The organism is Microbacterium sp. ET2 (assembly GCF_030347395.1).
Classification (GTDB): Bacteria; Actinomycetota; Actinomycetes; order Actinomycetales; family Microbacteriaceae; genus Microbacterium; species Microbacterium albipurpureum.
Genome location: NZ_CP128170.1, coordinates 961,325 through 1,074,185 on the forward strand (window position 1 = coordinate 961,325; position 112,861 = coordinate 1,074,185).

Genomic DNA, 112,861 nt, shown 5'->3' on the forward strand with positions numbered 1-112,861 from the left:
GGCGATGATCTCGCGCTCCCGATCGCCGGCACCCTCACCGTCCCGGACGTGCGCGAGAAAGGCGTCGATCAGCTCGAGGTCGTTCCGGGCGGCGCGGACGCGCCGGGCGTAGGTCGATCCGTCATCCGCGCTCACGCCTTCGGGTGTGTGCATCACCGTGGCGCAGTACGGGAAACGTTCGAGCAGACGACGCATCGGATCGCGCTGCGGCGTCGGATCGGTGTACTGCACGCACACCCACGCGTCTTCCCACTCGGCGTGCTCCGACCCGGTGAGCAGATCGTCGAGCCGCCCGCGCACCGTGACCAACCGTCGCGGCACAGGGAGGGCCAGCCAGCCGACGGCCGCCAAGCCGTCGGCATCGAGGTCGACCAGCCATGAACCGCGCGGTTTGTCCGCCTCGCCGAAGCTGTAGTGCAGCGGCGCCCCGGCGTAGCGGACCGCCTCGGACAGCCGCTGGCGGCCGTGGATGTGGCCGAGCGCGACGTAGTCCAATCCGTCGAATGCGGCGAGCGGCACCACGTCGAGTCCGCCCTGCTGGATGTCGCGCTCGAGGCCCGACGTCGGCTCCACCCCTGCTGCGAAACAGTGCGCGATCGCCACGGAACGACCGCCGCGCGCGGCGAGGTCGGTCCGGATGACCCCGAGCGCCTGATCGAGGGCCTGCGCCTGGGAGCGGATCTCAGCACCGGTCCAGAGGTGACGGACGAGCGACGGTTCGAGAAAGGGGATGCCGTACACGTGGACGGGCCCGTGCTCGTCGGCCACCGTCACCGGCGTGCCGATCGCCGCAGGATCGGTGAGGACGTGGATGCCGTCGCGCAGCAGTCCGGCTTGGAAGCCCAGCCGCGCCGCGGAGTCGTGGTTGCCGCTCGTGACGATGACCCGGGCACCGGCGTCGCTGATGCCCCGCAGGGCATCGGTGAGCAGGCGGTAGCAGTCCGCAGCGGGCGCGGCCGAGTCGAAGACATCCCCCGCGACGATCACCAGATCGACGTCGTTCTCGCGCACCTGGACGACCAGGGCATCGAGGACACCGCGCAGCGCATCGAGGGTGGAATGGCCGTGGAACGACCGCCCGATGTGCCAGTCCGAGGTGTGCAGGATCCGCATGCTCCACACCGTAGGCGCAGGTGCCGACATCGCCCGGCTGCACCCCCGCGGTTCGCCGAGAACACAGCTCTCACCTAGGGTCGGGAGCAATGAGCGACGCCCCCACCTTCGCGATCGAGCGTTTCACCCACGCGGGGGCGACGCTCGTCGCGCAGGAGTCCGGCGAGGGACGCGACCTCTTCGTCCTCATCCACGGGATCGGCATGGGCCGGTCGGCGTTCAGTGAGCTCGAGGGCCTTCTCGACGACATCGGCCGTGTGGTTTCGGTCGATCTTCCCGGGTACGGCGAGACACCCGAGCCCCGACGCGTGCTGTCGATGGAGGAGAACGCCGATGTCGTGGCCGCGTATCTGGCCGACCTCACCGCCGGGGAGGATCGCGCGCGCATCGTGATCCTCGGTCACTCGATGGGCGCGCAGGTGGCGCTGGAGGTGGCCGCGCGGCATCCGCACCTCGTCGACGCCCTCGTGCTCGTCGGTCCGACCGTGGAACCGGGAGCGCGCTCAGCGGTGCGTCAGCTCTGGCGACTCGTCCGCGACATCATCCCCGAGAGCCCGCACGTGATCGCCGTCGGGGCCCGGGAATATCTGAGGGCGGGCCCGCGCCTGCTCGCCAAGGTGCATGCGGTCATGGTGCACCGACCCGAGGTCACCGCCCGCCGGGTGAGCGCGCCCGCTCTGGTGATCCGCGGCGAGCGCGACATCGTCGTGCCCGTGGAGTGGGCCCGCCAGCTCGCCGAGGCACTTCCCGACGCGTGCCTGCGCGAAGTCGCGGAGTTCGGCCACGAGACCATGATCCGCAACGCCGGCCCCACCGCGACGCTCATCCGCGAGTTCCTCGCGGATCGGTGACCCCTCAGGCCTCTTCGTCGCCCGTCGTGACCTGCTCGGCGAGGTCGTCGACCTCGTCTTCCGACGCCTGCCCGCCGACGTCTTCGACACGCTCGCGCAGATCGTCCTCGACCTTCTCGGGGTCGGGATCGGGGTCCTCGGCTCGTGCTTCGGCGGCGGCGACAGCACGCTCGGCCACGTCGTCCGCCGACTCGGATGCGGCGACGTCGGCGGATTCCCCGGGCGATTCGGATGCGGCATCGTCCGGCGCCTGCAACGGCCCGGCGGGCGGAATGCCGATGCCCACCGCCTCGTGGTCGGGCTCGCGCTCGTTCGCCATCAGTCCTCCTCGGTCTGGTCGTCGGTGGAGAGGTCGGGGTCGAGACCCTGTGTGGGGACGTCGCTCTCGACGTCGCCGTCGCCGTCCGGGATCGTCTCGGGGTTGACCGGCAGCCCGGAGCGGTCGAGCGCCTCGGAGTCGGCGCCGGCGCTGCTGCGCTCGGCTGCGGCGGTGTCGTGCTGTTCGCCGAAGCCGCCGGCGGGGTCGGCGTTGATCACACCCTCGGGCAGGTCTCTGTCGTCCATCCCGCCATCCTGCTCCTCGGCAGCCGACACGGCGCGGGGTTGACGGGTACCCGTGACCTCGCTATCCGCCCTCACCCGCCTGCGCCGCGCGGTCGCGCCGGACGGCGCCACCCAGCAGCTGCCCCCCGCTGGTCAGCAGCGCGCGGCGCCAGGGCACCACGCCCTCGATCTCGATCTGGATCGAGATCGACAGCACAGTTCGGATCAACACGATGAGTCCGAGGATCAGGGCGTCCTCGACCGACGGCTTGGAGGTGATCGTTCGGATCAGGTCGGCTGCGACGAGGATCTCCAGCCCGAGCAGGATCGCCGAGCCGAGGGCGTTGCGCAGCACCGAGAAGGCCGCCCGACCACCCTCGCGGCGACGGAGGGACCGGGCACCGAGCACGAGCGCGATCACGAAGCCGATGATCATCGCGGCGGCGCCGGTCGCCTCGAAAGCGACGGCGACGCCGGAGAAGACCTCTTCGAGCCGCACGGGCCCAGTGTAGGACCAGCGGGGCGTGGGGAGCGGAAAGGGGCTCAGGCCGTGGAACGCTGCCGCAGGATGCCCGCGCGGTCGGGGTGCAGGTCGAACCAGTCTGCGACGTACCAGCACACCGGGATCACCTGACGACCCCCCTCTGCCTCGAGGTGCGCGACCGCCCGCTCGACCAGTTCGCCGGCGTAGCCCTTTCCGCGGAAGGTCGGAATCGTGTACGCCCGTGTCATGGCCACGGTGCGGCCGTCATCGTTGTAGTCCAGGACGCTGACGAGGTCGTCGCCGCGGTGCAGGGTGTACCGCGAGGCGTCCTTCTCGTCGGTGAAGCGCAGTTTGGTCACCCCGACAGGGTACGCCCGGTTCGCTGAGGCGGTGCTGAAGGAACGCCGAGCGCTCAGTCCGGGATGGCCCGCGTGCGTACGAGCTCCCGGTACCACCGCCCGCTGTCCTTCACGGTCCGCTCCAGCGTGTCGAAGTCGACGCGCACGATGCCGAACCGCTTGGCGTAGCCGTAGCCCCACTCGAAGTTGTCCAGGAGCGACCAGACGAAGTAGCCGCGGAGGTCGACCCCTCGGGCCATCGCGCGGTGAGCCGCGGTGAAGTGCCGGCGCAGGTAGTCGAGGCGCTCGGGGTCGGGAACCGACCCGTCGGGGGCGACCTCGTCATCGAACGCGGCGCCGTTCTCGGTGACCATGAGCGCCTGGTCGGGAAACTGCCCGGAAAGCGACACCAAGAGTTCCTCAAGCCCCTCAGGGGCGATGTTCCACCCCATGGCGGTGTACGGTCCCGGCTGCTCCACGAACTCCACAGCCTGGTCGCTTCCCGGCCACGCGGTCCCGCCGGCGACGCCCTTGTGCCCGTCGTTCATCTGCTTGGGCGAAACGCCGTCCCAGAGGCGCACAGTGGCGGTCGAGTAGTAATTGACGCCCAGCACATCGATCGGCTGATGGATGTCGCGAAGATCGCCGTCCTGGACGAAGGCCCAGTCGGTCACCCCCGCGGTGTCCTGGAGCAGATCCTCCGGGTATTCGCCGCGCAGCATCGGTCCGGTGAAGGCGCGATTGGCCAGCGCATCGATCCGCCGCATCGCCTCGTCCGCGCCGTCGCCGACGCCGCGGAGTACGTGGAAGTTGAGGGTCACCGAGTACTCCGGCGATCCGGTCGAGGTGGCCCGGAGCGCCTGCAGCGCCCGGCCGTGCGCGAGGTTCAGGTGGTGCACCGCCGCGAGCGCCGCGGCCGGCTCGTGCCGGCCAGGAGCGTGACCGCCCTGGCCGTAGCCGAGGTAGGCCGAGCACCACGGCTCGTTCAGCGTCGTCCAGGTGTGGACGCGGTCGCCGAACGCCTCGCCCGCCACCTCGGCGTAGCGCGCGAAGGCGTCGACCGTCGCGCGCGCCGGCCAGCCGCCGGCATCCTCCAGCGGCTGCGGCAGATCCCAGTGGTACAGGGTGGCGACCGGACGGATGTCGCGGGCGAGCAGTCCGTCGATGAGGCGGGAGTAGAAGTCCAGACCTGCCTGGTTCACCTCTCCGGTGCCGGCGGGAACGATCCGCGGCCACGCGATCGAGAAGCGGTAGGCCTCGAGCCCCAGATCCTTCATGAGGTCGAGGTCGCTCTCCCACCGGTGGTAGTGGTCGCACGCGACATCGCCGGTGTCACCGTTCCAGACTTTGCCGGGGGTCTGGGAGAAGGTGTCCCAGATGGACGGACCGCGGCCGTCCTCGTTCGCAGCTCCTTCGATCTGGTACGACGCCGTCGCCGACCCGAAGGTGAAGTCGGCCGGGAACACCAGCCCCGAATCGCGGTAGTCCGCTCGTCCCTCGGCCACGTTGTCCCCCGTCATCCGGTCACTTCCGACAGGTCAACGCTATAGGTGCGGGCCGTCCCGTCGGGAGCCGTCACCGTCACCTCACGCGACCCGGTCCCTCCGGGGAACACCCGAACGGCGAGCCCGTCGTGGTAGTCGTAGTCGGGTCGGTCGTCGCGCGCACCCCACGGGATGACCGCGCCCGGCCGGGCGTAGAGCGGCAGGCTGTCGAAGCCGTGCACCTCGCGGCGCCATCCACCGCCGGTCACCCTCTCGCCGGTGAGGAGGCTCGTCCACTCGCCTGCCGGCAGATAGAACTCCACCTCCCCGGTCTCGGAGAAGACCGGGGCGACCAGCAGGTCAGGCCCGAGAAGGTATTGCCGGTCGAGGTAGGCGACCGCCGGGTCATCCGGGAACTCCAGTTGCATCGGACGCATGATCGGCGCTCCGGTGCCGGCCGCGTCGATACCCACCTGGAACAGGTACGGCATGAGCTGCATCTTCAGCTTCGCGAAGCGGCGCGTGATCTCGACGGCCTCGTCGTCGAACGCCCACGGCACCCGATACGAGTCCGAGCCGTGGAAGCGGCTGTGGCTCGAGAGCAGACCGAAGGCCACCCACCGCTTGAACACCGCCGGATCGGGAGTGCCCTCGAACCCGCCGATGTCGTGGCTCCAGTGCGCGAACCCGCTCATCGCCAACGACAGGCCGCCCCGGAGGCTCTCGGCCATCGAGGGGAAGGTCGAGGTGTTGTCGCCGCCCCAGTGGACGGGCATCGTCTGACCCCCGGCGGTAGCCGAGCGCGCGAACAGCACCGCGTCACCCTCGCCGCGCTCGGCGACGAGCACGTCGTGCACGGCACGGTTGTACAGCTGCGCGTAGAGGTTGTGCATGCGTGCGGGGTCCGAGCCGTCGTGCCAGACGACGTCGGTGGGGATGCGCTCGCCGAAGTCGGTCTTGAAGCAGTCGACGCCCTGCGCGAGCAGCCCGCGGAGCTTGTCCTGGTACCAGCGCACGGCTGCGGGGTTGGTGAAGTCGACCAGCCCCATCCCCGCCTGCCAGAGGTCCCACTGCCACACAGACCCGTCGCCGCGCTGCACGAGGTAGTCGGCGGCGGCAGCCTCGGCGAACAGCGGCGAGCGCTGGGCGATGTAGGGGTTGATCCACACCGAGACCTTCAGCCCCCGATCGTGAAGGCGCCGGAGCATGCCGTCCGGGTCGGGGAAGACACGGGGGTCCCACTCGAAGTCGCACCAGTTGAACTCGCGCATCCAGAAGCAGTCGAAGTGGAACACCGACAGCGGGATGTCGCGCTCGGCCATCCCCTCGATGAACGACGTGACGGTCTCCTCGTCGTAGTCGGTCGTGAACGACGTCGACAACCACGGGCCGTACGACCAGGCGGGCACGACGGGGGCGCGCCCGGTGAGGGCGGTGTACCGGGTCAGCACTTCCTTGGGCGTCGGGCCTGCGAACACGAAGTACTCCAGCACCTCGCCGGGCACGCTGAACTGCACCCGCTCCACGGCTTCCGAGCCGACCTCGAACGAGACGTGACCGGGGTCGTTGACGAGCACCCCGTATCCGCGCGAGGACAGGTAGAACGGCACGTTCTTGTAGGCCTGCTCGCTCGAGGTGCCGCCGTCGGCGTTCCAGACGTCGATGGTCTGTCCGTTCTTCACCAGCGGTCCGAAACGCTCGCCCAGACCGTAGATGGTCTCGCCGACCCCCAGGTCGAGCTGCTCGTGGATGAAGGTCCGCTCGGGCGGCACACCCGTCTCGGCACGGGCGTTCCCGACGATGCCGTGCTCGACGGCGGCGTCTGCGCCGAGGCGCACGAAGGCCTGCGCCTTGTGTCCGCTTCCGGTCACCCGGTCGCCGTCGACGTCGAACGACAGCGACCACGGCGCGCCCGGGGCGATCCGCACGGTGAGCGGCCCGCTGGTCAGCGTGCCGGCGGACGCGTCGGCGAGGCCGGCGCCGACACCCCGCTCCTCCGCGCCAGGCAGCGCGAAGCCGCCGTGCCAGCGGCCGCCGACATGGTGTGCGATCCGCACCCGGATGACGCCCTCGATCGGCGACGACAGAGTCGTGGTCAGCGTCGTCCGGTTGAGCACGTCGCCCCGCCGGGCGATCACCTGCGTGGGGGCGGTGATCTCGAGTGCGGCGCCGTCGACGCCGTCATCCGTCTGCCGGATGTCGTACGCCTCCGCGGCGTAGAGGGCGGTGACGCCGGGGCGCAGCTGCCAGAACCCGTCGGTGAACTTCATTACTTGACTGCTCCTGCCGTGATGCCCCGGGTGAGGGTGCGCTGGAAGATGAGGAAGAAGAGGAGGGTGGGGATGAGGCCGAGGAGGGCGGAGGCGCTGGTCGTCGTGACATCCATCAGCCGCTCCCCCTGGAGCAGGCTGATCGCGACCGGCACCGTCTGGTTCTCATTGGAGACGAGGAAGGTGAGCGGGATGAGGAACTCGTTCCAGGTCCAGATGAAGAAGAAGATGAGCAGCACCGAGAGCGTCGGACGGCTGATCGGGAAGATCACGCGCCACAGGATCTGCCAGCGGCTCGCGCCGTCGATCGCGGCGGCCTCGAGCACCTCCTTCGGGAAGGTGCCGTAGACGGCCGAGAGCAGGTATGTGCCGAAGGCGGCCTGGATGACGGTGAAGACGATGATCACCGACCACACGTTGTTATACAGCCCGACCTCTCGGAACATGTAGTAGAGCGGGTAGAGCAGCGCCTCCTGCGGCAGAAGGTTCGCCAGGAGGAACAGCAGCACGATCCAGGAGCGGCCGCGGATGCGCCCGATGCCGATCGCGAACGCGTTCAGCACCGAGATGAGCACCGCGAGGATCGCGACGGTGCCCGAGATGAACACCGAGTTCCAGACCTTCTGGGGGAAGTTGACCCGCTCCCAGAAGGCGGCGATCCCGTCGAGGTAGATCGCCGAAGGGAGGGCGAGCGGACCGCCTGTGGAGTAGTCGGCGGGCGACTTGAACGAGTTGATCAGGATCAGGTAGAACGGCGCGGCGATGAGGATCGCAGCGACGATCGCGAAGGCGAGCATCAGCCAGTCGACGCCGTTCTTGCGGGTCATGCCGCCCCGGGGCTTCGGCGGACGGCCGGAGCGGCGCCCGGAGTTGCGGGCCGTTGTCACGGCGACGGTCGTGGCCATCACAGTCCCGCCCTTTCTTTGCGCTCCGCGGCGTTCTGCGCGCGGATGAAGAGGATCGACACGACGGCGATCACGACCGTCAAGGCGGTGGCGATGGTGGCGCCGTAGCCGACCTGCTGCGACTGGAAGAACTCGCTGTAGGCGTAGTACGCCGGCACGATGGTCGAGTCACCGGGGCCGCCGCGAGTCAGTACGTACACGGGGCCGAAGACCTTCAGCGCCGCGATCGTGCAGGTGAGGGTGACGACGTAGATCTCGGGGCGGATGATGCTGACGGTGATCGCCTGGAACCGCTGGAACCAGTTGGCGCCGTCGAGCTCGGCGGCTTCGTAGAGCTCGGGGTCGACCCGCTGGAGCGCTGCCATGAAGACCACGACGGGGTATCCGATCTGGATCCAGACGAGCACCACCATGATGCTCGCGAGCGCCGTGTCGGGAGACCCGAGCCAGTTGCGGGCGAGGAAGCCGAGGCCGATGCTCTCGAGGATGGTGTTCAGCGCGCCGTCCTGCGGACGGAGGATCCAGCCGATCACGATGCCGGCGATCGCCGCCGGAAGGATCTGCGGCAGGTAGTAGGTCGCGCGGAGGAAGCTCGCGAGGCGCCCGCCGTACTTGCGGCCGATCACATCGAACAGCAGGGCCGCCAGGACGAGGCCGATGAGGGTCGGGAAGATGACCATCGCCACGATCATCCAGATGCTGTTGACGAACGACGTCCAGAAGGTCGCGTCGCCGAACAGTTCGATCCAATTCTCGAGGCCGATGAACTCCGGCGGACGGATGCCACGCCAGTCGGTGAAGCTGAGGTAGATGTTCCACACCAGCGGCACCACGACGATGACGGTGACCAGCACCAGGCCCGGGATGAGGTAGAGCCAGTAGCCGGCGGTGCCACCACCCCGCCGTTGCGGAATCAGCGGCTCCTCCGGGGGGAGCTTGGTCCGCGGAGCGCGGACGAAGGGGACAGCGGACATCGCGGATCTCCTGGAGTGTGTCGCGGTGGGGGCCGGGGCGCCGCCGTGTCTCAGACGGCGCCCCGACCGGGTCGATCAGCGGAAGTCCGCCACGTAGGAGTCGTACTCCTCGCCGAGCGACTGCTGCACCTCGGCGGGCGTCTTCGTGCCGTTGACGAGCTCCTGCAGCTCTGCGACGAGGGCGTCGTAGAAGGTGGGCGTCGGCCAGTCGGGATAGAACGACAGACCATCGGCCTCGTTGACGGCGTTGAAGGCCTGGATCAGCTCGAGGCTCTTCTCGTCGGTGATGTCGGCCTCGTCGGCGGCGACGGGGAGCCCGCCGTTGTTGCCGATCAGCGCCTGCACCTCGGGGCGCATCGTGATGTCGATGAACTCGTAGGCGAGCTCCTTGTTGGCCGCGCGCTCGGGCACGACCCAGATGTTCCCCGATGAGCCGAGGCTGAGGTCGCTGCCCGGGAACGGGAAGACGCCGAACTCGAAATCGGTGATCTCGTCGACGAAGCGTCCGTACCACCAGCTGCCGGAGACGAAGATCGGCGAGGTGCCGTTGATGAACGACAGGCCCGCATCCTCTGCGGCGATACCCGTCACATCGGGCGAGAAGTAGCCCGCGTCGAGGTATTCCTTCAGCGTCTCGGTCGCGTAGGTGATCTCCTCACCGCTCCAGTCGACCGGGTTCTCGTACAGCTGATAGTCGTTGACGAACTGGCGGTCGGCCTGGCTGAGCGCGAGCTGGTACCAGAGCTGTCCGAGCGGGTATTCCAGTCCACCCTCGGCGAGCGGCGTGACGCCCTGCGCGACGAACGCGTCGAGCACCGCGATGAACTCGTCGTAGGTCGTCGGCACTTCGAGCCCCGCCTCGGCGAAGGCATCCTTGTTGTAGTAGACGGTCACGAACTCGCCGTAGTTGGGGACCCCGTACCAGGCGCCCGACCCCATCACGCCCTCTTCGGTGTAGCGCGCGGTGGTCTGCAGCGCCGGAGCGAGCTGGTCGTCCCAGCCGTACTCCTCGACCGCCTCGGTGATGTCGGAGATGAGCCCCTGGCTGGCCAGGAACCCGGCCGTGGCGTTGCCCTTGTTGAACTCCATGAGGTCAGGCGCCTCGTCGGAGTTCAGGACCTGGCTGGCGGTGGAGCGGATCTGCTCGAAGCTGCGCTCCTCGAATTCGACCGTCGCCCCGGTCTCCTCCTCGAAGATGCGGATCGCCTCGTCCCAGGCGATGCCCATGGCGCTGTTCTCACCCTCGTAGTGCCAGAGGGTCAGGGTGTCGTCGGATTCGCCGCCCGATCCTCCCGCGCAGGCGGAGAGGACGAGCGCGGTCGCGGCGAGCGCTCCTGCGGCCGTGGCCGCCCGCGCGGTCGTCTTGCGTGTGATGCGTGCCATCGGTGGCACTCCTTTCTCGGTGACCTTCGCTGGTCAGGGGTGTGATGCGTGCAGGTGGTGCAGTGATTTGTCGAAGCGCTTCGATGGTGCGCAGGCGGATAAGGCAGGGGCCCCGGCGTCAGGCGACGGCGGAACCGGCCACGACCGGCGCCGGGGCGTCGGGAACCCGCGCGAGCGAGCCGTGGTCCAGATAGGCGGGCGGAATCAAGCGGATGCCGGGGGCCGGGCGGTCCCCGTCGAAGAACGTCAGAGCGAGGTCGACGGCGAGGTCGCAGGAGGCCTGCGGGACGAGCGGCAGAGCGTCGAGGGGGCGCGGGAGCGCGGCGGTGTCGAAGGTCGGCGCGACGGAGACGACCGAGATGTCGTCGGGCACGCGCAGTCCACGCTCGGCGAGCTCGGCGAGCACCGCGCGATGCGACTCCTCGGGGCAGTGCAGCACGAGCGCGGTGACCCCGGCGTCGAGGAGCCCCCTGGTCGCCGCGCGCACGGTCGCGTCGGTGGCGTGCTCGTGCCCCGTCGCGCGGAACTCGGTGGTGACGCCGAACATCCCGGATGCCGCGAGGAACTCGTCGCGCACCCGCGGGGGGAAGTTCGAGCGCGAGTACGACACCTCGGGCTGGCCCACGAGTCCAATGTGTGTGTGGCCGGCCCGCGCCATCCGGGTCACGGCCTCGCGCGCCGCCGCTTCGAAATCGAGGTCGACGCAGACGAGACCGTCGTTGTCGTTCGGCACGCCGATGAAGACCGTCGGCGTCTCGATCTCGCGCGCGAGCGCGACGCGCGGGTCGTCGGGGGCGACATCGAGCACGAGGATCGCATCAACCAGGCGATTCGAGGCGACTCGGCGCATGCCCGCCTGCGCGTCCTCGTCGGTGAGGAGCAGAACGTCGTAGTCGTTGCGGCGCGCGGCCACGGCGGTCGCGAGCACGAACGCCATGTGGGTCGGCGCGTGAGTGTCCTTCCGCAGCGGCTCGGTCAGCGCGAAGATGCGGGTGCGGCGACCTGCGAGCATGCGGGCACCGGCGTTCGGGCTGTACCCCAGGCGCTCCACCGCCTCTTCGATCCGCCGCCGCGTGTCGGCCGAGACCGGTCGCTTGCCGCTGAGGGCGTAGGACACGGTGCTGATCGAGACGCCGGCGGCCTTGGCCACCTCATCGATCTTCGCCATGGGGACTCCGTCGTCGGTGTTGATGTGGGCTGTCGAAGCGCTTCGCGGAAGCGTTTCGACGATGATTGCACACGGCCGGGGCGGCCCACAAGAGGTTTGGGGCAATACGCAACAAATCGGCGGGTCGGCGCGGCGCGGCATCCGACCCCTTCTCGACGTCTCGCGGCGACTCGTACACCGCCGCGAAGATGCCGCGACGCGTTCAATTTGCCAATGAGCGGGGGCGTCGGTCATAATCAGCGCATGACTGACGACGCACGCTCTCTGTCCGCCTGGGAGGCGAACGGGACTGCCGGCATGATGGTGGCCGGCCGCGTTGTCATGTGTTGTCGAATGTGCCGCTGACTCGGTAACCCCGCCGGACATCAGCGTCGCCGCTCCGCTTACCCGCGCAGGCGACGCACGACACGTCCCCCGAGACTTCGTCCTTCTCGCGCATCACTGAGCGCAGCGGATGTCTCGAGCCCGGCCCTCCGGCCGATTTCGCAGCACTTCTCGAACCCCGACTCCGCGGGTTCCGCTCCCTCGAGGAACATCATCATGTCGACCACCGCCCTTCTCGACCGTCCCGCCCCCGCCCGTCACCTGCGCGCCGTTCCGCGTATCGCCGAGGACACCCCCGCGGCCTCGTCGCAGGCCCCGGCCCCGCAGGCCACCGCTTCCGCGCCGCAGCGCCACCTCCCCCCCGGCACCGCGCCCCGTGGCTTCGCCCTCTACGTCGGCGTCGACGAGGCGAAGGCCCAGGCCTCGGGCGTGAGCCTCCCCGTCCTCGTCGACGCCCTGCGCCGCACCCTCGCCGAGCTCGCCCCGGACGCCGAGACCTACGCGACCGTCGCCCTCGCGCCCGTCGGCGCCGGCGGCCGCGACGTCGACGTGGTGCGCCTCGCGCTCCAGGAGCCCGCCGCCGTCGCGCGCACGAAGCCCGAGGAGCCCGAGGAGGACGACGACACCGCCCGCGGTGTGGTGGTCGACATCTCGCGCAAGCGCGTGCTCATCGACGGCGAATCGGCGGCGCTGACCTTCAAGGAGTTCGAGCTGCTGCAGTACCTCGTCCTGCGCGAGGGTCGCACGATCGAACGCGCCGAGCTGGTGTCCTCCCTCTGGCAGGGTGCAGAGGAGCAGGATGCCCCGGGCGAGCGCACCATCGACGTGCACGTCCGGCGCCTGCGCGCGAAGCTCGGGCGCTACGAGGACATCGTCCGCACCGTCCGCGGCGTCGGCTACCGCTTCGACCGTCACGCCGACGTCGTCATCCGCTTCGGCCACGGGACGCCCTCGCCCGACCGCTTCTGATCAGTCCGGCGGGCTCCCGCGGAGGGTCTTCACCATGCGGAAGTTGATCAGCTCCACTCCTGCCCTCACGGGGTGCTGCTCTGCGTGGACGATGAAGCCCCGTCGCGCGAAGAACCGTCGCGCAGTGATGCTCACGTCGGCGGAGACCCGAGTCGCGCCGAGCGCCCGCGCCTTCTCTTCCATCGCCGCGAGAAGCGCTGTGGCCACTCCTCGGCCCGCGAAGCGGGACGCCACGAACATCATGTCCACGTACCCGCTCGGATCCACGTCGGAGAATCCGGCGACCTCGCCGTCGACGAGCGCGACGTATGTGCTGCGGCTCCGCCTGCCGGCGTCCCACTCGGCGACGGTTCGTTCCTCCGGCCGGGCCCACGCCGCGATCTGCTCCGGAGAGTAGTCCGCCGCCGCGGTCACGGTCACGGCATCGAGGAAGACCTCGAGCGTGGCGGCCGCGTCGTCGCTGCGGTACGGACGGATCCGCACGGCAGTGCTCACTGCAGCGACTCGGCGACCGTGTCCCACCACCGCACCGCGTCGGCGCGGTGCGCGTCGAACCGCGCCGACGCCGCCTCGGCGATCTCCCCGCGCCGCGCGTGCAGCTCGCGAAGGCGTTCCGCTGCGCCGCCCAGGTCGTCGAGATCGACGACACCCGTCTGGCCCCAGTGCCCGAGTGCGCCGCCCAGCTTGATGCGCGTGTAGTCGTCGGCGGCGAGACCGACGATCGGCACCCCCGCGGGGGCGGCGAAGACCGCCGGGTGGTATCTGCTGGTGACGAGCAGCCGCGCACGGCGCGCAAGCGCCGCTGCACCCCGCGAATCACCGCTCGGCAGAACGCGGCTCTCGCGTGTCATCCGCTCCCGCACCCGCTCGTGCAGCGCCGCATCGCCCACGGGCTCCGCGCCCGCGGACACCGGCCCGAAGTGGGCGTGGAAGATGACGGGTCCGACGGTGTCCGAGGCCGCATCCAGCAACCGCGCGATCCCGGCCTCGACGACGTCGGCGGGCCGTCCTGCGAACCACCCCGACAGACTCACCAGAACATACGGCTCGGTCGGCGCCTCCGCGCCGCCGGCGAGGAAGGAGGCGTCGTCGACCCCGGCGTGAACACGTGCCCCCCACGACCGGGCGAGAGCGGCGGAATCGTGCTCGCGCACGCCCGTCCAGGCGGCCTCGCGGGTCATGACGCAGATGCGCTCGGCGTCCTCGACATCGAGGTCGGGCCCGAAGGTCTGGCCGCTCACGACGACCGGCAGCCCCCGCGCGTGGGCCATCGCCGCGAGGGTGGTCCGCTCGTACACGTGAACCGGCCAGCGTGAGGCGAGGTTGCCACCGCCGGCGATGAGCACGCCGGAGGCATCGCCCAGCGCGTCGAGCGCTTCGCGAGCGGGGTCACCCGGCGCCAGCTCGGCCTCACCGGCCGCCGCGGCGCGGAGGAGCGACGCACGCTCGCGTGCCACGGCACGTTCGAGCCCGGTGAAGCCGAGGCGACCGACGGCGCCCAGTCCGTAGCGTTCCGTCGACTCCTCCGGCGCCGAGGAAACCCCGACCACGCGTCCACCGCGGGCGGAGAGCTCGACGGCTGCAACCTCGAACATCGCCTCGTCACCGATGTGGATGACGCCGCCGAGCACCCCGACATCGCCGATGGTCAGTACGTCCACACGCGGTCCTCTCACGTCAAGCCGGTCCTCCGGCACCCGGACAACCGTAGACTTCCGAGCGGGTCGCCGCACCTCGTCCGATCGCCGATCGGGCGGTGACCGCTTCGGAGGCAGCGATGGGCATCCAGACGGCGATGGACCGCATCATCGAAGCGCCCACGATCGTGCAGGCGCTGCAGGCTGCCGACGACGTCGCGTTCGAGGCCGGGCGCGACCCGGGGGTCCGGACCCTCCGCGTGCTGTCGGCCGCCCTCGTCGGCGCCGACGACATCGCCGCGATCGCCGCCGTGCACGCCTTGGCCGAGATGAACGACGAAGCCGCCGGCGCACTGCTGGTGACGCTCCTCGATGACGAGCGCCGCTTCATCGTCGAGCACGCCGCCTGGGCTCTCGGGCGTCGCCCCGCGCGCGCCGCCGCGATCGCGCCCCTCATCTCCCTGGTCATCGCCGGAGATTTCACCGGCATGCTCGCCCAGCACACGCTGGAGAAATGGGCCGCGGGCAGCGGCGAACTCCTCGCCGTCGCCCTGCTCAGCGCCACCACCGGCGAGGTCGATGTCGAGGCCCGCGTGCGCCTCACCGAGACGCTCGGTCTGGTGCGCCACCCGCTCACCACCGGTCCGCTGTGCGCCCTCGCCTCGGATACCTCGACCCCCGAAACCGTCCGCGAGGCGGCGGTCGCCGCGCTCGGACAGCGCGCGGATGCGGAGGTCATCGCCCACCTCGAGAACCTCGTCGCCGAGGGAGGCCTCATCGGCGACCTCGCGCGCCTCGCGCTCATCGACGCCGATCCGCCGCGCACCCGCATCCCGACAGACGACGTCGGCGGCACGGGAGGCCTCACCGTCGCCCAGCTCTTCCTCCACGCCGACATCGACCCCGCCCTCTCGGCCTCCGGCGCCGGTGACAACGGCGGCATCGCGACGCTGCTCGTCCGACTCGGCGACGCCCTCATCTCCGACAGCTCCGTCGTCGACCGTGTGCTCACCCTCTCGCGCGGCACCGTGGCACAGGCGGGGCCCGATCTGCTGCAGATGGCCGGCGGCGATCGCGGCCACCTCTATGGACACGTGCCCTTGACGAGCATTCCGGCCTCGTCCGCGACTGCCTGGCATCTGCGGGTGACGGTGCGTCGCGGCATCCGTCGTCTTCTGCGTGCCGCGGGGCGCGTCGACGTGCTGCACCTCAGGATGGCGGATGTCGGCAGCCTCGCCGCCGCCGATGTCGCGCGTGAGCTCGGCATTCCGACGGTGTTCACCGTCGCACCCGATCCGCACAGCGTCATCGCCTCGCTCGAGCGGTCGGGACGACTGTCGCGGGAGGACTTCGGCGAGGTCGACCGCACCGAGCACTTCTGGTTCCGCAGCCACCTCGTGCAGAGTCTCGCGGCGTCGGCCGCCCACTCGGTGTTCTTCCCCCGGCCCGAGCTCGAGCGCGACATGCGCGCTCTCATCGGCATCGACCTCACCTCCCACCCCGAGCGCCACACCGTCGTCGCCGAAGGCGTGGACCTCGCGATCGTCGACGACGCCCTGTCCCGCGCCGCCGCGGTCGCCGCCGGCGCCGAGCCGCAAGGCCCCCTCGCCGAGCTCGGCGAGCTCGTCGGTGCTCTCGCCCCCGACCGCCGCGGACTGCCGCTGCTCGTCACGGTCGGCCGCATGCACCGGATCAAGGGGATGGCGGCGCTCGTCGAGGCGTGGGCCGGCAGCGACCTGTCCGATCGCGCGAACCTGTTGATCGTCGGCGGCGACCTCGCCCACCCGTCGAGCGACGAACGACACCAGCTCGACCTCATCGCTCACTCTGTCCCGCCGGCCGACCGCGCCGCGCGCGGCCTCGTCATGGCGGGGCACCGCTCGAACGACATCGCCGCCGCCTGGCTCGCCGCGGCACGGTTCGGCATCCCCGGCGCCGTCGCCTCGGGCGGCGCATACGTCTGCGCGAGCGTCAAAGAGGAGTTCGGCCTGGCGATCCTCGAGGCGATGGCCACGGGGCTCGTCGTGGTCGCCCCCGACAGCGGAGGACCGGCCACCTACGTCGACGACGACGACACCGGTTTCCTCGCCGATACCGCCGACTCGGCGGCCCTCGTCTCGGCGATCGGGCGGGCGCTCGATGCCGCCGCCGACGGCGATCCGCGCCGCGCCCAGCGCTCGCGCACGCTCGTGGCCGAGCGGTTCACGATCCAGGGCATGGCGGCCACGCTCACCCCGATGTATCAGAACGTCGCCCGGCACGAGGCGGAGCTTCGCCGCACCGCGGGACTGCTGACGTGACGCTTCTCGTCATCAGCCCCGACTACGCCTCGCACCTCCTCCCTCTCGCGGCCCTCGCGACGGCCTGGCAGGGTGCCGGGGACGACGTCGTGGTCGCCACGGGCCCCGCTACTGCACCGATCGTGACGGAGTTCGGGTATCGCCGCACCGACCTCCCCCTCGGCCGCGGAGCCAACGCCCGCGTCATCCGATCGTCGGAACAGGATGCCGCGGAGGCCGCGTCTCTCGAGGGGTTCTTCGCCGCCACCCGGCGGGGCATGGTGCCCACGCTCGCCTACCAGGCGCGCGAGCGCCTGACCGACCTGATGTGGCAGCCGCTCGAGCGAGCCCGCGCGACCTTGGCGGTCATCGAAGAAGTGGCGCCCGATGCGATCCTCGTCGACCATCTCGCATTCAGCGCGCGGCTCGCGCTTCACACCGCCGGGATCGCCTACGGCGACGTGGTGCTCGGGCACCCGAGCGCGCTGCCGGTGCGGGGTGAGGTGTACGGTTACCCGCCGGCGTGGCCGTCGGTCCTCCGGCCCGACCCCGCCGAGCTCGGCGACCTGCGGAGGCTCTGCGTCGAGGTCGCCAGCCGCTTCACGGACCAGTGGAACACCACCGCCCTGGCATTGGACCCCGGCGCCCGGACGGTCGACGACGCCTTCATGGTGCACGGTGACACCACGCTGTTCAACTACCCCGCCGAGCCTCGCCGAGGGCGATGGACGGATGCTGCCGCCCCACCGGTTCCTCGGATCCACACCGCGCGAGGAGCCGGCCGCCGACGACATCGACGCCTGGATCGCGCGCGGAGAGCCCTTCGTCTACGTCAGCCTCGGGAGCTTCCTGTCGGTGCGAGACGACGTGCTCGCGCGCATCGCCGACGCGCTTCGCCACGCCGGACTCCGCGCGGCGATCGCGACGGGCACGACGCCGGCGTCGGCCCTCGGCGACGTGCCCGCCGACTGGCTCGTCGCCGACTACCTGCCTCAGGTGCGCCTGCTCGGTGCGGCAGCCGCGGCGGTGACCCACGGAGGCAACAACTCCGTCACCGAGGCGGTCGGCCAGGGTGTGCCGCTCGTCGTTGTCCCCTTCTCGACCGACCAGTTCGCCGGCGCGGCCGCCATCGAGCGCACCGGAGCCGGCCGCGCACTGGACCCGAACCTCGACGACGTCGATGCCCTCACCAAGGCGCTTCGAGAGGTCGCCGATCCGGTGTTCGCGGGTCGGGCGCTCCTGCGTCGGGTTGCGGAGGCGCAACGCGCGCATCCGGGACCGCAGATCGCATACGAGACCCTCGCGCGGAACGGCGGCTGACGCCGTCGGTGCTCGGCTGACGGCGTCGGTGCTCAGCCGACGGCGTCGGGCACGGCGTCCGGTTCCCCTCCGAGCTCGGCAAGCATCGCGGCATCCAGGTCCCCGTAGCCGAACACGAGCGCGGCCATCCGCGCGGGATCGTTCGCGGCGTCGCGGTAGCGAGCCATGCGTGCCGCGTTGGCATCGTATGCCGCCCCGGCGCGCGACTCGCCGACGTGGTGCAGCGCATACACCCGCCCGCGATGGCGACGCGGGGGCGCACCCAGCAGCGTCGTGTGTGCGAGGTACCACGCGGCATCCTCGAATCCCCAGCCGCGGAAGCCCTCATCCTGTCCCCCGTGCGCCGCCCAGGTCCGCGGCGTCGCGACGTAGATGCCCGAGCACGCGCCGTCGACGAGCTGCTCGACGGTGCAGCGTTCGAGCGGCACGCCCGCGGCGTGGTCAGCGGAGCCGGTACGGCCGAGCCAGCGGTACTCGTCATAGGGAAGGTGCACCAGATCACTCGTCGCCGCCGCGCGGATCGCGGCGAGCAGGGGTTCCCGTTCGGGAATCGTGTCGGCGTCGCCGATGACCACCACCTCGTCAACCGCGGCGTCGCGCATCGCGGCGTTGCGGCAGGCCGCCAGGACGAACGGATCATCGCCGGTGTCGACCGTCAGGATCGGCACCCCGGGGAGGTTCTGCTGATACCAGGCCACGACGCGATCGAAGGCGTCCAGACGCGAGGGCGCCGGGCGCCAGGGGATGACGATCCGCACGGCGGGCACGACCGGAGTGATCACTGACACCTTCCTTTCCTCGGGCGAGCATAAGGGACGCCGGACTCCTCTCGGACACGGGGACGGATGTCGGTGGACGCGCGTACCGTGAAGGGGTGACCCCGCCTGTTCCGCCCCGCCTTCCGCGGCGGTCGGGCATGCGGTCGCCGCCCGATTCCCGGCCAGTGCCGAGCAACCCGCCGAGCATTTCGCCGAGCAGCCCGCCGCTGGAGACCGAGTACCGCCCGAGGCACCCGCTCGACCTGCGTCGGGTGCTCCTCTTCCAACGCCGGGGCTACGGCGATCCGACTCACGTCGATGCCGGCCCGGTCATCTGGCGAGCATGCCGGACGCCGCAGGGCGTGGCGACGATCGCGATCCGCGCGGCCGCGGGCGGTGCCGTGCGCGGGGCGGCCTGGGGTCCGGGGGCGACCTGGGCGATCACCCAGCTGCCGGCGCTCTGCGGCAGGGACGACGACCTCGACGGGTTCGATGCGTCGCATCATCCACTCATCGCGGAGACCCATCGACGCAATCCCGGCCTCCGGCTCGGTCGCACCGATCTGGTCTTCGATGCGCTCGCCGGCGCGATCATCGAGCAGAAAGTCACCGGTGCGCAGGCCTTCGCCGCCTGGCGGCGGATCGTCCGCGGGTTCGGCGAGCGCGCGCCGGGCCCGACACCGGTGCCGATGTACGCGCCGCCGTCTGTCGAGGGCTGGCGGCATGTGCCGTCGTGGGCGTGGCATCGCGCCGGGCTCGAGCCGCCGCAGGCGCGCACCCTCGTCGCCGCCGCGCAGCGTGGGACCCGGATCGAACTCGCCACCCACGCCGCGGCCACGGGTGACGATCGCGACCGCGTTCTCACGAGCCTCCCCGGGGTGGGGGTCTGGACCGCCGCCGAGACGCGGATCCGCGCCTTCGGCGACCCCGATGCCGTGAGCGTCGGCGATTACCACGTGGCCCACGAAGTCGGATTCGCCCTCACCGGTGCGCGCACGGACGACGACGGGATGCTGGAACTCCTCGCCCCCTGGAAGGGTCACCGTCAGCGCGTGATCCGCCTGATCGGCCTCAGCGGGGTGCGGGAGCAGCGTCGCGGTCCCCGGGTGCACCCGGAAGATCACCGTGACCGCTGAGCACCGGATGTCCGAGGCGCCGGGCACACTGTGAGACGAGGGCTCCGGGGGTCTGGGGCCACGAACCGACGGAGGATCAGCGATGACCACACTCAATCCGTACCTGCAGTTCCGCGGCAACGCCCGGGAGGCGATCGAGTTCTACCACGGGGTCTTCGGCGGCGACCTGTCGATCGACACTTTCGGTCAGTGGGAGGGCATGGTGCAAGATCCGGCCGAGGCAGACCTGGTGATGCACTCGCAGCTGCGAACACCCGAGGGCCTGGTTCTCATGGCATCCGACACACCGAGCAGCATGCCCTACCGCGAGCCGGCCGGGATCGCCGTGTCGGTGAGCGGCGGCGACGAAACGCAGCTGCAGGCGTACTGGGACGGGCTGGCCGACGGCGGCATCGTGACGATGCCGTTCGACACCCCGCCGTGGGGTGGCCGGTTCGGTATGCTCACCGACCGGTTCGGTATCGACTGGATGCTCTCGTGGGGGCCCGACGAGGAGTGAGTGCTCGGCGACCCGCCGCACGCGGGAGGCACGGTGCAGCCGTAGGCTGAGCCCATGGCTTCTCGCACCGGCTGGCCTCGCGGCCGCACGAACTGGGTGATCGGCAGCATCCTCATCTTCGCCGGCGGAGCGTTGTTCGGACTGATCTGGGGATCGGTCGGCCTCGGGCTCGCCGTCGCAGGCGCCGTGTCGATCGGATGGCTGATCGCCTACGAATCGTGGCGCGGCCAGAAGGTCGGGCTGAACGACCCCGACGACGACGGCGCCCGCCTGTAGGGCGGGTCAGCCCAGAACCGCCGGGGGCGGCGCTTCCTCACCGAGCACGTGCTCCGCGAGGAACGCGAACACCGTGTCGTACCAGACCACGGCGTGCTGAGGCTTCAAGACCCAGTGGTTCTCGTCGGGGAAATACAGGAAGCGGTGCGGCATGCGCCCGTCGGCGTCGGCGTGGTGTTCGGCGAGATCCGACCAGAGCCGAAGGCCTTCGCCGATCGGCACCCGGTAGTCCTTGTCGCCGTGCACGACGAGCACGGGCGTGCGGATGTCAGCGACGAAGCGGTGCGGTGAGTGCTCGATCATCGCCTCGGGCGTGAAGATGCGCTGCCAGTAGTCGGAGCTGTCGGTCGTGCCCGCGAACTGGTCGAGTGCCCACAGGCTCGCGTGCGTGACGATCGCGCGGAACCGGTCGGTGTGACCGGCGACCCAGTTGGCCATGTAGCCGCCGAACGACCCGCCCATCGCCGCGGTACGGGACGCGTCGATGTCCTCGCGAGCGGCGACGGCGTCGGTGATCGCCATGAGGTCGGTGTAGGGCTTCCCGCCCCAGCTGTTCCAGCCGCGGGCGATGAAGTCCAGTCCGTAGCCGGTGGACAGTGCCGGATCGGGGAGCAGCACGGCGTAGCCCCGCGCCGCGGCCAGCAGCGGCGCCCATCGCCAGCTCCACGCGTTCCAGCTGTTCAGCGGACCTCCGTGGATCCACAGCAGAAGCGGAGCCGGCGCCCCGCCCGACGCGCCCTCGGGCAGCACGAGCCATGCCCGCACCCGCGCACCGTCTTCGGCGGTGGTCTCGACCTCGGTGATCCGGCCGGGAACGGCGGGCGCGGGAGCGGGCGTGGCGAGAGGTGTCACCGCACCCGACGGGTCGACCCGCACGGGGTGCGGGGGAACCAGCCAGGAGGAGCGGAGCGCGACCAGACCACCGCCCGCTCGATCTACCCGGACGTGCGAGTACGTGAAGTCGTCCGACACGATCGCGGTGACCCCGCTGTCCTTCTCGCCGGGGCCTCCCTCCAGTGGGACCCGGAAGACCGGCCCGCGACCGTTGTCGTCGGCGGTGACGATCAGCGCGTCATCCGTCGCGGCGAATGCGATCGACGAGGGCCAACGGTCCCAATCGGCGGCGACCCGCCGCGCGTCGGATCCATCGAGCTGTGAGACCCAGAGCTCCTGCTCGGTGGGTCCCGCGGGGGTGGACGTCGCGGTGCGGAGGAAGACCAGGCGGGTGCCGTCATGGCTGATCGCCGGCATCTCGATGTCGAAGCCGTCCTCGTCGCGCAGCACGGTGTGCGTTCCGGTGGCGACGTCGATGCTGACCAGAATCCGTCGACCGCCTCGCGGCTCGGGGCGATCGATGCAGGCGACGAGGGTGCTGCCGTCCGGACTCAGCACGGCCTCGGCGTGCCGGAGGGCGCGGCCCGGAGCGGGCATCAGATCGGCGGGGCGCGGAAGGGTCGTCGGGTACGGGGTCGGTTCCGCCGACCCGGCGGTGAGCTGCGCCACGACCTCCGCCTCCTCGGCAGCGGTGTCTTCGACGGCCGCGGCGAGGGTGTCGGCGAGCCCCTCGAGGTCGACGGCGAGCAGGTGGGGCTCGGCCGGGCCGAGATCGTGGTCCCAGAACCTCACCGGATAGGTGTCATGAAGGATCGCCGAGACCTTCTTCTTCGTGCGCTCGGCACGTCGCGCCGCGTCGTCCTCGATCGACGCGGCCGAACGCAGCAGCGGGGCGGAGACGATGACGCGTCCGGCCTGCACCGCGGCGGCCGCGATGCCGCTCACGCCGCCGGCGAGCCGGGTCACCGGCCGCGCTTCGCCGCCCTGCGACGGAAGGAGCCAGAGCTGACCCGGTTCGTCGTCGACATCCGATTCGATGTCATCACGCGCCGAGACGAACAGGATGTCACCGTCCGGCGTGAATGCCGCCCCGCTCTCGCCCTTGGCCGACCGGGTGAGGCGCCGGGGAGCACCGTCGCCGTGGGTGGGCACCGCCCAGAGCGAACGCTCGTACCCCGTGGCATCCTTCTTCAACGCGGCCACCGTCAGCACAGCGGTGGAGCCGTCGGGCGAAAGGGCCAGGCCCTCCACGCGGGGAAGGGCGATGAAATCGTCGAGGGCGTCGAAGGGGGTGCGCATGCCCCCACGCTAACCGAGGCCTGTGCTGCGTCGACCGTGCGGGTGCGGCATGCTGTGGACGAGGAGAGGGGTTGCCGATGCTGGTCGCCGTGGTGGGAGGAGCGGGAACCGTGGGCGCGCACACTGTGCGCGCCCTTCGCGAGAAGGGGCACGACGCCGTGGCGCTCAGTCGCGCCCGTGGTGTGGATGTCGCGAAGGGCGACGGACTGGATGACGCGCTCGTCGGCGTCGAGGCGGTCATCGACACCACGAACCTCTCCACGCTCTCCGCCAAGGCCTCGGTCGCGTTCTTCGAGGCCGGCACCCGTCACCTGCTCGCCGCGGCCGAGCGGGCAGGGGTGTCGCACCTGGTGACCCTCTCCATCGTCGGCGTCGACCGCATGCCGTACGACTACTACGCCGGGAAGGTGGCGCAGGAGCGCCTCGTCGCCGACGGCGCGGTGCCGTGGAGCATCGTCCGCGCGACGCAGTTCCACGAGTTCGCGATGCAGATATACCGGCAGGCTGCGTTCGGGCCGGTTCACCTCGCGCCGCGGGCGCGCCTGCAGCCCGTCGCCGCCGCGGAGGTGGGCGCCTACCTCGCCGACGTCGCCGTCCGCGCCCCGCAGGGGCGTGCGCAGGAGATCGCCGGCCCTCTCGAAGAAGCTCTCGACCGGATGGTGCAGGACTACGCCAGCAGCCTCGACGAGAAAGTGTGGACACCGTCGGTGAGCCTGCCGGGAAAGCAGATGAAGGCCCTCCGCGACGGCCTCGGCCTCCCCGCGGGCGAGCCCCGCCGCGGTTTTCAGACCTACGCGGAGTGGCTCACGTCTCAGCGTGCGTGAGCGGGTGGCCGGCCGGGCGCCGCGAGGTCCGCCTCGTTCTGGTGCCACCGCAGAAGCAGTCGTATCGTTGGCACCAGGAGGTGATGGTCATGGCTGAGATCGGCGATCGCGTCATCATCCACGGCAGAACGGTGGGCGCGGCGGAGCGAACCGGCGTCGTGACCGGCGTCCGCGGGCACGCCGACGAACCGCTGCTGGTCGTCCGCTTCGACGACGGTCACGAGTCGATACTCTCCCCGGGCAGCGACTGCGTCATCGTTCCGCACTGAGTGTCGCGCCGGACGGGCGGTATGGAGGTGAGGGCTACATCTCCTCGTGCGTGAGCGGGTCGCCGTCCCACAGTCGACCGCGCTCGAGCCGCGAGATGTCGGCGACCTCGTCGGCGGTGAGGGAGAAGTCGAAGATGTCGGCGTTCTCGCGCTGACGATCGGGATCGGACGACTTGGGGATCGCGGTGCTGCCGAGTTCGACGTGCCACCGCAGAACGATCTGCGTCGGGGTCCTGCCGTACGCCTCGGCGAGTCGCACGATCACCCGCTCGGTGAGGAGTTCACTGCGGCGAGCGAGCGGGCTCCAGCTCTCGGTGCGGACACCGAGCTCGTCATGGAAGGCGCGGAGCTTCCCCTGCGGGTAGTAGGGGTGCAGTTCCACCTGGTTGACGGCTGGAACGACTCCCGTTGCGTCGACGAGCTCGGTGAGCATCTCCTCGGTGAAATTCGACACCCCGATCGATCCGACCAGACCGGTCTCGCGCGCTTCGATCATGCCGCGCCAGGTGTCGATGTACTTTCCCACGCTCGGGTTGGGCCAGTGGATGAGGTGCATGTCGATGCGCTCGAGCCCGAAGCGGTCGAGCGAATCGCGGATGCTCTGCACGGCCTCTGCCCGACCGTGCTCACGCCCCGGGATCTTGGACGTCACCAGGATCTCGTCGCGAGCGACGGATGACCGCCGCACGGCCTCGCCGACCTCGCGCTCGTTCTCGTAGTTGACTGCGGAGTCGAGCAGCCGGTAGCCGGTGTCGAGCGCCGCGACGATCGCATCGGAGCCCTCTGCTCCGCGCAGGTTGTAGGTGCCGAGCCCCACCTGGGGGAAGGACGCACCGTCATTGAGGGTCACCGTGGGAATGGAGATCATGTCCCCATTGTGGCCGCGGCGCGGCATCCGATGTCCGCTCTTGACGCGACGAGGCCCTAGAGGTCTTCGGGCGCCAGGTCGCCCTGTCCCTCTTCGCCGAGTTCGGCGGCGACGGGGTCCTCCCCCTGAGTCTCGGGCTGGAGGACCTCGTCGGGGTAGGCCTCCTCGGGACCGGCGGCGGCGACGGTGTCGGCGTCGGGCAGGCGCCCCTCGAATTCGAGCTGGGCGAGATCGTCCTCGCCCCCGATCGTGGTGTCGGCCACGCCGGGGCTCGTTTCGCCGACGACCTCGGGGCCGGTCTGGTCGTCGCGGTCGGGGGTGGTTTCGCTGACGTCGCTCATGTCGTTCTCTTCTCGTCGGTGAATGGACACCCGAGTACATCGCGGATCGACGCTTCTCTGCACCGGGGTGACGACGAGCTCACCCTCGCCTATGCTTCTCCGGGCGGCGCGGTCGTGCCGCGCACGCCGACGATCGCCGAGTCGACGACGCTCGCCGCGAGGGCGTCGATGAGCTCGCGCGGCTGCCAGCGCACCGGGCCGTGCACGGCGATGTCGGCGAAGCCGTGCACCGCCGACCAGCACGGCCACTCGGCCAGGGGGCGGCGGTCGGGGGCGAGCGCACCGGCATCCACCATCTCGTCGAGCACCTCCATCAGCAGCCGGAAAGGCGCGACGATCTCGTCGTCGAGCGTGACGATCCCCTCGCTCGCTCGTGTGTCCTGGGTGAAGAACGCGGTCTCGAACCAGCCGCGCTCATCGACGGCGAAAGCGATGTAGGCCAGGCCCACACGACGGAGCCGCTCGATGGATGCCGCGGCGCGGCCGAGTTCGGCCGGAGTGGCGGCGACGCGCTCGGCGATCACCTCTGCCAGCAGGCGCTGCGCCTGCCCTGCGACCGCCCGCACCAGGTGGTCGCGGTCGGAGAAATGCCGATACGCGGCGTTGGGCGAGACGCCGACCGCGCGGGTGATCTCCCGGAGCGAGACGGCGCCCGGTCCTCCCTCGCGCGCTCGTGCGAGCCCTTCCTGGACGAGCGCATGTCGGAGGTCGCCGTGATGATACGTGCGAGCGGAATCGGCCATTGCCTCCTCCGCTCCGGGTGTGTAGATTGGCGCCACCGCCGATGTTCACGGTGTGAACATGAGTCTACCGCAGCAGGTGGCGGGAGCGGCCCCAGCTCACCGGAACGAGCCCGACGGGAACAAGCATGATGAGCACGCAGACCACGGATGTCGCGGCGTACACCCCCGGCCCACGGACGGTTCGCGCGTTCTATCAGGTGCTCGTCAACACCGCCGTCGCCAATGTGACGTCGAGCTACCTGTGGTGGGCGCTGACCTTCTGGGCCTACCTCGAGACGGGGTCGGTGCTGGCGACCTCCATCATCGGCGGGTCCTACATGCTGCTCGTCGCACTCCTCGGCGTCGTCTTCGGGGTTCTCGTCGATCGCATGAAGAAGAAGGCGGTCATGCTGCTCTCGAGCACCGTGACGCTGGTGACGTACCTCCTGGCGGGAGCGCTGTACCTGTCATTCCCCGAGAGCGTGCTGGTCGACTGGGGCGGACCCTGGTTCTGGTTGTTCGCCGGCGTCATCCTCATCGGCGGCGTCGTCGAGAACCTCCGCAACATCGCGCTGTCGACCACCGTCACGCTGCTGATCCCCGCCGACCGACGCGACCGCGCCAACGGCCTGGTCGGAGCGGTTCACGGCATCGCCTTCATGGTCACGAGCGTGTTCTCCGGCCTGTCCGTCGGGCTCCTCGGGATGGGGTGGACCGTGGTGATCGCGGTCGCCGCAACCGCGGTGGCACTGACTCACCTTCTCTTCGTCCCGATCCCCGAACGCGGCGTGGTGCACGTCGAGGGGGTGGTGCCGCAGAGGGGCTTCCGCGGCGTCATCCCCGCGGTCATCGTGGTTCCAGGTCTCCTCGCCCTCATCCTGTTCACCACCTTCAACAACCTGGTCGGCGGCGTCTTCATGGCGCTCATGGATCCCTACGGCCTGGAACTGTTCTCTGTCGAGGTGTGGGGAGTCATCCTCGGCATCACCAGCTTCGGCTTCATCATCGGCGGAGGCATCGTGGCCAAGTTCGGTCTGGGCAAGAACCCGGTGCGAACGCTCCTCCTCATCAACGTCGCCATCGCGATCCTCGGGATGACCTTCGCGATCCGCGAGTGGTGGTGGCTGTATGCGCTCGGACTGCTGATCTTCATGTGCCTCATGCCGATCGCCGAGGCGTCGGAGCAGACGATCATCCAACGGGTCGTGCCCTTCGAGACGCAGGGGCGCGTGTTCGGCTTCGCCGCCAGTGTCGAGTCGGCCGCCGCTCCGGTATCGGCCTTCATCGTCGGACCACTCGCTCAGTTCTGGCTGATCCCCTACATGAACTCCGAGGCGGGGCAGTCCTCGCTCGGCTGGCTCCTCGGGCCGGGCGAGGCACGCGGCATCGCCCTGGTCTTCGTCGCGGCGAGCGCGATTCTGCTGGTCGTCGTGCTGCTGGCGTTCGCCTCGGCGCCGTACCGGCGGTTGTCGCGGGCGTACGCCACGGCGCCGCCCTCGCTCTCGACCGGGCCGGACGGAGAGGCGGAGACGGAATCATCCGGGGCGGTCGGCGAAGCCGGCGAAGACCTGCGCTCGGCGGTGCGCTGAACCGCGGCATCCGTTCACCGATGAAAGGAATCCCATGAGCACCACGACTTCCGCGCTTCCGCCCGTCGTCACCGAGGACGAGTGGCGCAGCGAGCTCGCTGCGCTGCGCGTGCGCGAGAAGGCCGCCACCCGTGAGCTCGACGCGATCGCCGCGCAACGGCGGAGACTTCCGATGGTGAAGCTTCCCGACTATGTGCTCGACGGACCCGCCGGAGCGGTGCGACTCGTCGACATCTTCGCGGGCAGGTCGCAGTTGATCACCTACCACCACATGTGGGACCCCGGAGCCGAATGGCAGTGCGGCGGGTGCACATCGTTCACCTCGCAGTTCACCCGTCTCGGCTTCCTCGATCATTACGACGCGCAGTTCGTCGTCGTCACCCAGGGCGCGATCGATGAGGCCCTGGCCTACCGCGAGAAGGTCGGCAATCGGATGGACTGGTATTCGACCGCGAACAGTCCGTTCGGCGCCGACATGGATGCCCCAGCCGGGGGCGGGTTCGCCGTGAACGTGTTCCTGCGTGACGGCGACACCGTCTACCGCACGTGGCATACGAACGGACGAGGCACCGAGCAGCTCAGCCACACTTTCGCCCTCGTCGACCTGCTGCCGTGGGGGCGTCAGGAGGAATGGCAGGACTCCCCCGAAGGATGGCCGCAGGAGCCGACCTACTCACGCTGGGTCGACCCCGGCGAGATCGCCGCGCGGTACGGAGCCGGCTCCGGCCATCGGGACTGAGCGCACGGTGTCCGCCGAGCGCGGCGATGGTCTCCCGGTGGGCATCGGGAAGCCCGCCCTGCGTGCCCTCGAGGGCGCAGATATACGAACTCTGGCGGATGTCGCAGGGCGACCCCGTGATGAAATCGCCGCCCTTCACGGCGTCGGCCCGGCTGCGCTCCGGGAACTCGATTCCGCTCTCGCCGAGGCGGGGCTGCGCTTCCTGCGCTGATGCGTGCCTCGCAGCGGATGAATCTGGCTCAACCCCAGGTTGAGGGCTTCGAGTTCGAATGTCGGAGGTCGGTGTCATGATTCATACATGCGTTCGAACCCGCGGCTCACTCTCCTCAGTGACGAGGACCGGGTTGAGCTGACCGGCATCCTTGCGGAGGTGGAGGAGGCGCAGGCGGTGTTGGCGGCGGCGGAAGCCAAACAGGCCCGCGTACTGGCGGCGGCGGGGGCGTTCGCGGCGCGGCTGGCTGAGGGGTCGACCGTGGTGGTGCGTGACAGGGATATGGCGTTGCGGGGTGTGGCGGCGGAGATCGCCGCCGCGGTCCGACTCTCGGACCGATCCGTGCAACGGCAGATCGACAGTGCGTTCGCGCTGGTGAAGGATTACGCCGCGACGGTGCACTGCTGGGAGAAGGGGCTGATCACCCGCGCGCATGTCGCGGTGGTCGAAGACATCGGGCGACGCCTGCCGATCGAGCTGAAGGGCGAGTTCGACCAACTCGCCGCCGAGATCTGCCTGGACGAGACCCCCGGGCGGGCTCGTGCGGATTTGGAGATCATCGCCGAGCGCATGCACCCCAGGTCGCTCACCGAACGGCATGGGGAGGCGTTTCGTGAGCGGAAGATCGTCCGGTACTCGATCGGGGAGGGGATGTCGGAGTTGCGTTCTGTGCATTCCACGGTGCTGATCGAGGGGATCTTCCAGCGGGTCACCGATCAGGCGAATGAGGTCATCGCCGCCCGGGAACCGGGATCGGATGACACCCGGTCTCTGGACGAGGTCCGTGCGGACCTGTTCGCCGACATGCTCCTCACCTCCACTCCGAACGTGGACCCCACCGGTCACGGTGATGAGCCGGGAGGGCTCGGGGCGATCACGGCGAAGGTGCAGGTCGTGATCCCCGTCATGGCTCTGATGGGGCAGAGCGATGTCCCGTGCGATCTCGCTGGGGTGGGACCGATCGACGCGAAGACCGCCCGGCTGCTCGCAGGCAACAGCGACGGAACGTGGGAACGGCTCCTCACCCACCCCATCACCGGGTTGACGATGGCGGTGGACACCTACCAGCGCACCAAACCGATGGACCGGTTCCTCAAAGGCAGGGACAAACACTGCCGGTGGCCCGGATGCCGCATGCCCGCCCGCAAATGCGAAGTCGACCACAACCATGACGCCGCCCTCGGTGGGAAAACCGAGATCTGCAATCTTTGCTGCCTGTGTCAGAGGCACCACAGCATGAAACAGTTCACCGCCTGGAAAGTCCGACAACTCCCCGGCGGGATCCTGGAGTGGACCTCCCCGACAGGGCGGATCTACATCGACAACCCACCCGGCCACGGGGTGCACTTCACCCCGGAAGAGGATCTCCCGGATGACCTGTGGGCGAAGTGGACCAACCCTGGCCTGGAGTTCCGGATCACCGACGAACCCGCCGACAACCCCCACGAACCCGCACCCTTCTGAGCATCGCGGGCCGCCAGGTGGTCGCGTGCGCCGCCATTTCTCCGCTCGAGCCGCGGAGTGACAGCCTGGAACGACCCTGCTACCGTCGAGGCGTGGGAACGATACACATGGCGCCCGTGATGGCGCTCACCGCTCTGGTCCGCGACCGCCGCGCCTGACGGCGCGACCGCTTCCTCGCACCGCGCCGTCTCCTCCGAGTCCTTCTGCACTCGGACGGGCGCTCTTCGGCGTACTCCGCCCCTTCACGTCCCGCACCGGGTGCTCCCCTCTCCATCGGAGTACGCCCATGCCTCGTTCCTTGCACGGCGGCCGACACGAACTCGGCCAGAACTTCCTCATCCACACTCCTTCCCTCGACCGTATCGACACCCTCGTCCGCGGCACGCTCGGCTCGATCCTCGAGATCGGCGCCGGCGACGGCGCTCTGACGCGTCGCCTCGCAGCGACGGGGCGTCCGCTGACCGCCATCGACATCGACGAGCACCGCACGCGTCGCCTCGCCCGGTTCCTGCCCGGTGTCACGGTTCGACAGGCGGACGCCCTGCGTCATCCGGTTCGAGATCCCGTGATCGTCGGCAACGTCCCGTTCCACCTCACCACCCCGATCCTGCGTCGCTTGCTCGGCGAGCCGCGATGGACGGACGCAGTGCTCGTGACGCAGTGGGAGGTGGCACGAAAACGAGCGGGCGTCGGCGGGCAGACGATGATGACCGCGCAGAGTGGCCCCTGGTTCACTTTCGCACTCCATGGCAGGATCCCGCGGTCGGGTTTCACCCCTGCGCCGAGCGTCGACGGCGGGATCCTCACGATCACACGCCGCAGCGACCCCATGCTCCCCGCCCGGGCGCGCCGCAGCTACGAGCGGTTCGTGGCGGCGGTGTTCTCCGGGAGGGGCCGCAGCCTCGACCAGATCGTCGCGGGCGCCGCGCGGATCGACCGCAGGATCGCGCGGCTCGCCCTCGCTCACGCGGGCGTGGAGCCGCGGGCGCTCCCGCGCGATCTGACGGCGTCTCAGTGGGCGGCGCTGTGGACGGCGCTGCCGCGAAGCGGGAGAGGGGCGGACTGACAGGCCCTGGCTACGATCGGGACTCTCGCGTAGAAAAGGGTCGGTCAGAGGAGGACACACGTGATCGACCGGGATGGGCTGGCGGAGTTCCTCCGTCGACGACGCGAATCGCTGCAACCCGAAGACGTCGGACTGACGCGCGGACCGCGCCGGCGCACGGACGGCCTGCGGCGGGAGGAGGTCGCCGCGCTCTGTCACATGTCGACGGATTACTACGCGCGCCTCGAGCGGGCGACCGGTCCGCACCCGTCGGAACAGATGATCGCCGCGATCGCGCAGGGGCTCCACCTCACTCTCGATGAGCGCGATCACCTCTTCCGGCTCGCCGGTCATCAGCCGCCGCTGCGCGACACGACGAGCGAGCACATCAGCCCGGGGCTCCTCCGGATCCTCGATCGCCTGTCCGATACCCCGGCGGAGATCGTCACAGAGCTCGGCGAGACCCTGCGTCAGACGCCCCTCGGAGTCGCCGTGCTCGGCGACGCCTCGCAACGCACGGGCCCCGCGCGGAGCCTCGGCTACCGGTGGTTCACCGAGCCGGCCGCGCGGGCCGCCTACTCCCCCGACGAGCAGCGCCAACTGTCGCGGGTGTACGCCTCCGGTCTGCGTGAACTGGTCGCTCGGCGGGGCTCGCAGTCACGCGCCGCGGCGATGGTCGCGCTGCTGCAGGACAATCCCCTCTTCCGAGAGGTGTGGGACACGCACGAGGTCGGCGCCCGACCGACCGAAGCCAAACGCTTCCACCACCCGTCGGTGGGGCACCTCGAGCTGACATGCCAGACGCTCCTGGACCCGGATCAGTCCCACCGGCTGCTCGTCTACACAGCCGAGCCCGGCACCGAATCGCACGAGAAGCTGCAGCTGCTCGCGGTCCTCGGCAGCGAAGCGTTCGCCACCTGACGCAGCCCGACGCAGAGGGGTGGACCGCTCAGCAGTGGATCGTCGGGTCCTGGATGTCACGGCGCGACCGACCGAGCATGGATTCACCGCCCCGACCGGGGCCACGTGAACGAAGGACGACTCACCATGACTCGCACCGCAGGCATCTCGATCCCCGACCTCACCGGAAAGCTCGCCATCGTCACCGGCGCGAGCGACGGCATCGGCGTGATCATCGCCCGCCGCCTCGCCGCGGCCAGCGCCGAGGTCATCATGCCGGTTCGTTCGGCCGCGAAGGGAGACGCCGCGATCAGCCGCATCCGCTCGGCCGTCCCCGGGGCGACCGTGAGCACCCGCACACTCGACCTCTCGTCGCTGGCGTCGATCTCGGCGCTCGCCGCACAGCTGAGCGAGGAGGGCCGCCCGGTCGACATCCTCATCAACAACGCCGGCGTCATGCGGCCGCCGACCCGGCAGGTCACCGCCGACGGCTTCGAGCTGCAGTGGGGGACGAACCACCTCGGCCACTTCGCCCTGACCCTCGGACTCCTCCCGCTTCTGCGTGCGGGGGGCGCGCGCGTCACCCACCAGACGAGCATCGCCGCGCGAAACGGCGAGATCGCGTGGAACGACCTCAACTCCGAGCAGGACTACGACGCGATGCGCGCGTATGTCGCCTCGAAGATCGCCGTCGGCCTCTTCGCCCGCGAGCTGGACGCACGCAGCCGAGCCGGCGGCTGGGGAATCAGCAGCAATCTCTCGCACCCTGGGGTGTCGCCCACCAATCTGCTCGCCGCCCAACCCGGTATGGGTCGGGCACGAGTGACGCCCGAACGACGTGTGATCGGGATGCTCGCTCGCGTCGGTGTGACGGGAACTCCCGAGACAGCCGCACAGCCGGCCCTCATGGCGGCGACGGCGAACCACGCCCGCGGCGACGAATTCTTCGGGCCGAAGCGACTGATCGGCGGTGGCCCGGCGAGGATCGAGCTGTGGCAGCCGCTGCAGAGCATGGATGACGCCCGCCGCCTGTGGGCGGCGTCGGAGGAACTCGTCGGCATTCACGTCCCACGCTGAGACCCGAGCGAGATCGCTCAGCGGGCGAGCAGCTCCTCGCGAACCGCGCGGCGCAGCACCTTGCCGATCTGAGACCGAGGCAGGTCCTCGACGTCGACGATGCGCTTGGGCACCTTGTACGCGGTGACGTGCGACCGGCAGAAGTCTCGCAGAGATCCGGCGTCGAAGACCGCGCCGTCCTTCAGTACGACAGCGGCGACCACGTCTTCGCCGCCGGCGGCGCGCGGCATGCCGACGACGGCGGCGCCCACGACATCCGGATGCATCATCAGCACCCCCTCGATCTCACTCGGGCTCACGTTGAAACCGCCCGTGATGATGAGCTCCTTGACCCGGTCGATGACGGTGACGAAGCCGTCGGGTGAGACGGTGACGATGTCGCCCGTGCGAAGCCACCCGTCCTCGAGCAGCACCGCCGCGGTCTCGTCTGGCCGGTGCCAGTATCCCTGGAAGACCTGCGGCCCGCGCACCAGCAGCTCACCCGCCTGGCCGATCGGGCGATCGACGGTGGGATCGTCCGGGTCGACCACGCGGATCTCGGTGCTGGGGAAGGGCACCCCGACTGTGCCCGGGCGACGCGAGGGTCCGATCGGGTTTCCGAGGGCGACCGGCGAGGTCTCGGTCATGCCGTAACCCTCGACGAGAAGGCCTCCCGTCGCCTCCTCCCATCGCGTCACCGTCGGTACCGGAAGGCTCATCGCCCCCGAGATGGCGAAGCGGATGCTGGTGAGATCGACGTTCTTGCGCGAGGTGGCCCGCGCGAGGGCGTCGTAGATCGGCGGTACCCCGGGAAGGAAGGTGGGCGGCGAGGTCTTGGCCGCGGCGACGACGAGGCCGACGTCGAACTTCGGGAACAGCACGATACGCGCACCGATCGAGATCGCGAAGGTGAGGCAGAGGGTGAGTCCGTACGCGTGGAACATCGGCAGCACGGCGTAGAAGGTCTCGGCTCCCTCGGCGAGACCCGGCACCCAGGCACGCCCCTGGGCGGCGTTGGAGCGGAGGTTCCGGTGCGAGAGGATGGCCGCCTTCGGGGTGCCGGTGGTCCCGCTCGTCAGCTGCAGCAGCGCGATGTCATCCAGCGAGGGGCGCGGGTACGACTTCGACAGCCGACGGGCCTTCACCAGCTGCGACCACGACAGGATGCCCTTCGCCTTCGGCGTCGAGGTCATCGCGTCCCGCGACGCGCGCGCCGCCCGCACCGGAAGGCGGAGCGCGAGGCGCTTGCCGAACGGCAGGGCGTCGGGCATGCGCACCGCCACGATCGCCGCCGGCGCGATGTCGCGCGGGAAGTCTGCGACGACATCGGCGACCTTGTCCCACACGATCGCAACGACTGCCTCGTGCACTTCGAACTGGTGACGGAGCTCCCGGGCCGTGTAGAGGGGGTTGTGCTCGACCACGATGGCACCGACACGGAGGGCGGCGTAGAAAGCCACGACGTGCTGCGGGCAGTTGGGAAGCACGAGCGCGACCCGGTCGCCCGCGCGAACGCCGAGCTTGCGGAGGGCGTTCGCCGCCCGCGAGACCTGCTCACCCAGTTCGTCGTACCGGGTCTCGGCTCCGAAGAATTCCAGCGCCACCTTCTTCCCGTACCGCGACACCGCTCCGTCGAGGAGGTCGACGAGCGTCTCGGCGACCGGTTCGATCTCGGCCGGCACGCCCTCGGCGTAGGCGCCAAGCCAGGGACGGTCGTCGAGGACGGAGTGGTTCGGCGTGGGATTCGCGCTCATCTCAGCGTCTCCTTCATCGGGTCTTACGCCAGCGTAGGCGCGACGCGGGCGCGCGATGGGATGATCGGCGCGTGGGGAAGCGACCCGACCTCGAGACGCTCGTGCTCATGCGGCAGGTGCGAGACCGCATGGACCGCGAATACCCACAGCCACTCGATCTCGCCTCCCTCGCGCGAGGCGTGCACATGTCTGCAGGGCATCTCAGCCGCCAATTCCTGCTCGCCTACGGCGAGACGCCCTACGCCTACCTGATGACGCGGCGCATCGAACGGGCGATGACCCTCCTGCGCCGCGGCGATCTCACGGTGACCGAGGTCTGCTTCGAGGTGGGATGCCAGTCGCTCGGCACCTTCAGCACCCGCTTCACCGAGCTCGTCGGAGTTCCTCCGAGCGTCTACCGCGAGCGCGGTGCGCCCTTCCGGCCCGGGATGCTGCCGTGCATCGCCCGGCAGGTGACCAGACCGATCAGGATTCGAGAAGCGCGCCACCCACGCGCGCTCTAGCGTGAAGCCATGGACATCACGATTGACTCGAGCTTCCTGCCGCACACCGACCCCGAGGCATCCCTGATCTTCTATCGCGATGTGCTCGGCTTCGAGGTCAGACTGGACGTCGGCTACGAGGACATGCGCTGGATCACGGTCGGACCGGTGGGCCAGCCCGACACCGCGATCGTGCTCCACCCGCCGGCCGTCGGGAACGACGTCTCCGACGACGAGCGCGACATGCTGCTCGGCCTCATCGCCAAGGGGAGCTACTTCGGGGTCAATCTGGCCACCGATGACCTCGATGCGGCCTTCGAGCGCATCGAAGCGGCAGGCGCCGACATCGTCCAAGAGCCGATAGAGCAGGACTACGGCGTCCGCGATGCGGCGTTCCGCGACCCGGCGGGCAATCTGATCCGCCTGCAGCAGAAAGGGGATGCCTGAGATGGCACCGGAGAAGTCCGAGACGAAATCCGGATTCAGCGACAGCGAGCGCGCGGCGATGCAGCAGCGCGCCGAGGAGCTGCGATCGATGAAGGGGGTGAAGGGCGCGGCGAAGAAGGCGAAGGAGCTCGAGGCCTGTCTCACCGCCATCGCAGAGCTGCCCGACCGTGATCGCGCCATCGCCGAGCGCCTGCACGTGATGGTCAGCGAAGAGGCACCCGCTCTCGACCCCAAGACGTGGTACGGATTCCCGACCTACGCCCAGGACGGCAAGAACATCCTCTTCTACCAGCCTGCCTCGAAGTTCGACACCCGGTACGGCACCGTGAACTTCGCCGAGGATGCCGCGATCGACGACGGGGAGATGTGGGCCGTGTCGTTCGCCCTGCTGGAGATGACCGACGCGGCCGAGAAGAAGATCCGCGGGCTCATCCGGAGGGCGGTGGCGGCGGGCTGACTCGGGCCGGGTGGGGGGTTCTGGCGTGTCGCGCCATCCAGAGGGACCATAGACCGATGGAGTTCCGTGGCGTGGTCCCCATGGATGCCCCCGATCCGAGCGTCGCCTCCGAGGAGCGACTGCGGAGCATTGCATTCCCCGTCCTGCAGCTCGTCCCCCAGCCCACCCTGGCGCGCATGCCGATCACCGGTTTCGCCGAGTCGACGGGGACGGGCGGGCTCGCTCATCAGACGGTGTCGTTCTCATACACGCTCTGGCGTTATCCCGACGATCGCTCGGACCCCCGCAACGAGGTGGAGCTGGATGCTGCGACACGTCGTGCCATCGACGAAGAACCGCCCTGGGGACGCCCGGCCTGGTTGATCGAACAGGCGCAGCTCTTCCGCTACCCCATGGTCTCGGAGGCGGTCCGCACCACATGGCATGCCGACCCGTCTGCTCCTCACGCATCACTCGAAACGCAGCTGGTCCACCACATGAATCACGTGCTGCGCAACCGGTTCCGCGAGGAGCTCGGGCTCCCGGCGGGTCCGACCAGGGATCGGTCATGGCAGGTGCGCCCATCAGGTGTCGTCCCCGGCACGGTGCGGGTGGACGGACGCGAGGTCGATGGCATCACGGTCGACACCGACCCCTTCGTCATCGGGACGGGGGTCCGGGTGGATCCCCAGGTCGTCTGCACCGTGGTTCTGGCGCGCGAGGACATGTCGTTCATCGACATGGCCCTCGAGACCCTTCGCACACCAGCCTGACCCGTGGGGGTGGTCGCGGGTATGGTGCACGTCATGACCTTCGTGAATGTGGGAACACTGGGCGCGCTGCCCGGAAAGCGTGACGAGCTGATCGCGCTGCTGACCCGGCCGAGCACCGTTCTCACCGCCGTCGGGTGTCTGGCTTACGAGGTGGGCACCGATGACAGCGAACCGGACACGGTTTTCGTGATGGAGCTGTGGCAGAGCGCCGAAGCGCACCGCGCCTCGCTCGCCCTGCCGGAGGTGCAGTCGCAGATCGCCGAGGCGCGTCCGCTTCTCTCCGGCGCATTCGGGGGCTTCCGGTTCGACGTGGTGGGCTCGCCGCTGCGAACCTGAGGGCCGCCCGGCGGTGGAGCCGCCCGGTATTCGCCGGACGGCCCCCGATCGATGCGGAATCTCAGCCTTTGCGCAGACGCGCCGCGACGCGTGACTGGATGCGACCCGTCACGAGCACCGCTCCGAGGATGATCAGGAATGCCCCGCTCAACACCCCGCCGCCCATCTGGCTGAAGAAGACCAGGGTCAACTGTATGAACGGAAGCGGCAGCACGAGCCACAGGCTGACACGGCGCGCACGTGCGAGGGTCGCCGTCAGACCGATGGCGCCGACGAGCCACAGGGCATTGGCCGCCATGGCGACGATCGGGAAGAAGGCGAGGTCGACGCCGTTGACGGCGCTCGTGACCGTGCCCGTGGTGAGGAGCACCGTACCCGCCGCCGCGACGAAGGCGCCCCAGCTCGACCGGGCGTAGCGCGCGAGTCCGAGGAACAGCACAGCGAGCGCCCACAGCGACACCGTGAACATGAGCAGGATGATCCGGGTGCGCGGATCGATCTCGGGAGTCTCGTCCTGCGGGAAGACGATCTGCAGGACGCCGGTGACGAGCGAGAGCCCCCCGGCGACGATCGCCGCCGCCCCGGCGAATCGAGCACTGACGGCGCTGATGAGACGCCCGCCGCGAGGAGCGGGAACGGTCACCGCCGCAGCGGCGACGGGAGAGTTGGTGGAGGTAGCCATGGTCGGGCCTTTCGAGTCGTATCGGCGTCACCCCGACGCCGAGGTGACGACTGCGAAGCTACGGTGGCGGCGGTGGCGCCGGCATCCGCCGCTCGTCGCTCACGACGTCCACCCCGGTCGACGCTGAATAGCGACTTTCGTCGCTGTCGGTTGCGCACACCGGGCCCCTACGATCGAGCCGTGACATCAGCGCCCGACCACAGCCCGCCCCAGGCGGCGGGGTGGCGCCGGTGGACGACGCCTCTCGATCTTGCGATCGCCGGAGGCATCGGAGTGTGGGCCATCCTCGAGGCACTCCTCGTGCCATCGAACTCGCCGCTCGCGCAGCTGGCTTTCGCGGTGGCGATCTCGGCGCCACTCATCGTTCGGCGGCGGTTCTCGGGGGCAGTGCTGCTCGTCGTCGCGGCAGCCTTCGTCCTGCACGCCGCAACCGCTGGGGCAGATGCGACGTTCAACCCATTCCCGAGCCTTCTCGTGGCCACCTTCACCGTCGCCGAGCGCATCGACCGCTGGTCGCTCGCCGCCCTTCTCGGACTCGTGCCGATCGCCGCCATGCTCGGAGCAGAAGAGCTGGGCTACTTCGGTTCGCCAGGTATCGAGTTGGCGGGCACCCTCTTTCTCATCTTCTTCGTCGGCGCCACCTGGGCGGCGGGGCGGATCGTACGGTTGCGGTCCCTGTCCGCACAGAACTCCGCTGCCGGTGCCGCTCAGCGGGCGGCTGACGCAGCAGCATCCGAACGGCGGCGGATCGCCCGGGAACTGCACGACATCGTCGCGCACTCCCTTTCGATCGTGGCCCTGCAAGCCGCCGCAGCGGAGCGGTTCGTCGACCGTGACTCGGCTCGGGCGCGTGTGCACCTGGACCACACGCGGCGCACCGCGCAGAGCGCGCTGGACGAGATGCGGCACCTCCTCGAGGTGCTGCGCGAGGACGAGCCCTCCTACGAGCCGCAGCCGGGCCTATCGAAGGTGCCGGACCTGATATCCGAAACCGAAGCAGCAGGTCATCCCTGCCGACTGCGGATCCGCACGTCCGAACACGGCGACGAGTTGTCAGACGGCATCGCGCTGACTGTCTACCGCCTTGTACAGGAGGCGCTGACCAACGCGCGCCGCCACGCTGCGGGCTCCGCGATCGACGTATCGGTCGACTGCTCGGATCGCTCCGCCGAGGTCACGGTGGTCAATGGACCGGCGACGAGCCGGTCATCGACCGGCGTCACTGCAGGCAGCAGAAACGGTCTCGCCGGCATGCGCGAGCGGGTACGGCTCTACGGTGGGCGGTTCGACGCGGGCTCCACGGCCGATGGCGGATGGCGCGTGCACGCGACGCTCCCTTTCGGGGATGTGGAATGAGAGAGACATCGTTCGCAGCGGTCAGGTCGCCCCGCATCATGGTCGCCGACGACCACGCGTTGGTGCGGTCAGGGATCATCGCGCTGCTCGAAGCCGCCGAGCTCGAGGTGGTCGGTGAGGCCGGCACAGGCGAGGAAGCAGTGGCGGTGGCGCAGCGCATCGAGCCCGATGTTGTGCTGATGGACATCCGAATGCCGGGAATGGACGGCATCGAGGCAACGGCCGCATTGACCGAGACGCCCGATCCGCCCCGTGTTCTCGTCCTCACCACCTTCGACCTGGACGAGTACGTCTACCGCGCGCTGCAGGCGGGGGCGTCGGGGTTCCTGCTGAAGGACGCACCCCCGGACCGCCTCGTCGACGCCGTTCGGACCGTCGCCACAGGGGAAGCACTGCTTGCTCCCACCGTCACGCGACGATTGATCGAAAGATACCTGTCGTCGCCGGCGCAACCGGTGCCCGGGCCGACCGACCTCACGCCGCGTGAGACGGAGATCTGGCTCTTGATCGCGCGTGGCCTGTCGAACATGGAGATCGGACGTGAGCTCTTCCTCAGCGAGGCGACGGTGAAGGCCCACGTCACGCGCCTGCTCGCCAAGCTGGGAGTCCGCGATCGCGTTCAAGCGGTCGTCGTGGCCTATGAGACCGGGACGGTTCGGGCCGGCGGGAAGAGCTGACCGTCGAGGTCAGCCCTCCTCACGCGACGTCGACCTCGTGCGCCGCGTCCCACCATTCCAGCACCCGGGTGCCGATCAACGTCAGCCACGGAGACGGCTCACCCTCCGGCACATCCATGTGGAACCACACCCTTCCGGGCAGACGGCGTGACTGGATCCACGTGCCGTCCGGCTGGCGCTGGTCGCGGACGACCTCGATGGCCTCGGCGAGGCGTTCGTCAGGCGGGAGGCCGTCGTACTCCGCGGCATCGCGGAAGTAGTCGAGCGCCGCGAGGGCACTGTAGACGTGACGGTTCGGATAGAGGAAGTGGGTGGCGAAAGGCGCGACCGGCTCACCGGTCGACGCACGGTACAGGAGCTTCCTAGAAAGGAGGTACTCCTCGCCGGTACGGCGCACCTCGGTGAGCGTGCCGTCGCCGGTCAGCCGTTGATAGGCGAGGAGGCCGCGCAAAGCGTTCAGTGTGGAGTGGAACGACGACCGCACCGAATCGCCCTCCTCGGCCTCGCAGTTCCATCCGCCGTCGGCCAGGCGGTGCTCACGGAACCACTCCGCGAGTCCGGACATGTCCACGCCCAGCCAGGCCCCGTTGGCAAGGGTGAAGGAGTTGATGCACACATCCACTTCGCCGCCCCAGTAGGGCAGGTCGTCGTACTCCCAGCGACTGTTCTGCGCGAGCTTCTCCGCCGTGTCGCCGAGCGCCTCGGCGGGCACGCCGAAGTCGCGCAGGTCCTTCAGGGTCCACGTCGTGGCATTCCAGGGCTGACCCGGCTGCTGCGCCTCCTCGCTGTCGAAGTACCCCGCGGGGAAGTACGCACCGCCCGCCCACTGCCCGTCGGAGTCCTGCTTCGACAGCAGGAGCGCACCCCACCCCTCGCGAGGCACGCGCGCCCGAGTGCCCTGCCAGATCTCGGGCGGCGCGTGCGCGACATCCTTCTCCACCTGCCACCGCAGAGCGGGGTCGGTGTCGAGCATCCAGGCCAGCGTGCGTTCGTCGATCGCCATGCAAGGGACGGTAGTACCCGGGTCGGACATCCGAAAGCGATGATTCAGTCGCCGACTTCGATCACGATCGTCTTCGCGTCGGCGATGACGCCCGGCCCCCTGTCGGGAGTGGGGGCGGGAATCGGGATCTGCTGCTCGGTCTCCCACGCCAACCGGGCATCGTGAGCCGCCGGGTGGAAGAGTTCGTCGAGGCCGAGGAGGCCACCGGAGGACGGAGCGGAGCCGTCGGATTCGTCGCGACGCCGGAGCGAGGCGACGCCCACGGCGACGAAGATGACGGGAATGCCCAGCACGAGCACGACGGTTCCCCAGCCCAGGACGTCAGTCATGCGAACCAGGCTAGAAGAGGGCGCCCCCGCTCCGCGTCCCCCGAAAGGATGACATTCGGGGGCACCGCCTAGTCTGTGGGGATGCGCGACGGAGCCGGTCGGGACGGCGAGATCCTGCGGCTCCGACCCTTCGCCTACTTCTGGAGCGCGTCCACCCTCCGGGCGGTCGGCGGCGCGATGGCGACCGTCGCGTTCCAAGTCATCATCGTCACCCTCCTCGAGGCGACACCGGCACAGATCAGCATCCTCAGCGCCCTCAGCGTCGTTCCCTATCTCTTCCTGGGCCTCATCGTGGGTGCGCTCATGGATCGATGGCGGAGACAGCGCACCCTCGTCCTCACCAGCATCGGACGGGTCATCGCGTTCGCGGTCGTCGCCGTTCTGCTTCTCACCGACGCGCTCGACTTCTGGTCCCTCGCGGCGGTGACTCTCGCCCTCGGAGTGCTGACGCTGTTCGCCGATTCCGCCGCCCAGCCGCTCCTCCCCCGGATCGTTCCGCGCCGCTCTCTCGTTCACGCCAACGCCCGCCTCGCGCAGAGCGAGACCGTCGCGGGAACGGCAGGCCCGGCCCTCGGCGGCCTGCTCCTGAACCTCGTCGGACCGACCATCCTGTTCACCGTCGAGGCGATCATCAACGCGATCGCCGCGCTGCTGCAATCCCGCATCGCGATCACCGAGCCACGCAGCACCCCCCGCCCCCGGGGACGACACGTCGGCCACGACATCGTCGACGGCACGCGCTACACCTACCGGCATCGCACGCTGCGCCCGCTCGCGATCTCGATTCACATGTGGTTCCTCGCCAACAGCATCGTCACCACCGTGCTCGCGGTCTACGTCCTGCGCGAGCTCGGGCTTCCCTCCTGGGCGTTCGGCATCGCCCTCGCCGCAGGAGGGGTCGGCGGCTTCGCCGGTGCTCTGATCGCACCGCGCGTCGGGGCACGCCTGGGTGCGGGCCGCGCCATCTTCCTCGGACGCACGCTCGTCGCCATCCCCTGGCTCGTCCTCGCCCTGGCACCGCTGACCGCCGCCAGCGGCACCGGCCCCGTGCTCGTCGTCGTCGGTGCCGTCCAGCTTCTCTACGGCCTCGGCATGGGACTCGAAGACGCGAACGACATCTCCTATCGTCAGGCCGTCGCCCCTGACGGCATCCAGGGACGGATGAACTCGACGATCCGCACGATGAACCGCGTCGTCTTCTTCGTCGGAGCGCTCGTCGCCGGCATCCTGATGACCTGGCTCGGATACCAGGCCACGATCGGCGTGGCCGCCGTCATCTTCGCCGCCGCGGCGCTCGTGGTCGTGGTCTCGCCGCTGCGCGACGCGCGGCATCCTGAGGGTTCGCCGTGACCCGGGTCGGGATACCGCGACCGGCGTAGCCTGGTCGCATGAACCCCGGCCCGCGTGCACGCGTTCGTCCCGTGATCTGGACCTCTGTCGCCGCCGTGCCGCTGCTCGCGAGTGCCGCGATCGCGGTGCCGATGGCCGCCAATGGCGCCGTCGATCTTCCGGACAAGACCCCGCAAGAGCTCATCGCCTTCGCGGGGGAGAGCGACGTCGAGGCGCTCAGCGGCACGATCGAGCAGCGGTCGGAGCTCGGTCTGCCCGATCTCGGCGCCCTCACCGGATCGACGGGAGGCTCCCGCGGTGCATCATCAGCACAGCTCGACGACCTGATCTCGCTCGTCACGGGCTCGCACACCGCGAAGGTCTATCTCGACGGCGACAGCGCACGCCTGCAGGTGCTCGATCAACTCGGCGAGCGCAATGTCTACGTCGACGGCGCGGCCGACGAGGTCTGGTACGTCGACAGTGAGAGCCAGTCGGCGACGAAGCTGGTGCTGCCGGGCGAAGAGGATCTTCGGGATGCCTACGGAGAGGACATCGCACCGACCGAAGCCGGCGACTCCCTGCCGACCCCCGACGGCATGCTCGAAGAGGCCCTCGCACGCCTCGACGACAGCACGGAGGTGACCGTGGGCACCGACGCGCGGGTCGCCGGACGTGAGGTGTACGAGCTCATCCTGACCCCGCGCACCGACGACACTCTGGTCGACGACGTGCGGTTCGCCATCGATGGCGAGACCGGCGTCGCCCTGGCGGCATCCGTCAGCGCGCGGGGCGCCACCGAGCCCGCCTTCCGCATCGCCTTCACGCAGGTGGATTTCTCGGCTCCCGACGCGAGCGTCTTCGCCTTGGAACCCGGCGCCGACATCGCGGTCACCGAGAAGGACGTGCCCCTCCCCGCCAAGGGCGAGGGGGATGGCCCGCCGACGGAGGATGCAACGGCTCCGCGCGTCATCGGTGAAGGCTGGTCGGCCGTCGTCGAACTGCCCAACCCGGGGCCCGATGCCGAGCAGCAGGCGATGCTCGACAGCGTCACCACCGTCGTGGAGGGCGGCCGGGTGCTGCAGACCTCGCTGGTGAGCGTGATAATCGCCGATGACGGGCGCATCCTCGTCGGCGCCGTGCCGACGCAGCGCCTGGTCGACATCGCCGGACTCTGACACGCGCCGGTGACAGTCCGTCCTGACGAGATCCGAGCCGCAGAGCCGGCCATCGAGACCCGCGGTCTCACCAAGCGCTTCGGCTCCCAGGTCGCGGTCGACGGAGTCGATGTGACCGTTCCTCGCGGCTCGGTCTTCGGCTTCCTCGGGCCGAACGGGTCGGGGAAGACGACGACGATCCGGATGCTGCTGGGGCTCATCCGCCCGAGCGGCGGTCAGGTGACGGTGCTGGGAGAAGCGATGCCGCGCTCACTCGACAGCGTCCTGCCGCGGGTGGGCGCCCTTGTCGAGGGCCCCGCGTTCTCGCCTTTCCTCACGGGTGAGCAGAATCTCCGTCGCTTCGACGCAGCCGATCGGCACTCGCCTTGGCGCACGCGGCGGCAGCGCGTCGCGACCGCGCTCGACCGAGTCGGACTGTCGCACGCGGCGACGAAGAAGGCCCACGCGTATTCGCTCGGCATGAAGCAGCGCTTGGGCCTTGCGAGCGCCCTCCTCATGCCCCGTGACCTGCTCGTGCTGGATGAACCGACGAACGGTCTCGACCCGCAGGGGACCCGCGAAGTGCGGGCGCTGATCCGCTCGTTCGCCGCCGACGGCACGACCGTCTTCGTTTCCAGCCACCTGCTCGCCGAAGTGGAGCAGCTGTGCACGCACGTCGGCGTGATGAGCGGTGGTCGCCTCGTCGCCCAGGGCACGCTCGATGACTTCCGGCGCTCGGGTGCGCGGACGCGGGTGCAGGTGCGTACCCCCGACCTCGAATCCGCTCGGACCGTGCTCACCTCTCTCGGCGTCGAGACGGATGCTCCGGATGCGGCATCCGAACGTGACACCGCAACCGGGCTGCTGCCGGAAACAGCCTCACCCGAAGCGATCGTGGCGGCTCTGGTCGGAGCCGGCGTCCGCGTGCGGGGATTCGCCATCCTGACGGAAAGCCTCGAGCAGCGCTTCGTGGAGCTCACCGGAGAGGGCTTCGATGTCGTCGCGTGAGTCCACGTTCGGCTGGTCGTCGACCCCCGGAAGGTGGGGCACACTGCAGCTGCTCGGCAATGAGCTGTCGATCCAGTTCCGGCGGTGGCGGACCTGGGCCATGCTCGGAGCGCTGGCGCTCATCCCCCTCCTCCTCGGCGTCGCCATCCGGTTCTTCGGCGGCTCGGATCCAGGCCGTGGCCCCGCATTCCTGGATCAGATCACCGGCAATGGGCTGTTCGTCGGGCTCGCCGCCCTCACCGTGGCCATCCCGCTCTTCCTCCCGCTGACCGTCAGCGTCACGGCGGGGGACGCTCTCGCCGGCGAGGCGAGCCACGGGACGCTGCGCTATCTCCTGATCGCACCGGCCGGCCGCATGCGCCTGCTCCTGGTCAAGTACCTCAGCGCCGCCGTGTTCTGCGCCGCCGCCACCCTCACCGTGGTGGCCGTCGGGTCGATCGTCGGCGCGGTCCTCTTCCCGATCGGGCCGGTCACGCTCCTGTCGGGGGCCCAGGTGTCGATCGGCGAGGGGCTGTGGCGACTCCTCGCGATCGGCGTGTACGTATCGATATCGCTCATCGGGCTGTCGGCGATCGGCCTTTTCCTCTCGACGCTGACCACGGTGCCGATCGGCGCGATGGCCGCGACGGCGATTCTCGCTGTCGCTGCACAGATCGTCGGCGCGATCCCCCAGCTCGACGCACTGCACCCCTGGCTCTTCACCGACCGATGGCTGGACTTCGGCGACCTGTTGCGCTCACCCATCGTTTGGGATTCGTTCGCCGCCAACGCGCTCTTGCAGGCCGGATACGTCGTGGTGTTCGGGGCCGCGGCGGTGGCGCGGTTCGCGACCAAAGACGTGCTGTCCTAGAGCCGTGCGTTGATCGGTCACAAAAAGGTAACGGCGAGCCCTTCCCTTCCGTTACCTCTCCGTTATAGAGTGCTCGCACGGTAGTTGTTTTGCTGTGGCAGCTACCGACATGTGATTGCAGGACACTCTTGGTGCAAGGGACAAGGGCCGGTCGGGAGCCTCACCGACCGGCCCTTACTCTGTCCCGGTCCGCGTGCACGTTATGCATCGCCTGAGAATCACGAAAAGGTAACGGCGAGCCCTTCCCTTCCGTTACCTTCCCGTTATAGAGTGCTCGCACGGTAGTTGTTTTGCTGTGGCAGCTACCGACATGTGATTGCAGGACACTCTTGGTGCAAGGGACAAGGGCCGGTCGGGAGCCTCTCCGACCGGCCCTTACTTGCGCCGGTTCACGACGAGCAGATCCCCCAGCTTCCGATCACGCCTCGGTGGTCGGACCCCGGGATGGAGAAGCTGGCCCACCCGGTCGGCACCGCGCCGCGCGCGAGCACGTGATCGATCGCCGTGAATGCCGGCACGGGCCTCTCCTGCGGCCACGTCGGCCACGGAATCGGTCCGGCCGCCTCGGCCGCGCTCCGCAGCGGTGACGCGAGCTGCCGGAACCCGGGGTGGGCATACGACGCGTTCAGGTCCCCGGCGACGATGAGCAGCTCATCCGGTGTGTCACGAATCCAGCGGTCCAGATCGCCGATCGCCGTCCGCCAGTCGACCGGCTGACCCACCGGAGGCGGTGGATGCACCGCAGCCACCTGGACCTCTTCGCCGCCGGGCAGCGTCGCGACCGCCGTGACCTGATCGAAGACGCTCCCCGAGATGTCCTGTTCATCGTGGAGCGGGAACGCCGACAGGATGACGCTGCCCCTCACCCCACCCTCACTCGTCTCACGGGTGCGATGCGGCAGCGCCTCGGCGAGTCCGCGCTCGTTCAGGACGGCGGCGATGTGCGCTTCGTCCGTCTCGACGAGGGCGACGATGTCGGCGTCGGCCTCAGCGATGCGCGCGGCGAGCCGGGCCGGGTCGGCGCCGGCGAACTTCGCGTTGAATGCGATGACCGTCACCGTGGAGTCCGCCGCGCAGTCCGATCCGGTGCGCAGCGGAGTGAGGGCGGGAAGTCCCGCCAGCACACCGCCGATGACGAGGATGACGGCTGCCGCCGAGGCCCGGAAGAACAGCGGAACCACAGCGAGGACGACGAGAGCGACAGCGCCCACGGGGACGAGCGCCTGCGCGACCGGGATAAACCCCCCGGCGAGGACGTCGACGTGGGGCAGCGCCACCGCCGCCCCGGCGATGAGGAGGGCGACGACCGTCCAGATCAGCCGCGACCGGCGCCGGCGTGCGGTTCTCACCACGCCACGCTAGCCGCGCGCCCCCGCGGATCTCGATCGCGTCGCTTCGTTCCCGGGATCTCCTCAGGAGACCCGTCCATCGCCCGGCCGCGAGACGCGCAGCCAGCGGAAGCCGTACGGCGCGACCTCCATCTCGATGCGCCCCTTCTCGTCCAACGGGATCCGGTCCGCTGCCAGCAGATCGACCAGCTGGGTCCCCTCCGGCTCACCCGGCAGGGCGAAGGAGATCGTCGCGGGCACATCGGCGAAGTTGTGCACGGCCACCATCGCCCCGACATCGGCCGCGAGTCTGTGAACCATGACCGCCGGCACGTCGTGCTCGATCACCTCGAGCGAACCCCAGCCGAGCTCCGGCGAGATGCGGTAGCGCGCGATGAGTCCACGAACGAAGTGCAGCAGCGAATCGCGGTCTTCGATCTGATCGGCGACGTTCACGTGCGTCGGCGCGTACCCGTCACCCGGCACAGCCGCAGGAAGACGCGAGGGCGCGGCATCCGAGAATCCTCCGTTCCGCTCCCCCGACCACTGCATCGGGGTCCGCACCGCCTCGCGGCTCTTGTCCTCGGCGTTCTCGCCCATGCCGATCTCCTCCCCGTAGAAGAGCACCGGGGTTCCGGGAAGGGTGAACAGCAGGCTGTAGGCCATGCGGATGCGACGGGGATCACCGCCGAGCATCGTCGGCAGCCGCCGAACGATGCCGCGTCCGTAGATCCGCTGGCTCTCGTCCGGCGCAAGCGCCTCGAAGACCTCCTGTCGCTCGTCCTCGCTCAGCTGATCGAGGGTCAGCTCGTCGTGGTTCCGCACGAAGTTGGCGAACTGCGCTTCGACCGGAAGGTCGGGCCGCGACTGCAGCGCCTCGATGAGAGGCGCAGGATCGTGGCGCACCAGCGACAGGTAGAGGCGCTGCATGGCGACGAAATCGAACTGCATGGTGAGCTCGTCGCCGTCCTCCCCGCCGAAGTACACGACCTGCTCGTCGTACGGCAGGTTGACCTCGCCCAGGAGTATCGCCTCGCTCGACCGCCGCTGCAGGAACTGTCGCACGTCCCGGAGGTACTGATGCGGGTCCGCCATCTCGGGGATCTCGAGCAGCGACGGCACGGCGTCGACCCGGAAGCCCGACACTCCGAGCTGCAGCCAGAAACCCACGGTCTTCGCGATCTCGTCGCGCACCTTCGGGTTGGCGATGTTCAGGTCGGGCTGGTGGGGGTAGAAGCTGTGGAGGTACCACTCCTCGGTCTTCTCCTCGTAGTTCCAGATGCCATCGGCCTCGCCTGGGAAGACGGGGTTCTTCTGCCCTTCGGGCGGAGGATCGCTTCGCCAGATGTAGAAGTCCCGGAACGGCGAGTTCTTGCTCCGCTTCGCCGCGAGGAACCAGGGGTGGCGATCGGAGGTGTGGTTGACGACGAGGTCGAGGATGACCCTCATGCCGCGGTCACGCGCGGTGCGCACGACCTCGACGAAGTCGCCGAACGACCCCAGCCGCGGATCGATCCCGTAGAAGTCGGCGACGTCGTAGCCGTCGTCCAGATCGGGAGTCGGGTAGATCGGCATCAACCACAGACAGGTCACACCGAGCTGCGCGAGGTAGTCGATCCGCGCCGCAAGTCCCTGCAGATCGCCGATCCCGTCGCCGTCGGAGTCGAAGTACGTCTCCACATCGAGGCAGTAGATGACTGCGCTCTTCCACCACAGGTCGCTGGTGTCGGTGATCCTCATACGAGCTCCCGGAGTCGAGGAAGGATGCCGCGCTCGGACGCAGCGAGGAAATCGACCTGGTCACGCCCGACGTGATGGAGGTAGACGCGGTCGAAGCCGATGTCGACGAGCTCGGCGATCCGCTCGGCGAGTGCCGCGGGGTCATGATCGACGAGCACCGCCTTTCGGAGCTCCGCCTCATCGGGCTCCCCGACGGCGCGATCGAAGTCTTCCGGCTGCTCGAAGTCCCACGCCTCGGGTGGTGACACCAGACCGTTCGGCCACTGGTCCTTCGCCAGTGCGATGGCCTCGGCGTCGGTCGCGGCGAAGCTCACGTGCACCTGCAGGACGAGGGGCCCTGCTCCGCCGCCCTCGCGGTACGCGTCGATGACGTCGCGCAGCACCTCTGGCGCCTGGGCGACCGTCGCGAAGCCGTCGGCCCACGACCCCGCCCACCGGGCGGTCTCCGTGCTCACCGCCGCCGCGAAGAAGGGAGGCGGCACCTCGGGCCTGGACCACACCCGCGCACGATCGACCCGGATGAGGCCGTCGTGCGTCACCTCGTCTCCTGCGAGCAGGCGCCGCATCACGGTGGCGCTCTCGAGGAGGCGGGCGTTGCGGACATCCTTCTCCGGCCACGGGTCACCGGTGACGTGCTCGTTCATCGCCTCCCCGCTGCCGAGCGCCGCCCAGAACCGGCCGGGGAACATCTCACCCAGTGTCGCGATCGCCTGCGCGTGCACCACCGGGTGGTAGCGCTGCCCGGGCGCGGTCACCACGCCGAAAGACAGTCGCGTGGTCGCGAGGGCGGCAGCCAGCCACGACCAGGCATACCCCGACTCGGCCTGCCGGACCCCCCACGGCGACAGATGGTCGGAGCACATGGCGGCGTCGAAGCCTGCGGCTTCGGCTTTCTGGACATCGCGCAGCAGCGCGCTCGGCGGAATCTGTTCGTGCGAGGCGTGGAATCCGATGACGACCATGACTCCACCGTGCCCGCCCCGGATGAGAAGAGGGAGGGGTTCCGCTTTGTCGCGCGATCGGGTAGGCCCCGCTGCGAAGGGTCAGACGCCGCCGCCTCCCCCTCCGCCCCCGCCGCCGCCGGCGGAGCCGCCCCCGCTCGACCCACCGGAGCTCGACGACGACGCCGCCGTGGCGGACAGGCTGCTGATCCCCACCGAGAACGCCGCGGCGTTGAACCCCGTTGTGCCGACGTACCAGCCGGGGGTGTCGTCGCCGTAGTAGATCGCGAGGTGCTGGGCCCACTCCTTCTCCTGGCCGAAGACCACCGCGTACGGGAGCAGGCGTTCATAGAGGTGGAGCATCTCACGCGGGTCGCCGGTATCGACCGGGCGTCGTTCGGCACCGGTCGGCGTCTGCAGCATGCGGATCCGATCGGCCTCCGCCCACTCGATGAAGATCTTCAGGCCGGCCAGGTGGTCGCGCACCTCGGCACCCGTCGCGCTGAGCGGCTGCGTCGACACGATGGCGATCGTGGCGACCGTGAGCCCCGAGCCGAGCACGATCGGGAGGATCGGCAGGAGGGGGTCGACCGATCCGGCCAGGGCGAACACGCCGAACAGGACGATCAGCACTCCGATCAGCAGAGACACGACGATCGGCCACGCCCTCACCCGCGCCGGGACGGTGCGGTACAGACCCCTGCTCTTCAGCTCCTTCCGCCCCGCGGCGAGGATCTTCTGGGCCGTGCGGGAGAAATGGGTGTCATTGCCGCCGAACTCGTAGATCTCGCCGGGTCGGAGGTCATCGTCGAAGAGGCCTTCCAGCAGCATCCGTCCATCGCGGTCGGCTCGGCTGGCGTCGACCAGTTCCGCCTGCAGCTTGGCACCGCCGAACCAGCGCTTCTCGCCTTCGAGGATCCGGATGCTGCCGACCACCGCCTGTTCGAGCACCTCGGCCGGGATCGCCTTCGCCGTCTTGCCGAGAAGCAGCGCGCTCTCGAGGGCGTCGATGCCGGGAGGCGGTGTGAACTCCGCGATGATCGTCGGTCGCCCCGGGGCGCCGCGCAGCGACCGGCGGTTGACCACGATCGCCGCACCGAGCATGCCGAGACCGGCGATGCCGGCCGCTCCCTGCGCCCACCCCCACCCCGACGCGAGATACGAGTCATCGAATCGGGCGAAGGTGCCCGTTTCGAATCCCACAGCGATCGTGAGCGTCTCGGTCGGCGCGAGATCCTGAGCGCCGGCGGTGACCACGGCGCCTTCCCCGCTGTCGGCCACCTCGATCGGACACGTGGTCTCGGCGCCGAACCCGCCGACGTAGCACGCCTGCGCACCGGTGAGCGCGCCGGCCAGCTCGGCCGGCACCACCAGCGTGGCCGTGACCTCGCCGAAGGGCTGGCGCCATCCGTTGCCGTTGACGTCCCAGTAGAACTCGTCGCTGGTGTCGGCGAAGACGTCGGTGACGTTTCGGAGCGTGTAGGTGAAGACGAACGTCTGGCGCCCCGAGAGGAAGCCGTCGGCACGAGAGGTGACGGTCATCCAGTCACCATCGGTCTCGACCTCGCTCGGCCGCGGGTCGCCCGCCTCATCGGTGACCGAGATCAGGTCGGGGAAGGTCGGCTGGCCGTTGTACTCGGCCGGGATGTCACGACGGATCCCGCGGTTCTGGTCTTCTGGGAAGACCGCCACGAACGTCTCGACGACGCGCAGGGTGCTGGTGTCGTCATCCTCACGGCCGAGGGTGTACTCGGCGTCCATGCTCTCGAAGACGAAGTCGTCGAGATTCCCTGACGCGACGACCGCATCGCTCGTCCCGGATGCGGGTGAGGAGACCGCGAGACCGGTGAGAACGGCGGCCCCGACCAGGGCCGCCAGCAGACGGGCGGCGATCCGACGCGTTCGCGGCATGCGCTCAGCCTAGATGGCGGCGTCGCCGCCACCGGATACCCTGTTGCCGTGAACGATCGTCGCCTGGCCGTCGAGGCGTGGGAAAGCCTTTTTCGTGCGCAGCATGAGCTCTTCGCCGACCTGGGCCGCGATTTCAGCGACGCGCCGCTGCAGCAGGGCGAGTACGACGTGCTGCTGACGGTGACCCGGGCACCTGATATGACCGCGCGACTGCGCGACATCACCCGGCTGATGCTGGTGAGTCAGCCCTCGGTCTCGCGCCTGGTCGATCGGATGGTCGCCCGGGGTTACGTCACCAAGTGCCCGGACCCCGATGATGGGCGTGGATCGCTCGTCCGGGCGACGGAGGCCGGCGCCCGCGCATTCCGCGACGTGGCACGGGTGCATGCCGCTCACATCGCCGAGCGGATGTCGGCGCTGAGCGAGGCCGAGCTCGCGCAGCTGCGCGAGCTGACCACCAAGCTCCGGATGCACGACACCCCCGTCGGGTGAGGACCCGACGGGGGCGTCGCGAGGTGCTCCGTCGACGGAAGCGGCCTACTGCTCGACAGGCTGCGGGTGATCTGCCGCACTCGAGGCGGACGCGCTCTCGTGCGCCTGCAGAACCTGCGCGCCGTTCTCGGTGGCGACCTCGATCTTGCGCGGCTTGGCCTTCTCGCTCACTGGGATGGTGACGCTGAGCACGCCGTTGCTGTAGCTCGCCGAGATGCGCTCTGTGTCGATGCCCTGGCCGAGGTTCAACTGGCGTACGAAGCTGGCGGCCTCGCGCTCGCGCGTGATCCACTTCACGCCGTCACCGGCGCTGAGGGTGCGCTCCGCGCGGATGGTCAGCAGCTGACCGTCCACGTCGATGTCGACCGAGCCGGGGTCGATGCCGGGCAGGTCGGCGGTCAGCACGTAGTGGTCGCCATCGCGATAGAGGTCCATCGGCATACGGCGCGGGCCGCGACGTGCGTCGAAGAAGCTCGTCGCGAGACGGTCGAGGTCACGGAACGGGTCATACGTTGCCATGTTCGGTCTCCTTCACTGGACGAAATCCCTAACTTGAGTCTTCTTGACTCAAGTACATCGAGATTAGCACTCAGGAGTGGCGAGTGCTAAGTACCCCTGCGTTCGCCGTGAGCGAACGCGCTGGGCCGTCGAGAAGGCGGGGCGGTGGTTGCGCGGACGACGAGTGTCGTCGCGAGCTCCGAACGGGTGACCTCGGGAGGGTGACCATCGGCCAGACGGAGCACCAGACGCGTCGCCTCTTCAGCCATCTCGCGAACGGGCTGGTGGATCGTCGTGAGGTTCGGGCGTGCATTCGCCGCCGCTGTCAGATCGTCGAAGCCGATGATGGAGAGGTCTTCGGGCACGTCGACGCCGAGCAGGGCGGCTGCACGGAGGGCACCCAGCGCCTGCAGATCATTCGCCGCGAAGATCGCGGTCGGCGGTTCGGCTGACTCGAGGAGCAACCGGGCACTGTGCTCGCCGCCGAGACTGTCGTCATCGTCGAAGCGGACGAGGGAGTCGTCGAGATGGAGGCCGGCGGCGAGCATCGCCGAGCGGTAGCCGTCGACGCGGGCGAGGGATCGCATCATTCTCGAGGAGCCGGCGATGACGGCGATCCTGCGATGTCCGAGGTCGATGAGGTGACGTGTCGCCTCGACACCCCCGGCCCAGTTCGACACACCGACGGATGGCATTCCCGGAGCGGGGTCGCCGGCCGGATCGACGAGGACGAAAGGAATGCCTGCGGTGCGCAGTCGCCTCTGGGCGTCCGCCGCGATGGAGGAGAGGAGGAGGATGAGCCCCGCCGGCGCGCGACGCAGAACCGACCCCACCCATTTCTCGTCCGGCTCCCGCGGATCGCCGCTCATCGAAAGCGAGATCGCGAGCCCGACCTCGGCGGCGGCCTCGCGGACACCCTCGATCACTGCGAGAACCCACTCGCCCTCGAAATCCTGCAGAACGATCTCGATGTACTCCGATCGCCGGTGGCTGCGCCGGCGGCGGTAACCCCGCGCTCGCAGGTGCTCTTCTACGCGCTTCCGTGTATCCGTCGAGACGTCCGCCGCGCCGTTGAGCACCTTGGAGATCGTGGTCATCGAAACCCCGGCCTCAGCCGCGATCTCCCTCAGCGTGACACGCTGGCTCCCCGCCATGCCGCCCCCGTCGCCGACTCCGCGCTCATCCGACGATGTTCACTCAGCCGTGAGGACCGTCCAGGAGCAGGGCGGCAGAGTGACGGAGATGGCGCCGTCGGCGACCTTCACCGAGGAGTTGGTCTTCGGCGTCACCCGGTCGGGCTGCTCGCGCGTGTTCGCAGCGTGGATGTCGTCGTCGAAGATCGATGTCGCCGTCGCGGATGACACGGCACCTCCGAGCGCCGTGGAATCGAGGTCGAGAGTGACCTCGTCCGTCAGACTGCGGTTGACGGCGAACACCGTGATCGCGCCCCTGTCAGGATCGATCGTCGCGACGGCGTCGACGATCGGCACCTCGCCGAACTTCGCCGTCTCGTAGGTCGGGCTGTCGAGCTTGAGCTCGAGGGCGACGCCGCGCGCGAGCTGCGAGGTCAGCGAGAAAGGATAGAACGTCGTCTGCCGCCATGCCGGACCGCCGGGTTCGGTCATGATCGGCGCGATGACGTTCACCAGCTGAGCGAGACTGGCCGACGTCACCCGGTCGGCGTGCCGGATGAGCGAGATCATGAGACTTCCGAAGACGACGGCGTCGAGCACGGTGTACCGGTCTTCGAGCAGTCTCGGTGCGACCGGCCAGTCCGCGACATCCGTGATCTTGTCGACCTCGTTGTAGCGCGACTGATACCAGACGTTCCACTCGTCGAAGGAGATGTTGATCGTCTTCTCGCTGCGCTGGATCGCTTTGACGTGGTCGGCGGTGGCGACGACCGCCTCGATGAAGCGGTCCATGTCGACGCCCGACGCCAGGAAGCTCGCCACGTCGTCCCCCTCGGGCTCGTAGTACGCGTGGCAGGAGATGTAGTCGACATTGTCGTACGTGTGCTCCAGGACCACGCGCTCCCACTCGCCGAACGTCGGCATCCCAGCACCCGAGCTGCCGCAGACCACGAGCTCGAGGTCGGGGTCGACCTGACGCATCGCGCGCGCGGTCGTCGCCGCGAGCTGCGCGTAGTTCTCCGCCGTGCTGTAGCCGAGCTGCCACGGACCGTCCATCTCGTTCCCGAGACACCACATGCGGATGTCGTGGGGTTCGGGATGCCCGTTGGCGGCGCGCTCGTCGGAGAGCCGGGTACCGGAGCGGTGGTTGGCGTACTCGAGCACGTCGAGAGCCTCCAGCACCCCGCGGGTGCCGAGGTTCACCGCGTACATCAGCTCGCCGTCGACCTTCTTCATCCACGATGCGAACTCATCGAGACCGATCTCGTTCGTCTCGGTCGAGTGCCACGCCAGGTCCAGACGGCGGGGCCGCTCCGCGCGGGGGCCGACACCGTCCTCCCACCGGTATCCCGAGACGAAGTTGCCCCCCGGGTAGCGGATCGTGGACACGCCGAGCTCTCGCACCAGGTCGATGACGTCGGTGCGGAAACCCTCCTCATCAGCCGAGGGATGACCCGGCTCGTAGATGCCGTCGTAGACGCACCGCCCGAGGTGCTCGACGAAAGAGCCGAACAGTCGTCGATTGACGGGGCCGACGGTGAAGTGAGGGTCGATGGTGAGGTGTGCGCGGATCATACTTCTCTTTCGGAAAGACGCGGGTTCAGCAGGACGTTCGGCGCGTGCCGGGGATCACTTGAGGCTTCCGATCGCGAGCCCGCCCCGCCAGTACCGCTGCAGGGTCAGGAACGCGATGATCAGCGGGATCACCGAGACGAGCGAGCCGAGGATGATGATGCTCCACAGGGTCTGGCCCCCGGCCGCGCCGTAGGACGAGGCCGTGGACTGCCACAGACCGATCCCGACCGTCACGGGGAACAGCCGGTTATCCGAGAGCATGACCAGCGGCAGGAAGTAGTTGTTCCACGACGCGACCACCGACAGCAGCAGCACCGTCACCATCGCCGGCCGCAGCAGCGGCAGGGCGACCGTCGCGAACGTACGGAACTCCCCCGCGCCGTCCACGCGCGCGGCGTCGAGCAGCTCGTCGGGCACGGCATCCCGCGCGTACACGCACATCAGATACACACCGAACGGGTTCAGCAGGGTCGGAAGGATCACCGCCCAGATCGTGTTCGTGAGTCCGGCTTCGGCGAACAGGACGAAGGTGGGGATGACCAGCGCGGTCGTGGGCACCATGACCGCGCCCAGGATGACGGCGAAGCCGAATCGGCGCCCCGCGAAACTGTACTTCGCGAAGCCGTACCCGGCGAGCACCGCGAGCACCGTCGCCCCGATGCCGCCCGCCAGGGCGTAAAGGGCGGAGTTGCCGAGCCAGCGGGCGTAGATGCCGCCGCTGTATGTGAACAGATCGGTGAAGTTCTGGACGTAGTCGATGTTGTCGCCGAACCACAGCGCACTTCCGCCGCCGAACAGGCTCGCGGCATCCTTCGAACTGTTGACGATCAGCCACCAGAACGGGATGAGGAAGTAGATCATCAGGAGGGCGAGGACGATGTTGAGCGGGATGCGACCGCCGACGCGTCGGGGATCGGATCGCCGTTCGACGAGCTTGCCCGAAGCGCGCCGCGTCTTCGGACGCTCGACCGGTGTGACGCTCATGAGATGAAGCTCCCTCGCTTGCGGGTCGCGAACAGGAAGATGTAGACGCAGATGAAGACCACGGCGCCCAGCGCGAACGAGATCGCGGAGCCGTAATTGTCGTTGGCCAGGGAGAAGGCCTGCTGGTATGCGTACATGTTCGGCGTGAAGTCATTGGGGATGGCTCCGGCCGCCAACTGCTGCAGGATCTTCGGCTCATTGAAGAACTGCAGCGTGCCGATGAGGGCGAAGACCAGGATGAGCAGGAGCGCCGGCGCGATGAGGGGGATCTTGATGCGCAGGACGATCTGCCACTGGGACGCCCCGTCGATACGGGCAGCCTCGTACAGCGTCGGGTCGATCCCCTGCAGCGCCGCGTAGAGGATGATCATGTAGTAGCCGGCCCACTGCCAGGTCACGATGTTGAGCAGGCCGTAGAAGATCAGGTTGCTGCTGAGGAAGTTCGGGGCCGACGCACCGAAAATTCCGAAGATCTCCGCGAGCGGACCGAAGTTGCTGCTGTAGAGGAACCCCCACATCAGCGCACCGATCACGGTGGGGATGGCGTAGGGCATGAAGATCATCAGACGCGAGAAGCGGGCGAACCGCGTCGTCATGATGTCGAGCATCAACGCCACCGCCAGCGAGACCGCCATCTGCAGCGGGATCAGCACCAGCGAGAAGCTGATGACGAACCACGATCCGCTGAGGAAGGACGGGTCGGTGAAGGCCTTGATGTAATTGTCGAAGAGGACGAACCGCTCCCCGCCGATCAGCGAGGACTGGAACATGCTCAGGTAGAACGCGAACCCGATCGGGAGAACGAGCAGCGCGAGGAAGACCACGGCGAACGGCCCGACGAAGAGCCACCCCATGAGGTTCTGTCGTGCGGCGGCCGAGCGGCGGCGTCCCTTCTTGTTGTGCGTGACGCTTTCGCGATCCGGTGTTGCGAGAGTGACGGTCATGATGTGCCTCCGGTGCGAGGGGTGCGGCGGGGGTCGGACCGCGCGAGCACGGTCCGACCCCCACCCGTCACCTCAATCGACGACGGTGAATCCCTGCTCTTCGGCGTAGGCCACGAGGTCGGCCTGGAGGGCGTCGGCCGCCTCGGAGCCGGTCGCGGATCCGTCGTTGATCCTCGCGAGCTGCTCGGTCAACGCGGAGTAGTAGTACTGCCCGATCGGCGTGTAGACCATGCCGGTGTAGGCGTTCGCAGCCGGGACGTACACATCCTTGTTGGCCTGCTGACCGTTGAAGAAGGGCACCTCGTAGTCCAGGAACTCCGGCGAGTCGAGCACGTCGACGTTCAGGGGGAAGATGATCTGCTCCTGCCAGCCCTGGTCGAGCGACGCCTGATCGGCGTAGACACCGAAGGCCACCTGGGCGGCGAGTTCGGGGTCGCTGGCCTGGCTGGTCACCGCGAATGCGGAACCGCCCCAGTTGATCGCGATGGGGTCGGCGGGATCCCACTGCGGCATCGGAGCGGTCGCCCAGACACCGGCGTCCGCGCCCTCACCGACGCCCGCGCCCTGCAGGTAGCCGGGAGCCCATGCGGCCGACAGGTAGGTGGCGTAGTCTCCGCCGATCACGCCGGAGATGTACTCCGGAGTGAACTGGTCCTGCGTGCCCACCAGGTCCTCCGAGACGAGGTTCGCCCAGTAGTCGAGCATCTCCTTGATACCCGGGTCGTCGAGGTTGATCGAGATCTCGCCCTCGTTCTCGGGGGTGTAGGTGAAGGGCTCGGCTCCCGTCTGGTACATCAGCGCCGTGACGAAGGCGGGCTGGTTCGCCGCGAAATCGGCGAAGTACGGTCCACCGGCGTCACGCACCGTACGCGCGGCCGCCTCGAACTCCTCCCACGTGGTGGGCGGAGTGACGCCGTACTCCTCGAAGATGTCGGTGCGGTAGATCATGCCCATGGGGCCACCGTCGATCGGAGCGCCGTAGATGCCGTCGCCGACGGAGACGTCCTGCCACGCGCCTTCACTGAAGTTGTCCTGAACCTCCTCGTAGCCGAGGTCCCGCAGGTCGACGAAGGCGCCCTGCACCTGGAAGCTCGGGATGCGGTCGGACTCGACCATCACGACGTCTGCGGCGCCACTGCCGGCGGAGACAGCGGTCTGAAGCCGCTCGTAGGCGGGACCGCCGGCACCGACGTTGGTCCAGCAGACCTGGACCTCGTCGTTGGCCTCGTTGAAGTTGTCGGCGACGTCTTCCATGTTGGGGTACCACGCCCACAGCGTGACCACGGGGAGGTCGGGCTTGGGGATGGTGTTCTCGCAGTTGCTGGCGCCGCCTCCGGCGTCTCCTCCGCCGCCGCCGTCGCCTCCGCCATCGCCTCCGTTCGAGCAGGCGGCGAGGCCGGTGGCGAGCGCGATCGTTGCCATGGCAGCAAGGACTGGCTTCGTCTTCACTGGGATTCCTTTCGGGGTTGCGGGACTTCTTCGTCGGTGCGCGACCGGCTCCACGCGGATGACACGTGCTGGCGTCATCGCCTTGGAGCACTACAACGTTGTATTCCAACGTTGCACAAACAATGGCACCATCCGCATGACGTGTCAAGATATCCGGAGAAGTTCCGGCACGCCCGACGGAACTTCCGCCGGCTCCGCACACCGATGGAGAGTCTCCTTCTCTCATGCGCAGGCCGTAAAGTACAGAAAACGGAAGGCAGGCTCGCCGGTGGGACCCACGATGCACGATGTCGCGCGAGTCGCCGGAGTGTCCATCAAGACCGTGTCGAACGTCATCAACGACTACCCGCACGTGCGACCAGGCACTCGGGACCGCGTGAACGACGCCATCCAGCAGCTCGACTATCGCCCCAACCTCTCCGCCCGGGGCCTGCGTTCGGGGCGCACCGGCGTCATCGGACTGGCAGTTCCATCCCTGCGCGAGAACTACTTCGCGGAGCTCGCAGACGCGGTGATCCGCGCGGCGGAGAAGCGCGGCCTCGGTGTCATGGTCGAGCAGACCGGTGGACAGCGTGATGCCGAGACGCGCGCCGTGTCCAGTAGTCGGCCACGATTCCTCGACGGCTTGCTGTTCAGCCCGGTGAGCCTCGGACAGGAGGATGTCTCGCTCCTGGCCGTCGACAGCCCCCTCGTCCTTCTCGGAGAGCGGATCTTCAACGGACCCACCGATCACGTCACGATGCACAACATGTCCTCGGCGCAGGCGGCGACGGAGCATCTCATCGAGATCGGCAGACGCCGCATCGCCCTCATCGGCGCCGACCCGCGCCACGGCGACGATGAGGCGAACTCGGCCAACCTCCGGCTCCGTGGGTACCGGCGCGCGCTGGAGCGAGCCGGTATACCGTTCGACCAGGATCTCGTCCGCCCCGCGGTGATGTCCGACTGGAACCGAGCCGGTGGCGCTGCCGCCACGCACCTCCTCGTCAAGGAGGGCGTTGACTTCGACGCCGTGTTCGCCCTCACGGACACTCTGGGGTTGGGCGTGCTCCGCGCTCTGGGAGAGGAAGGGCTCCGAGTGCCTGAAGACGTCGCCGTCATCGGATTCGACAACATCGACGAGAGCACGTACTCGATCCCCTCCATGTCGACCATCGATACCGGCCGCGACGAGATCGCCGCGATCGCCGTGGACCGGCTGATCGAGCGCATCAAGGAGAAGGGCGAGCGTCGTCCGCCCGAGACCTACAAGCCCGATTTCCGTGTCGTGCGGCGCGAGTCCACGGGCTTCGCGAGCATCGACCTCGGCTGAGGCACCCCTCCGATTCCACTGGAGGCGAAGCGTCAGGCTCTACAACGTCGTAATCTTCCTTTACAACGTCGTAAACGCGGTCTAGCGTGGGCCGCGTCGACTTCGGGGTCGACATGCTCGACGACTCTTCAAGGAGGAAAAGTTATGGGAGCTCGCACCTCAGTGCTGCATCGATGGGACGACGGACGCGGTCCCGTCGCGCGAAGAAGGCCCCTGGCCGCTTTGGGGATCGCCGCCGCGCTGGTACTCGGCACCGTCCCGCTGACCGCGCAGGCGGACGAGGTGGATCTGACGCCCGGGCCGACCGTGTACGCCGATCCGAACTCGCCGACGGGCTACACCGGGCGCTTCGTCTACTACAACCCCGACGCAAGCAGCGTGCGGTTCGTCGCCGACATCCAGCTGCGCAACTGGGCGGACACGTCGGATCCGACCGTCTACCAGCCCGAGGAGTACTTCCCGGGGCTCATGCGCGGCGGAGGCGGGTACGACGTCGAGATGACCGATGCCGGCGACGGGTACTGGGTGACCGACGTGCCGCTCGCGGCGGGAGCCAACCAGTACTGGTTCTACGTCGACAACAACACGAACCTCTGGGTCGCAGACCCGGCGAACAGTCCGATCTTCGCTCCCGACGGGCTGACCGGCGAGGCGCGGCGGGCGTTCAACAAGGTGTTCGTGCCGTACGACGCCGAGAAGCAGGATTTCGAACCGCTCGCGGCGCGCCAGATCGAGCTGCCCCGCGAGGACTCGCAGAAGGGATCCTGGAGCTACGTTCCGTTCGAGGTGAGCGGAACCACGCGCACGATGGGCGTGTACCTCCCGCCGGGTTACGACCCCGACCGCGCCGAGCCCTACAAGACGATCTACATGCAGCACGGCGGCGGGCAGGACCAGTCGGACTGGATGAACATGGGGAACGTCCCGGTCATCATGGACAACCTCATTCAGGATGGCGACACCGAGCCGGCCGTGGTCGTGACGACGAACACGAACTACCTCGGCGCGCCCGCGGAGGGCTATCCGAACCTGCGTGACGTCGTCCTGCCGTTCGTCGAGGCCAACTACAACGTCTCGGGCGATGTGATCGACCGTGCTTTCGCAGGGCTCTCTGCGGGCAGCATCGTCACCCAGAACCTCATCAATTACGACCCCACGCTCTTCGGCTACTACGGTCCGTGGAGCGGCGGCGCCCGGCTGAACACGACCACGCCGAACCTCGCGGCGCCCTACATCCTCTTCGGTGGAGGACAGTGGGACTTCGGTCTCCCCAATGCCGGGGCGGTGGCCGCCTTCGACGACGTCGCCTTCGTCGAGAACGAGGTCGTGGCAGGCGCACACGATTTCAACGCGTGGAACCAGCTGTTCACGATCTTCGCGCGTGACTACGTGTGGCAGCCCGAGTCCTTCCTCGAGGACGAGTTCAGCCAGCTGATCGACGGCGTCGCGGCGTCCTCGCTCAACCGCGGAAACAAGAACGCCCTCACGGTGAAGCTCGAGAAGGGGTGGCGCGACCTTCAGGAGGGCGACACCGCCAGTGCGCTGCGATACGTCGAACGATTCGACGATCAGCTCACGCGATTCGCGTCCAACGGCCAGCTCCCCCAGGCCGAGGCGGATGCGATGAATGTGGTCGCGGACCAGGTCGTGTTCAACCTGGGGTACTGGCAGCGATAGGCGCTGCTCGAGGGGCCGGGGTGGCGGCATCGCCTCCCCGGCCCTTCACCTGGGCGCGTCAGCGGCCGTATCGCTCGCTCGACACGATCTGCTGGGCGGCCCGACGCAGGGCCAGCAGCAGCGGTTCGGTCAGGACGGTCCCGAGCACGACGTACCGCACCGCGCTCTCGATCGAATCGTCCGGGATCCCCGCGATCTCCGCATCCGCGATCCGGCGCGCCGAGGTGACATAGGCGTCGAGGACATCGGATGGCACGGTGAAACCCGCGCGCTCCAGGGTCGCGAGCGCCGTGGCGAGCCCGCCGAGAAGGCCGGGCTCGCACGTGCCGGGCCTCCCGCCCAGGCGCTCGTAGAGCTCCTCAGCGCGGGATGTGTCGATGCCAGCGGGCACACCGGGGGTCACGGCGGCATGTGCGATGCCGAGCAGATCGTAGGGGCCAGCGGGCGGGTCATCGAGCGCCGCGACGACTTTCCGGATCTCCGCCACACTCACGCCTGCGGCCACGAGTGCCCGCACGACCCGGAGCCGCTCGACGTGTCGCGGTCCATAGTCCGCCTGCGTGGCCGCCGTGCGCACCCCTTCGGGGAGCAGCCCCTCGCGCAGGTAGTACTTGATGGTCGGCACGGCGACATCCGTCGTGGCTGCGAGTTCAGAGATCCGCATAGCCCTCCTTGCATTGGATAGTACAACTATCCATACTGGATAGCGTCACTATCGAGAGGATCGGATGATGAGCAGGATCACCGCAGGTCGGATGACGCATCAGCACGACGGGGAGCTCGTGGTCTTCCACATCGGGATGCAGATCAACCGGTGGTGGCGATTCGATCAGTGGCTGCCGGTCTTCTTCGCCATGCCGCGAATGCTCCGCGAGCAGATGACCGAGGCCGATTCCGGCATGCTCGGCTCGCAGCTGCTCCTCGGGGCAGGAGGGCCGTACGTCGTGCAGTACTGGTCGTCGATCGAGAAGCTCTACGCGTATGCGTCGTCGATGGACCACCTGCATCGACCGGCGTGGACGGCCTTCAACCAGCGCGCCCGGAAAGCACCGGCGGCCGTCGGCATCTGGCACGAGACGTTCCTCGTCGAACGCGCAGAGAGCATGTACGTCTCGACGAAGCCGATGGGCCTGGCCGCCGCCACCGCACATGTGCCGGTTGCCGGCCGTCACGACGGGGCTCGCGCGCGCTTCGCCGACGGGCGCACACCCTCCGACCGGCGCTGATCGCGCACATCGGCACCGGCTTCTCCCCTGCCGTTGCGCACGCGCAGCGCCTGCGATGACGTCCGGGAAAACCAGAAAAGGCCCCCGCTGGGGGACCTCTTCCTCACTGTCTCAACACAGTGCGCGCCCGAAGGGACTCGAACCCCTAACCTTCTGATCCGTAGTCAGATGCTCTATCCATTGAGCTACGGGCGCCCGCACTCGCAACTGTATCCGGTGCGCGAGCACCACATGAGAATACCCCACCGGCGGCGGCGCCGCGAATCGAGCAGCGGTCGCATCAGCGCTGGTCGTCCTCCCGCTGCCGCGCTCGCCGATGCGCCGACAGGCGCGGGAGATCCACGAGGCGGAGCGCCTGCATCCGCGCTCCCCGCATGGTGTCGTAATCGGGATCGAGGTCGGGGCGCATCGCCTCGACCCGCAGTCGGCGCTGCAGGTTCGATTCGACGTCGCCCCACGCGGCATCCCGGGCTTTCTCGACGAGGTCGCGCACCGCCTCGGGATCGTCTGCCATCTCGCGCAGACGCTTCGCGACCCCCTCGTACTGCCGGCGGCGGCGGCGGAGGTTGCGCGTGTCGCGGTCGCGGTAGTCGTGCGTGCCGTCGGGGTCGGAGAACTTCCCCCACGCCTTCTTGCGCTGGCGTCGGGCGAGATCGGCGGCGTCGTCCTGCTCATCGGCGAGCGCGAGCAGCGTCGTCCGGGCGAACCGCTCGAACGGCTCGTAGTGGAACATCTCGCCATTGGCGATCGTCTCGACGAGGATGCGATTGCGCACCGTGAGGCGGGCGGCAGCGGCGGCGATCGAGACCCCCTCGCCGATGGCTTCGGCGGTCTTGCCCATCGTCACCCCCTCGACTCCAGGCTACCGGTGCACCTCGGCGCTCGGTTGTGCGAGCACATCCATAGCAAAGGACGGATGACGCGGGCAAGGCCCCTTCGCGCAGACCGGATCGGCATGTACGGTCGGCCGCTCACCATGCACCGCACCACCCACCAGTCTGGAGACCCGATGACTTCCTCATCTGACCGCCGAACCGCCCCCTCCAACCGATTGGCGTCTTCGCCCAACCGCCTCGTCGCGACGATCTTTGGCGTCGTCTACCTTCTCGTCGGCCTGCTCGGATTCTTCGTGACGGGCGGGGTGGACTTCATCGCCACGGACGGCAACCTTCTCCTCGGCATCTTCGAGGTCAATCCGCTGCACAACGTCGCGCACCTGCTGATCGGCGCAGCGCTGCTCATCGGAGGCCTGGCCTCGGTGCGCGCCGCCAAGGCCGTCAACGTCGTCGTGGGCGCGGCGTACCTGCTGCTCGGTATCGTCGGGTTCTTCCTCGTCGACACGCCGGCCAACATCCTGGCGCTGAACACCCCCGACCACTTCCTCCACCTGGCCAGTGCGATCATCCTTCTCGGCGTGGGCCTCGCCGCCGACCGGGGCGTGCGGTCTACGACCGCCGCTCGCACCGTCTGAGCATGGCGACGTCGGGCTCCGTCGGAGCGCTCGTTCCGGCGGGGCCCGCCGCGGCGGGCTGGGGAGCCGGGCTTCTGCTGATCGCGCTGGGAGCAGGAGCGCTCACCGGCGAGGCGACGGACCTCGGCGGCCGTGTCCTCGGTCTGGCGTTGGCGACCATCGGATTCGCCGCTCTCGTCTGGGGCGGGATCTCGCTCGCCCGTGGCCGGCTGATCATGACGCGAGCGGTGGGGGTCACCGTCCTGGTGACGTTGGTCGCGCTGGTCGCGGCCTTCATCCATGACCCAGCGGGAAACAGCATCCTGGCCGTCGCCGTGACGGCTCTGCTTCTGACGGTCGTCGCCGGATGGACCGCGGTCGCCCGCCGCCGTGACGCTGACGCCCGACCCGACGCGGGAAGCCTCGGCATCATCGTCGCGGCGATGCTCGTCGCCGGCATCGTCACGCCCGCTCTCGCGGCATCGGAGGCCGCGCGCGTCAGCGCCGACTCCGGCGGGCGCGTCACCGTGCTCGACCGCGACGGTCACGATCACTGACCGCCGCCCATCGGTCTCGGATCAGACGATGGCGGAGATCCGCCAGGAGGCCTCGGAGGACGCACCGGGCGCGAGCTCGATGAGACCGGCGTCGAAGTCGTAGCGGCCGGCGTTGAACGCGTCGGGGGCGCATGTCATCGGCTCGACCGCGAGACCGAGGCGGGAGACGGCCTTGTCGGGCTTGTCGGCCGTGTGGATCTGGGCCCACGCACAGGCGGTGTTCCACGTCATGGCGACGCCGGTGCCGTCCTCAGATGTCACGCGCACGGTGGCGAAGCCATCCTCATCGCGCGTGAAGCCGGTGTACGCGTGGTCGAGCTCGACCTGGCCGATTCGCCGAGCGCGACGGAAGTCGAACCGCTCGGCGCCGGCGGTCTCGACATGTTCGAGCGAGACGGGGATCAGCCGGTCGTCGGTGACGGTGAGGACGTCATCGGCCGGGAGCTCGAGCGTCCACTCATCGACGAGACCGGGACCCGCGACGAGGTAGGGGTGGGGCCCCGTCCCCCACGGCGCGGTCTCATCGCTGTGGTTGCGCACCCGCACGGTCTGGGCGAGGCCTTCGGCTGAGAGCTGGAAGGTCGTCTCCACGCCGAGCTCCCAGGGGTAGCCGGTCTGCGCGACGATCGTCGCCGCGAGCGTGACGTGGCTCGGGCCTTTGTCGATCGCTTCGAAGTCGAGCCACGACCCCAGGCCGTGCAGCGCGTGCCCCCGCGCGGGCTCGGTCAGCGCGACGCGGCGCTGGACACCGCGGAAGGTGTAGATCCCGTCGACGACGCGATTGGGCCACGGCGCGAGGGTGGCTCCGCGGTAGGAGGGACGCACCTCGTCGGCGCCGAAGGGGACGACGAGGTCACGGCCCCGGAAGGTGAGACACCGCAGTGTCGCGCCGACGCTGGCGATGCACGCCTCGTAGTCCCCCGCGCGAAGAGAATGCTGCGTGCCCGAGACGGAGTGCGATGCCATAGAAGTCAGATTCCCTGCGCGAGTCGGTAGTAGGCCTGGTTCCACCGGAGCTCCCGCTGGAAGTCGCGGACGGTGGTGTGCTCGTCGATCACGACGAGCTCGGTGCGGGCGATCTCGGCGAAGTCGCGGAAGACCTCTACACCCACGGCCGTCGTCATCACAGTATGGTGCGCGGCGCCCGCCGCAAGCCAGCAGGCCGCCGAGGTGGCGAAGTCGGGAGCCGGCTTCCACACGGCGCGACCGACGGGAAGCCGTGGGAGGTCGGGGGCATCGACGTTCTCGACGACGTTGGCGACGAGGCGGAACCGGTCACGCATGTCGCTCATGGCGACGACCAGCGCCGGCCCCGGGTCGGCGGTGAACACGAGCCGGACGGGATCGGCCTTGCCGCCGATTCCCAGCGGATGCACTTCGAGGCGCGGCCTCTGCGTCGTCAGCGACGGCGCGACTTCGAGCATGTGCGCGCCGAGGATGCGTTCGGACCCCGGGATCAGGTCGTAGGTGTAGTCCTCCATGAGGCTCGCGCCCCCGGGGCGTCCGGCGCCCATGACGTTCGCCACTCGGACCAGAATGGCGGTCTTCCAATCACCCTCGGCGCCGAAGCCGTAGCCCTCGGCCATGAGCCGCTGCACGGCGAGGCCGGGGAGCTGCGTCAGCGCGCCGAGGTCCTCGAACGAGGTGGTGAATGCGCCGAAGCCACCCGCCTCGAGGAAGGAGCGGAGTCCGACCTCGATCGCGGCGCCGTCACGCAGGCTCTGATGGCGGTCGCCGCCCGGCAGCAGTTCGGCGGCCACGTCGTAGGTCGCCTCGTACTCCTCGACGAGCGCGTCGATATCGGCGGCCGAGGCGTCGGCGACAGCATCAGCGAGCTCGTTGACACCCCACGTGTTGACCTGCACGCCGAAGCGCAACTCGGCTTCGGTCTTGTCACCCTCGGTGACGGCGACGTAACGCATGTTGTCCCCGAAGCGCGCGAGTTTCAGCGAACGGGCCGCCGCCCACCCTGCCGCGGCCCGCTGCCAGTCCTCGACCTGCTGATGAACGGCCGGATTCGACACGTGCCCGACGACGGTCTTGCGTGCCACGCCGAGTCTGGTCTGGATGTACCCGAACTCGCGATCGCCGTGGGCGGCCTGGTTGAGGTTCATGAAGTCGAAGTCGATGTCCGCCCAGGGCAGCTCGACGTTCGCCTGGGTGTGCAGGTGCAGCAGCGGCTTCTGCAGCGCGTCGAGCCCCGCGATCCACATCTTCGCCGGGCTGAACGTGTGCATCCAGGCGATGATGCCGATCACCTCGTCACGCGCGTTGACCTCGAGCGCAAGCCGGCGGATCGAGTCGGCGTCCTTCAGCACGGGCTTCCAGACGACACGGACGGGGAGGCCGTCCAGCCCCGCGGCGACCGCTTGGGACTGCTCGGCGACCTGGCGGAGCGTCTCCTCGCCGTAGAGCGTCTGGCTTCCGGTGACGAACCACACTTCGTAGGCGTGGAGAGAGGTGGACAGTGACGGCATGACGGTGTTCCTTCGGGTGGGATGGTCAGAGGGCGGCGACAGCGGCGCGCTCGACGGCGAGCGCCGCCTCGTAGCGGACGAGGAATCGGGCGAAGCCGGCCACATCCTCGGGTCGGGGGTCGACGGTCACCGTTTTCGCGTCGGCGAAGACGTGCCTGTCGAGGTAGTCGGAGAGAGTCGCTGCGTCGGCGTGCAGAAGCTGGGCGGCGAGCACCGCCATCCCCCACGGACCCCCTTCGCTCGCGGTCTCGCCGACGGCGACGGGGGTGTCGATCGCGGCGGCGAGGAACCGCTGCGCGACCCCGGCGGTGCGGAAGACCCCGCCGTGGGCGAACATGCGGTCGATCGTGACGCCCTCATCGGAGAGCACGCGCATACCGAGAGCGAGGGTGCCGAACATCCCGTAGAGCTGCGTGCGGATCGCGTTCGCGAGCGTGAATCGGCTGTCGGGCGTCCGCACGAACAGCGGTCGGCCCTCATCGAGGCCGACGATGGGCTCACCGGAGAGGTGGTTGAAGGCGATCAGGCCGCCGGCGTCGGGGTCGCCCTGCTCCGCCTCGCGCAGGAGGATCTCGAAGACCTCATCGGAGGAGAGAGGCGCCCCGGCGCGCTCGGCGAAGTCGCCGAACATCCCCGCCCATGCCGCAAGCTCGCTGGCGCCGTTGTTGCAGTGCACCATCGCCACGGGGTCGCCGGCGGGCGTGGTCACGATGTCGATCTCGTGATGCGCGGCCGCGAGCGCGCCTTCGAGCACGACCATCGCGAAGATGCTCGTGCCGGCGCTGACATTCCCGGTGCGCGGCGCGACGGCGTTCGTGGCCACCATCCCCGTTCCGGCGTCGCCTTCCGGAGGACAGAACGGGATGCCGGGGAGCAGCCGCCCGGTGGGGTCGAGCCGGGCCGCCCCGGCCTCGGTGAGCGCGCCGGCGGGCTCACCCGCCCTCAGGACCCGCGGGAGGAGCTCGGCGATGCGGAGGCCCGGCGCCGCCTCGGCGACCATCCCGTCGAAGGTCTCGACGAGTCGGAGGTCGTAGTCGCGGGTCGCCGGGTCGATGGGGAACATTCCGGACGCGTCTCCCACGCCCAGCACCCGCTCCCCTGTCAGCTGCCCGTGGACGTACCCCGCGAGGGTCGTGAGGGAGCGGATCTCGGGGAGGTGGGGCTCACCGTCCAGAACCGCCTGGTAGAGGTGGGCGACCGACCATCGGAGCGGGATGTTCTGCTCGAATGCCGTGGACAGCGCTTCGGCGGCCGGTCCGGTCGTGGTGTTGCGCCACGTGCGGAAGGGGGTCAGCAGCTCACCTTCGCCGTCGAACGCGAGGTAGCCGTGCATCATGGCCGAGACGCCGAGGGCACCGATCGTCTCGAGGACGACGCCATGACGCCGCTCGACGTCCGCCGCGAGGTCGGCATAGGCGCTGCGCACACCCTCCCAGACGTCGTCGAGCGAGTAGGTCCAGATCCTCCCCTCGAAGCGGTTCTCCCAGGCGTGCGAGCCGACCGCGAGCACTCGCGTCGGATCGTCGGCGTCGACCAGGCACGCTTTGATCCGGGTCGACCCGAGCTCGACGCCGAGGGCGGTCCGACCGGCGGTGACGGCCTCCGCGCTCATCGCGCATCCTCCGGACGGCGATCGTCGGTGCTCTGCCCGTAGACATTCTGATATCGGTCGTAGAGCCGGTCGATCGAGTCCTGCGGGATCGGGATGAGGGCCCCCCTTGTCGTGCGATGTGGATGGTTCGCGCGGCATCCTCGACCATGACGGCGGCCTTCACCGCGTCCTTCGCGGAGACTCCGATGGTGAAGGGGCCGTGGTTGCGCATCAGGACAGCTCTGGAGCGATGACCGCGGAGCGTCTCGACGATCCCGCGGCCGATCGAGTCGTCGCCGATGATCGCGAACGGGCCGATGGGGATCGGGCCCCCGAATTCGTCGGCCATGCCGGTGATGACGCACGGGATCTCCTCCCCCCGCGCGGCCCACGCCACGGCGTAGGTCGAGTGGGTGTGGACCACTCCGCCCACCTCCGGCATGTTCCGATACACATAGGCGTGCGCGGCGGTGTCGCTCGACGGGCTCCGCTCGCTTCCCGCCGAGCCGGGCACGACGTCGCCTTCGAGGTCGCACAGGATCATGTTCTGCGCGTCGAGGTCGTCGTACGAGACGCCGGACGGCTTGATGACGAAGAGATCTGTGCCCGGCACCCGGCCGGAGACGTTCCCGCCCGTCCAGACCACGAGCCCGTACCGGACGAGTTCATCGTGCAGGCGCGCGACATCGGCACGGACGGTTTCGATGGCTTCGCGAACAGCGGGGTCGAACGACGGCGTCGCAGCATCAGTGCTGGGCACGATTCCTCCCTCGGTGGCGGATGCGCGAGAGCGCAGGCGATGTCATGTTACCGGTAACACGACGGCTCGTACAGAGCAGGCGGCCGTGATCGGATCACGGCACCGGCGCCGGCGGGCGTGTCGTCGAGGCCCGCCGCACCAGGGTGGGCGCGGCCGGATGCGTCGGCGGGTCGATCGCTCCGAGAATTTCGGCGACGGCATGCCTGGCCTCCCCGGCGACGTCCAAACGCACGGTCGTGAGCGCGGGACGGTAGAACGCCGCATCGGGATTGTCGTCGAACCCGGTCACGCTCACGCTCGCCGGCACCTCCACGCCCGCTGCGCGAAGCCCTGCGATCACACCCAGCGCCATCTGGTCGTTGGCGGCCACGACCGCGGTCGGCCCGTCCGGCTTCCGCGTCGCAGCAGCGATCACCTCACCGAGCGCCGCCGCGGTCGCAGCGGTCCAGTCCCCCTCCCAGCGCAGCGTCGTATCCAGACCCGCCTCAACGAGTGCACGGACCGCGCCTGCCTCGCGGCTGACCGCTTCGCTCCACGCCGCAGGACCCGCGAGCCGGGCGATCCGGCGATGGCCGAGGCCGAGGAGGTGGCGGACGGCCGCGGCTGCGCCCTCGGCCTGCCGCTCGCCGCCCTCCCCCTCGTGAAGGGCGGCCACACGCACATCAGGATGAGCCTCCCGCAACGCCGCCGAGGTCGTCAGATGCGGAGCCAGCACGATGATGCCGTCGACGCCCTGGTCGATGAGGCGGTCGGCGGCGGCGATCACGGATGCCGCGCTGTCGGCGTCCGCGTACGCGGTCGCGATCCAGCGGCCCTGCTCCCGGGCCGCGGCGTCGAGGGCGGCGATGCCGACAGCGGGTCCGTACAGAGCGGCGTCGGAGGCGAGCACGCCGAGCGTCCGGGTTGTTCGCGTCCCGAGCGCGCGTGCGGCGTTGTTCACCCGGTATCCGAGACGACTCACGGTCTCGAGCACCCGCGCACGCGTCTCGGGGCGGATGTGCGGGTGATCGTTGAGCACCCGCGACACCGTCTGCGGGGAGACGCCGGCAGCGGCTGCGACCTCGCGCATGCCGAGGCGAGCGCGCCGGTCGTCGGGGGCGGTCATGGCACCCGAGGTTACCGGGCGATCGTGCGGCGACACACAAATGTGATCCTTCACCGCGAATGAGACAAGGCCGTGGTGAATCTCTCCAGGCGCATCCCGGACGGGGGGACCGTTACCAGACTGTTATCGCTCACATCTTGCGCGGTGCGTGAATGTGAAGGCTAACATTTCGACCGTATCGCCATTGCGGTGCACGCACTGAACCGGCACTGCAGCCGGGACCCGACGAGGAGGTTTGGGGAATGAGAAGAAGTGTGCTGGGAAGCATCGCCCTGATCGGAGCGGTGGCCCTTACGGCCGTGGGTTGCGCGAGCGGCGGCGGCGGCGCCGGAGCCGGCGGAGACGGTGGTGGAGGCGAGCTCGTCACGGTCGGCTTCGCGCAGACCGGGTCCGAGTCGGGCTGGCGCAGCGCGAACACTGAATCGATGCAGGAGGCGTTCTCGGAGGAGAACGGGTTCGAGCTGATCTTCAATGCCGCGGACAACGACCCCGCGGCACAGATCTCGGCGGTCCGCGACTTCATCAGCCGCGGTGTCGAGGCGATCGTCATCGCGCCCATCGTCGAGGACGGCTGGGACGACGTACTGCAGGAGGCGTCGGATGCCGGCATCCCCGTCATCCTCGAGGACCGCACCGTCAGCGCCCCCGAGGATCTGTATGCGAGCTGGGTGGGTCTGGACTTCAAGAAGGAAGGCGTGATGGCCGGCGAGTGGGCCGCAGAGGAATTCGGCGACACCCCGACGAAGATGGTCGTCCTCGAGGGCACGACCGGGTCGGCTCCTGCCAACGATCGCGCCGAGGGCTTCGCGGAGGCGATCGAGGGCACAGCCATAGAGACGATCGACTCGCAGACCGGAGACTTCACCCGCGACGGCGGCAAGACGGTCATGGAGGGCTTCCTCCAGAAGTACGGGGTCGACGGGATCGACCTGCTGTACGCGCACAACGACGACATGGCTCTCGGCGCGATCGAGGCCATCGAGGCGGCCGGCGGTGTCCCGGGGGAGGACATCAAGATCGTGTCGATCGACGCGGTCAAGGACGGGATGCAGGCGCTCGTCGACGGCAAGATCAACTTCATCGTGGAGTGCAACCCGCTGCTGGGCGAACTGGCTGCGGGGCTGGTGACGGACGTCCTTGCGGGCGAGACCGTCGAGAAGACGTACTACGTCGAGGACCAGACCTTCACGCAGGAGCAGGCCGCCGCCGTCATCGACTCGCGTCCCTACTGAGCCGGCCCGCCCGCCGGGGTCCGCATCGCGGACCGCCGGCGGGCGTCTCCCCTCCCCTTCGTCCTCTCACCGACGCGAAAGCACGACCGCCATGACGTCTGCCACTGTCGAAACGCCCCCCGTCGTCGCGATGCGCGACATCACCATCCGCTTCCCCGGCGTCCTGGCGCTGGACGGTGTCGACTTCACGCTGCGACCCGGCGAGGTGCACTCGCTCATGGGCGAGAACGGCGCGGGGAAGTCCACCCTCATCAAGGCGCTCACGGGCGTGTACCCGGTGGACTCCGGCACCATCACGGTCGACGGCCGACCGCAGTCGTTCGATGGGGCCGCTGACGCTCAGGACGCCGGCATCGCCACCGTCTACCAGGAAGTGAACCTCTGCGCGAACCTCTCCGTCGGAGAGAATGTGATGCTCGGCCACGAGCCACGACGCGCCGGCGCGATCGACTGGGATCGTGTCCACCAGGTGGCCGCCGAGCGTCTCGGAGATCTCGGTGTCGGAATCGACACGAGGTCGCTGTTGTCGAGCCACGCCATCGCGGTGCAGCAGCTCGTCGCCATCGCGCGCGCCATGGTCCTCGATGCCCGGGTCCTCGTCCTGGACGAACCCACCTCCAGCCTGGACCGAGGAGAGGTCGAGCGCTTGTTCGCCGTCATCCGGGATCTTCGAACGCGGGGCGTGGCCATCCTCTTCGTCAGCCACTTCCTCGACCAGGTCTACGAGATCTCCGACCGCATCACCGTCCTCAGGAACGGCCGCCTGGTCGGCGAGCACACCGCCGCCGACCTTCCCCGAGACGCCCTCGTCAGCATGATGCTCGGACGTGAGCTGTCGGATCTGGCCGAGATCTCCCGGTCCTCCGAACGCGACATCGACCGTTCCGGAGTCCCGGTCCTGCGCGCTCGCAGCATCGGGCGCCGGGGTGTGCTCGAACCCCTCGACATCGACGTCCATCCCGGCGAAGTGGTCGGAATCGCCGGGCTCCTCGGCTCGGGCCGCACCGAGCTCGTCCGGCTGCTGTACGGCGCTGACCGCGCCGACTCAGGATCCCTCGAGATCGACGGTCGAACCGCGAAGATCACCTCTCCGCGTCACGCGATCGACAGGCGCTTGGCGTTCTCCTCCGAGGACCGCCGCGCGGAGGGTGTCGTCGGCGACCTCACCGTCGCCGAGAACATCGTGCTGGGCATTCAAGCGTCGCGTGGCTGGATGCGGCCGATCAGACGGGGGGAGCGCGACGCCGTCGTCTCCGAGTACATGAGTGCGCTGGGGGTCCGCCCGGCCGATCCCCACGCGCTTGTGCGCAACCTCTCCGGCGGAAATCAGCAGAAGGTCCTCCTCGCCCGCTGGCTCGCCACCGCGCCGGAGCTGCTCATCCTCGACGAGCCGACCCGCGGCATCGATGTCGGTGCCAAAGCGGACATCCAGCGGAAGGTCCAGCGCCTGTCGGAGCAGGGACTTGCCGTCATCTTCATCTCCTCAGAGCTGGAGGAGGTGCTTCGATTGGCCCAGCGGATCGTCGTCATGCGGGACCGCCGCCGGATCGGCGAGCTCGATGCCCGGACCACCGACATCGACAGCCTCATCGACTACATCGCCAACGAGGGAAGCGCAGCATGAACAGACTCATCCGCCATCGGCTGGTGTGGCCGACGCTGGCGCTCATCACCCTCGTCGTCATCAACACCATCGCCCGACCGCAGTTCATCAGTCTCACGATCCGCGACGGCCAGCTCTACGGCCCGTTGATCGACATCCTCCGCAACAGCGCCCCACTGATGCTCGTGGCATTGGGGATGACCGTGGTCATCGCCACCCGCGGCATCGATCTTTCCGTCGGCGCCATCATGGCGGTCTCGGGCGCCGTCGCGATGACGATCATCGCGGACTCCCCCGACCCCGCCGGTGGCGGCACGGTCGCGATCGCGCTCGTCACCGCGCTGGCGGTCGCCCTGGTGCTCGGCGCGTGGAACGGTCTTCTCGTCTCCGCGCTCGGGATTCAGCCGATCATCGCCACCCTCGTGCTCATGCTCGTCGGTCGGGGGGTGGCACTCCTCATCACGGGCGGCTTCATCACCACCGTCACGAGCGCGCCGTACAAGTTCATCGCCACCGGATACGTTCTGGGCCTCCCCTTCGCACTGTTCATCTCGGCTGCCGTCATCACGGCGGTGGCCGTCCTCGAGCGGCGGACGGCACTCGGGATGCTGACCGAGGCGGTGGGGATCAACCCCAAGGCCAGCCGACTCGCCGGGGTACGTGCCCGCGGCATCGTCTTCACCGCCTACGTCGGAAGCGGCCTGCTGGCCGGGATGGCGGGCATCCTGTACAGCTCCAACATCATGGCCGCCGACGCGAACGCCGCCGGTCTGTACATCGAGCTCTACGCCATCCTGGCCGTGGTCCTCGGCGGGACCTCGCTGATGGGCGGGAAATTCACGATCGCGGGGACGGTGATCGGTGTTCTGACCATCCAGACGCTGGAATCGACCATCCTCTTCCTCGGGGTGCCCTCCGCACAGGCGCCGGTCTTCTTCGCGATCGTCGTCATCGTCGCCGTGGTGATGCAGTCGCCGCGTTTGCACCGCGCGCTCCGGCGGCTCGTCACGAACCGTTGGGACTCGCCGCCGCCGGGCGGCTCGTCCTCCATGGCCGACGGCGCATCGAACGCGACGAAAGAGACGGTGGCGTCATGACCGGGATGCTGGAACGGCCGGTTTCGCGGCCCGCAGCGCTCGGCGCGCGGTATCGCACGTTCATGAGCCGGCATGCGTCGCTCCTCCCGACGCTCGCCGCCGTCGCGATTCTCCTCGCCCTTCTCATCGGCGCCCAGATCGCCTTCGGCAACTTCATCGCGCCGCGGAACCTCTCGGCGCTGCTGCTCAACAACGCGTATCTGGTCGTCCTCGCCGTCGGGATGACCTTCGTGATCCTGACCGGCGGCATCGACCTCTCCGTCGGATCGGTGATGGCGTTCACCGGCATCCTCGGTGCGAAGCTCCTCGCCGACGGCTCCCCCGCGGCCGTCGCGATCCCGCTCATGATCGTCGGCGGCGCGGCGATCGGGCTGCTCATCGGCGTGCTGATCCATTACTTCGACGTGCAGCCGTTCATCGCGTCGCTCGCCGGGCTCTTCCTCGCCAGAGGTCTCGCGTTCGTCGTCAGCCTGTCGTCGATCCGGGTGGAGGATCCCGCTGTTCTGTGGCTTCAGCGCACGCGACTCACGGTCGGCGAGTGGTACATCACGCCGACCGGCATCCTGGCGCTCACCTCCGTCGCCGTCGCTTTCGTCGTGCTCCGCTGGACCCGGTTCGGACGGACCGTCTACGCGATCGGCGGCAATGAGCAGTCCGCCCGTCTCATGGGCCTTCCCGTCACGCGCACGAAGATCCTCGTCTACGTCGTGAGCGGCGTCTGCAGCGGGCTCGCCGGACTCATCCTGACCGCTTTCTCGGGTGCCGGGTATCCGCTGAACGGCGTGGGCACCGAGCTCGACGCGATCGCGGCCGTCGTCATCGGCGGGACGATTCTCACCGGCGGGAGCGGATATGTCATCGGTTCGCTGATCGGCGTTCTCGTGTACGGCGTGATACGCACGATCATCGCCTTCGAAGGTGCGGACCCGTCGTGGACCCGGATCGTCATCGGCGCGCTGCTTCTGCTGTTCATCGTGGTCCAACGCGCGATCGTCGCACGATCAGACCGCCGTACCTAGGCGCGGCGGTGCGGAGCCGGCCAGGTCGCCCGCCACGCCATAATGGCGTGATGGACGAGCGGCGTCCGCTCTTGACGGTCACCGGGGCGACAGTAAGGTTCGGCGCCGAAGTCGCCCTCGATGACGTCGACTTCCGGGTCTTCCCCGGCGAAGTGCATTCGCTCATGGGTGAGAACGGCGCCGGGAAATCGACGCTCATCAAGGCGATCACCGGGGCTCTCCAGCTCCACAGCGGCACGATCAGCCTCGACGGCAGGGCGCAGCACTTCCCTTCCACCGCAGCGGCGCTGGGCGCCGGGATCAGCGCGGTGTACCAGGAGATCGACCTCCTTCCGAATCTCACCATCGCCGAGAACATCTGCCTCGGTCGAGAACCGCGGCGCTGGGGGGTCATCGATCGCCGGGCGTTGCACCGGCGCGCCGCGGCGGTGCTGCAGGATCTCGGGGTCTCTGTCGACCCGGCTTCCATCCTCGGGGGACATTCGCTCGCCGTCCAGCAGCTCGTCGCTCTCGCGCGGGCGATCTCGGTCGATGCCCGCATCCTGATCCTCGACGAGCCCACCTCGAGTCTCGATGTCGACGAGGTGACCGAATTGTTCCGGGTCATAGACGAGCTGAAGGCGAGGGATGTCGCGATCGTCTTCATCTCCCACTTCCTCGACCAGGTCTACGAGATCGCCGACCGCATCACGGTGCTGCGGAACGGCCGGCAGGTCGGCGAGTACGTCCCTGCCGAACTCCTGCGGATCGATCTCGTGCAGAAGATGCTCGGCCGCACTCTCGGCCCGCTCACCAACCGAGCCTCCCCTGAGGACGAGTCGGATGCGACCGTCGCCTACCTCAGTGCTCGAGGGGTGACGGCGTCCCCGGGCATCATGGACGCCGACCTCGAGCTGCACGAGGGCGAAGTGCTCGGCCTCGCCGGGCTTCTCGGTTCAGGTCGCACCGAGCTCGCGCGCGCCGTGAGCGGCATCGACCGGATCGACCACGGGGTCATCTCCGTGGGGGGCAGACCCGCCGACTTCCGCACACCCCGACACGCGATCGCTCAGGGCGTCGTCTACTCTTCGGAGAATCGCAGGACGGACGGGATCATCGGCCACCTGAGCGTGCAGGAGAACATCACCCTCGCGCTCCAGGCCGAAAGAGGCGCATTCCGCCCGCTGTCCGCTCAGCGGCGGCGTGAGCTCGCCACGAGCTGGATCGAGGCTCTCGACATCCGCCCCGCCGATCCCGATCGACCCGCGGGCGCACTCTCCGGCGGCAATCAGCAGAAGGTCCTGCTCGCGCGGCTGCTGGCGCTGTCGCCACGAGCGCTCCTGCTCGACGAGCCGACCCGCGGGATCGACGTCGGGGCGAAGGTCGAGATCCAGAATCTCGTCAGCGAGCTCGCCGACAACGGCCTGTCGGTGGTGTTCATCTCCGCGGAACTGGAAGAGGTGCTTCGCGTCGCGAACCGCGTCGCGGTGCTTCGCAACGGCCGCATCGTCGCAACGGTTTCCTCCGAGACGGTGACGGTCGACTCGCTCCTCGCCCTCGTCGCTCAAGCGGACGGACCGGATGGGGCGCCGGACGAACCGCGTGGGGCGCCGGACGAACCGCGCGGGACGGTGGACACGTGACCGACGAACGTTCCGCGCGTTCGGCGAACATCTTCGACGTGGCGCGCCTGGCCGGGGTTTCCCACCAGACCGTTTCCCGCGTCCTCAACGACATGCCGAACGTGAGGCCGGCCACCCGGGCTCGGGTCGAACAGGCGATCGCGCAGCTTCGCTACAGCCCCTCCCCTGCGGCGCGAGCGCTCGTGACACGGCGGACGCGCACGATCGGGCTGATCACGCCGGCCGTGTCGGATTACGGTCCGACGTCGATCGCGATGCAGTTCAGCATCGCGGCACGCGCGGAGCGATACAGCGTCGAGTCCGTCAGCATCCCCGGCGGCAACGCCTCCGCGGCACGATCGGCAGTGGAGGAGCTTCTCCGCCAGCGGGTGGACGCCGTCGTCATCGTCGTGGTGGATTCGACGGTGCTGGAGGTGGTGCGCGGGCTTCAGCTCGGCGTGCCGCTCGTCGCATCCGTCTCCTCACCGCGGCGGAGCCCGTTCATCGTGTCCATGGATCAATATCGAGGGGCTCGCTCCGCCGCCCGCCATCTCGTCGAGCTCGGCCACACCCGGATTGTCCACCTCGCCGGCCCCGCACACGCGCCCGACGCGATGGAGCGGATTCGCGGATGGCGAGACGAGCTCGTCGCCCACCGGCTCGAGATCGACGAGCCGCATCACGGCGACTGGTCTGCCGCGAGCGGGCATCGCCTGGGGTCGGGCCTCGACATCCGTGCCGGATCGGCGGTCTTCGTCGCGAACGACAGCATGGCGATCGGACTGCTGTCGGCCCTTCGGGAGCGCGGTCTTCGCGTGCCCGACGATGTCAGCGTCGTCGGGTTCGACGATATCCCGGAGGCCGGCTACCTCTACCCCCCGCTCACGACGGTCAGGCAGGACTTCGCCACACTCGGCGAGCTGATGATGCAGAAGGTCCTCATCGCGGTCGAGGAGCCGGATTCGGTGACCGAGGACACCCCCCTGCCCACGCATCTGGTGGTGCGACAGTCGACGTCGCCACCGCGCTGACGTGGCAAGGTGATCAGATGCGCATCGCACTCACTGGTTCATCCGGCAAGCTCGGCTCCGTCGTGGCTCGCGAACTCCGCGCGGGCGGCATCGAGGTCATCGGCCTCGACGTCGCCGCAGAGCGCAGCCCCGGGTTCGTCCAGGTCGACCTCACCGACTACGGTCAGGTCGTCGACGCCCTCGGCTCGGTGAACGACCAGCACGACGGCGTCGACGCCGTGGTGCACCTCGGAGCGATCCCCGCACCGGGGATTCGCAGCGACGTGGCGACCTTCCACAACAACATGACGGCCACCTTCAACGTCTTCCACGCCGCCATCCGCGTGGGCGTACGCCGGATCGTCGCCGCCTCCAGTGAGACCGTGCTGGGTCTTCCCTTCGACGTACCGCCGCCCTACGCACCGGTCGACGAGGAGTACGAGCCGCGTCCCGAGAGCATCTATTCGCTGGTGAAGACCCTCGAAGAGCGGATGGCGCGGGAGCTGGTGCGCTGGCACCCCGAGCTGTCCATCACCGCGCTGCGGTTCTCGAACGTCATGGTTCCCGAGGACTACTCCGAGTTCCCCTCGTTCGACGCCGATGCCCGTCGGCGGAAGTGGAACCTCTGGGGGTACATCGACGCGCGCGACGGCGCGCAGGCGATAGAACGGGCCCTCCGCGTGGCCGAACCCGGCTTCGAGGCGTTCATCATCGCCGCCGCCGACACCGTCATGAGCCGTCCGAACGCCGAGCTGCTGGCCGAGGTGTTCCCAGACGTCGAGGTACGCGGCGAGGTCGGAGAGAACGACACTCTGCTGTCGATCGACAAGGCACGCCGGATGCTCGGCTACGAGCCTCGCCACTCGTGGCGGGACGAGGTCGGCTGACCGTCTCTCCGCACCGATGCCGAAGCGGCGCCGGAAGTACCGGCGCCGCTGACGGATCGGACGCGCTTCTGAAACCGCGGATGCCCGGGCGGAACGCGCTTGGTAGACTTGACGAGCTCTGTGCATCACCTCGCGCTTCGCGCAAAGGCGGCACGAAACGCCGCCGGACGATCCGGGCGGCCGACCGAATCGACCTGATGCACGTGACTCCGTCTGCTGCGCCCCGCCCGACATCGCTGATCCGGGCCGCGGGGCTGTCGTACTTCCCGATCGCGCTCGTCGCGCGTCTGCCGTTCGCGATGGTGGTCGTCGGGCTTCTGACCCTCGTGGTCTCCGCCCGCGATTCTCTGGCTCTCGGCGGGGTGACCGCCGCGGTGACCGGCCTCGGCACCGCCATGTTCGGCCCGCTCCTCGGTGCCGCCGCCGACCGGTTCGGTCAACGACGGGTGCTGCTGTGCGCGGGCCTGGCCAACAGCGTGCTGCTCGTCGCCATCGCCTGGCTGGCCTTCGCCCCGGTCCCCGATGCGGCGGTGCTCGCTGCCGGGTTCCTCATCGGCGCGTCCACGCCCCAGGTCGCCCCGCTGTCGCGGAGCCGCCTCGTGGGGATCATCGCCCGCGCCGTCGACCCGGCCCGCCGGGACGCCGTGGTCAGCGGCACGATGGCCTACGAGTCGGCCGCTGACGAGATCGTCTTCGTCTTCGGTCCGGTGATCGTCGGCGTCCTCGCCGCCACGCTCGATCCTGTCGCGCCCGTCCTCGGCGCCGCCGCCCTGGCGGTGATCTTCGTGTCGGCCTTCGCGCTGCATCCATCCGCCCGGGTCGAACCCGGTGTGCGTGACGGCGCTCCCTCACCCGCCCCGGTGCGCGAGCTCACCCGGGTCGCCGCACCCGTCGTGGGAGCTCTGGGAATGGGCCTGTTCTTCGGCACGATGCTCACGTCGCTGACGTCGTTCATGGCCGATCGGGGCATCGCCGAGCAGGCGGGCGTCGTCTACGGCGCGATGGGACTCGGCTCGGCAGCGCTGGCGCTGGGTGTCGCCGCCTTCCCCGCCCGGTTCACGCTCGGCGCGCGCTGGATCGTGTTCGCCGCCATCCTCGTCGCCGGCACCCTGGTGCTCCCGTTCGTGACGAGTGTGGTGGCCATGACCCTCACCCTCCTCGTCATCGGTGTGGGTATCGGCCCGACCCTCGTCACCCAGTACAGCCTCGCCGCGCACCGAAGCCCTCTCGGGCGCTCGTCGACGGTGATGACGATGCTCGGCTCCGGCATCGTGGTCGGCCAATCGGCCTCGACCGCGGTGGCCGGAATCGTCGCGGAGTACCTGGGGACGGATGCTGCGCTGACGCTGCCGTTTCTCGCCGCGGCGATCGTGCTGCTGGCGGGAGTCGTCGACGCGCTGGTGAGGCCCCGCAGACAAGTACGGTTCGGCAACTAGACACAACTTCTCCGTGTTGGCAAGCACATTGCCGACGCTTTTGCGGGCGCCTACGGTCCGAAGGATCCCAGATGGATCCCAGAGGAGGACCGATGCATCATCGACGGATGCCGCGGGTGCGGGCATGAGCCTCATCGCCCGCCGGGCGCCCGCAGCGCGGGACCGGTACAACCGGCGAGAGGCCATCGCAGGCTACCTGTTCATCTCCCCGTGGATCATCGGGTTCCTGATCTTCACAGCCGGGGCGATGGCGTACAGCCTCTACATCTCCTTCAGCAACTACAACCTCGCCACCAACAGCGCACGGCCGGTCGGTTTCGACAATTACGCCAACCTGTTCGAAGACCCGAGGGTCGGCGTCTCGCTCGCCAACACGCTCTTCTACGTGGTGATGGCGGTGCCGCTGGAGATCATGTTCGCCCTCTTCCTCGCGATGCTCCTCGCGCGCGCGAGCCGCGGTGGGGGGATCTTCCGGACGCTCTACTACCTGCCCAAGATGACGCCCGCCGTCGCGACGGCGGCGGTGTTCTTCCTGCTGCTGAACGGCAACTCCGGCGCGATCAACCAGTTCCTCCGCCTCTTCGGCATTCAGGGGCCGCAGTGGCTGGTCGACCCCGCCTGGGTGAAGCCGAGCATCGTCCTGATGACGCTGTGGACGGTCGCGGGGACGATGGTGATCTTCCTCGCTGCTCTGAAGAACGTCCCCGTCGAGCTCTACGAGGTCGCCTCCCTCGACGGCGCGGGACCGGTGCGGAAGTTCTTCTCCATCACCCTGCCGATGATCTCGGGCGCGATGTTCTTCAACGTCATCGTCCTGTCCATCGCGGCGTTCCAGATCTTCGACCAGGCGTACCTGCTGTTCTGGCGCGACCAGAGCAACTCCTCGCCGGAGGCATCGCTGTTCTACGCCATCTACCTGTTCCAACAGGCCTTCCGACAGTTCAACTTCGGCTTCGCCGCGGCGATGGCGTGGCTGCTGTTCGTCATCATCATGATCATCACGGTCATCCAGGTGAAGTTCGGCAGCCGATTCGTCTACTACGAGGGGGACCGCTGATGTCGGCGACACTCCAGACACCGGGCGTCGCGCGTCCCACGCCGGAACTCGCTGCAGCAGCCGCAGGTGACGCGCCACCCCGCTCCCGCTGGCGTCGCGCGCTGTCGCAGCCGAAGACGCTGGCGGGCAGGGTCGTCCTCGCCATCGCCCTGATCCTCTTCTCGCTGCTCTTCCTGTACCCCTTCGCCTGGCTCGTCGCCGCGAGCCTGAAGCCCCGCGGCGAGGTGTTCGACAACGCGCTCATCCCGCGCACCTTCGTGCCCGAAAACTACATCGAGGTCTGGAATCAGCTGCCGCTGCTCAGCTGGATGTGGAACAGCATCGCCATCGCGCTCCTCGCGGCTACCGCCGTGGCGATCTCCAGCTCGATCGTCGCCTTCGGGTTCGCGTACTTCCGCTTCCCCGGCCGCGGGCTGATGTTCGGGCTGGTCCTGGCGACGATGATGCTGCCGGGCGCGGTGACGATGATCCCGATCTACCTCATCTGGAAGGAGACCGGGTTCCTGGGCACCTGGGTGCCGCTGTGGGGGATGAACCTGTTCGGTTCGGCGTTCTACATTTTCCTGCAGCGGCAGTTCTACCTCGGGCTTCCCCGTGAGCTGTTCGAGGCGGCCAAGCTCGACGGCGTCAGCAACTGGGGTCTGTTCTGGCGCATCGCGATGCCGCTGTCGATCCCGTCCTTCATCATCGTGTTCCTCTTCGAGTTCCAGGCGAGCTGGAACAACCTGCAGGCGGCACTGATCTACCTCAACGCCGGCGGGGTGGAGGACTTCACGGCGCCGCTGGGCATCGCCTACGCCATGACGAAGTACAGCCCTACCGCGGGAGGCCAGGGCGACTACCAGTACGTGATGGTGGCCTCTCTCCTCGTGACACTCCCGATGCTGATCCTCTTCGCCTTCGGGCAGCGCTACTTCATCGAGGGCGTCGCCACTCAGGGGCGGAAGGGATGACGCCGGAGCGGCCCTCGCCGGATGCGCCACGAGCCTGTGTACCACCAAGGGAAAGGAAACTCATGATTCGACAGCGCACAGCCGTCGCCGTTCTCGGCGCGGCGTCCCTCCTCATGATCACCGGCTGCGGCGGCGGGGGTGGCGCGACGGCCGAAGACGTCGACTTCGGCGCCGACGCCGCAGGCACTCTCAGCGTGTGGGGGTTCGAGAACGCCGACGACGTCGGGCAAGCGCGTCTGGACCACGCCGCCGCAGAGGTCTCGGACGTCGAGGTCGACCTCGACGCCACCGCCTTCGACGCCCAGAAGTTCACCACGCGCATCGCGAGTGGCGACGTTCCGGATGTCGTGCAGATGGACCGTCGCTTCGTCACCACCTACGCGGCGCAGGGTCTCATCCTGCCGATGGACGACTGCTTCGCCGAACATGACGTCACCCCCGACGACTACTGGTACCCGTTCGTCGTCGACGACGTTCGATACGAGGACCAGGTCTGGGGCGTGCCGCAGTTCTACCAGCCGCCGGCGATCATCGTGAACCGCGCGGTGCTGGATGAGGCGGGCGTGGCGAATGAGGAGATCGACACCTCGCAGCCCGATGTCCTGCTCGAGGCGATCGCGAAGGTGTACCAGGAGTCGGGCGGCGTACCCTCGCGCCTCGGCTTCGACCCGGTCGCCACCGGCCAGGCACCCCTGTGGATCCTCGGCATGGGCGGGCGGCTGACCGACGACGACGGCGTGCCGACGCTGGATGACCCGGCGAACATCGCGGGCATCGAGATGCTCCAGCAGATCAGTGACGCGCAGGGCGGCTTCGCTGAGGTGAAGAGCTTCACCGACTCCTTCGACACCTTCGGAGACCAGAATCAGTTCGTCGCCGGCCAGGTCGGGGCGCAGGTCAACGCTCAGTGGTATCCGAACGTCCTCTCGCCCTACGTCGACGAGATCGACATCCAGGCCGTGCCCTTCCTCGACAGCGAGGGAAACCCGTTCTCGGTCACCGGTGGTCAGGCCTTCGTCATCCCCGCGGGAGCCGCGAACGCCGCTGCGGCGTGCGAATGGCTCATCGAGGTCACGAGCGAAGACGCGTGGATGGCCGCGGCCGAGGCGCGCGCGGCGACCCGGGAGGCCGACGGCGGCATCAACACCGGCCTGTTCACCGGGGCCCCGGGGCCGGACCAAGCCATCCGAGAGCAGTACGTCGTGCCGTCGGGCAACGACGACTTCGACCAGGTCATCGCCACCTACTACGACGTCCTCGACTACGGCCGGTCGTTCGGCTCCTCCCCCGTCGGTCAGGAGATCCAGAACGAACTGAACAACGCCGTGACCGCGGCGCTCCTGGGCGATAAGACCGCGGAGGAAGCACTCGCCGACGCGCAGGCTGCGGCGATGCGCGCCTACGACAACGTCACGGGCGGATGAGAGCAGCACCCGCGGTGGGACCGGGTCGCCCCCGGTCCTACCGCGGGTAAGTACCGTGGAAATGGGGGAGGTGCGGATGGAGGATCCGAGACTTCGAGCGGCACGGTATCGCGTCGAGCGGCTGCAGCAGGAGGAATCCGCGGATGCGACCGCGGAGGGTGCCGACGCGCCGACTCCGACCCCCGGGGATGCCGTTCCGGCCCCCGACGCGTCGCGGTCGGCGGGAGCTGGAGCGCGTGCCGCCTATGTCGAGGTCGCCATCCAGCAGGCGATCCGGCGAGGGGATTTCGACGACCTTCCCGGGGCCGGGAGGCCTCTCCCCGACCTCGGACGGGCCCATGACCCGAACTGGTGGATCCGTCGCAAGATCGAGCGCGAGCAGCTGACCGGGCTCGGTCCCCCAGCCCTGACCCTGCGGGTCGAGGACGCCGAACTGTCGGAGAGATTGGACGCCCTCTCGCGGGAAGAGGAGGTGCGCGAGGCAGTGGAGGACTTCAATCGGCGGGTGAAGCTCGCACGGATGCAGCTGCTCGGCGGGCCCCCCGTCGTCACGCCACTCCGCGACGTCGACGTCGAAGTCGCGGAGTGGGCGGCGCGCCGCCGGGCGCGCATGCCCGCTCCTGATGAGGTGCCACCCGCACGACCGTGGTGGCGCAGACCGAAGCGGTGAGCGACCTGTCAACCGGGTGCGCTGCGCGTCCGGATGGCCATACGGTCGAGACAGCCGGCGGAGATCGCCTGAAGGGGGCCGAGATGTCACGCAACGTACGAGAGATGACGTGCGCGCCCGAGAGCGTCTTCGAGGTGCTTGCCGAGGGATGGCTCTTCCCGACATGGGTGGTCGGCGCGTCCCGCATGCGGGATGTCGACGCCGATTGGCCGGCGGTGGGTTCGCGTCTTCATCACTCCTTCGGCGCCTGGCCGGTCCTGATCAACGACGAGACGAGGTCGACCGAATGGAGCCCACCCCGGCGCGCGGTGATGGTCGCAACCGGTTGGCCGATCGGCGAGGCCCGCATCTCCATCGACGTGAAACCGCGCGGCGAGGGCTGTGTCGTGAGACTGCAGGAGGAGGCCATCGCAGGGCCTCCCCGCTACCTCCCCGATCTGCTCCTCGACCTGATGCTGCATCGGCGCAACGCCGAGACACTTCACCGGCTCGCGTACCTGGCTGAGGGACGCCACGCCCGCGCGCGCGAGACCACCGCCGAGGAGGAGAACGAAGAGGCAGGGCGCCCCTCCTCCCCCGATGTCGCCGATGATCACGAAGCCGAGGAGGCCGCCGAGGCGGCCGAGGCGGCGGAAGCGGCGCGCGAGTGAGCCGGGCGGGCGAACTCGACGCCGTCGTCGTCGGCGCCGGCCCCAACGGCCTGGCCGCCGCCGTCACGCTCGCCCGGGCGGGACTGGGCGTCCAGGTCTACGAGCGCGCGGGCGCCGTCGGCGGCGGCACCTCGACATCCGAGCTCACCCTCCCGGGGTTCCGCCACGACGTCTGCTCGGCGGTGCACCCCCTTGCTCTGGCTTCGCCGTTCTTCCGCGAGTTCGGGCTCGGCGAGCGCATCCGCTTCGAGGTGCCTGAGGTCTCGTTCGCTCATCCCCTGGACGGCGGCCGTGCGGGCGTCGCCTACCGCGACCTCGACAGGACCGTCGATCACCTCGGTCGCGACGGCGCGGCGTATCGCGCGCTCCTCGAACCCCTCGTCGCCGCATCCGATCAGATCGCCGACTTCACCACCCACCCCCTCGTGCGTGTTCCCCTGCACGTGAGGGCACCCGTGGCGTTCGGTCTCGCCGCGCTGTCGCAAGCCGGTCGCTGGTGGAACACCCCCTTCGCCGAGGACGTCGCTCCGTCGATGATCACGGGTGTGTCGGCCCACACCATCCTGCCTCTGCCGAGTCTGGCGTCGGCGGCGGCGGGACTCGCCCTCACGACCTACGCGCATGCGCGCGGCTGGCCGATCCCCATCGGCGGCAGCCAGGCGATCGCCGACGCCTTGGCCGACGATCTCCTCGCCCACGGCGGAGAGATCGTCACCGACACGGAGGTCACGAGCCTCGACGAGCTTCCGCCGGCCCGCACCGTGCTCCTCGATGTCACCCCGGCCGCGCTCATCCGGCTCGCCGGGGAGCGGATGCCGGCGGGGTACCGCCGCGCACTGGAGCGGTTCCGGTACGGCAACGGCGTCGTCAAGGTGGACTTCGCCCTCTCCGGCCCGGTGCCGTGGACGAATGAGGCCGTCCGTCGCGCTGGGACGGTGCACGTCGGCGGCACCCGGGCGGAGGTGGCGGCGGCCGAGAACGTCGTCGCGCGCGGCGGGGTGCCCGAGCGGCCCTACGTGCTGGTCGCCCAGCCCAGCAGCTTCGACGACAGCCGGGCGCCAGAGGGTATGCACACGCTCTGGACCTACACGCACGTGCCCGCAGGGTCCACCGTCGACGCCACCGAGGCCGTCATCGGGCAGATCGAGCGATTCGCGCCGGGCTTCCGCGACGTGATCGTCGCCACCTCCACGCTCACGGCCGTAGATATGGAGCGGCACAATCCCAACTACCCCGGCGGAGACATCGCGGCGGGTCTCCCGGATGTGCGGCAGCTCCTGGGCCGCCCGACGGTGTCTCCCGAGCCCTGGCGCACCGCGATGCCGGGGGTGTACCTCTGCGGCGCGTCGACGAGTCCGGGGCCGGGGGTGCACGGCATGGCCGGGTGGCTGGCGGCGCGCAGCGCCCTGCGACACGAGTTCGGCACCCGCATCCTTCCCCACCTGGCCCCCTGACGCGGTCGCGCGGTCAGCCCTGGAAGTCTTCGGGGTCGACCTCGTCGAGGAAGCGCTTGAACTCCTCGAGCTTCTCCTCCTCGAGCTTGTCGTCCTCTTCGAACTCCATCGCCGACACCGGGATGCCGGCGTCGGTGAGGACCTGGTCGGCCACCCAGATGGGCGCGCCGACGCGGGAAGCGAGGGCGATCGCGTCCGAGGGACGGGCGTCGAGCACACGCCGACCGCCCGGAAGCCGGAGGGTGATCTCGGCGTAGAAGGTCCCGTCGTCGATGCGGGTGATCTCGACGCGCTCGACCTCCGCCGACACCGTCTCGAGCAGCGACTTCATGAGATCGTGCGCGAGCGGGCGCGGAGGTTCCGCCCCCTCGACGGCGATGGCGATCGAGGTCGCCTCCTGGGCTCCGATCCAGATGGGGAGCATCCGCGGTCCGTCCACCTCTTCGGTGATCGGACGCAGCAGGATCACGTACTGGCGCGCGGCGTCGAGCGCGACGCCGATCACACGAACCTGGACCATGCCGACCTCCTCGATGTCGACGGCGAGGATGTGCCCATCGTAGGCACAGCGGGCACCGACTGCGACGGTCGGACAGAATCGACGCATGCCGACCCGCCTGCTGCTGATCTCCGACACCCACATCCCCGGCCGGGCGCGCGGCCTGCCCGATGTCGTGCGGCGCGAGGCCGACGCGGCCGATCTGATCATCCACGCCGGCGACTGGGTGTCCGTCGCCGTGCTCGATGATCTCCGGGGTCACGGCGAGGTCCTGGGCGTGTACGGCAACAACGACGGCGATGACCTGCGCGCACTTCTTCCCGAGTTCGCGGTGCAGACCATCGAGGGAATGCGATTCGGTGTCGTGCACGAGACCGGCGATGCGAAAGGCCGGGAGAAGCGGATGACGCTGCGCTACCCCGACCTCGACGTGCTGGTGTTCGGACACAGCCACATCCCATGGGACACGACCACCGCATCCGGATTGCGCCTGCTCAACCCCGGCTCACCCACCGATCGTCGTCGTCAGCCGCATCATACGCTCATGACCGCGCTGGTCGACGACGGCGTGCTTCGCACGGTGTCCGTCGTCACCATCTGAACGACGGCCGAGGGGGTTGACGGGGCACCGGTAGCGTTGACGGGTGAAGATCACCGTCATCGCAGGAGGCGTGGGCGGCGCACGGTTCGTGCGCGGCGTCCGGGAACATGTTCGCCGCAGCGGCGAGGACCACACCATCGATGTGGTCGTCAACACCGGAGATGACTGGTGGCTGGCAGGTCTCCGCATCTGGCCCGACCACGACAGCATCCTCTACACCCTCGCCGGGCAGAACGACGAGGAGCGCGGGTGGGGCCGGCGAGGCGAGAGCGAGCGCGTGTCGGCGGAGCTTCGCACCTGGGGCGTCACCCCCGAGTGGTTCACCCTCGGCGACCTCGACCTCGGCACTCACATCGCCCGGACGGCGTGGCTCCGCGCAGGCGAGACCCCCACGGAGGTCGCCCGGCGCCTCGGCGCCCGATGGGACCTCGGCGTGACCCTGCACCCTGCGACCGACGACGAGATCGACACCCACATCGTGACGCCGGATGGCGAGAGGCTGCATTTCCAAGAGTGGTGGACCCGTCACCGGGCGCGCCTTCCCGTCGCGCGATTCGAGCAGCAGGCCATCGACGAGGCGCGCCCCGCCCCGGCCGCACTGGCCGCGGTCGCCGCCGCCGATGTCATCCTCATCGCACCGTCGAACCCCGTGGTCTCGATCGGACCCATGCTGCAGATCCCGGGGTTCCGCGAGGCGCTCTCCGTCGCATCCGCGCCGATCGTCGGCGTCTCGCCGATCATCGGCGGCGCCGCGGTGAGGGGCATGGCCGAGGCATGCCTGGCCGTCATCGGCGTCGATGCCGACGCGGGCGCCGTCGCCCGCCACTACGGCACCCGCGTGACCGGTGGCGTGCTGGACGGTTGGCTGGTCGGTGAGGAGGACTCGCGGACGGTGCCGAGTCTCGACGCGGCGGGGATCGTCACCCGAGCCGTCCCGCTGTGGATGCGGGATGCCGACACCTCGGCCGCCCTCGCCGCCGATGCGGTGGCGCTGGCCCGGACGGTCGCCGATCTCGGGTAGACCTGTGGGGTGACTACCAACTGGGCAGGAAACCTCACGTACCGCGCCGCGCGCATCGCCGAACCCACCGATGAGGCCGAACTGAGCGCCATTCTCGACCGGGCGCGGAGCGATGGCACCACCGTTCGTGTGCTGGGCAGTCGGCACTCCTTCAATGACATCGCCGACACCGACGGGGTGATCATCTCCCTCGCCGCCCTCGCCACCGCCGGCCAGGTGAGCGTCGCGCCCGACCGCAAGACGGTGCGGATCCCCGCAGGCATCCGCTACGGCGACCTGGTGCCTGTCCTCGAACGGGAGGGTCTCGCGCTGGCGAACCTCGCCTCCCTCCCCCACATCTCCGTCGCCGGCGCGGTGCAGACCGGAACGCACGGGTCGGGCGACAGCGTCGGAGCCCTCGGCACCCAGGTCGCCGCCGTCGAGCTTCTCACCGCCGCCGGCGAGCGGATCACGCTCACGCGCGGCGAGGACGGCTTCGACGGCGCTGTCGTCGGGCTCGGGGCACTCGGCATCGTCACCCACCTGCGCCTCGATGTCGAGCCTCACTTCGCCGTCGCGCAGACCGTCTTCGAAGGCGTGCGGTGGGATGACGCGCTGAGCCGTCTCGACGATCTCACCGGTGCGGGCGACAGCGTGAGCCTGTTCACACGGTGGACGAATCCCGACGTCATCGACCAGGTGTGGGTGAAGGCCCGGACCGCCTCGAGCGCCGACGACCTGTCGGGCTTCGGCGCTCGTGCCGCCGACGGTCCCCGTCATCCGATCCCCGGCATCGACCCGACCCCGTGCACGGCGCAGGAGGGCGTCCCCGGGCCCTGGTACGACCGGCTTCCGCACTTCCGCCTGGCGTTCACGCCGTCGGCGGGTGAGGAGCTGCAGTCGGAGTACCTCGTCGCGCGCGCCGACGCCGTGGCGGCGATCCAGGCCGTGCGAGGGCTCGCCGACCGGATCTCGCCGCTCCTGCTCACGTGCGAGGTGCGCACGATGGCCGCCGACGATCTGTGGCTCTCCCCCGCGTACGGGCGCCCGACCCTCGGCATCCACTTCACCTGGCAGCGCGACGAAGCAGCCGTGCGCGCCCTCCTCCCCGCACTGGAGGCCGCCCTTCCGGCCTCCGCCCGTCCGCACTGGGGCAAGGTCTTCACCATGCCCGGCGACGAGGTCCGCCGCCGCTACCCCCGGTTCGACGACTTCGCGGCGCTGCGGACGCGGCTGGACCCCGACCGCCGATTCGTCGGCGACTACCTCGCGCGACTGGGTCTCTAGCCTCCGCGGCGTGGCACGCTGGAACCATGGGCACCGGATCGCTCGCTCCCGCGCGTTCATCGACGCTGCGATCCCGCCTGCTCACCGCACTGTCGGGCGACCCCAACGGAACCCCGCCGTGGGTGCGAGCCCTCGCCGATGGCGATGACGCCGGGTACTTCGCAGACGGCGGCGCGGTATGGACCGTGCATGCCGGCACGAGCACGCTGATCGCCGGGATCCGCGCGCTCCTCATCCAGGCGCTTCACCCGGGCGCGCTCGCGGGCGTCCACGACCACTCGCGGTACCGCGACGATCCCATGGGGCGCCTGTCGGGCACCGTGCGGTGGATCCTCTGCGTCACCTACGGCTCGACCGAGCAGGCCCAGCGTGAAACGGCGCGGGTCGGTCGGCTGCACCAGCGGGTGCGGGGCACCTACGACGCCGCCGACGGAGAGCGCGCCTACACCGCCGACGACGCCGACCTCGTCGAGTGGGTGCATCTGGCCTTCACCGAGGCCTTCCTCGGCGCACACGAGATCTGGGGCGGACCCATCCCGGGCGGCAGCGACGCCTACGTCCGGGAATGGGCGCAGGCGGGCCGGCTGATGCGGGTCACCCATCCCCCCGAGACCGAGGCCGCGCTGCGCGAACGCCTCGCGGCGTTCAGCGGCCAGCTGCGCCGCGACGAGCGCGTGGACGACGTCGTGCGGTTCCTCCGCCGCGTGCCGCTTCCCGGCTCCATGGGTGTGAGCTATCGGCTGCTCTTCGCCGCGGCCGTGGCGAGCCTCCCCCGTGAGTACCGGAAGCTGCTGGGGCTGCGCCGACTGCCGCTGCCGGTGATCACGCTCGCGCGGGTCGCTCTCGCGGCATCCACCCGCGCCCTCGGCGCCGGGCCCCGTGCACAGGATTTCGCCCGCGAACGCCACGCTCGGCTCGGGTTCCCGCCGCCCGTGGGCCAGGACTGACGGGTCCGCAGATGGCCGAGGGCGATGCGGGGACGCGTCGCTGGGTGCTGCACGTCGATCTCGACCAGTTCATCGCGGCCGTCGAGGTGCTCCGCCGCCCCGAGCCTCGCCGGAAGGCCCGTCATCGTCGGCGGTCGGGGCGATCCGAACGAGCGCGCGGTCGTCTCGACGGCGTCGTATGAAGCACGGGCGTTCGGGGTCGGATCGGGGATGCCGCTGCGGATCGCCGCGCGGAAGGCGCCCGACGCGGTGATTCTGCCCGTCGATCACGACGCCTACACCGCCGCCTCGGAGGAGGTGATGGCGACGCTTCGGGCCCAGCCCGACGCTGTGGTGCAGGTGCTCGGGTGGGACGAGGCCTTCGTGGGGATCACCTCCGCTGACCCCGAGGGCTACGCCGAGAACCTGCAGCGCGCGGTGCTCGAGCGCACCCGGCTGCACTGCAGCGTGGGCATCGGCGACACGCTCGTGCGCGCGAAGAACGCCACCGGATTCGGCAAACCGCGCGGCCGCTTCCGCCTGACAGCGGGCAACTGGCTCGAGGTGATGGGCGACCGGCCCACGATCGACCTGTGGGGTGTGGGCACCAAGATCTCGCGGCGCCTCGAGACGCTCGGCATCCGAACGGTGCGCGACCTCGCGGTCGCCGAGACCGCGCCGCTCGCGGCGGAGTTCGGACCGAAGATGGGGCCGTGGTACCGCCAGCTGGGGCGCGGCGACGGGTCGGACGTCGTCGACGACACCCCCTGGGTCGCGCGGGGTCACAGCCGCGAGACGACGTACCAGCAGAACCTCATCGCGCGGGAGGAGATCGAGGCGGCGGCGCTCGTGCTGCTCGCGCAGGTGCTCGATGACGTCGCCGCCGAGGGGCGCCCCGTCGTCGGCCTCGGCCTGAAGGTGCGCTATGCGCCCTTTCTCACCAAGACCTTCACCCGTCGGATCGCCGAGACGCACGATCGCGAAACGGTGACCGCCCAAGCATTCGCTCTTCTTGCCAAGATCGAACCCGACCGGCCGGTGCGACTGCTCGGGATGCGGGCGGAGATGGCCATGCCGGATGATGCGCGCGAAGGGCACACGCCCACCCGCAGCGGCTGGTAGCGGTCAGACAGCCGAGCTCTTTCCGAGAACGATCCGGTCGACGGCCGCCTGGATGGCGACCGCAGCCGCGCCGCGCGCCCACGCCGAGAAGCCGCTGTCGTCGACATGCAGCTCGACCGGATCGGCCCGTGGATCCCGGGCCGCGGCGATCGCCGCTTGGACGCGCTCCTCTGCGGCGGCGAAGAGGCCGATCCCGTCACCGGCGAGGACGACCACACGCTGCTGCGTGAGACCCGCGACGAGCGCGATGAGACTCCCGAGCGCCTCGGCCAGCGCGTCGACGATCGGGGTGATGCGCTCGTCACCCGTGAGCGCAAGGTCGGTGAGCTCGTCGTAGGCAGCGGGACGACCGAGCGCACCGGCGCATTCGGCGAGGATCGAGGCGGTCGCGAGCATGTGCGCACATCCGCGGTGCCCGAGCGGACAGATCGGCCCCGACTCCGCGACCGGCACGTGCCCGACGAGATCGGCACCCGCTGCGGCGCGGACCACCCGGTCGTCGACGACCAGCCCATGCCCGACCCCTGCACCGACGGTGAGGAGCGAGAACCCCGGGATACCGCGGCCATACCCGAACCAGTGCTCTGCCTCGGTGAGCGCGATGACGTCGTTCTCGACCGTCACCGGCACCCCGAGGCGGGGGGCGAGGAGCGGCGCGATCTCGACGTCTGCCCAGTCGAGGAACGGAGCGAACTCCGCTCGCCCTCCGCGCACGACGCCGCCGAGGCTCACTCCGGCCGCGCGAAGGCGCGCGGCGTCCGACGTGGCGAGGTCGGCGAGGAGGTCGCCCACCAGGTCTGCGACGAGCTCGCACACCGCCTCGGGTTCGGTCGAGACGAGCGCACGCTCACCGCGGACGAGCACCTCGGCCCGCGCGTCGGTGACGACGGCGTAGGCGCGGTCACCCGTGAGCTTCACCCCCGCGAAGCGGCCCCACTCCGGCGCGACGTCGAGGGGGGTGACCGGGCGGCCGACGAGGCCGTCCACCATGTGCGGTCGTTCGATGAACACGCCCTGGTCGAGGAAGGGCCTGACCAGGCGCGTCAGACTCGCCGGTGACAGCGCGAGGCTGTGTGCCAGCGCGCTGCGGGCGATGGGGCCGTGAACCAGAACGGCGCGCGCAAGAGCGGACTCGCTTGCGGTCAGCACGGTACCTCCTACGACTGGGCCTCACCTCGGTCAGCCGATTATTTTCCTGGTAGAAATATTGGCATGACTCCCCGCGACGACGTTTTTCATCTCCGACGCGGAGGCACGAATGTCATCCTCGATCTGTCGACAGCCCCCGCCCCGGCGATCGTGCACTGGGGCGCCGACCTCGGCGAGCTGCCGCCCGCGGCCCTCTCCTCGCTCGCGATCGCCGCGCGCCCGCAGCGCGTCTCCGGTGGTCTCGACACCACGCCGCGACTCACCGTCCTTCCCACAGAAGCGGCCGGATGGATGTTCACGCCCGCCGTCGAAGGTCACCGTAGCGGCGCCGGCAGCAGCATCCTGTTCTCCCTCGCCGGCGTCTCCGCCGACGATCACTCGGCGACCCTCGAGCTCGTCGATGTCGAGGCGGGGCTTTCCGCGCGGATCGAGCTGGCCCTCGGCGTCGCGGGGGTGTTCACCCAGCGGGTCGCCCTCCGCAATATCGGCGACACCGCGTTCACGGTCGATCGGCTGCAGGCGACGTTCCCGCTGCCCTGGGATGCGACCGAGATCCTCGACACCACCGGACATCATCTGCGCGAACGTGCGCCGCAGCGCCGGCCGCTTGCCATCGGCACCCACCTGCGCGAGAGCCGGCGCGGCCGGCCGGGTGCCGACGCCACCGTGCTGCTGGCCGCCGGGCGACCGGGCTTCGGGTTCGAAACCGGGCAGGTGCACGGTCTCCATGTCGCATGGAGCGGCAATCACCGCGTTCTCGCCGAGCGGACGAGCAACGGCGACGCGCTCCTCGCCGGCGGCGAGCTGTTCCTCCCGGGGGAGGTCGTGCTCGCTCCGGGCGAGAAGATCGCGACGCCCCCCGTGATGGGGTCGTGGGGAGAGGGTCTGAGCGCCTTGTCGCACCGGTTCCACGACGAGTGGCGGGCGCGTCCGCAGCATCCGTCCCGGCCGCGTCCGATCACCCTCAACACCTGGGAGGCTGTCTACTTCGACCACGATCTCACCCGGCTCACCGCCCTCGCCGACGCCGCCGCTGAGGTGGGTGTCGAGCGATTCGTGCTCGACGACGGATGGTTCCTCGGCCGCCGCGACGACACCGGGGGTCTCGGCGACTGGCTGGTCGACCCGGTCGTCTGGCCCGTCGGGCTGCATCCGCTCATCGATCACGTGCGCGGTCTCGGGATGGAGTTCGGCCTGTGGGTCGAGCCCGAGATGGTCAACCCCGACAGCGAGCTGGCCCGGCGGCATCCGGACTGGATTCTGCGCGGACGCGCTGACCTGCCTCCGTCGGCGCGACAGCAGCAGGTGCTGGATCTTGCGCACCCCGACGCGTATCGCTACATCTCGGAGCGGCTGCACGCGCTGCTCGAGGAGTACCCGATCGCGTACCTGAAGTGGGATCACAACCGCGACCTCGTCGATGCGGCGACAGGCCCCGGCGGAGTCGCGCGGGTCCGCGCCACCACGGGTGCGCTGTACCGCCTTCTCGACGAACTGAAGGCCGCGCACCCGTCGCTCGAGATCGAGAGCTGCGCCTCCGGCGGGGCACGGGTCGATCTGGGCATTCTCGATCGCACCGACCGGATCTGGACGAGCGACAGTCTCGACCCGCTCGAGCGCCTCCCCAACCAGCGGTACACCGGACTGGTGGTGCCGCCGGAGATGATGGGCGCACACCTGACGACCCCTCACCTGCACACCTCGGGCCGGACGGTCGATCTCGAGCTGAGCGCCGCGGTGGCCCTCATCGGGCACTTCGGCATTGAATGGGACCTCGCGGCCACCGACGCGGCGACCCGCGCGCGCATCGCGGAGTGGGTGGCCTACGCGAAATCGCTTCGCAAGATGATCGCCACCGGACGCACGGTGCACGTCGACGGCGTCGACCCGGGCCTGGACGTGCGCGGTGTCGTCGCCGCGGATCACTCGCGGGCGATGTTCACGATCGTGCAGACGGCGACGGATGCCGCATGGCCGCCCGGGCATGTGCGGATGCCGGGCCTGGACGATGACCGGCTGTACCGCCTCGCCCTGTCGCCGCTCACCCGCGACCGCGATGCCGGGCAATCACCCCTGGAGTGGACGATTGTCGACACCGTTCTGACCGGCCGGCAGCTGTCGGTCGTGGGACTCCGGCCGATGGTTCAGCAGCCGCAGCGGGCGATCGTCGTCGATGTGGTGGCGGAGGAGTGACGACGCGTCACATGCGGGCGTAGCGGGCGCGGGCGAAGCAGAACAGGCCGTAGAGAATGAGCCCGGCGCCGACGACCCAGAGGATGATCTGCCCGAACGGCAGCTGCGCGAGGCTGTGCAGGGCCCCGTCAAGGCCTCCTGCGGCCTCGGGGTCTTGCGTGAAGGCGGCGACGATGAAGAGGATGCCGGCGACGCCGACGGCGACGCCCTTGGCGATGTATCCGGCGACGCCGAACGGAACGATCGCCTTCCGGACCGTCGAGCTCGGCAGGTCGAGCTTCTCCTCGAACTTCTTCGTCGCGCCCTTGTAGATGAAGGCGCCGCCGATGGCGAGCACCACGAGGCCGATGAGGACGAGCACGAAGACCCCGCCCGGGGTGGCGAGGAGCTGAGCGCTGAGCGACTGGGTCGAGCTCGACGAGGAGGAGCTGCCGCCCAGTGCGTAGATGAGGGCGGTCACGGCGATTGCGATGTAGGCGGCGGCCGTGCCGAGGTGCTTCAGGCGTCTGCCCCACTTCTTCTTGCTGTCGCCGTCGGAATCCGAGGCGAAGAACGCCTGGGCGATCTCGAACAGGGCGAGTGCGGCGAGTCCTGCGACGATGACCCAGAGCACGACGAGGCCGAAGGGTGTCTCGCGAATCTGCGACATCGCGCCGCTCTGGTCGGCGGAGCCACCACCCGCGCCGGTGGCGATCGTGATGGCGATGCTGCCGATGATGATGTGCAGGAGTCCGAGGACGGCGTAACCGACCCGGGCGACCCCACGGAATGTGGATGATGAGTGCGCCGACCGCGCCGCTTGCTTCGCCGTGCTCATGCCGAAACGCTATCGACCTCCCTCTCGCCGCAGCCACCCGTTGACGCGTCCGCCTCGGACGTGCTGTGTCCCGCCCGCCCCGCCCGCGTTCGTCTTGCTGCAGTCGCACGAAGACCGGTGAGACAGAACCCCTCGTGATCCGGCCCAACCGCCGGCGATGCCCCTGCTCGGTCGCGCTCCGGCGAGCATGGAGGGTCATCGGTCACCGCCCGCGGACGGCGCCCAGCCGGGCCCGGGCCGCGCGCACCGTCCGCGCGAGCACCTCACGGCCTCTCCCCCGGCTCGGGTCGCGGTGCACTCGCGCACCTCCGTCGTCGCCGACCTCGAGTCGGCACGGACGCCCGGCGAGGATCGGCGACCTGCGCACTCCGGCGAGTGCCCCGGGGCCGGCCGTGACCGGCACATCGAACGCCCAGCCGGCGCGGCGAACGCTGGCCACCAGTGTGCCTCCGGGGCCCGCCTCCCCAGCGAACGCCCGGAGAGGATCTATGGCCAGCCGTACGCCTTCGCGGGTCGGACGCGATACCTTGGCGAGGGGCGAGTCGCCGCGGTCGGTCCGAACGGACACGGCGACCCGGTCGCGCCGCCCAGTGCCCGCCGCCTCGATGAGCGCGTCCCGGAACGGGCGAAGGGAGGGATCGGCCGTCCACTCGCCCGCGTCCCCCTCCGAGAGGGACGCCGCCGCATCCGTCTCGCCACGGGTCACCCCGACAGACAGCGCGAGCGCGAGGCCCCCACCGCGGGTCCACCGTGCCGAGGTCACCGTGACACGGCAGCGCAGCTCGCTCTCCCAGCGAGCGAAGTCTGCGAGGTCGTCGCGACGGTCGGCGCGCAGGAGGCGCGAGCGCACCCGTTCGGCCGGCGGGAGCCCCTCCTCCACTCCGTCGCCGACCCACCGGCGCACGAGCGGAAGCGCGGCATCGAAGAAGCGCGTCCGATACGCCTCCGGGTAGTTCATCAGCCGCTGGCCCGCGATGCGCCTGAGCATCTTGCCGCGGTACCAGTGACGAAGGAGCCGGTCGCGCAGATCTCCCTGCTCGACGTGGGCATCCACGAGAGCGAGGACGTTCGCGAGGTGCGGGAAGTACTGATCCGGGTCGATGCGCGACGAGCTCGCACTGCCGGGATGCCGCACCCAGGCGTAGCACGGCTCGCTCGACAGGATCGAGATCGTCCGCGCGGCGAGGTACGCCCGCATGACGAACAGGTGATCCTCCAGACGCACTCTGCCGTCGGGGTAGCGGATGCCGTGCTCGCGGAGGAACGCGGTGCGGAACAGCTTGTGCGGCGTCAGCATGTCCAGCAGCGGGTCGTCGCCGAGGGTGGCACGAGGAACGTCGTGGCGGAAGATTCGGCGGGGGATTCGGCGGCCCACCCCCACCTCGCGCCCGACGACGATGTCCGACCCGTTTCGATCGGCGAAATCGCACAGCCGCTCGAGCGCGGCGTCGAAAAGGTAGTCGTCCTGGTCGACGAACTGGACGTAGGTACCGGCGGCGGCATCGATGCCGTGATTGCGGGGCGTTCCGGGCCACCCCGTGTGCGGCAGCGAGAGGACCCGGACATTCGGGCGGTCGACCGCAATGCCGGCGAGTTGTTCGGCCGTCTGCTTGCCCGAACCGTCGTCGCACAGCAGCACCTCGAACTGATCGGACGGGAGCGTCTGCCGGTCGAGCGAGGCGAGGAGCGGATCGATCGCGGCTCCCGGAACGTAGACCGGAACGACCACGCTCACCCGAATCACCATGACTCCAACAAAGCACACCGAACCGGCACTCCCCCGGGGGGTTGCCCCGGGGCGGCGAGGGGTGTCACGCCCCTCGGATGTGCCTGCCTCGGCGCGGTGTCCGTCGGCGTCCTGCGACTACCGTTCGCTTCACTCCGGGTCGATGCCCACGGAATACGACAGGCGCTCGACCTCGTCGTCGGACAAGGCCAGGTCGGCGGCGGCCGCAGAGTCGCTGATCGACGCGGGACGCCGCGCGCCGGGGATCGGGATGACGTTGTCGGCGAGTGCCAGCTCCCAGGCGAGGACCACGCGCTGCGGGCTCACGCCGTGCGCCGATGCCACCTCGGCGAAGGCCGAGAATCGGTCGCCCACGGTGCGCGCTCCCCCGCCCGTGCCGCCCAGCGGGCTCCAGGGCAGGAAGGCGATGCCCTGCCGCGCGCAGTGGCGCAGCTCGTCGATCGAGCCGGGATGCTTCGGCGAGAACTGGTTCTGGACGCTGGCCAGGTTGCCGTCGCCGAGCACCTCGACGGCGATGTCGATCTCCTCCACGCTCGCGTTCGAGATGCCGATGTGGCGGATCAGCCCCTCGTCCTGCAAGACCTTCAGATTCCGCATGATCTCGCCGTAGACCATCGAGCGGTCGGGCCGGTGGTACTGGTAGAGCTCGATCGCGTCCACGCCCAGGATCCGCAGCGACCGCTCCACGGCGGCGCGGAGGTAGGCGAGCGAACCGTCGCGCCCCCACTTCTCGCCCTCGGACCGCGTGATCCCGCCTTTGGTCGTGAGGAAGATCGCCGATGCATCGCCGTCCCAGGTGCGCAGCGCCTCGGCGACGATCTCCTCGTTGTGGCCCATCTGGTCCCACTGCGGGGCGTAGATGTCGGCGGTGTCGATGAGGGTCACCCCGGCGTCGAGGGCGGCGTGGACGGTGGCGACCGCGTCTTCGCGCGTCGGGAACACCCGGTCGCTGTTCATCGACAGGGGCATCGCCCCCAGTCCGATCGCCGAGACCGTGCGACCGGCGAGTGAGCGGTTCTTCATGAGTGCTTCTCCTTGGGTGGTGTCATGCGACCAGGGCCGGCTCAGCGCGGCAGCGCGCCGAATCGCGTCAGTGGCACCGCGGCAGGGCGTTCGACGGTCGTGGCCAGCTCGATCCACCGACGCTCGGCGGCGGCATCGAGGAGCGATGTCATGATCTCCAGCACGTGCAGCGCCATCGCGCCACTCGCGCGTCCGCCGTCCGGCCGCAGGAAGTCGACAAGACCGACGCCCCGGCCCGCACCGACATAGCCGGCACCCGTGGGCACCTCGGCCCACTCCTGCGCGCCGTGCCGTCGCATCCGCACCTGCCCGTCGAAGTGATTGGGGTCGGGCGCATGCAGACTGCCCGCCTCGCCGTGCACCTCGATCGGCGGCGCTCCGGTCTCGCCGCCGTCGAAGCTGAAGGTCACCGTCGAAATGGCGCCGCCCTCGTGCTCGAGTGTCCCGGTGACGTGGGTGTCGACCTCGACGGGGATCTCCTCCCCCGCGCGCGGGCCCGTGGCGATGCGCCGGATGTCGCGCGAGCGCGATGACGCCCCGCTCACCCGGACGACCGGGCCGAGCAACTGGACGAGCGAGGTGAGGTAGTACGGCCCCATGTCCAGCAGCGGGCCGCCCCCCTCGCGGTAGTAGAAGTCGGGATGCGGATGCCACGCCTCGTGGCCGCCGGAGGTCCACGTCGCGATCGCCGCGACCGGGCGGCCGATGAGGCCCGCATCCACGGCGGCGCGTGCGGTCTGGATGCCGGTGCCCAGGACCGTGTCGGGAGCCCCGCCGAGCCACGTGCCGGCCGGAACGGCGTCGACGATGCGTCGCGCATCCGCCAGAGTGGTCGCGAGCGGCTTCTCGCCGTAGACGTTCTTCCCCGCGGCGAGCGCCTGCAGGGCGATCTCCGCGTGCGCCGCGGGGATGGTGAGGTTCAGCACGGTGTCGACCCGCGGGTCGCTCATCAGCTCAGCGACGGATGCGGCCCGGCATCCCGGGATGTCGCGGGCGACGGACTCGGCCCGCGCCACATCGAGGTCTGCGACGGCCACGACGGCGACGTCGTCGCGCCCTCGGAAGGTGGTGAGGTACTGGCCCGAGATCACACCGAGGCCCACGATTCCTATCCCGTGGGTCAACTCGGTGGGGACTGCGTCACTGCCGGTCGACGTCGTCATCGTGCATCCCTTCGCCTGTGAATCGGGCCGGTCCCGCCCTGTCATGTTACCGGTCACACGCGCCGAGGCCGCGGCTCGACTACCGTACCGAGACCCGGGTGTGGCACGCTGAGGGTCACGCGTGGATCCACCGGCGCGCAACAGGATGAGTAGGCCAGCTCGTGAATCACCGAGGCAGCAGTCCTGGCGCCGGCGTGGTCTGGTCGCGTGTGGAAGACGGGTTCCATGTCGGAAGCCGCAACGGCGCGCTCCTCGGATACATCATCCGAGAGCGCGACCGCCGGTTCACCGCCTACGACATGCGCTCTCGACCGGTCGGGAAGTACCCCGACCTGACCGAAGCCATGCACGGGCTGGTAGCGGTGACGCTCGGGATCGGCTACGAACGCAGATGAGGGAGACCGCGTGAGGGAAAGCACAGCCACGCGTCCGCAAGGCCCGTCCGACGACATCCTGTCGGTGCTGTACACCAGCACGTCCCATGAACCGATGGACGATGAGCAGCTGACGCAGCTCCTCACCGCAAGCCGCGAGAACAACGCCGCTGCCGGGATCACCGGTCTTCTCGTCTACCGTGCGGGGCGCTTCTTCCAGGTGATCGAGGGCCCCTCCGCCGCGGTCCGCACGCTCTACGAAAGGATCGTCGCCGACCCTCGTCACCACTCGGTGCGCACCCTCGTCGAGGATCGTGTCGAGGAACGCCACTTCGGCGAATGGACGATGGGCTTCGAGCGCGTCTCCGGTCACGAGGAGACCATCCCCCTCGGGTTCCGCAGCACCTTCGACGATCTGGATGACGCCCAGGGCGCCGCCCCGACGATCCGCGCGGCGCGGGAGCTCAGCCTGTGGTTCCGCGTGCGCTCGCGCGAAGCGACATCCTTCTGATCATCCGATCGAGGATGCCCGTCTGATCACACGCGCTCGCGCGCGGCCCACAGCATGCCGCGCTCGATGATCGTGCGCACACGCTCATCCTGCAGCACGTCGACGCTGTGACCCGGGGTCGCCACGAACACCCGCCCGCTCCCCCACGCTCGCGTCCACACCGCGGGCGAGGTGATCTGCCGGTGCCACGGGTGGTAGGGCTGCACCGGGTGGGTGGTGGTCGCCAGCACGTCGTTCAGGTCGTCGTGGAGCACCCAGTACTGCTCGGTGGCGAGGTCGAAGTCGCCGACGCCACGGGTGATCTCGTGGTCGCGCCCGAGCGGGGTGATCTCGATCGTGTGCGGCAGGAAGTTGTCGGTCTCGTCGCTGACGCGCTCGTCGGGGGCCTTCGCCGGATGCGTCGCGAACTGCCCGCCGATCAGCTGCAGGTAGTCGGAGCTGTTGCGGTACGAGTCGGCGATCCCGCCGTGCCAACCGGCGAGGCCGGTCCCCGCGGCCACGGCATCCATGAGGCCGCGCAGCGCGTCGGCCGAGATCTCCGACATCGTCACGCTCTGCACGATGAGGTCGGTCTCGGCCATGGCCTGGGCGTCGGCGTAGACGCCGTTGGAGTCCTCGATCCGCACCGTGAACCCCTGATCGCGCAGGAACGGCACGAAGAGATCGGTCGCCTCGACCGGCTGGTGCCCCTCCCATCCGCCGCGCACGATGAGCGCACGGCGCTCGGGGTGGTCTCCTGCTCGATCGTTCACTGGTCACCTTTCCGCAACCCGGGACACATTACCCCGCAGCGGGTCTTCTCGCGGATTCCGACGGTCGACGACGGGCGGTCAGCCCAGTGAATCGAGGATGCCGCTCAGCAGCTCGTCGGTCGTGAGCGGCGAGATGAGGGCGATCCTCAACACCGGTTCACCCCGGTGCGAGCTCGGCACCACGAAGGCGCGCTGGTCGTCGAGCAGCTTGTCCGACCACGACTCATACTCGGCGAGCGACCACCCCTCTCGGCGGAACACCACGACCGACAGATCGGGTTCGCGCACGAGTGACAGCTCGGGGCGGCGCCGGATGTCATCGGCGAGACGCTTCGCACGCGCGACCGCATCTGCGATCGCCACCCGGTACTGCTCCGTGCCGTGCACGGCGAGCGAGAACCACAGCGGGAGGCCGCGGGCTCGGCGGGTGAGTTGTATCGCGAGGTCGGAGGGGTTCCAGTCGAGCGAGTCGGTCAGGGTGTCGAGGTACTCGGCCTTCTGCGTGTGCGAGTGGATCGCCGGCACTGGGTCGCGATAGATGAGCGCGCAGGCGTCGAAGGGCGCGAAGAGCCACTTGTGCGGGTCGACGATGAGCGAGTCGGCAAGCTCGACCCCGGCGAAGAGCGGCCGCGAGGCGGGCGAGAGCATCGCGGCGAGTCCGTATGCGCCGTCGACGTGGAACCACACGCCGGCGTCGCGGGCCGCGTAGGCGACCGAGGCGATGTCATCGACGATGCCGAAGTTGGTGGTTCCGGCGGTGGCGACCACGGCGAAGACCCGGTCGCCGTGCGCCTCGAGAACCGCGCGCACCGCGTCGCCGTGGAGCTTGCCGTCATCTCCCACCTCGGCCGTGAGCACATCGACATCCATGACCGCAGCCGCCGATGCGATCGACGAGTGCGCCTCGGCGCTGCAGACCACCGCCCACCGAGCGGGCGTGGGTCGCTCGGCGTCGGCGGCGCGGCGGCGCGCGTGGTCGCGGGCGGTGACGAGGGCGGAGAGGTTGCCGATCGTTCCGCCCTGCACGAACACCCCGCCCGCCGACGAGGGGAGGCCGAACTCGACGGCGAGCCAGCGCAGCACCTCGTTCTCGGCGAAGACGGCTCCCGAGCCCTCCATCCACGAGCCTGCGTAGATCGCGGATGCCGACACCACCACGTCGAACGCGAGGGCGGCCTTGGACGGCGCGGACGGAATGAAGGAGAGGTAGCCGGGGTGATCGGTGGACAGGCATGCGGGGGCGAGCACGTGCTCGAAGAGCGCGAGCGCGCGCTCGGATCCCATGCCGCCCGGGCGGATCGAATCGCCGGCGAGCCGGCGGAGGTCGGCCAGGCGCATCGCGCGATCGAGCGGCACGTCGGGGTAGAGCGCCCGGCGACGGGCGTACTCGAGCACCTGGTCGACGACGGCGGTCGTCTGCGGGGTGATGGCGTGCATCCGCGCGGCGTCGCCGCCGTCGGCGACGGAGGAATCAGGGGTCACGCGGCCGATTCTAGATTCCTCCGCGGAGCGCGCGGGAGGAGATCGGCCGCTGGGAGGTCGGCTGCCCCCGCTCGGACCTCCCGCGCGTCGATCTCCTCCGGCGCGCCAGTCAGGCCGAGAACCGCAGCGGTTCGCGGCTCGCGCGTACCCCTGCCGCCCCGCGATACGTCGCCGCCGGGTGGGGCGCGGCCAGCCGCGACCCCTTCCCGAACAGTCGCTCCCGGAGCGTCTGCGGCTCCGCCGGTCGCTCGCGGATGCGTCCGCGCCGCCGCAACTCCGGTACGACCAGCTCGACGAAGTCGCGCGCGGTGTCGAACGAGTGGTACTGGCGCAGGTTGATGCCGTCCACGCCGTCCTCGTCGAGCCAGCTCTCGATCTCGTCCGCCACGACGGTGGGGGTGCCTGCGACGAAGAAGCGTCCCTCACGTTGCGCGGCGAATCGGTCGAGGACCGCGCCGACCGTCGCCGACCCGTCGATCGGCCCCATCGCCCCCGGCGACAGGCCTGCGTCGGCGAGCGCCGCCGCGATCGTCTGCTCGCGAGGCAGGCGCGGGAGGTCCAGCGGCAGGCTGGCGTGCGCCAGGATGCCCTCGAGACTCTGCCGTTCGCGGTAGCTACGCCACTTGTCGGCCGCCTCCTCCTCGGTGCGCCCCACAACGACGCCCGCCTGGACGATGAACTTCACGTCGTCGCCCGACCGCCCGCTCGCCTCGGCCGCCGCCCGCATGTCGGCGGCGTGGCGGCGGAAGTCCTCGGCGGTGCGCCCCCCGGTGAAGACGAGCTCGGCGTGCCGCCCGGCGAACGCGATCCCCGCGGGCGATTGCGTCGCCTGGTACAGCACGGGTGTCCGCTGCGGAGAGGGTTCGACCAGGTGCGGTCCTGCCACCCGGAAGTGCTCGCCGACGTGGTCGACGTAGCGCACCATCTCGGGCCGGGCGAACACGCCGTTCTCACGGTCGGCGACGACGGCGTCGTCATCCCACGATCCCTCCCACAGCTTGTACACGACCTCGAGGAACTCATCGGCGATCTCGTAGCGCTCGTCGTGCGGGATCTCCTCGGCGAGGCCGAAGTTGCGCGCGGCGTTCGGAAGGTAGGACGTGACGATGTTCCATCCGACGCGGCCTCCGGTGAGGTGGTCGAGCGTCGACATGCGCCGCGCGAACGAGAACGGCGGCTCGTAGCTGGTCGAGAACGTCACGCCGAAGCCGAGGTGCCGGGTGACGGCCGCCATGAGCGGGATGACCAGCAGCGGGTCGTGGGAGGGGATCTGCAGCCCCTCCTTCACGGCGGTGTCGGGGCCGCCACGGAACGTGTCGTAGGCGCCGACGACGTCGGCGAGGAACACTCCGTCGAATCCCCCCTCCTCGAGGATCTGAGCAAGCTCGGTCCAGTACCCGATCTCACCGTGACGGTGACGGTTGTTGTCGGGAAGCGTCCACAGCCCGTGGGTGATGTGGCTGACGGTGTTCATCTCGAACAGGTTCAGGATGAGCGGCTTCTTCTCGGGGGACGCAGAGGTCATGAGGGGATTCTTCCGGTTCAGGCTTCGCCGCTGGTCCACCAGGCGACGATCGGGGTGGAGTTGATGAGATGGTCGCCGACGATCCGCGCCTTGTAGCGCGCGGGGTTGTGCGAGGAGAGCGCCCGGGCGTTGCGCCAGTGCCGGTCGAGCGCGAGCGACTCACCGAGGGCGCTCGCTCCGCCGACCTCGAACAGGTCGGTCGCCGCCCTCAGCACGGCGGGGATCACGACGAGCTGCGCCTGCGCGGTGGCGAGGTCGGCCGCGGCGATGGCGGCGGTGCGGTCGTCTTCTCCGGAGGAAGAATGCGGATGCTGCGCCTCTGCCGCTCGCTGCAGCGCCGTGACCGCACGGGTCAGCGCCGCATCGGCGGCGAACGAGGCTGCAGAGAGGTCGCCGACCACTTCTTGGACGATCGGATCGTGGCGCGGCCGGTCTGCGCTGGCGTGCGAGTAGGAGCGAGTGCGTTCGCGGGCGAACCGCGCGGCGTCGTCGACGACGGCGCGCCCGATGCCGGTGAGGGCGGCCAGCAGGACGAGTTGGACGAACGCGCCGGCATGGCCGGGGACGGCGGCGCGGGCGAGGACATCACCCGCTGCCACCCGGACGCCGTCGAAGATCGTCGATCCGCTGCCGGTCATCCGCTGTCCGAACCCATCCCAGTCGTCCACCCGGGTGAGCCCGGGCGCGTCCGTCGCGACGAGGACACTGACCGGATCGGGGCCGAGGCCGGTCGTGGCATCGGGAGTCGCAAGCACGCCCACCACATCGGCGAAGAGGGTGCCGGTGCTGTAGAACTTGCGTCCGTCCGGGCGCTGACCGCGTTCGTCGCGCGTCAGGGTCGTCGCATAGGAGCCGACGCTCGCCGAGCCTCGTTCGAAGGTCGCATTGCCGTAGATCGCCCCCGCGGCGATGCGCGCGAGGCGGGCACGGGCGGTCGGCGGCGCCTCGCCGTGCAGCGTGCGGTCGATGAATGCGAAGTGCGAGCGCAGGAGCTGAGCGACGTTCGGGTCGCGCCGGGCGAGCTCGGCCAGGAGCTCGAAAAGCGCGAGATGGTCGACCGCATCTCCACCGAGCTCGCGAGGAAGGGTGACCCGCGTGAATCCGGATGCGCGCAGGAGCTCCACCTCGGCGAACGGCAGGCGCCGCTCGTTCTCCCGCGCGACAGCCCCGGCGCCGATCTCGTCGAAGACCGGCCGGTAGCGCTCGACGATGTCTCGGATGCTCGTGCGCGGCTCGGAGTCGTTCTCCAGCACGGACGGCGGGAGCGTCATCTTCCCGGCGCCTTCCAGTCGGGAAGAGTCCCCCGCAGCTCCCACTGGCCGATCGCGCGGGCGCGTTGGACGACGGGGTTGTGCGAGGCGATCGTGCGGACGTTCCGCCAGTGGCGGTCGAGCGCCGTGGTCACGCTCACCGCCGACGCTCCGCCGACCTCGAACAGCCGCGTCGCGGCATCCAGGACCAGGCGGGGCACGACCTCCTGCAGCCGGTAGACCTCGAGCTGGAGCGCGCGGAGCCGGTCGGCACCGGCGGCGCTCTGGTCATCCAGCGCGTCGCCGAGCTCGGCGGCGACCGAGAGCACAAGACGTCGCGCGGCGGAGGCGGCCGCACTCACCTCACCCACCACGAGCTGCACGAGCGGGTCGTCGGCGGGCAGCGTCTCGCCGGCGAAGCCGAAGGTCCGCCGCCGCGGCCGGACGAACGCGACGGTGTCGTCGAGCGCGCGTTGCGCGATGCCGGCGATGACAGCGATGAGCGTCAGTTGGTAGATGCTTCCCAGAGCCGCCCATCGCCGCGCGTCGTCTACCCACGCGATCACATCGCGCGGATCGACCGGCACCCGCTCGAAGGTCGTCGTGCCGCTGCCGGTCAGGAGCTGCCCGAAACCGTCCCAGTCGTCCACCGGGCGCACCCCCTCGTGGATCGCCGACACCGTGACGGCGACCCGCTCGTCGCCGTCGAGCGCCGCGAGGTGGATCCAGTCGGCGTAGATGCTGCCGGTCGTGTAGTACTTCGTGCCGGTGAGCAGCAGTTCGTCCCCCACGCGGTCGATGCGGGTGTCCAGCCGCGCGGTGCCGTGCCGCTCGGACTGGGCGTTGCCGATCAGGTCACCGGCGAGGATGCGGTGCCACCACCGGTCATCCGCTCCCCCACCCTGCGCCCGGAGATCCTCGACGAACGCGATGTGTCCGCGCCACAGGTGACCGAGGCTCGCATCGGCGGACGAGAGGCGGATGATGCGGTCGATGACCTCAACGAACGGGAGGTCGACCCCGCCGCGCGCGGCCGGCACCCGCAGCGCGCCGAATCCGAGGGCGCGCAGCTCGGCGACCTCGTCGAAGAGGAGCCGCCGGTCTCGCTCGCGGTCGACCGAACCGGCGGCGACCCGGTCGAGGAAGGCCGCGAAGGAGGCCCCCTCACCGTTCTCGTGCCGCTCGCCGACGAGGGAGGCCGTCCGGGCGTCGACGGCGCTCAATGCAGCACCCGCTTCGCGACGGCGTTCCCGATCAGCTGCGCGAGCTGGACCAGCACGATGAGCGTGACGACGACGATCAGAACCGTGATCCAGTCGAAACGCGCGTACCCGAACTTCAGCGCCAGGTCGCCGAGCCCCCCGCCGCCCACGACGCCGGCGACGGCCGTGGCGTCGACGAGCGCGACGAGGATGTAGGTCAGTCCGAGCGTCAAGGGCCCGAGCGCTTCGGGCACCACGATCGTGAAGAGCACCCGGGCGGGGCTCGCACCCATCGCCGCTCCCGCCTCGATCGATCCCGGATCGACGGCGACGAGATTCGACTCCGCGACGCGGGCGATCGCCACACTCGCGACGAGCACGAGAGGGAGTGTCGCGGGAAGCGGACCGATGCCGGTTCCGAACACCATCCGGGTGAGCGGAATGAGCGCGATCGCGACGATGAGGAACGGGATCGGCCGGATGACGTTGATGACGAAGTTCAACACCCCGAAGATGACGCGGTTCTCCAGCAGATTCCCCGGGCGCGAAGCGTAGAGCAGCAGACCTAGGAGAATCCCGATGATCGCGGCGCCGAGGAACGCGACGGAGACCATCAGTCCCGTCTCGGCCAGCGCCTGGAAGAAGCGGGGCAGGAATGCCTCGAGGTCGAACTCACGCATAGGTCACCTCCGGACGTCGCGTATCGGTCAGCTCCGTCACCGCGGTGACGGCGGAGAGATCGTCGAGGGCGTCGTCGATGTCGGATGGCAGACCCACCAGTTCGACGGTCAGTGTGCCGAAGGTGCGGCCCTGCAGTTCGTCGACTCCGCCGTAGATGACGTTCGCGTCCACCCCGTGGTCACGCGCGACCCGGGAGAGCACCGTTCCCGCCCCGTCGTCGTCGGCGATCCGCACCTGCACCAGTCGACCCGGATGGCGCACGCGCAGTCGATCGAGCGTCTCCGCCGAGGGGACGTGGCGGAGGACCGACGACACGAACCGCCGCGAGGTCGGGTTCTGGGGGGCCGAGAAGACGTCGTAGACGCTCCCCGTCTCGACGACGCGTCCGCTGTCCATCACCGCCACCCGGTGGGCGATCTCGCGCACGACGTCGACCTCGTGGGTCACGAGCACGATGGTGACGCCCTGCTCGCGGTTGATCCGTGTGAGGAGCTCGAGCACCTCGCCCGTGGTCTGGGGGTCGAGGGCGCTGGTGGACTCGTCGGAGATGAGGATGTCGGGACGCGTCGCCAGCGCCCGGGCAATGCCCACCCGCTGCTTCTGCCCTCCAGAGAGCTGCGAGGGGTATGCGAGCGCCTTGTCGGAGAGGCCGACGAACTCGAGAAGCTCCTCGACCCTGTCGACGATCTGCTCGGCCGAGTAGCCGGCGAGCTTCAGCGGGTACGCGATGTTCTTGTAGACCGTCCGAGATCGCAGCAGATTGAATTGCTGGAAGATCATGCCGATGCCCTGCCGAGCGGCGTAGAGTTCTCGTCCCGTCAGAGAGGAGATCTCCACGCCGTCGACGACGACGCGTCCCGATGTCGGACGCTCCAGAGCGTTGACGGTGCGCAGGAGGGTCGACTTCCCGGCGCCGGAGTACCCGACGATTCCGAAGATCTCGCCGCGGTCGACGGTCAGGTCGACGTCGCGGAGCGCGTCGATGCGGCGCCCCCTGACGGTGAACGTCTTCGACACGCTCTCGAAGGAGATGGCCGTCGTCATGTCCGTGTCCTCTCTGCGCGCCGCCGGGCTCAGCCCTGCGCGGCCGCGGCTTCTAGATCGGCGAGCTTGGCGCGGAGGTCTTCGACGTCGACGTCGACCAGCACGGTGTTGCCGAAGTACTCCTCCTCCAGGGCGTCGGCCACGCGGGGGTCGGCGTACGCCTCTTCGAGGATCCTCCACGCGGGGTTGTCGACGTCGTCGGCGCGGGTGGCGACGACGTTGACGTATGGCAGGTTCTTCTCATCGAGCGAGTCGTCGAGGAAGAGCGCGTCAGCCGCCCCGATCCCCTGCGAGGGGTCGAAGTACGAGGTGCCGACGATGACGGCCGAGAGGCTCGGGTCTTCGAACTGGAGCGGAATGTCGCGGGCGGGGAGCGGCACGAACTGCAGGTTCCGGTCGTTGGTCTCGATGTCGTCGACGGTCGGGAAGTCACCGGCGTCGTCGGAGAGCTCGATGAGCCCGGCCGACTCGAGGATGTTCAGGGCCCGGCCGCCGTTCGACGGGTCATCCGGAATGCCGATGCGCGCCCCGTCGGCGAGGGCGTCGACGTCGTCGAGGGTGGCCGAGAAGATGCCCCACTGCGTGATCACGGTCGAGAAGACCGGGGTGATGTCGGCGTCGTTCTCGGTGTTGAAGGCGCTGAGGTACAGGATGTGCTGGAACGCGTTGGCGTCCACCGTCCCGGCCACGAGCTCGTTATTGGGAAGCACCCAGTCGTCCACGTTGAGCCACTCGACCTCGAGACCCTTCTCGGCGGCGACCTCGGCGATGGTGTCCTGGAACACAGTGTCTTCGGCGGTGGCGATGGTGACGCTGAGGTCGTCGGGCGCGGCCGAAGCCTCGGCGGCGTTCGCGGTCGGCTCGGTGCTGCCGAGGTTCGCGACGATCGCGACGGTCCCGGCGAGAAGGCCGGCGACGGCGACGGCACCGACCGCGATGGCGGCGGTGCGGCGCTTCTTCTTCTGCGCGGTGAGGGCGGTGCGAAGGTCGCTCTCGCCGGACGGGGCGGGGTTCTCTGCGGACATGGTCGGTCTCCTGGATGCTGCGGACGTGGCCTGTGGGCAGTCAGTAAACGGGCCGCACACAGGCCGGTGCAACGGGGCCTGTCATTGTTGGAAAGCGGGCGTCACATGAGGTCGCACAGCGTCATGTTTCATGCCCTCGCGCCGCTCTCGAACTCTCGGGGATGTCACACGCGAGGAGTACCATCCGGCCATGGCATTCATCGAGGCGAGGGACCTCGTCAAGACCTACCAGCCCAAGGGCGCGCCCGAGGTCCGCGCGCTCGACGGCCTGACCCTGCAGGTGCCGGAGGGAACGGTCACCGCTCTCCTCGGCCCGAACGGCGCGGGGAAGACCACCACCGTCAAGGTGCTGACGACTCTGATCCGCCCCGATTCCGGTCAGGCGACGATCGGCGGCGTCGACGTCCTCGCCGACCCGCAGGCGATCCGGCGCATGAGCGGCGCGAGCGGACAGTACGCGGCGGTGGATGAGAACCTCACCGGGTTCGAGAACCTGCTGATGGTCGGCTTGCTCTACCATCTGGGTCGGCGCCGGGCGACACAGCGCGCTCGGGAGCTGATCGAGGTGTTCGACCTCGTCGAGGCGCAGAACCGGCCGGTGAAAGGCTTCTCGGGAGGCATGCGGAGACGGATCGACCTGGCGGGCGCCCTCGTCATCAATCCCCCGGTCCTCTTCCTCGACGAGCCGACGACCGGTCTCGATCCGCGCAGCAGGCTCGCCCTGTGGGACATCATCGAGTCTCTCGTCGCAGGAGGCACGACCCTCCTCCTGACCACCCAGTACCTCGAGGAGGCCGACCGACTGGCCGACTCGATCTCGATCATCGACACCGGCAAAGTCATCGCCGAGGGCACGGCCGACGAGCCTGAAGGCATCGGTCGGCGGCCAGCGGGTGGCGGTCACCCTGGTCGACCAGGCCGACAGAGAGGCGGTGACCGACATCCTCCGGCGCCGCGGAACCGGAGCGGTCGTCGCTGACGGCGAGCGCACGCTCGTCGCACCGGTGGCCGACGGATCAGCGGCTCTCAGTGGCGTGATGGCCGACCTGGCGTCCGCAGGCATCGACCTCCACGACGCCGGGATGCGCCGGCCGACACTGGACGACGTCTTCCTGCAGCTCACCGGCCATGCCGCTGACAGCGCAGCCGATGAGGAGGCCGCAGCATGAGCACGACGGCACGCGCCGGTGAGGGGTCGGCCGCCGCCGCCCTCGCCGCGACCCTCGAGGCCGAACCGGGAACGCCGCTCAGCCGTTTCGTGTCGGACGGCTACGTCGCGACCTGGCGCAACATCAAGAAGATCGTCCGCGTCCCCGACATCCTGGTCTTCACCCTCATCCAGCCGATCATGTTCGTGCTGCTGTTTACCTTCGTCTTCGGCTCGTCGATCGCGGTGCCGGGTGAGAACTACACGTCGTTCCTCATGGCGGGGATCTTCGCCCAGACGATCGTGTTCGGATCGACCTACTCCGGCTCGGCGATGGCGCAGGACCTGAAGGACGGGATCATCGACCGCTTCCGGACACTCCCGATGAACGGGTCGGCGGTGCTCGTCGGCCGGACTGTCGGCGACCTGGTCATCAACGTCCTGTCACTCGTGGTCATGATGGGCACCGGGTTCATCGTGGGATGGCGCGTGGAGTCGTCTGTGCCGAGCTTCTTCGCGGGCGTCGGACTGCTGATGCTGTTCTCGTACGCGTTCTCCTGGGTCATGGCCTTCCTCGGCCTCGTGGTGCGCAGCCCCGAGGTCATCAACAACGCCTCGTTCCTCATCCTCTTTCCGCTCACCTTCATCTCCAACGCCTTCGTGCCGAGCGAGAATCTGCCCGGTCCCCTGCGGGTCTTCGCAGAGTGGAACCCGGTGTCGGCGCTCGTGCAGGCCGCGCGCGTGCTCTTCGGCAACGTTCCGGCGGAGGCGCCGGTCGCCGATGCGTGGCCCCTGCAGCATCCGGTCGTCTACGTCCTGGTGTTCGCCGTCGTGATGCTCGTGATCTTCGTGCCGCTGTCGATCAGGCGCTTCGCGACCCTCAGTCGCTGACTCGTGGCGCCTCGCGCGCCGCTCGTCGGCACACGGGAGGAGATTGGCGCACCGGAGGCGCGAACTCGCCGATCGATCCTCCCGCGCGTCGGTCTCCTCCCGGTTGCCGCCTTGGACCCGGCTCACGCCGCCGCGCTAGGGTGGCGATCCTATGGATGTCCCCTCGAGCGCGCACACCCTGCACTCCCCCGTCGTCGTCATGGGCGTCTCCGGCGCGGGGAAGACGACCATCGGCATCGCGCTGGCGTCCGCCCTCGGCGCCCCTTTCATCGACGCGGATGACCTGCACTCCGACGACGCGCGCGAGAAGATGGCGCGGGGGGAGCCGCTCACCGACGACGACCGCTGGCCCTGGCTCGCGCGCGTCGCCGCGCGCCTCGCCGACGTCGACCAGCCGGCGACGGTCATCGCCTGCTCGGCGCTGAAGCGCGCGTATCGCGACGCTCTCCGAGCCGAGCGCCCTGACATCGCGTTCATCCATCTCACCGGCACCCGTGGCCGGGTCGCGGAGCGGCTTCGCCACCGGGCAGGGCATTTCATGCCGTCGGCGCTCCTGGAATCGCAGCTTCAGACGCTCGAGCCGCTCCAGGCCGACGAGCTGGGCGCCGCGGTGTCGGTCGAGGGCGACCCTGCGCACGTCACTCGCGACGCGATCGATGCCCTCGAGCGGCTCTCGGTCGTGGTGACGCCGGCCTCGTAGCGGTCAGGCCGGCGCG

110 protein-coding genes, 1 tRNA gene and 2 pseudogenes (2 of these 113 cut by a window edge) are annotated in these 112,861 nt (G+C 69.4%); 58 read left to right on the top strand and 55 right to left on the bottom strand.

Going from position 1 to position 112,861, the window contains the following annotated elements; translation table 11 throughout:
• Nucleotides 1–1,113 carry the 5' portion of an exonuclease SbcCD subunit D gene (locus QSU92_RS04725; protein WP_289265029.1) on the bottom strand. 42 nt of this gene lie to the left of the window's left edge, so only the first 1,113 of its 1,155 coding nucleotides appear in the window; its start codon is at nt 1,111–1,113; the stop codon falls past the left edge of the window.
• 89 nt (nt 1,114–1,202) lie between these two features.
• Between QSU92_RS04725 and QSU92_RS04730 the strand changes: the two genes are divergently transcribed.
• Nucleotides 1,203–1,964: an alpha/beta fold hydrolase gene (locus QSU92_RS04730; protein ID WP_289265030.1), complete on the top strand. Its 762-nt coding sequence runs from the start codon at nt 1,203–1,205 to the stop codon at nt 1,962–1,964.
• Between the two features lie 4 nt (nt 1,965–1,968).
• Here the strand turns inward: QSU92_RS04730 and QSU92_RS04735 are convergent, their stop codons facing one another.
• The 10 genes from QSU92_RS04735 to QSU92_RS04780 all read right to left on the bottom strand — a co-directional run bounded on the left by QSU92_RS04735 (nt 1,969) and on the right by QSU92_RS04780 (nt 11,513).
• Nucleotides 1,969–2,283: a hypothetical protein gene (locus QSU92_RS04735; protein WP_289265031.1), complete on the bottom strand. Its 315-nt coding sequence runs from the start codon at nt 2,281–2,283 to the stop codon at nt 1,969–1,971.
• Nucleotides 2,283–2,528: a hypothetical protein gene (locus QSU92_RS04740; protein ID WP_289265032.1), complete on the bottom strand. Its 246-nt coding sequence runs from the start codon at nt 2,526–2,528 to the stop codon at nt 2,283–2,285. The genes QSU92_RS04735 and QSU92_RS04740 overlap by 1 nt, the downstream gene beginning before the upstream one ends.
• A 61-nt stretch (nt 2,529–2,589) precedes the next feature.
• Nucleotides 2,590–3,006: a DUF1622 domain-containing protein gene (locus QSU92_RS04745; protein WP_289265033.1), complete on the bottom strand. Its 417-nt coding sequence runs from the start codon at nt 3,004–3,006 to the stop codon at nt 2,590–2,592.
• 44 nt (nt 3,007–3,050) lie between these two features.
• A complete protein-coding gene (locus tag QSU92_RS04750; protein ID WP_289265034.1) occupies nt 3,051–3,350 on the bottom strand; it encodes a GNAT family N-acetyltransferase in 300 nt (99 codons plus the stop codon).
• 53 nt (nt 3,351–3,403) lie between these two features.
• The gene (locus tag QSU92_RS04755) at nt 3,404–4,849 is read right to left on the bottom strand and encodes a GH1 family beta-glucosidase (RefSeq protein ID WP_289265035.1); all 1,446 of its coding nucleotides are present in this window, start codon (nt 4,847–4,849) and stop codon (nt 3,404–3,406) included.
• On the bottom strand, nt 4,846–7,083 hold the full coding sequence (gene yicI, locus QSU92_RS04760; RefSeq protein WP_289265036.1) for an alpha-xylosidase: 2,238 nt from the start codon (nt 7,081–7,083) through the stop codon (nt 4,846–4,848). The genes QSU92_RS04755 and yicI overlap by 4 nt, the downstream gene beginning before the upstream one ends.
• The gene (locus tag QSU92_RS04765; protein ID WP_289265037.1) at nt 7,083–7,988 is read right to left on the bottom strand and encodes a carbohydrate ABC transporter permease; all 906 of its coding nucleotides are present in this window, start codon (nt 7,986–7,988) and stop codon (nt 7,083–7,085) included. The genes yicI and QSU92_RS04765 overlap by 1 nt, the downstream gene beginning before the upstream one ends.
• A complete protein-coding gene (locus QSU92_RS04770) occupies nt 7,988–8,962 on the bottom strand; it encodes a carbohydrate ABC transporter permease (protein WP_289265038.1) in 975 nt (324 codons plus the stop codon). Before QSU92_RS04770 ends, QSU92_RS04765 begins: the two co-directional genes overlap by 1 nt.
• A gap of 75 nt (nt 8,963–9,037) precedes the next feature.
• Nucleotides 9,038–10,345: an ABC transporter substrate-binding protein gene (locus QSU92_RS04775; RefSeq protein WP_289265039.1), complete on the bottom strand. Its 1,308-nt coding sequence runs from the start codon at nt 10,343–10,345 to the stop codon at nt 9,038–9,040.
• Between the two features lie 118 nt (nt 10,346–10,463).
• Entirely contained in the window at nt 10,464–11,513 is a 1,050-nt protein-coding gene (locus tag QSU92_RS04780) for a LacI family DNA-binding transcriptional regulator (RefSeq protein WP_289265040.1), read from the bottom strand.
• A gap of 540 nt (nt 11,514–12,053) precedes the next feature.
• On the opposite strand from QSU92_RS04780, the gene QSU92_RS04785 reads away from it, so the two are divergent.
• Nucleotides 12,054–12,806, top strand: a complete 753-nt coding sequence (locus QSU92_RS04785) for a winged helix-turn-helix domain-containing protein (RefSeq protein WP_289265041.1) — start codon at nt 12,054–12,056, stop codon at nt 12,804–12,806.
• On the opposite strand, the gene QSU92_RS04790 is transcribed toward QSU92_RS04785, so the two are convergent.
• Both QSU92_RS04790 and QSU92_RS04795 read right to left on the bottom strand, forming a co-directional pair.
• On the bottom strand, nt 12,807–13,301 hold the full coding sequence (locus QSU92_RS04790; protein ID WP_289265042.1) for a GNAT family N-acetyltransferase: 495 nt from the start codon (nt 13,299–13,301) through the stop codon (nt 12,807–12,809).
• Nucleotides 13,298–14,467, bottom strand: coding sequence for a polysaccharide pyruvyl transferase family protein (locus tag QSU92_RS04795; RefSeq protein ID WP_289265043.1), 1,170 nt, complete (start codon nt 14,465–14,467; stop codon nt 13,298–13,300). The genes QSU92_RS04790 and QSU92_RS04795 overlap by 4 nt, the downstream gene beginning before the upstream one ends.
• 95 nt (nt 14,468–14,562) lie before the next feature.
• Between QSU92_RS04795 and QSU92_RS04800 the strand changes: the two genes are divergently transcribed.
• Together QSU92_RS04800 and QSU92_RS04805 are read left to right on the top strand one after the other, a co-directional pair.
• Complete coding sequence (locus QSU92_RS04800; protein WP_289265044.1) at nt 14,563–16,743, top strand: glycosyltransferase; 2,181 nt, start codon at nt 14,563–14,565, stop codon at nt 16,741–16,743.
• 711 nt (nt 16,744–17,454) lie between these two features.
• Nucleotides 17,455–18,042: a glycosyltransferase gene (locus QSU92_RS04805; protein ID WP_289265045.1), complete on the top strand. Its 588-nt coding sequence runs from the start codon at nt 17,455–17,457 to the stop codon at nt 18,040–18,042.
• Nucleotides 18,043–18,074: 32 nt separating this feature from the next.
• On the opposite strand, the gene QSU92_RS04810 is transcribed toward QSU92_RS04805, so the two are convergent.
• A complete protein-coding gene (locus QSU92_RS04810) occupies nt 18,075–18,824 on the bottom strand; it encodes a hypothetical protein (protein WP_289265046.1) in 750 nt (249 codons plus the stop codon).
• Between the two features lie 134 nt (nt 18,825–18,958).
• Here QSU92_RS04810 and QSU92_RS04815 point away from each other — a divergent pair, with 134 nt between their 5' ends.
• The 3 genes from QSU92_RS04815 (at nt 18,959) to QSU92_RS04825 (ending at nt 20,711) form a co-directional block, all read left to right on the top strand.
• Nucleotides 18,959–19,936: a DNA-3-methyladenine glycosylase family protein gene (locus tag QSU92_RS04815; protein WP_289265821.1), complete on the top strand. Its 978-nt coding sequence runs from the start codon at nt 18,959–18,961 to the stop codon at nt 19,934–19,936.
• An 82-nt stretch (nt 19,937–20,018) separates the two neighbouring features.
• Entirely contained in the window at nt 20,019–20,435 is a 417-nt protein-coding gene (locus QSU92_RS04820; protein WP_289265047.1) for a VOC family protein, read from the top strand.
• Between the two features lie 54 nt (nt 20,436–20,489).
• Nucleotides 20,490–20,711, top strand: coding sequence for a hypothetical protein (locus QSU92_RS04825; RefSeq protein ID WP_289265048.1), 222 nt, complete (start codon nt 20,490–20,492; stop codon nt 20,709–20,711).
• Nucleotides 20,712–20,717: 6 nt separating this feature from the next.
• Here the strand turns inward: QSU92_RS04825 and QSU92_RS04830 are convergent, their stop codons facing one another.
• The gene (locus QSU92_RS04830) at nt 20,718–22,844 is read right to left on the bottom strand and encodes a S9 family peptidase (protein ID WP_289265049.1); all 2,127 of its coding nucleotides are present in this window, start codon (nt 22,842–22,844) and stop codon (nt 20,718–20,720) included.
• Nucleotides 22,845–22,921: 77 nt separating this feature from the next.
• Here QSU92_RS04830 and QSU92_RS04835 point away from each other — a divergent pair, with 77 nt between their 5' ends.
• Both QSU92_RS04835 and QSU92_RS04840 read left to right on the top strand, forming a co-directional pair.
• Nucleotides 22,922–23,668 carry an SDR family oxidoreductase gene (locus tag QSU92_RS04835; protein ID WP_289265050.1) on the top strand — a complete coding sequence of 249 codons (747 nt, stop codon included), beginning with the start codon at nt 22,922–22,924 and terminating at the stop codon, nt 23,666–23,668.
• A gap of 89 nt (nt 23,669–23,757) precedes the next feature.
• On the top strand, nt 23,758–23,937 hold the full coding sequence (locus QSU92_RS04840) for a DUF1918 domain-containing protein (RefSeq protein WP_218869744.1): 180 nt from the start codon (nt 23,758–23,760) through the stop codon (nt 23,935–23,937).
• 34 nt (nt 23,938–23,971) lie between these two features.
• Here QSU92_RS04840 and QSU92_RS04845 read toward each other — a convergent pair whose 3' ends face one another.
• From QSU92_RS04845 to QSU92_RS04855, 3 genes are all read right to left on the bottom strand, one after another.
• The gene (locus QSU92_RS04845) at nt 23,972–24,805 is read right to left on the bottom strand and encodes an aldo/keto reductase (RefSeq protein WP_289265051.1); all 834 of its coding nucleotides are present in this window, start codon (nt 24,803–24,805) and stop codon (nt 23,972–23,974) included.
• A gap of 56 nt (nt 24,806–24,861) precedes the next feature.
• A complete protein-coding gene (locus tag QSU92_RS04850) occupies nt 24,862–25,146 on the bottom strand; it encodes a hypothetical protein (RefSeq protein ID WP_289265052.1) in 285 nt (94 codons plus the stop codon).
• Between the two features lie 89 nt (nt 25,147–25,235).
• Entirely contained in the window at nt 25,236–25,889 is a 654-nt protein-coding gene (locus QSU92_RS04855) for a TetR/AcrR family transcriptional regulator (RefSeq protein ID WP_289265053.1), read from the bottom strand.
• A gap of 128 nt (nt 25,890–26,017) precedes the next feature.
• On the opposite strand from QSU92_RS04855, the gene QSU92_RS04860 reads away from it, so the two are divergent.
• From QSU92_RS04860 to QSU92_RS04885, 6 genes are all read left to right on the top strand, one after another.
• Nucleotides 26,018–27,457 (top strand): MFS transporter, encoded by a 1,440-nt coding sequence (locus tag QSU92_RS04860; protein ID WP_289265054.1) that lies wholly within the window; start codon nt 26,018–26,020, stop codon nt 27,455–27,457.
• Between the two features lie 34 nt (nt 27,458–27,491).
• Nucleotides 27,492–28,196, top strand: coding sequence for a DUF899 domain-containing protein (locus QSU92_RS04865; protein ID WP_289265055.1), 705 nt, complete (start codon nt 27,492–27,494; stop codon nt 28,194–28,196).
• Between the two features lie 298 nt (nt 28,197–28,494).
• On the top strand, nt 28,495–29,871 hold the full coding sequence (locus tag QSU92_RS04870) for an HNH endonuclease (RefSeq protein ID WP_289265056.1): 1,377 nt from the start codon (nt 28,495–28,497) through the stop codon (nt 29,869–29,871).
• 286 nt (nt 29,872–30,157) lie between these two features.
• Complete coding sequence (gene erm / locus QSU92_RS04875) at nt 30,158–30,937, top strand: 23S ribosomal RNA methyltransferase Erm (protein WP_289265057.1); 780 nt, start codon at nt 30,158–30,160, stop codon at nt 30,935–30,937.
• A 60-nt stretch (nt 30,938–30,997) separates the two neighbouring features.
• Nucleotides 30,998–31,837, top strand: a complete 840-nt coding sequence (locus tag QSU92_RS04880; RefSeq protein ID WP_289265058.1) for a helix-turn-helix transcriptional regulator — start codon at nt 30,998–31,000, stop codon at nt 31,835–31,837.
• A gap of 126 nt (nt 31,838–31,963) precedes the next feature.
• Entirely contained in the window at nt 31,964–32,893 is a 930-nt protein-coding gene (locus QSU92_RS04885; RefSeq protein WP_289265059.1) for an SDR family oxidoreductase, read from the top strand.
• Nucleotides 32,894–32,910: 17 nt separating this feature from the next.
• Here the strand turns inward: QSU92_RS04885 and QSU92_RS04890 are convergent, their stop codons facing one another.
• On the bottom strand, nt 32,911–34,626 hold the full coding sequence (locus QSU92_RS04890) for a long-chain-fatty-acid--CoA ligase (protein ID WP_289265060.1): 1,716 nt from the start codon (nt 34,624–34,626) through the stop codon (nt 32,911–32,913).
• A gap of 107 nt (nt 34,627–34,733) precedes the next feature.
• Here QSU92_RS04890 and QSU92_RS04895 point away from each other — a divergent pair, with 107 nt between their 5' ends.
• The 5 genes from QSU92_RS04895 to QSU92_RS04915 are packed head-to-tail and all read left to right on the top strand — an operon-like array spanning nt 34,734 to nt 37,100.
• Complete coding sequence (locus tag QSU92_RS04895) at nt 34,734–35,129, top strand: helix-turn-helix transcriptional regulator (protein ID WP_289265822.1); 396 nt, start codon at nt 34,734–34,736, stop codon at nt 35,127–35,129.
• 9 nt (nt 35,130–35,138) lie between these two features.
• Entirely contained in the window at nt 35,139–35,555 is a 417-nt protein-coding gene (locus tag QSU92_RS04900) for a VOC family protein (protein WP_289265061.1), read from the top strand.
• 1 nt (nt 35,556) lies between these two features.
• Entirely contained in the window at nt 35,557–36,012 is a 456-nt protein-coding gene (locus QSU92_RS04905; RefSeq protein ID WP_289265062.1) for an iron chaperone, read from the top strand.
• 56 nt (nt 36,013–36,068) lie between these two features.
• On the top strand, nt 36,069–36,764 hold the full coding sequence (locus tag QSU92_RS04910; protein WP_289265063.1) for a hypothetical protein: 696 nt from the start codon (nt 36,069–36,071) through the stop codon (nt 36,762–36,764).
• Between the two features lie 33 nt (nt 36,765–36,797).
• The gene (locus QSU92_RS04915; RefSeq protein WP_289265064.1) at nt 36,798–37,100 is read left to right on the top strand and encodes a putative quinol monooxygenase; all 303 of its coding nucleotides are present in this window, start codon (nt 36,798–36,800) and stop codon (nt 37,098–37,100) included.
• A gap of 61 nt (nt 37,101–37,161) precedes the next feature.
• Here the strand turns inward: QSU92_RS04915 and QSU92_RS04920 are convergent, their stop codons facing one another.
• Complete coding sequence (locus tag QSU92_RS04920) at nt 37,162–37,782, bottom strand: hypothetical protein (protein WP_289265065.1); 621 nt, start codon at nt 37,780–37,782, stop codon at nt 37,162–37,164.
• A 180-nt stretch (nt 37,783–37,962) separates the two neighbouring features.
• On the opposite strand from QSU92_RS04920, the gene QSU92_RS04925 reads away from it, so the two are divergent.
• Both QSU92_RS04925 and QSU92_RS04930 read left to right on the top strand, forming a co-directional pair.
• Nucleotides 37,963–39,138 (top strand): sensor histidine kinase, encoded by a 1,176-nt coding sequence (locus tag QSU92_RS04925; RefSeq protein WP_289265066.1) that lies wholly within the window; start codon nt 37,963–37,965, stop codon nt 39,136–39,138.
• Nucleotides 39,135–39,815 (top strand): response regulator, encoded by a 681-nt coding sequence (locus QSU92_RS04930; protein WP_289265067.1) that lies wholly within the window; start codon nt 39,135–39,137, stop codon nt 39,813–39,815. The genes QSU92_RS04925 and QSU92_RS04930 overlap by 4 nt, the downstream gene beginning before the upstream one ends.
• A 19-nt stretch (nt 39,816–39,834) precedes the next feature.
• Here the strand turns inward: QSU92_RS04930 and QSU92_RS04935 are convergent, their stop codons facing one another.
• Entirely contained in the window at nt 39,835–40,818 is a 984-nt protein-coding gene (locus QSU92_RS04935; RefSeq protein ID WP_289265068.1) for a squalene cyclase, read from the bottom strand.
• A gap of 44 nt (nt 40,819–40,862) precedes the next feature.
• A complete protein-coding gene (locus QSU92_RS04940) occupies nt 40,863–41,147 on the bottom strand; it encodes a hypothetical protein (protein WP_289265069.1) in 285 nt (94 codons plus the stop codon).
• Nucleotides 41,148–41,228: 81 nt separating this feature from the next.
• Between QSU92_RS04940 and QSU92_RS04945 the strand changes: the two genes are divergently transcribed.
• The 4 genes from QSU92_RS04945 to QSU92_RS04960 are packed head-to-tail and all read left to right on the top strand — an operon-like array spanning nt 41,229 to nt 45,491.
• Nucleotides 41,229–42,497 carry an MFS transporter gene (locus tag QSU92_RS04945; protein WP_289265070.1) on the top strand — a complete coding sequence of 423 codons (1,269 nt, stop codon included), beginning with the start codon at nt 41,229–41,231 and terminating at the stop codon, nt 42,495–42,497.
• Nucleotides 42,498–42,535: 38 nt separating this feature from the next.
• Nucleotides 42,536–43,654, top strand: coding sequence for a LolA family protein (locus tag QSU92_RS04950; RefSeq protein WP_289265071.1), 1,119 nt, complete (start codon nt 42,536–42,538; stop codon nt 43,652–43,654).
• A 9-nt stretch (nt 43,655–43,663) separates the two neighbouring features.
• Nucleotides 43,664–44,641 carry an ABC transporter ATP-binding protein gene (locus QSU92_RS04955; protein WP_289265072.1) on the top strand — a complete coding sequence of 326 codons (978 nt, stop codon included), beginning with the start codon at nt 43,664–43,666 and terminating at the stop codon, nt 44,639–44,641.
• Nucleotides 44,628–45,491, top strand: coding sequence for an ABC transporter permease (locus QSU92_RS04960; RefSeq protein ID WP_422880414.1), 864 nt, complete (start codon nt 44,628–44,630; stop codon nt 45,489–45,491). The genes QSU92_RS04955 and QSU92_RS04960 overlap by 14 nt, the downstream gene beginning before the upstream one ends.
• Before the next feature lie 389 nt (nt 45,492–45,880).
• Here the strand turns inward: QSU92_RS04960 and QSU92_RS04965 are convergent, their stop codons facing one another.
• The 4 genes from QSU92_RS04965 to QSU92_RS04980 all read right to left on the bottom strand — a co-directional run bounded on the left by QSU92_RS04965 (nt 45,881) and on the right by QSU92_RS04980 (nt 51,411).
• Nucleotides 45,881–46,840: an endonuclease/exonuclease/phosphatase family protein gene (locus QSU92_RS04965; RefSeq protein ID WP_289265073.1), complete on the bottom strand. Its 960-nt coding sequence runs from the start codon at nt 46,838–46,840 to the stop codon at nt 45,881–45,883.
• 63 nt (nt 46,841–46,903) lie between these two features.
• Nucleotides 46,904–48,559 carry an alpha-amylase family protein gene (locus QSU92_RS04970; RefSeq protein WP_289265074.1) on the bottom strand — a complete coding sequence of 552 codons (1,656 nt, stop codon included), beginning with the start codon at nt 48,557–48,559 and terminating at the stop codon, nt 46,904–46,906.
• A complete protein-coding gene (locus QSU92_RS04975) occupies nt 48,556–49,521 on the bottom strand; it encodes a TIGR03885 family FMN-dependent LLM class oxidoreductase (protein WP_289265075.1) in 966 nt (321 codons plus the stop codon). The genes QSU92_RS04970 and QSU92_RS04975 overlap by 4 nt, the downstream gene beginning before the upstream one ends.
• Before the next feature lie 81 nt (nt 49,522–49,602).
• Entirely contained in the window at nt 49,603–51,411 is a 1,809-nt protein-coding gene (locus QSU92_RS04980) for a DUF2207 domain-containing protein (RefSeq protein ID WP_289265076.1), read from the bottom strand.
• A 48-nt stretch (nt 51,412–51,459) separates the two neighbouring features.
• Here QSU92_RS04980 and QSU92_RS04985 point away from each other — a divergent pair, with 48 nt between their 5' ends.
• Nucleotides 51,460–51,903, top strand: a complete 444-nt coding sequence (locus QSU92_RS04985; protein WP_289265077.1) for a MarR family winged helix-turn-helix transcriptional regulator — start codon at nt 51,460–51,462, stop codon at nt 51,901–51,903.
• Between the two features lie 45 nt (nt 51,904–51,948).
• Here QSU92_RS04985 and QSU92_RS04990 read toward each other — a convergent pair whose 3' ends face one another.
• The 6 genes from QSU92_RS04990 to QSU92_RS05015 form a co-directional block, all read right to left on the bottom strand.
• A complete protein-coding gene (locus tag QSU92_RS04990; RefSeq protein ID WP_289265078.1) occupies nt 51,949–52,422 on the bottom strand; it encodes an Hsp20/alpha crystallin family protein in 474 nt (157 codons plus the stop codon).
• 86 nt (nt 52,423–52,508) lie between these two features.
• Complete coding sequence (locus QSU92_RS04995) at nt 52,509–53,498, bottom strand: substrate-binding domain-containing protein (protein ID WP_289265079.1); 990 nt, start codon at nt 53,496–53,498, stop codon at nt 52,509–52,511.
• A gap of 96 nt (nt 53,499–53,594) precedes the next feature.
• Entirely contained in the window at nt 53,595–55,109 is a 1,515-nt protein-coding gene (gene arfA, locus QSU92_RS05000) for an arabinosylfuranosidase ArfA (RefSeq protein ID WP_289265080.1), read from the bottom strand.
• 54 nt (nt 55,110–55,163) lie between these two features.
• Nucleotides 55,164–56,093 (bottom strand): carbohydrate ABC transporter permease, encoded by a 930-nt coding sequence (locus QSU92_RS05005; protein WP_289265081.1) that lies wholly within the window; start codon nt 56,091–56,093, stop codon nt 55,164–55,166.
• Entirely contained in the window at nt 56,090–57,037 is a 948-nt protein-coding gene (locus tag QSU92_RS05010) for a carbohydrate ABC transporter permease (RefSeq protein WP_289265082.1), read from the bottom strand. The genes QSU92_RS05005 and QSU92_RS05010 overlap by 4 nt, the downstream gene beginning before the upstream one ends.
• Before the next feature lie 72 nt (nt 57,038–57,109).
• Nucleotides 57,110–58,486: an ABC transporter substrate-binding protein gene (locus tag QSU92_RS05015; RefSeq protein WP_289265083.1), complete on the bottom strand. Its 1,377-nt coding sequence runs from the start codon at nt 58,484–58,486 to the stop codon at nt 57,110–57,112.
• 268 nt (nt 58,487–58,754) lie between these two features.
• Between QSU92_RS05015 and QSU92_RS05020 the strand changes: the two genes are divergently transcribed.
• Nucleotides 58,755–59,798 (top strand): LacI family DNA-binding transcriptional regulator, encoded by a 1,044-nt coding sequence (locus tag QSU92_RS05020; protein ID WP_289265084.1) that lies wholly within the window; start codon nt 58,755–58,757, stop codon nt 59,796–59,798.
• Between the two features lie 144 nt (nt 59,799–59,942).
• The gene (locus QSU92_RS05025) at nt 59,943–61,475 is read left to right on the top strand and encodes an alpha/beta hydrolase (protein ID WP_289265085.1); all 1,533 of its coding nucleotides are present in this window, start codon (nt 59,943–59,945) and stop codon (nt 61,473–61,475) included.
• A gap of 58 nt (nt 61,476–61,533) precedes the next feature.
• Here QSU92_RS05025 and QSU92_RS05030 read toward each other — a convergent pair whose 3' ends face one another.
• On the bottom strand, nt 61,534–62,139 hold the full coding sequence (locus QSU92_RS05030) for a MerR family transcriptional regulator (protein WP_289265086.1): 606 nt from the start codon (nt 62,137–62,139) through the stop codon (nt 61,534–61,536).
• A gap of 67 nt (nt 62,140–62,206) precedes the next feature.
• On the opposite strand from QSU92_RS05030, the gene QSU92_RS05035 reads away from it, so the two are divergent.
• Nucleotides 62,207–62,701 carry a DUF4188 domain-containing protein gene (locus tag QSU92_RS05035; RefSeq protein ID WP_289265087.1) on the top strand — a complete coding sequence of 165 codons (495 nt, stop codon included), beginning with the start codon at nt 62,207–62,209 and terminating at the stop codon, nt 62,699–62,701.
• 122 nt (nt 62,702–62,823) lie between these two features.
• Here the strand turns inward: QSU92_RS05035 and QSU92_RS05040 are convergent.
• Nucleotides 62,824–62,896: transfer RNA gene (locus tag QSU92_RS05040), tRNA-Arg, on the bottom strand.
• 85 nt (nt 62,897–62,981) lie between these two features.
• On the bottom strand, nt 62,982–63,542 hold the full coding sequence (locus QSU92_RS05045) for an asparagine synthase (protein ID WP_289265088.1): 561 nt from the start codon (nt 63,540–63,542) through the stop codon (nt 62,982–62,984).
• A gap of 210 nt (nt 63,543–63,752) precedes the next feature.
• Here QSU92_RS05045 and QSU92_RS05050 point away from each other — a divergent pair, with 210 nt between their 5' ends.
• Both QSU92_RS05050 and QSU92_RS05055 read left to right on the top strand, forming a co-directional pair.
• On the top strand, nt 63,753–64,172 hold the full coding sequence (locus QSU92_RS05050; RefSeq protein WP_289265824.1) for a DUF4383 domain-containing protein: 420 nt from the start codon (nt 63,753–63,755) through the stop codon (nt 64,170–64,172).
• A gap of 2 nt (nt 64,173–64,174) precedes the next feature.
• Complete coding sequence (locus tag QSU92_RS05055; RefSeq protein ID WP_289265089.1) at nt 64,175–64,708, top strand: hypothetical protein; 534 nt, start codon at nt 64,175–64,177, stop codon at nt 64,706–64,708.
• A 21-nt stretch (nt 64,709–64,729) separates the two neighbouring features.
• On the opposite strand, the gene QSU92_RS05060 is transcribed toward QSU92_RS05055, so the two are convergent.
• From QSU92_RS05060 to QSU92_RS05080, 5 genes and pseudogenes are all read right to left on the bottom strand, one after another.
• Nucleotides 64,730–65,674, bottom strand: coding sequence for an aldose 1-epimerase family protein (locus tag QSU92_RS05060; protein WP_289265090.1), 945 nt, complete (start codon nt 65,672–65,674; stop codon nt 64,730–64,732).
• A gap of 5 nt (nt 65,675–65,679) precedes the next feature.
• A complete protein-coding gene (gene araA / locus QSU92_RS05065; protein WP_289265091.1) occupies nt 65,680–67,185 on the bottom strand; it encodes an L-arabinose isomerase in 1,506 nt (501 codons plus the stop codon).
• A gap of 25 nt (nt 67,186–67,210) precedes the next feature.
• Complete coding sequence (locus QSU92_RS05070; RefSeq protein WP_289265092.1) at nt 67,211–68,797, bottom strand: xylulokinase; 1,587 nt, start codon at nt 68,795–68,797, stop codon at nt 67,211–67,213.
• Nucleotides 68,794–69,482 (bottom strand): annotated as a pseudogene (locus QSU92_RS05075) (L-ribulose-5-phosphate 4-epimerase). The gene QSU92_RS05070 and the pseudogene QSU92_RS05075 overlap by 4 nt, the downstream one beginning before the upstream one ends.
• Before the next feature lie 148 nt (nt 69,483–69,630).
• A complete protein-coding gene (locus QSU92_RS05080; protein WP_289265093.1) occupies nt 69,631–70,641 on the bottom strand; it encodes a LacI family DNA-binding transcriptional regulator in 1,011 nt (336 codons plus the stop codon).
• A 242-nt stretch (nt 70,642–70,883) separates the two neighbouring features.
• Between QSU92_RS05080 and QSU92_RS05085 the strand changes: the two genes are divergently transcribed.
• The 14 genes from QSU92_RS05085 (at nt 70,884) to QSU92_RS05150 (ending at nt 86,734) form a co-directional block, all read left to right on the top strand.
• Nucleotides 70,884–71,873, top strand: a complete 990-nt coding sequence (locus tag QSU92_RS05085; protein WP_289265094.1) for an ABC transporter substrate-binding protein — start codon at nt 70,884–70,886, stop codon at nt 71,871–71,873.
• Nucleotides 71,874–71,964: 91 nt separating this feature from the next.
• Nucleotides 71,965–73,497 (top strand): sugar ABC transporter ATP-binding protein, encoded by a 1,533-nt coding sequence (locus QSU92_RS05090; protein WP_289265095.1) that lies wholly within the window; start codon nt 71,965–71,967, stop codon nt 73,495–73,497.
• A complete protein-coding gene (locus QSU92_RS05095) occupies nt 73,494–74,573 on the top strand; it encodes an ABC transporter permease (RefSeq protein WP_289265096.1) in 1,080 nt (359 codons plus the stop codon). Before QSU92_RS05090 ends, QSU92_RS05095 begins: the two co-directional genes overlap by 4 nt.
• 5 nt (nt 74,574–74,578) lie before the next feature.
• Nucleotides 74,579–75,592, top strand: coding sequence for an ABC transporter permease subunit (locus QSU92_RS05100; protein ID WP_422880432.1), 1,014 nt, complete (start codon nt 74,579–74,581; stop codon nt 75,590–75,592).
• A 50-nt stretch (nt 75,593–75,642) separates the two neighbouring features.
• Nucleotides 75,643–77,214 (top strand): sugar ABC transporter ATP-binding protein, encoded by a 1,572-nt coding sequence (locus QSU92_RS05105; RefSeq protein WP_289265098.1) that lies wholly within the window; start codon nt 75,643–75,645, stop codon nt 77,212–77,214.
• Nucleotides 77,211–78,224, top strand: a complete 1,014-nt coding sequence (locus tag QSU92_RS05110; protein WP_289265099.1) for a LacI family DNA-binding transcriptional regulator — start codon at nt 77,211–77,213, stop codon at nt 78,222–78,224. Before QSU92_RS05105 ends, QSU92_RS05110 begins: the two co-directional genes overlap by 4 nt.
• Before the next feature lie 17 nt (nt 78,225–78,241).
• Entirely contained in the window at nt 78,242–79,090 is an 849-nt protein-coding gene (locus tag QSU92_RS05115) for an NAD-dependent epimerase/dehydratase family protein (protein ID WP_289265100.1), read from the top strand.
• Between the two features lie 197 nt (nt 79,091–79,287).
• On the top strand, nt 79,288–80,526 hold the full coding sequence (locus QSU92_RS05120; protein WP_289265101.1) for an MFS transporter: 1,239 nt from the start codon (nt 79,288–79,290) through the stop codon (nt 80,524–80,526).
• A gap of 124 nt (nt 80,527–80,650) precedes the next feature.
• A complete protein-coding gene (locus QSU92_RS05125; protein WP_289265102.1) occupies nt 80,651–81,583 on the top strand; it encodes a carbohydrate ABC transporter permease in 933 nt (310 codons plus the stop codon).
• Nucleotides 81,583–82,536, top strand: coding sequence for a carbohydrate ABC transporter permease (locus tag QSU92_RS05130; RefSeq protein ID WP_289265103.1), 954 nt, complete (start codon nt 81,583–81,585; stop codon nt 82,534–82,536). The genes QSU92_RS05125 and QSU92_RS05130 overlap by 1 nt, the downstream gene beginning before the upstream one ends.
• Nucleotides 82,537–82,598: 62 nt before the next feature.
• Nucleotides 82,599–83,960 carry an ABC transporter substrate-binding protein gene (locus tag QSU92_RS05135; RefSeq protein WP_289265104.1) on the top strand — a complete coding sequence of 454 codons (1,362 nt, stop codon included), beginning with the start codon at nt 82,599–82,601 and terminating at the stop codon, nt 83,958–83,960.
• 76 nt (nt 83,961–84,036) lie between these two features.
• Nucleotides 84,037–84,630, top strand: a complete 594-nt coding sequence (locus tag QSU92_RS05140; protein ID WP_289265105.1) for a DnaJ family domain-containing protein — start codon at nt 84,037–84,039, stop codon at nt 84,628–84,630.
• Between the two features lie 83 nt (nt 84,631–84,713).
• Nucleotides 84,714–85,280, top strand: coding sequence for an SRPBCC family protein (locus QSU92_RS05145; RefSeq protein WP_333783446.1), 567 nt, complete (start codon nt 84,714–84,716; stop codon nt 85,278–85,280).
• The gene (locus QSU92_RS05150) at nt 85,277–86,734 is read left to right on the top strand and encodes a phytoene desaturase family protein (RefSeq protein WP_289265106.1); all 1,458 of its coding nucleotides are present in this window, start codon (nt 85,277–85,279) and stop codon (nt 86,732–86,734) included. The genes QSU92_RS05145 and QSU92_RS05150 overlap by 4 nt, the downstream gene beginning before the upstream one ends.
• A 13-nt stretch (nt 86,735–86,747) precedes the next feature.
• On the opposite strand, the gene QSU92_RS05155 is transcribed toward QSU92_RS05150, so the two are convergent.
• The gene (locus QSU92_RS05155; RefSeq protein ID WP_289265108.1) at nt 86,748–87,254 is read right to left on the bottom strand and encodes a bifunctional nuclease family protein; all 507 of its coding nucleotides are present in this window, start codon (nt 87,252–87,254) and stop codon (nt 86,748–86,750) included.
• Nucleotides 87,255–87,339: 85 nt separating this feature from the next.
• Between QSU92_RS05155 and QSU92_RS05160 the strand changes: the two genes are divergently transcribed.
• The 5 genes and pseudogenes from QSU92_RS05160 (at nt 87,340) to QSU92_RS05180 (ending at nt 92,169) form a co-directional block, all read left to right on the top strand.
• Nucleotides 87,340–87,834, top strand: coding sequence for a metallophosphoesterase family protein (locus QSU92_RS05160; protein WP_289265109.1), 495 nt, complete (start codon nt 87,340–87,342; stop codon nt 87,832–87,834).
• A gap of 43 nt (nt 87,835–87,877) precedes the next feature.
• Nucleotides 87,878–88,855, top strand: a complete 978-nt coding sequence (cofD, locus tag QSU92_RS05165) for a 2-phospho-L-lactate transferase (RefSeq protein ID WP_289265110.1) — start codon at nt 87,878–87,880, stop codon at nt 88,853–88,855.
• A gap of 9 nt (nt 88,856–88,864) precedes the next feature.
• Nucleotides 88,865–90,121, top strand: a complete 1,257-nt coding sequence (locus tag QSU92_RS05170) for an FAD-binding protein (RefSeq protein WP_289265111.1) — start codon at nt 88,865–88,867, stop codon at nt 90,119–90,121.
• A gap of 26 nt (nt 90,122–90,147) precedes the next feature.
• Entirely contained in the window at nt 90,148–91,068 is a 921-nt protein-coding gene (locus QSU92_RS05175; protein WP_289265112.1) for an oxygenase MpaB family protein, read from the top strand.
• 11 nt (nt 91,069–91,079) lie between these two features.
• A pseudogene (locus QSU92_RS05180) lies at nt 91,080–92,169 on the top strand (DNA polymerase IV).
• A 3-nt stretch (nt 92,170–92,172) separates the two neighbouring features.
• On the opposite strand, the gene QSU92_RS05185 reads toward QSU92_RS05180, so the two are convergent.
• Complete coding sequence (locus tag QSU92_RS05185) at nt 92,173–93,318, bottom strand: ROK family protein (protein ID WP_289265113.1); 1,146 nt, start codon at nt 93,316–93,318, stop codon at nt 92,173–92,175.
• Between the two features lie 63 nt (nt 93,319–93,381).
• Between QSU92_RS05185 and QSU92_RS05190 the strand changes: the two genes are divergently transcribed.
• Nucleotides 93,382–95,511, top strand: coding sequence for an alpha-galactosidase (locus tag QSU92_RS05190; protein WP_289265114.1), 2,130 nt, complete (start codon nt 93,382–93,384; stop codon nt 95,509–95,511).
• 7 nt (nt 95,512–95,518) lie between these two features.
• On the opposite strand, the gene QSU92_RS05195 is transcribed toward QSU92_RS05190, so the two are convergent.
• The 4 genes from QSU92_RS05195 to QSU92_RS05210 form a co-directional block, all read right to left on the bottom strand.
• The gene (locus QSU92_RS05195; protein ID WP_289265115.1) at nt 95,519–96,328 is read right to left on the bottom strand and encodes a DUF1206 domain-containing protein; all 810 of its coding nucleotides are present in this window, start codon (nt 96,326–96,328) and stop codon (nt 95,519–95,521) included.
• A 202-nt stretch (nt 96,329–96,530) separates the two neighbouring features.
• Nucleotides 96,531–98,063 (bottom strand): glycosyltransferase family 2 protein, encoded by a 1,533-nt coding sequence (locus tag QSU92_RS05200; RefSeq protein ID WP_289265116.1) that lies wholly within the window; start codon nt 98,061–98,063, stop codon nt 96,531–96,533.
• Between the two features lie 141 nt (nt 98,064–98,204).
• Entirely contained in the window at nt 98,205–99,098 is an 894-nt protein-coding gene (locus QSU92_RS05205) for an aldo/keto reductase (protein WP_289265117.1), read from the bottom strand.
• A 41-nt stretch (nt 99,099–99,139) separates the two neighbouring features.
• On the bottom strand, nt 99,140–100,261 hold the full coding sequence (locus tag QSU92_RS05210) for a Gfo/Idh/MocA family protein (protein ID WP_289265118.1): 1,122 nt from the start codon (nt 100,259–100,261) through the stop codon (nt 99,140–99,142).
• A 194-nt stretch (nt 100,262–100,455) separates the two neighbouring features.
• Here QSU92_RS05210 and QSU92_RS05215 point away from each other — a divergent pair, with 194 nt between their 5' ends.
• Nucleotides 100,456–100,656, top strand: a complete 201-nt coding sequence (locus QSU92_RS05215; protein WP_289265119.1) for a hypothetical protein — start codon at nt 100,456–100,458, stop codon at nt 100,654–100,656.
• Nucleotides 100,657–100,666: 10 nt separating this feature from the next.
• Nucleotides 100,667–101,146: a BLUF domain-containing protein gene (locus tag QSU92_RS05220; RefSeq protein ID WP_289265120.1), complete on the top strand. Its 480-nt coding sequence runs from the start codon at nt 100,667–100,669 to the stop codon at nt 101,144–101,146.
• A gap of 26 nt (nt 101,147–101,172) precedes the next feature.
• Here the strand turns inward: QSU92_RS05220 and QSU92_RS05225 are convergent, their stop codons facing one another.
• From QSU92_RS05225 to QSU92_RS05260, 8 genes are all read right to left on the bottom strand, one after another.
• Nucleotides 101,173–101,898 carry a ThuA domain-containing protein gene (locus QSU92_RS05225; RefSeq protein ID WP_289265121.1) on the bottom strand — a complete coding sequence of 242 codons (726 nt, stop codon included), beginning with the start codon at nt 101,896–101,898 and terminating at the stop codon, nt 101,173–101,175.
• Nucleotides 101,899–101,976: 78 nt separating this feature from the next.
• Nucleotides 101,977–103,335, bottom strand: a complete 1,359-nt coding sequence (locus QSU92_RS05230) for a pyridoxal phosphate-dependent decarboxylase family protein (protein WP_289265826.1) — start codon at nt 103,333–103,335, stop codon at nt 101,977–101,979.
• A 154-nt stretch (nt 103,336–103,489) separates the two neighbouring features.
• Nucleotides 103,490–104,905, bottom strand: coding sequence for an NtaA/DmoA family FMN-dependent monooxygenase (locus QSU92_RS05235; protein ID WP_289265122.1), 1,416 nt, complete (start codon nt 104,903–104,905; stop codon nt 103,490–103,492).
• Between the two features lie 17 nt (nt 104,906–104,922).
• Nucleotides 104,923–106,176 carry an acyl-CoA dehydrogenase family protein gene (locus QSU92_RS05240; protein ID WP_289265123.1) on the bottom strand — a complete coding sequence of 418 codons (1,254 nt, stop codon included), beginning with the start codon at nt 106,174–106,176 and terminating at the stop codon, nt 104,923–104,925.
• Nucleotides 106,173–107,378 (bottom strand): acyl-CoA dehydrogenase family protein, encoded by a 1,206-nt coding sequence (locus tag QSU92_RS05245; protein WP_289265124.1) that lies wholly within the window; start codon nt 107,376–107,378, stop codon nt 106,173–106,175. Before QSU92_RS05245 ends, QSU92_RS05240 begins: the two co-directional genes overlap by 4 nt.
• On the bottom strand, nt 107,375–108,037 hold the full coding sequence (locus QSU92_RS05250; protein WP_289265125.1) for a methionine ABC transporter permease: 663 nt from the start codon (nt 108,035–108,037) through the stop codon (nt 107,375–107,377). The genes QSU92_RS05245 and QSU92_RS05250 overlap by 4 nt, the downstream gene beginning before the upstream one ends.
• Nucleotides 108,030–109,082 carry a methionine ABC transporter ATP-binding protein gene (locus QSU92_RS05255; protein WP_289265126.1) on the bottom strand — a complete coding sequence of 351 codons (1,053 nt, stop codon included), beginning with the start codon at nt 109,080–109,082 and terminating at the stop codon, nt 108,030–108,032. The genes QSU92_RS05250 and QSU92_RS05255 overlap by 8 nt, the downstream gene beginning before the upstream one ends.
• A 29-nt stretch (nt 109,083–109,111) precedes the next feature.
• Nucleotides 109,112–110,107, bottom strand: a complete 996-nt coding sequence (locus QSU92_RS05260) for a MetQ/NlpA family ABC transporter substrate-binding protein (RefSeq protein ID WP_289265127.1) — start codon at nt 110,105–110,107, stop codon at nt 109,112–109,114.
• Nucleotides 110,108–110,297: 190 nt separating this feature from the next.
• On the opposite strand from QSU92_RS05260, the gene QSU92_RS05265 reads away from it, so the two are divergent.
• From QSU92_RS05265 to QSU92_RS05275, 4 genes are all read left to right on the top strand, one after another.
• On the top strand, nt 110,298–111,086 hold the full coding sequence (locus QSU92_RS05265; protein WP_333783447.1) for an ATP-binding cassette domain-containing protein: 789 nt from the start codon (nt 110,298–110,300) through the stop codon (nt 111,084–111,086).
• On the top strand, nt 111,040–111,276 hold the full coding sequence (locus QSU92_RS17480) for a hypothetical protein (protein WP_333783448.1): 237 nt from the start codon (nt 111,040–111,042) through the stop codon (nt 111,274–111,276). Before QSU92_RS05265 ends, QSU92_RS17480 begins: the two co-directional genes overlap by 47 nt.
• Nucleotides 111,273–112,145, top strand: a complete 873-nt coding sequence (locus QSU92_RS05270) for an ABC transporter permease (RefSeq protein ID WP_289265128.1) — start codon at nt 111,273–111,275, stop codon at nt 112,143–112,145. Before QSU92_RS17480 ends, QSU92_RS05270 begins: the two co-directional genes overlap by 4 nt.
• A gap of 151 nt (nt 112,146–112,296) precedes the next feature.
• Nucleotides 112,297–112,845 (top strand): gluconokinase, encoded by a 549-nt coding sequence (locus tag QSU92_RS05275; RefSeq protein WP_289265129.1) that lies wholly within the window; start codon nt 112,297–112,299, stop codon nt 112,843–112,845.
• A gap of 3 nt (nt 112,846–112,848) precedes the next feature.
• Here the strand turns inward: QSU92_RS05275 and QSU92_RS05280 are convergent, their stop codons facing one another.
• Nucleotides 112,849–112,861 carry the 3' end of an alpha-keto acid decarboxylase family protein gene (locus QSU92_RS05280; RefSeq protein WP_289265130.1) on the bottom strand. The gene runs 1,688 nt beyond the window's last position, so 13 of the gene's 1,701 nt are visible here — the last part of the coding sequence; the start codon falls outside the window, past its right edge; its stop codon occupies nt 112,849–112,851.

Excerpts from the sequence above, each read along its gene's own strand:
- QSU92_RS05035 (WP_289265087.1), top strand. The coding sequence starts at position 62,207 with ATGAGCAGGATCACCGCAGGTCGGATGACGCATCAGCACGACGGGGAG.
- erm (WP_289265057.1), top strand. The coding sequence starts at position 30,158 with ATGCCTCGTTCCTTGCACGGCGGCCGACACGAACTCGGCCAGAACTTC.
- QSU92_RS04770 (WP_289265038.1), bottom strand. The coding sequence starts at position 8,962 with ATGTCCGCTGTCCCCTTCGTCCGCGCTCCGCGGACCAAGCTCCCCCCG.
- QSU92_RS04960 (WP_422880414.1), top strand. The coding sequence starts at position 44,628 with ATGTCGTCGCGTGAGTCCACGTTCGGCTGGTCGTCGACCCCCGGAAGG.
- QSU92_RS04820 (WP_289265047.1), top strand. The coding sequence starts at position 20,019 with ATGACCACACTCAATCCGTACCTGCAGTTCCGCGGCAACGCCCGGGAG.
- QSU92_RS04860 (WP_289265054.1), top strand. The coding sequence starts at position 26,018 with ATGAGCACGCAGACCACGGATGTCGCGGCGTACACCCCCGGCCCACGG.
- QSU92_RS04825 (WP_289265048.1), top strand. The coding sequence starts at position 20,490 with ATGGCTTCTCGCACCGGCTGGCCTCGCGGCCGCACGAACTGGGTGATC.
- QSU92_RS04840 (WP_218869744.1), top strand. The coding sequence starts at position 23,758 with ATGGCTGAGATCGGCGATCGCGTCATCATCCACGGCAGAACGGTGGGC.
- QSU92_RS04905 (WP_289265062.1), top strand. The coding sequence starts at position 35,557 with ATGGCACCGGAGAAGTCCGAGACGAAATCCGGATTCAGCGACAGCGAG.
- QSU92_RS04980 (WP_289265076.1), bottom strand. The coding sequence starts at position 51,411 with ATGCCGCGAACGCGTCGGATCGCCGCCCGTCTGCTGGCGGCCCTGGTC.
- QSU92_RS04995 (WP_289265079.1), bottom strand. The coding sequence starts at position 53,498 with ATGACCACGATCTCCAAGGTGCTCAACGGCGCGGCGGACGTCTCGACG.
- QSU92_RS05250 (WP_289265125.1), bottom strand. The coding sequence starts at position 108,037 with ATGCGTGAGTTCGACCTCGAGGCATTCCTGCCCCGCTTCTTCCAGGCG.
- yicI (WP_289265036.1), bottom strand. The coding sequence starts at position 7,083 with ATGAAGTTCACCGACGGGTTCTGGCAGCTGCGCCCCGGCGTCACCGCC.
- QSU92_RS04735 (WP_289265031.1), bottom strand. The coding sequence starts at position 2,283 with ATGGCGAACGAGCGCGAGCCCGACCACGAGGCGGTGGGCATCGGCATT.
- QSU92_RS04830 (WP_289265049.1), bottom strand. The coding sequence starts at position 22,844 with ATGCGCACCCCCTTCGACGCCCTCGACGATTTCATCGCCCTTCCCCGC.
- QSU92_RS05140 (WP_289265105.1), top strand. The coding sequence starts at position 84,037 with ATGGAGGATCCGAGACTTCGAGCGGCACGGTATCGCGTCGAGCGGCTG.
- QSU92_RS04815 (WP_289265821.1), top strand. The coding sequence starts at position 18,959 with ATGCGGTCGCCGCCCGATTCCCGGCCAGTGCCGAGCAACCCGCCGAGC.
- QSU92_RS05260 (WP_289265127.1), bottom strand. The coding sequence starts at position 110,107 with ATGTCCGCAGAGAACCCCGCCCCGTCCGGCGAGAGCGACCTTCGCACC.
- QSU92_RS04755 (WP_289265035.1), bottom strand. The coding sequence starts at position 4,849 with ATGACGGGGGACAACGTGGCCGAGGGACGAGCGGACTACCGCGATTCG.
- QSU92_RS05175 (WP_289265112.1), top strand. The coding sequence starts at position 90,148 with ATGGGCACCGGATCGCTCGCTCCCGCGCGTTCATCGACGCTGCGATCC.
- QSU92_RS05255 (WP_289265126.1), bottom strand. The coding sequence starts at position 109,082 with ATGACGACGGCCATCTCCTTCGAGAGCGTGTCGAAGACGTTCACCGTC.
- QSU92_RS04930 (WP_289265067.1), top strand. The coding sequence starts at position 39,135 with ATGAGAGAGACATCGTTCGCAGCGGTCAGGTCGCCCCGCATCATGGTC.
- QSU92_RS04805 (WP_289265045.1), top strand. The coding sequence starts at position 17,455 with ATGCTGCCGCCCCACCGGTTCCTCGGATCCACACCGCGCGAGGAGCCG.
- QSU92_RS04730 (WP_289265030.1), top strand. The coding sequence starts at position 1,203 with ATGAGCGACGCCCCCACCTTCGCGATCGAGCGTTTCACCCACGCGGGG.
- QSU92_RS05055 (WP_289265089.1), top strand. The coding sequence starts at position 64,175 with ATGGCGACGTCGGGCTCCGTCGGAGCGCTCGTTCCGGCGGGGCCCGCC.
- QSU92_RS05125 (WP_289265102.1), top strand. The coding sequence starts at position 80,651 with ATGAGCCTCATCGCCCGCCGGGCGCCCGCAGCGCGGGACCGGTACAAC.
- QSU92_RS05190 (WP_289265114.1), top strand. The coding sequence starts at position 93,382 with ATGACTCCCCGCGACGACGTTTTTCATCTCCGACGCGGAGGCACGAAT.
- QSU92_RS04785 (WP_289265041.1), top strand. The coding sequence starts at position 12,054 with ATGTCGACCACCGCCCTTCTCGACCGTCCCGCCCCCGCCCGTCACCTG.
- QSU92_RS05120 (WP_289265101.1), top strand. The coding sequence starts at position 79,288 with ATGCACGTGACTCCGTCTGCTGCGCCCCGCCCGACATCGCTGATCCGG.
- QSU92_RS05025 (WP_289265085.1), top strand. The coding sequence starts at position 59,943 with ATGGGAGCTCGCACCTCAGTGCTGCATCGATGGGACGACGGACGCGGT.
- QSU92_RS05105 (WP_289265098.1), top strand. The coding sequence starts at position 75,643 with ATGGACGAGCGGCGTCCGCTCTTGACGGTCACCGGGGCGACAGTAAGG.
- QSU92_RS04845 (WP_289265051.1), bottom strand. The coding sequence starts at position 24,805 with ATGATCTCCATTCCCACGGTGACCCTCAATGACGGTGCGTCCTTCCCC.
- QSU92_RS04865 (WP_289265055.1), top strand. The coding sequence starts at position 27,492 with ATGAGCACCACGACTTCCGCGCTTCCGCCCGTCGTCACCGAGGACGAG.
- QSU92_RS05100 (WP_422880432.1), top strand. The coding sequence starts at position 74,579 with ATGCTGGAACGGCCGGTTTCGCGGCCCGCAGCGCTCGGCGCGCGGTAT.
- QSU92_RS04920 (WP_289265065.1), bottom strand. The coding sequence starts at position 37,782 with ATGGCTACCTCCACCAACTCTCCCGTCGCCGCTGCGGCGGTGACCGTT.
- QSU92_RS04885 (WP_289265059.1), top strand. The coding sequence starts at position 31,964 with ATGACTCGCACCGCAGGCATCTCGATCCCCGACCTCACCGGAAAGCTC.
- QSU92_RS05030 (WP_289265086.1), bottom strand. The coding sequence starts at position 62,139 with ATGCGGATCTCTGAACTCGCAGCCACGACGGATGTCGCCGTGCCGACC.
- QSU92_RS04990 (WP_289265078.1), bottom strand. The coding sequence starts at position 52,422 with ATGGCAACGTATGACCCGTTCCGTGACCTCGACCGTCTCGCGACGAGC.
- arfA (WP_289265080.1), bottom strand. The coding sequence starts at position 55,109 with ATGATCCGCGCACACCTCACCATCGACCCTCACTTCACCGTCGGCCCC.
- QSU92_RS04870 (WP_289265056.1), top strand. The coding sequence starts at position 28,495 with ATGCGTTCGAACCCGCGGCTCACTCTCCTCAGTGACGAGGACCGGGTT.
- QSU92_RS04890 (WP_289265060.1), bottom strand. The coding sequence starts at position 34,626 with ATGAGCGCGAATCCCACGCCGAACCACTCCGTCCTCGACGACCGTCCC.
- QSU92_RS04835 (WP_289265050.1), top strand. The coding sequence starts at position 22,922 with ATGCTGGTCGCCGTGGTGGGAGGAGCGGGAACCGTGGGCGCGCACACT.
- QSU92_RS05010 (WP_289265082.1), bottom strand. The coding sequence starts at position 57,037 with ATGACCGTCACTCTCGCAACACCGGATCGCGAAAGCGTCACGCACAAC.
- QSU92_RS05135 (WP_289265104.1), top strand. The coding sequence starts at position 82,599 with ATGATTCGACAGCGCACAGCCGTCGCCGTTCTCGGCGCGGCGTCCCTC.
- QSU92_RS04780 (WP_289265040.1), bottom strand. The coding sequence starts at position 11,513 with ATGGCGAAGATCGATGAGGTGGCCAAGGCCGCCGGCGTCTCGATCAGC.
- araA (WP_289265091.1), bottom strand. The coding sequence starts at position 67,185 with ATGCCGTCACTGTCCACCTCTCTCCACGCCTACGAAGTGTGGTTCGTC.
- QSU92_RS05085 (WP_289265094.1), top strand. The coding sequence starts at position 70,884 with ATGAGAAGAAGTGTGCTGGGAAGCATCGCCCTGATCGGAGCGGTGGCC.
- QSU92_RS05095 (WP_289265096.1), top strand. The coding sequence starts at position 73,494 with ATGAACAGACTCATCCGCCATCGGCTGGTGTGGCCGACGCTGGCGCTC.
- QSU92_RS05230 (WP_289265826.1), bottom strand. The coding sequence starts at position 103,335 with ATGCACGCCATCACCCCGCAGACGACCGCCGTCGTCGACCAGGTGCTC.
- QSU92_RS05060 (WP_289265090.1), bottom strand. The coding sequence starts at position 65,674 with ATGGCATCGCACTCCGTCTCGGGCACGCAGCATTCTCTTCGCGCGGGG.
- QSU92_RS04900 (WP_289265061.1), top strand. The coding sequence starts at position 35,139 with ATGGACATCACGATTGACTCGAGCTTCCTGCCGCACACCGACCCCGAG.
- QSU92_RS04910 (WP_289265063.1), top strand. The coding sequence starts at position 36,069 with ATGGAGTTCCGTGGCGTGGTCCCCATGGATGCCCCCGATCCGAGCGTC.
- QSU92_RS05115 (WP_289265100.1), top strand. The coding sequence starts at position 78,242 with ATGCGCATCGCACTCACTGGTTCATCCGGCAAGCTCGGCTCCGTCGTG.
- QSU92_RS05275 (WP_289265129.1), top strand. The coding sequence starts at position 112,297 with ATGGATGTCCCCTCGAGCGCGCACACCCTGCACTCCCCCGTCGTCGTC.
- QSU92_RS05155 (WP_289265108.1), bottom strand. The coding sequence starts at position 87,254 with ATGGTCCAGGTTCGTGTGATCGGCGTCGCGCTCGACGCCGCGCGCCAG.
- QSU92_RS05195 (WP_289265115.1), bottom strand. The coding sequence starts at position 96,328 with ATGAGCACGGCGAAGCAAGCGGCGCGGTCGGCGCACTCATCATCCACA.
- QSU92_RS04950 (WP_289265071.1), top strand. The coding sequence starts at position 42,536 with ATGAACCCCGGCCCGCGTGCACGCGTTCGTCCCGTGATCTGGACCTCT.
- QSU92_RS05240 (WP_289265123.1), bottom strand. The coding sequence starts at position 106,176 with ATGACGCTCCCGCCGTCCGTGCTGGAGAACGACTCCGAGCCGCGCACG.
- QSU92_RS04855 (WP_289265053.1), bottom strand. The coding sequence starts at position 25,889 with ATGGCCGATTCCGCTCGCACGTATCATCACGGCGACCTCCGACATGCG.
- QSU92_RS04765 (WP_289265037.1), bottom strand. The coding sequence starts at position 7,988 with ATGGCCACGACCGTCGCCGTGACAACGGCCCGCAACTCCGGGCGCCGC.
- QSU92_RS05070 (WP_289265092.1), bottom strand. The coding sequence starts at position 68,797 with ATGAGCGCGGAGGCCGTCACCGCCGGTCGGACCGCCCTCGGCGTCGAG.
- QSU92_RS05045 (WP_289265088.1), bottom strand. The coding sequence starts at position 63,542 with ATGGGCAAGACCGCCGAAGCCATCGGCGAGGGGGTCTCGATCGCCGCC.
- QSU92_RS04935 (WP_289265068.1), bottom strand. The coding sequence starts at position 40,818 with ATGGCGATCGACGAACGCACGCTGGCCTGGATGCTCGACACCGACCCC.
- QSU92_RS05210 (WP_289265118.1), bottom strand. The coding sequence starts at position 100,261 with ATGACGACGTCGACCGGCAGTGACGCAGTCCCCACCGAGTTGACCCAC.
- QSU92_RS04775 (WP_289265039.1), bottom strand. The coding sequence starts at position 10,345 with ATGGCACGCATCACACGCAAGACGACCGCGCGGGCGGCCACGGCCGCA.
- QSU92_RS04850 (WP_289265052.1), bottom strand. The coding sequence starts at position 25,146 with ATGAGCGACGTCAGCGAAACCACCCCCGACCGCGACGACCAGACCGGC.
- QSU92_RS04970 (WP_289265074.1), bottom strand. The coding sequence starts at position 48,559 with ATGAGGATCACCGACACCAGCGACCTGTGGTGGAAGAGCGCAGTCATC.
- QSU92_RS05160 (WP_289265109.1), top strand. The coding sequence starts at position 87,340 with ATGCCGACCCGCCTGCTGCTGATCTCCGACACCCACATCCCCGGCCGG.
- QSU92_RS05090 (WP_289265095.1), top strand. The coding sequence starts at position 71,965 with ATGACGTCTGCCACTGTCGAAACGCCCCCCGTCGTCGCGATGCGCGAC.
- QSU92_RS04945 (WP_289265070.1), top strand. The coding sequence starts at position 41,229 with ATGCGCGACGGAGCCGGTCGGGACGGCGAGATCCTGCGGCTCCGACCC.
- QSU92_RS05265 (WP_333783447.1), top strand. The coding sequence starts at position 110,298 with ATGGCATTCATCGAGGCGAGGGACCTCGTCAAGACCTACCAGCCCAAG.
- QSU92_RS04915 (WP_289265064.1), top strand. The coding sequence starts at position 36,798 with ATGACCTTCGTGAATGTGGGAACACTGGGCGCGCTGCCCGGAAAGCGT.
- QSU92_RS04740 (WP_289265032.1), bottom strand. The coding sequence starts at position 2,528 with ATGGACGACAGAGACCTGCCCGAGGGTGTGATCAACGCCGACCCCGCC.
- QSU92_RS05205 (WP_289265117.1), bottom strand. The coding sequence starts at position 99,098 with ATGAAGAACCGCTCACTCGCCGGTCGCACGGTCTCGGCGATCGGACTG.
- QSU92_RS05130 (WP_289265103.1), top strand. The coding sequence starts at position 81,583 with ATGTCGGCGACACTCCAGACACCGGGCGTCGCGCGTCCCACGCCGGAA.
- QSU92_RS04940 (WP_289265069.1), bottom strand. The coding sequence starts at position 41,147 with ATGACTGACGTCCTGGGCTGGGGAACCGTCGTGCTCGTGCTGGGCATT.
- QSU92_RS04975 (WP_289265075.1), bottom strand. The coding sequence starts at position 49,521 with ATGGTCGTCATCGGATTCCACGCCTCGCACGAACAGATTCCGCCGAGC.
- QSU92_RS05270 (WP_289265128.1), top strand. The coding sequence starts at position 111,273 with ATGAGCACGACGGCACGCGCCGGTGAGGGGTCGGCCGCCGCCGCCCTC.
- QSU92_RS05235 (WP_289265122.1), bottom strand. The coding sequence starts at position 104,905 with ATGACCTCTGCGTCCCCCGAGAAGAAGCCGCTCATCCTGAACCTGTTC.
- QSU92_RS05005 (WP_289265081.1), bottom strand. The coding sequence starts at position 56,093 with ATGAGCGTCACACCGGTCGAGCGTCCGAAGACGCGGCGCGCTTCGGGC.
- QSU92_RS05145 (WP_333783446.1), top strand. The coding sequence starts at position 84,714 with ATGTCACGCAACGTACGAGAGATGACGTGCGCGCCCGAGAGCGTCTTC.
- QSU92_RS05080 (WP_289265093.1), bottom strand. The coding sequence starts at position 70,641 with ATGACCGCCCCCGACGACCGGCGCGCTCGCCTCGGCATGCGCGAGGTC.
- QSU92_RS04895 (WP_289265822.1), top strand. The coding sequence starts at position 34,734 with ATGCGGCAGGTGCGAGACCGCATGGACCGCGAATACCCACAGCCACTC.